This window comes from Niastella sp. OAS944, from assembly GCA_024809215.1.
GTDB lineage: Bacteria > Bacteroidota > Bacteroidia > Chitinophagales > Chitinophagaceae > Niastella.
Map to the genome: position 1 here is coordinate 1 of JANUBW010000005.1, position 115,343 is coordinate 115,343.

The 115,343-nt window shown below is 42.5% G+C and carries 101 protein-coding genes (1 of these 101 running past the window's edge); 54 read left to right on the plus strand and 47 right to left on the minus strand.

All coding sequences use genetic code 11. The annotated features are described in order from the left end of the window. Positions 1–288: 288 nt before the first annotated feature. Positions 289–654 carry a winged helix-turn-helix transcriptional regulator gene (locus GGD38_RS20795; RefSeq protein WP_375301120.1) on the minus strand — a complete coding sequence of 122 codons (366 nt, stop codon included), beginning with the start codon at positions 652–654 and terminating at the stop codon, positions 289–291. Between the two features lie 100 nt (positions 655–754). Here GGD38_RS20795 and GGD38_RS20800 point away from each other — a divergent pair, with 100 nt between their 5' ends. Beyond that, the gene (locus GGD38_RS20800; protein ID WP_375301121.1) at positions 755–1,108 is read left to right on the plus strand and encodes an EthD domain-containing protein; all 354 of its coding nucleotides are present in this window, start codon (positions 755–757) and stop codon (positions 1,106–1,108) included. A 76-nt stretch (positions 1,109–1,184) separates the two neighbouring features. Here GGD38_RS20800 and GGD38_RS20805 read toward each other — a convergent pair whose 3' ends face one another. Genes GGD38_RS20805 through GGD38_RS20825 form a run of 5 tightly spaced genes read right to left on the minus strand, consistent with a single transcriptional unit; the run spans position 1,185 to position 4,179 of the window. Beyond that, a complete protein-coding gene (locus GGD38_RS20805; protein ID WP_375303731.1) occupies positions 1,185–1,271 on the minus strand; it encodes a hypothetical protein in 87 nt (28 codons plus the stop codon). After that, complete coding sequence (locus GGD38_RS20810; protein ID WP_375301122.1) at positions 1,271–1,597, minus strand: SDR family NAD(P)-dependent oxidoreductase; 327 nt, start codon at positions 1,595–1,597, stop codon at positions 1,271–1,273. The genes GGD38_RS20805 and GGD38_RS20810 overlap by 1 nt, the downstream gene beginning before the upstream one ends. Continuing rightward, positions 1,591–1,860 (minus strand): T9SS type A sorting domain-containing protein, encoded by a 270-nt coding sequence (locus tag GGD38_RS20815; RefSeq protein ID WP_375301123.1) that lies wholly within the window; start codon positions 1,858–1,860, stop codon positions 1,591–1,593. The genes GGD38_RS20810 and GGD38_RS20815 overlap by 7 nt, the downstream gene beginning before the upstream one ends. After that, a complete protein-coding gene (locus GGD38_RS20820; protein WP_375301124.1) occupies positions 1,817–3,043 on the minus strand; it encodes a hypothetical protein in 1,227 nt (408 codons plus the stop codon). Before GGD38_RS20820 ends, GGD38_RS20815 begins: the two co-directional genes overlap by 44 nt. Before the next feature lie 56 nt (positions 3,044–3,099). Then, the gene (locus tag GGD38_RS20825) at positions 3,100–4,179 is read right to left on the minus strand and encodes a hypothetical protein (protein ID WP_375301125.1); all 1,080 of its coding nucleotides are present in this window, start codon (positions 4,177–4,179) and stop codon (positions 3,100–3,102) included. Between the two features lie 353 nt (positions 4,180–4,532). On the opposite strand from GGD38_RS20825, the gene GGD38_RS20830 reads away from it, so the two are divergent. Together GGD38_RS20830 and GGD38_RS20835 are read left to right on the plus strand one after the other, a co-directional pair. Next, complete coding sequence (locus GGD38_RS20830; RefSeq protein WP_375301126.1) at positions 4,533–6,191, plus strand: SBBP repeat-containing protein; 1,659 nt, start codon at positions 4,533–4,535, stop codon at positions 6,189–6,191. A 30-nt stretch (positions 6,192–6,221) separates the two neighbouring features. After that, the gene (locus tag GGD38_RS20835) at positions 6,222–6,503 is read left to right on the plus strand and encodes an ABC transporter permease (protein WP_375301127.1); all 282 of its coding nucleotides are present in this window, start codon (positions 6,222–6,224) and stop codon (positions 6,501–6,503) included. A gap of 312 nt (positions 6,504–6,815) precedes the next feature. Here GGD38_RS20835 and GGD38_RS20840 read toward each other — a convergent pair whose 3' ends face one another. Then, positions 6,816–7,361: an OmpA family protein gene (locus GGD38_RS20840; RefSeq protein ID WP_375301128.1), complete on the minus strand. Its 546-nt coding sequence runs from the start codon at positions 7,359–7,361 to the stop codon at positions 6,816–6,818. Between the two features lie 34 nt (positions 7,362–7,395). Between GGD38_RS20840 and GGD38_RS20845 the strand changes: the two genes are divergently transcribed. After that, positions 7,396–8,163, plus strand: coding sequence for an alpha/beta fold hydrolase (locus tag GGD38_RS20845; RefSeq protein WP_375301129.1), 768 nt, complete (start codon positions 7,396–7,398; stop codon positions 8,161–8,163). A 111-nt stretch (positions 8,164–8,274) separates the two neighbouring features. Here GGD38_RS20845 and GGD38_RS20850 read toward each other — a convergent pair whose 3' ends face one another. From GGD38_RS20850 to GGD38_RS20875, 6 genes are all read right to left on the minus strand, one after another. Continuing rightward, a complete protein-coding gene (locus GGD38_RS20850) occupies positions 8,275–8,400 on the minus strand; it encodes a hypothetical protein (RefSeq protein ID WP_375301130.1) in 126 nt (41 codons plus the stop codon). A gap of 104 nt (positions 8,401–8,504) precedes the next feature. Continuing rightward, positions 8,505–9,248, minus strand: a complete 744-nt coding sequence (locus GGD38_RS20855; RefSeq protein WP_375301131.1) for a LytR/AlgR family response regulator transcription factor — start codon at positions 9,246–9,248, stop codon at positions 8,505–8,507. 105 nt (positions 9,249–9,353) lie between these two features. Further along, positions 9,354–10,670 carry a RagB/SusD family nutrient uptake outer membrane protein gene (locus GGD38_RS20860; protein WP_375301132.1) on the minus strand — a complete coding sequence of 439 codons (1,317 nt, stop codon included), beginning with the start codon at positions 10,668–10,670 and terminating at the stop codon, positions 9,354–9,356. Positions 10,671–10,681: 11 nt separating this feature from the next. Then, entirely contained in the window at positions 10,682–14,005 is a 3,324-nt protein-coding gene (locus GGD38_RS20865; RefSeq protein ID WP_375301133.1) for a SusC/RagA family TonB-linked outer membrane protein, read from the minus strand. Positions 14,006–14,031: 26 nt separating this feature from the next. Next, positions 14,032–16,662 (minus strand): zinc-dependent metalloprotease, encoded by a 2,631-nt coding sequence (locus GGD38_RS20870; RefSeq protein WP_375301134.1) that lies wholly within the window; start codon positions 16,660–16,662, stop codon positions 14,032–14,034. Between the two features lie 118 nt (positions 16,663–16,780). After that, positions 16,781–18,400 carry a histidine kinase gene (locus GGD38_RS20875; protein WP_375301135.1) on the minus strand — a complete coding sequence of 540 codons (1,620 nt, stop codon included), beginning with the start codon at positions 18,398–18,400 and terminating at the stop codon, positions 16,781–16,783. Between the two features lie 178 nt (positions 18,401–18,578). On the opposite strand from GGD38_RS20875, the gene GGD38_RS20880 reads away from it, so the two are divergent. Together GGD38_RS20880 and GGD38_RS20885 are read left to right on the plus strand one after the other, a co-directional pair. Next, positions 18,579–19,346: an SDR family oxidoreductase gene (locus tag GGD38_RS20880; protein WP_375301136.1), complete on the plus strand. Its 768-nt coding sequence runs from the start codon at positions 18,579–18,581 to the stop codon at positions 19,344–19,346. A gap of 39 nt (positions 19,347–19,385) precedes the next feature. After that, positions 19,386–19,541 carry a hypothetical protein gene (locus tag GGD38_RS20885; protein ID WP_375301137.1) on the plus strand — a complete coding sequence of 52 codons (156 nt, stop codon included), beginning with the start codon at positions 19,386–19,388 and terminating at the stop codon, positions 19,539–19,541. Between the two features lie 113 nt (positions 19,542–19,654). On the opposite strand, the gene GGD38_RS20890 is transcribed toward GGD38_RS20885, so the two are convergent. From GGD38_RS20890 to GGD38_RS20910, 5 genes are all read right to left on the minus strand, one after another. After that, positions 19,655–21,772 carry a T9SS type A sorting domain-containing protein gene (locus tag GGD38_RS20890; RefSeq protein WP_375301138.1) on the minus strand — a complete coding sequence of 706 codons (2,118 nt, stop codon included), beginning with the start codon at positions 21,770–21,772 and terminating at the stop codon, positions 19,655–19,657. Positions 21,773–22,133: 361 nt separating this feature from the next. After that, positions 22,134–22,955: a methyltransferase domain-containing protein gene (locus GGD38_RS20895; RefSeq protein WP_375301139.1), complete on the minus strand. Its 822-nt coding sequence runs from the start codon at positions 22,953–22,955 to the stop codon at positions 22,134–22,136. A gap of 260 nt (positions 22,956–23,215) precedes the next feature. Further along, entirely contained in the window at positions 23,216–23,338 is a 123-nt protein-coding gene (locus tag GGD38_RS20900; protein ID WP_375303732.1) for a hypothetical protein, read from the minus strand. Between the two features lie 297 nt (positions 23,339–23,635). Then, positions 23,636–24,457, minus strand: coding sequence for a DUF4249 family protein (locus GGD38_RS20905; protein WP_375301140.1), 822 nt, complete (start codon positions 24,455–24,457; stop codon positions 23,636–23,638). A gap of 31 nt (positions 24,458–24,488) precedes the next feature. Next, positions 24,489–26,864, minus strand: coding sequence for a carboxypeptidase-like regulatory domain-containing protein (locus tag GGD38_RS20910; RefSeq protein ID WP_375301141.1), 2,376 nt, complete (start codon positions 26,862–26,864; stop codon positions 24,489–24,491). Positions 26,865–27,292: 428 nt separating this feature from the next. Between GGD38_RS20910 and GGD38_RS20915 the strand changes: the two genes are divergently transcribed. The 3 genes from GGD38_RS20915 to GGD38_RS20925 all read left to right on the plus strand — a co-directional run bounded on the left by GGD38_RS20915 (position 27,293) and on the right by GGD38_RS20925 (position 29,516). Further along, a complete protein-coding gene (locus tag GGD38_RS20915; protein ID WP_375303874.1) occupies positions 27,293–27,874 on the plus strand; it encodes an HD domain-containing protein in 582 nt (193 codons plus the stop codon). Continuing rightward, on the plus strand, positions 27,852–28,160 hold the full coding sequence (locus GGD38_RS20920; protein WP_375301144.1) for a hypothetical protein: 309 nt from the start codon (positions 27,852–27,854) through the stop codon (positions 28,158–28,160). Before GGD38_RS20915 ends, GGD38_RS20920 begins: the two co-directional genes overlap by 23 nt. Positions 28,161–28,907: 747 nt before the next feature. Continuing rightward, on the plus strand, positions 28,908–29,516 hold the full coding sequence (locus tag GGD38_RS20925) for a hypothetical protein (RefSeq protein WP_375301145.1): 609 nt from the start codon (positions 28,908–28,910) through the stop codon (positions 29,514–29,516). 29 nt (positions 29,517–29,545) lie between these two features. Here the strand turns inward: GGD38_RS20925 and GGD38_RS20930 are convergent, their stop codons facing one another. Continuing rightward, the gene (locus GGD38_RS20930; RefSeq protein ID WP_375301146.1) at positions 29,546–30,607 is read right to left on the minus strand and encodes a PorP/SprF family type IX secretion system membrane protein; all 1,062 of its coding nucleotides are present in this window, start codon (positions 30,605–30,607) and stop codon (positions 29,546–29,548) included. A gap of 11 nt (positions 30,608–30,618) precedes the next feature. Beyond that, positions 30,619–35,505, minus strand: a complete 4,887-nt coding sequence (locus GGD38_RS20935; RefSeq protein WP_375301147.1) for a PKD domain-containing protein — start codon at positions 35,503–35,505, stop codon at positions 30,619–30,621. Positions 35,506–35,785: 280 nt separating this feature from the next. Here GGD38_RS20935 and GGD38_RS20940 point away from each other — a divergent pair, with 280 nt between their 5' ends. From GGD38_RS20940 to GGD38_RS20970, 7 genes are all read left to right on the plus strand, one after another. Next, on the plus strand, positions 35,786–36,313 hold the full coding sequence (locus tag GGD38_RS20940) for a hypothetical protein (protein WP_375301148.1): 528 nt from the start codon (positions 35,786–35,788) through the stop codon (positions 36,311–36,313). Between the two features lie 298 nt (positions 36,314–36,611). Further along, entirely contained in the window at positions 36,612–37,679 is a 1,068-nt protein-coding gene (locus GGD38_RS20945) for a 2Fe-2S iron-sulfur cluster-binding protein (RefSeq protein WP_375301149.1), read from the plus strand. 288 nt (positions 37,680–37,967) lie between these two features. Continuing rightward, the gene (locus GGD38_RS20950) at positions 37,968–39,065 is read left to right on the plus strand and encodes an acyltransferase family protein (RefSeq protein ID WP_375301150.1); all 1,098 of its coding nucleotides are present in this window, start codon (positions 37,968–37,970) and stop codon (positions 39,063–39,065) included. A gap of 42 nt (positions 39,066–39,107) precedes the next feature. Continuing rightward, positions 39,108–40,190, plus strand: coding sequence for an RNA polymerase sigma factor (locus tag GGD38_RS20955; protein ID WP_375301151.1), 1,083 nt, complete (start codon positions 39,108–39,110; stop codon positions 40,188–40,190). Between the two features lie 339 nt (positions 40,191–40,529). Further along, positions 40,530–43,616, plus strand: coding sequence for a SusC/RagA family TonB-linked outer membrane protein (locus GGD38_RS20960; protein ID WP_375301152.1), 3,087 nt, complete (start codon positions 40,530–40,532; stop codon positions 43,614–43,616). Positions 43,617–43,634: 18 nt separating this feature from the next. After that, positions 43,635–45,488, plus strand: a complete 1,854-nt coding sequence (locus GGD38_RS20965) for a RagB/SusD family nutrient uptake outer membrane protein (protein WP_375301153.1) — start codon at positions 43,635–43,637, stop codon at positions 45,486–45,488. A gap of 37 nt (positions 45,489–45,525) precedes the next feature. Continuing rightward, complete coding sequence (locus GGD38_RS20970; RefSeq protein WP_375301154.1) at positions 45,526–46,497, plus strand: BT_3987 domain-containing protein; 972 nt, start codon at positions 45,526–45,528, stop codon at positions 46,495–46,497. A gap of 5 nt (positions 46,498–46,502) precedes the next feature. On the opposite strand, the gene GGD38_RS20975 is transcribed toward GGD38_RS20970, so the two are convergent. After that, entirely contained in the window at positions 46,503–48,695 is a 2,193-nt protein-coding gene (locus GGD38_RS20975) for an outer membrane beta-barrel protein (RefSeq protein ID WP_375301155.1), read from the minus strand. Positions 48,696–48,905: 210 nt separating this feature from the next. On the opposite strand from GGD38_RS20975, the gene GGD38_RS20980 reads away from it, so the two are divergent. The 5 genes from GGD38_RS20980 (at position 48,906) to GGD38_RS21000 (ending at position 52,532) form a co-directional block, all read left to right on the plus strand. Then, complete coding sequence (locus GGD38_RS20980) at positions 48,906–49,976, plus strand: sensor histidine kinase (protein ID WP_375301156.1); 1,071 nt, start codon at positions 48,906–48,908, stop codon at positions 49,974–49,976. Then, complete coding sequence (locus tag GGD38_RS20985; protein WP_375301157.1) at positions 49,973–50,695, plus strand: LytR/AlgR family response regulator transcription factor; 723 nt, start codon at positions 49,973–49,975, stop codon at positions 50,693–50,695. Before GGD38_RS20980 ends, GGD38_RS20985 begins: the two co-directional genes overlap by 4 nt. A gap of 72 nt (positions 50,696–50,767) precedes the next feature. Continuing rightward, a complete protein-coding gene (locus GGD38_RS20990) occupies positions 50,768–50,956 on the plus strand; it encodes an IPT/TIG domain-containing protein (protein ID WP_375303733.1) in 189 nt (62 codons plus the stop codon). A gap of 1 nt (position 50,957) precedes the next feature. Beyond that, the gene (locus tag GGD38_RS20995) at positions 50,958–51,959 is read left to right on the plus strand and encodes a hypothetical protein (protein WP_375301158.1); all 1,002 of its coding nucleotides are present in this window, start codon (positions 50,958–50,960) and stop codon (positions 51,957–51,959) included. Positions 51,960–52,004: 45 nt separating this feature from the next. After that, positions 52,005–52,532 (plus strand): GNAT family N-acetyltransferase, encoded by a 528-nt coding sequence (locus GGD38_RS21000; protein ID WP_375301159.1) that lies wholly within the window; start codon positions 52,005–52,007, stop codon positions 52,530–52,532. Positions 52,533–52,558: 26 nt separating this feature from the next. Here the strand turns inward: GGD38_RS21000 and GGD38_RS21005 are convergent, their stop codons facing one another. Next, entirely contained in the window at positions 52,559–52,873 is a 315-nt protein-coding gene (locus GGD38_RS21005) for a hypothetical protein (protein ID WP_375301160.1), read from the minus strand. A gap of 6 nt (positions 52,874–52,879) precedes the next feature. On the opposite strand from GGD38_RS21005, the gene GGD38_RS21010 reads away from it, so the two are divergent. Then, positions 52,880–53,020, plus strand: a complete 141-nt coding sequence (locus GGD38_RS21010; protein ID WP_375301161.1) for a hypothetical protein — start codon at positions 52,880–52,882, stop codon at positions 53,018–53,020. 124 nt (positions 53,021–53,144) lie between these two features. Further along, the gene (locus tag GGD38_RS21015) at positions 53,145–53,369 is read left to right on the plus strand and encodes a hypothetical protein (RefSeq protein ID WP_375301162.1); all 225 of its coding nucleotides are present in this window, start codon (positions 53,145–53,147) and stop codon (positions 53,367–53,369) included. Here the strand turns inward: GGD38_RS21015 and GGD38_RS21020 are convergent. Then, the gene (locus GGD38_RS21020; RefSeq protein WP_375301163.1) at positions 53,366–54,157 is read right to left on the minus strand and encodes an MBL fold metallo-hydrolase; all 792 of its coding nucleotides are present in this window, start codon (positions 54,155–54,157) and stop codon (positions 53,366–53,368) included. The genes GGD38_RS21015 and GGD38_RS21020 overlap by 4 nt on opposite strands. Positions 54,158–54,195: 38 nt before the next feature. Further along, positions 54,196–54,633, minus strand: a complete 438-nt coding sequence (locus GGD38_RS21025) for a carboxymuconolactone decarboxylase family protein (protein WP_375301164.1) — start codon at positions 54,631–54,633, stop codon at positions 54,196–54,198. A gap of 81 nt (positions 54,634–54,714) precedes the next feature. Here GGD38_RS21025 and GGD38_RS21030 point away from each other — a divergent pair, with 81 nt between their 5' ends. Next, on the plus strand, positions 54,715–56,193 hold the full coding sequence (locus GGD38_RS21030) for a PLP-dependent aminotransferase family protein (protein WP_375303875.1): 1,479 nt from the start codon (positions 54,715–54,717) through the stop codon (positions 56,191–56,193). Between the two features lie 49 nt (positions 56,194–56,242). On the opposite strand, the gene GGD38_RS21035 is transcribed toward GGD38_RS21030, so the two are convergent. After that, on the minus strand, positions 56,243–57,064 hold the full coding sequence (locus GGD38_RS21035; protein WP_375301167.1) for a hypothetical protein: 822 nt from the start codon (positions 57,062–57,064) through the stop codon (positions 56,243–56,245). A gap of 336 nt (positions 57,065–57,400) precedes the next feature. Here GGD38_RS21035 and GGD38_RS21040 point away from each other — a divergent pair, with 336 nt between their 5' ends. Together GGD38_RS21040 and GGD38_RS21045 are read left to right on the plus strand one after the other, a co-directional pair. Continuing rightward, a complete protein-coding gene (locus GGD38_RS21040; RefSeq protein WP_375301168.1) occupies positions 57,401–58,426 on the plus strand; it encodes a ScyD/ScyE family protein in 1,026 nt (341 codons plus the stop codon). Between the two features lie 148 nt (positions 58,427–58,574). Next, the gene (locus tag GGD38_RS21045; RefSeq protein ID WP_375301169.1) at positions 58,575–59,939 is read left to right on the plus strand and encodes an RtcB family protein; all 1,365 of its coding nucleotides are present in this window, start codon (positions 58,575–58,577) and stop codon (positions 59,937–59,939) included. A gap of 74 nt (positions 59,940–60,013) precedes the next feature. Here GGD38_RS21045 and GGD38_RS21050 read toward each other — a convergent pair whose 3' ends face one another. Next, a complete protein-coding gene (locus GGD38_RS21050; RefSeq protein WP_375301170.1) occupies positions 60,014–60,340 on the minus strand; it encodes a hypothetical protein in 327 nt (108 codons plus the stop codon). Between the two features lie 307 nt (positions 60,341–60,647). Between GGD38_RS21050 and GGD38_RS21055 the strand changes: the two genes are divergently transcribed. The 3 genes from GGD38_RS21055 to GGD38_RS21065 are packed head-to-tail and all read left to right on the plus strand — an operon-like array spanning position 60,648 to position 66,316. After that, positions 60,648–63,782 (plus strand): SusC/RagA family TonB-linked outer membrane protein, encoded by a 3,135-nt coding sequence (locus GGD38_RS21055; RefSeq protein ID WP_375301171.1) that lies wholly within the window; start codon positions 60,648–60,650, stop codon positions 63,780–63,782. 38 nt (positions 63,783–63,820) lie between these two features. Next, positions 63,821–65,383 carry a SusD/RagB family nutrient-binding outer membrane lipoprotein gene (locus GGD38_RS21060; RefSeq protein WP_375301172.1) on the plus strand — a complete coding sequence of 521 codons (1,563 nt, stop codon included), beginning with the start codon at positions 63,821–63,823 and terminating at the stop codon, positions 65,381–65,383. 21 nt (positions 65,384–65,404) lie between these two features. Further along, the gene (locus GGD38_RS21065; protein ID WP_375301173.1) at positions 65,405–66,316 is read left to right on the plus strand and encodes a BT_3987 domain-containing protein; all 912 of its coding nucleotides are present in this window, start codon (positions 65,405–65,407) and stop codon (positions 66,314–66,316) included. Between the two features lie 59 nt (positions 66,317–66,375). Here the strand turns inward: GGD38_RS21065 and GGD38_RS21070 are convergent, their stop codons facing one another. The 5 genes from GGD38_RS21070 to GGD38_RS21090 form a co-directional block, all read right to left on the minus strand. After that, the gene (locus GGD38_RS21070; RefSeq protein WP_375303876.1) at positions 66,376–66,630 is read right to left on the minus strand and encodes a hypothetical protein; all 255 of its coding nucleotides are present in this window, start codon (positions 66,628–66,630) and stop codon (positions 66,376–66,378) included. A 39-nt stretch (positions 66,631–66,669) separates the two neighbouring features. Continuing rightward, entirely contained in the window at positions 66,670–69,804 is a 3,135-nt protein-coding gene (locus GGD38_RS21075) for an error-prone DNA polymerase (RefSeq protein WP_375301175.1), read from the minus strand. A 10-nt stretch (positions 69,805–69,814) separates the two neighbouring features. Then, positions 69,815–71,317 (minus strand): DNA polymerase Y family protein, encoded by a 1,503-nt coding sequence (locus tag GGD38_RS21080; RefSeq protein WP_375301176.1) that lies wholly within the window; start codon positions 71,315–71,317, stop codon positions 69,815–69,817. Position 71,318: 1 nt separating this feature from the next. After that, positions 71,319–72,083, minus strand: coding sequence for an ImuA family protein (locus GGD38_RS21085; RefSeq protein WP_375301177.1), 765 nt, complete (start codon positions 72,081–72,083; stop codon positions 71,319–71,321). A 173-nt stretch (positions 72,084–72,256) separates the two neighbouring features. Next, the gene (locus GGD38_RS21090; protein ID WP_375301178.1) at positions 72,257–72,889 is read right to left on the minus strand and encodes a hypothetical protein; all 633 of its coding nucleotides are present in this window, start codon (positions 72,887–72,889) and stop codon (positions 72,257–72,259) included. A gap of 116 nt (positions 72,890–73,005) precedes the next feature. On the opposite strand from GGD38_RS21090, the gene GGD38_RS21095 reads away from it, so the two are divergent. The 9 genes from GGD38_RS21095 to GGD38_RS21135 all read left to right on the plus strand — a co-directional run bounded on the left by GGD38_RS21095 (position 73,006) and on the right by GGD38_RS21135 (position 79,173). Continuing rightward, positions 73,006–73,743 carry a helix-turn-helix domain-containing protein gene (locus GGD38_RS21095; protein ID WP_375301179.1) on the plus strand — a complete coding sequence of 246 codons (738 nt, stop codon included), beginning with the start codon at positions 73,006–73,008 and terminating at the stop codon, positions 73,741–73,743. A gap of 46 nt (positions 73,744–73,789) precedes the next feature. Then, positions 73,790–74,470: an NAD(P)-dependent alcohol dehydrogenase gene (locus GGD38_RS21100; protein WP_375301180.1), complete on the plus strand. Its 681-nt coding sequence runs from the start codon at positions 73,790–73,792 to the stop codon at positions 74,468–74,470. Continuing rightward, positions 74,467–74,730, plus strand: a complete 264-nt coding sequence (locus GGD38_RS21105) for a zinc-binding dehydrogenase (RefSeq protein WP_375301181.1) — start codon at positions 74,467–74,469, stop codon at positions 74,728–74,730. The genes GGD38_RS21100 and GGD38_RS21105 overlap by 4 nt, the downstream gene beginning before the upstream one ends. 30 nt (positions 74,731–74,760) lie before the next feature. Continuing rightward, positions 74,761–75,516: a pirin family protein gene (locus GGD38_RS21110; protein WP_375301182.1), complete on the plus strand. Its 756-nt coding sequence runs from the start codon at positions 74,761–74,763 to the stop codon at positions 75,514–75,516. 74 nt (positions 75,517–75,590) lie between these two features. Further along, positions 75,591–76,106: an SRPBCC family protein gene (locus GGD38_RS21115; protein ID WP_375301183.1), complete on the plus strand. Its 516-nt coding sequence runs from the start codon at positions 75,591–75,593 to the stop codon at positions 76,104–76,106. Between the two features lie 86 nt (positions 76,107–76,192). Next, positions 76,193–77,086, plus strand: a complete 894-nt coding sequence (locus GGD38_RS21120; protein WP_375301184.1) for an NAD(P)H-binding protein — start codon at positions 76,193–76,195, stop codon at positions 77,084–77,086. Between the two features lie 26 nt (positions 77,087–77,112). After that, complete coding sequence (locus GGD38_RS21125) at positions 77,113–77,568, plus strand: hypothetical protein (RefSeq protein WP_375301185.1); 456 nt, start codon at positions 77,113–77,115, stop codon at positions 77,566–77,568. Beyond that, positions 77,565–78,194, plus strand: a complete 630-nt coding sequence (locus GGD38_RS21130) for a hypothetical protein (RefSeq protein ID WP_375303734.1) — start codon at positions 77,565–77,567, stop codon at positions 78,192–78,194. Before GGD38_RS21125 ends, GGD38_RS21130 begins: the two co-directional genes overlap by 4 nt. Before the next feature lie 70 nt (positions 78,195–78,264). Beyond that, the gene (locus tag GGD38_RS21135; RefSeq protein ID WP_375301186.1) at positions 78,265–79,173 is read left to right on the plus strand and encodes an alpha/beta hydrolase fold domain-containing protein; all 909 of its coding nucleotides are present in this window, start codon (positions 78,265–78,267) and stop codon (positions 79,171–79,173) included. A gap of 306 nt (positions 79,174–79,479) precedes the next feature. Here GGD38_RS21135 and GGD38_RS21140 read toward each other — a convergent pair whose 3' ends face one another. The 3 genes from GGD38_RS21140 to GGD38_RS21150 all read right to left on the minus strand — a co-directional run bounded on the left by GGD38_RS21140 (position 79,480) and on the right by GGD38_RS21150 (position 81,681). Beyond that, positions 79,480–80,109 (minus strand): formyltransferase family protein, encoded by a 630-nt coding sequence (locus GGD38_RS21140; protein ID WP_375301187.1) that lies wholly within the window; start codon positions 80,107–80,109, stop codon positions 79,480–79,482. A 6-nt stretch (positions 80,110–80,115) separates the two neighbouring features. Continuing rightward, on the minus strand, positions 80,116–80,754 hold the full coding sequence (locus GGD38_RS21145) for a hypothetical protein (RefSeq protein ID WP_375301188.1): 639 nt from the start codon (positions 80,752–80,754) through the stop codon (positions 80,116–80,118). 231 nt (positions 80,755–80,985) lie between these two features. Beyond that, positions 80,986–81,681 carry a hypothetical protein gene (locus GGD38_RS21150; protein ID WP_375301189.1) on the minus strand — a complete coding sequence of 232 codons (696 nt, stop codon included), beginning with the start codon at positions 81,679–81,681 and terminating at the stop codon, positions 80,986–80,988. Positions 81,682–82,024: 343 nt separating this feature from the next. Between GGD38_RS21150 and GGD38_RS21155 the strand changes: the two genes are divergently transcribed. After that, positions 82,025–82,462 carry a hypothetical protein gene (locus GGD38_RS21155; protein ID WP_375301190.1) on the plus strand — a complete coding sequence of 146 codons (438 nt, stop codon included), beginning with the start codon at positions 82,025–82,027 and terminating at the stop codon, positions 82,460–82,462. Positions 82,463–82,470: 8 nt separating this feature from the next. Here GGD38_RS21155 and GGD38_RS21160 read toward each other — a convergent pair whose 3' ends face one another. The 3 genes from GGD38_RS21160 to GGD38_RS21170 form a co-directional block, all read right to left on the minus strand. After that, the gene (locus GGD38_RS21160; RefSeq protein ID WP_375301191.1) at positions 82,471–83,172 is read right to left on the minus strand and encodes a ferredoxin; all 702 of its coding nucleotides are present in this window, start codon (positions 83,170–83,172) and stop codon (positions 82,471–82,473) included. 9 nt (positions 83,173–83,181) lie between these two features. After that, entirely contained in the window at positions 83,182–83,724 is a 543-nt protein-coding gene (locus tag GGD38_RS21165) for a hypothetical protein (protein ID WP_375301192.1), read from the minus strand. 80 nt (positions 83,725–83,804) lie between these two features. Further along, positions 83,805–84,200 carry a hypothetical protein gene (locus tag GGD38_RS21170; RefSeq protein ID WP_375301193.1) on the minus strand — a complete coding sequence of 132 codons (396 nt, stop codon included), beginning with the start codon at positions 84,198–84,200 and terminating at the stop codon, positions 83,805–83,807. Between the two features lie 198 nt (positions 84,201–84,398). Between GGD38_RS21170 and GGD38_RS21175 the strand changes: the two genes are divergently transcribed. Then, positions 84,399–85,475 carry a serine hydrolase domain-containing protein gene (locus GGD38_RS21175; RefSeq protein ID WP_375301194.1) on the plus strand — a complete coding sequence of 359 codons (1,077 nt, stop codon included), beginning with the start codon at positions 84,399–84,401 and terminating at the stop codon, positions 85,473–85,475. Between the two features lie 57 nt (positions 85,476–85,532). Here the strand turns inward: GGD38_RS21175 and GGD38_RS21180 are convergent, their stop codons facing one another. The 4 genes from GGD38_RS21180 to GGD38_RS21195 form a co-directional block, all read right to left on the minus strand. Then, positions 85,533–88,787: a hypothetical protein gene (locus GGD38_RS21180; RefSeq protein ID WP_375301195.1), complete on the minus strand. Its 3,255-nt coding sequence runs from the start codon at positions 88,785–88,787 to the stop codon at positions 85,533–85,535. 21 nt (positions 88,788–88,808) lie between these two features. Next, complete coding sequence (locus tag GGD38_RS21185) at positions 88,809–90,968, minus strand: pentapeptide repeat-containing protein (protein WP_375301196.1); 2,160 nt, start codon at positions 90,966–90,968, stop codon at positions 88,809–88,811. Further along, positions 90,928–93,243, minus strand: a complete 2,316-nt coding sequence (locus GGD38_RS21190; protein WP_375301197.1) for a pentapeptide repeat-containing protein — start codon at positions 93,241–93,243, stop codon at positions 90,928–90,930. Before GGD38_RS21190 ends, GGD38_RS21185 begins: the two co-directional genes overlap by 41 nt. Before the next feature lie 285 nt (positions 93,244–93,528). After that, the gene (locus GGD38_RS21195) at positions 93,529–94,062 is read right to left on the minus strand and encodes a hypothetical protein (RefSeq protein WP_375301198.1); all 534 of its coding nucleotides are present in this window, start codon (positions 94,060–94,062) and stop codon (positions 93,529–93,531) included. Between the two features lie 1,037 nt (positions 94,063–95,099). Here GGD38_RS21195 and GGD38_RS21200 point away from each other — a divergent pair. Beyond that, positions 95,100–95,711, plus strand: a complete 612-nt coding sequence (locus tag GGD38_RS21200) for a hypothetical protein (RefSeq protein WP_375301199.1) — start codon at positions 95,100–95,102, stop codon at positions 95,709–95,711. An 87-nt stretch (positions 95,712–95,798) separates the two neighbouring features. On the opposite strand, the gene GGD38_RS21205 is transcribed toward GGD38_RS21200, so the two are convergent. Further along, positions 95,799–97,091, minus strand: a complete 1,293-nt coding sequence (locus GGD38_RS21205) for a DUF3472 domain-containing protein (RefSeq protein ID WP_375301200.1) — start codon at positions 97,089–97,091, stop codon at positions 95,799–95,801. A gap of 178 nt (positions 97,092–97,269) precedes the next feature. Between GGD38_RS21205 and GGD38_RS21210 the strand changes: the two genes are divergently transcribed. The 5 genes from GGD38_RS21210 to GGD38_RS21230 all read left to right on the plus strand — a co-directional run bounded on the left by GGD38_RS21210 (position 97,270) and on the right by GGD38_RS21230 (position 104,536). After that, positions 97,270–97,860 (plus strand): RNA polymerase sigma-70 factor, encoded by a 591-nt coding sequence (locus tag GGD38_RS21210; protein WP_375301201.1) that lies wholly within the window; start codon positions 97,270–97,272, stop codon positions 97,858–97,860. A 72-nt stretch (positions 97,861–97,932) separates the two neighbouring features. Next, positions 97,933–99,108: a FecR family protein gene (locus GGD38_RS21215; RefSeq protein WP_375301202.1), complete on the plus strand. Its 1,176-nt coding sequence runs from the start codon at positions 97,933–97,935 to the stop codon at positions 99,106–99,108. 97 nt (positions 99,109–99,205) lie between these two features. After that, positions 99,206–102,463, plus strand: a complete 3,258-nt coding sequence (locus GGD38_RS21220) for a SusC/RagA family TonB-linked outer membrane protein (protein WP_375301203.1) — start codon at positions 99,206–99,208, stop codon at positions 102,461–102,463. Between the two features lie 10 nt (positions 102,464–102,473). Beyond that, positions 102,474–103,979: a RagB/SusD family nutrient uptake outer membrane protein gene (locus tag GGD38_RS21225; RefSeq protein ID WP_375301204.1), complete on the plus strand. Its 1,506-nt coding sequence runs from the start codon at positions 102,474–102,476 to the stop codon at positions 103,977–103,979. A 5-nt stretch (positions 103,980–103,984) separates the two neighbouring features. Further along, on the plus strand, positions 103,985–104,536 hold the full coding sequence (locus GGD38_RS21230; RefSeq protein WP_375301205.1) for a discoidin domain-containing protein: 552 nt from the start codon (positions 103,985–103,987) through the stop codon (positions 104,534–104,536). A gap of 41 nt (positions 104,537–104,577) precedes the next feature. Here GGD38_RS21230 and GGD38_RS21235 read toward each other — a convergent pair whose 3' ends face one another. Further along, positions 104,578–105,738 carry a hypothetical protein gene (locus GGD38_RS21235; RefSeq protein WP_375301206.1) on the minus strand — a complete coding sequence of 387 codons (1,161 nt, stop codon included), beginning with the start codon at positions 105,736–105,738 and terminating at the stop codon, positions 104,578–104,580. Further along, positions 105,735–107,012, minus strand: coding sequence for a hypothetical protein (locus GGD38_RS21240; RefSeq protein ID WP_375301207.1), 1,278 nt, complete (start codon positions 107,010–107,012; stop codon positions 105,735–105,737). Before GGD38_RS21240 ends, GGD38_RS21235 begins: the two co-directional genes overlap by 4 nt. Before the next feature lie 62 nt (positions 107,013–107,074). Here GGD38_RS21240 and GGD38_RS21245 point away from each other — a divergent pair, with 62 nt between their 5' ends. Beyond that, positions 107,075–107,590 carry a hypothetical protein gene (locus GGD38_RS21245; RefSeq protein ID WP_375301208.1) on the plus strand — a complete coding sequence of 172 codons (516 nt, stop codon included), beginning with the start codon at positions 107,075–107,077 and terminating at the stop codon, positions 107,588–107,590. 13 nt (positions 107,591–107,603) lie between these two features. Here the strand turns inward: GGD38_RS21245 and GGD38_RS21250 are convergent, their stop codons facing one another. After that, a complete protein-coding gene (locus tag GGD38_RS21250) occupies positions 107,604–108,407 on the minus strand; it encodes a hypothetical protein (RefSeq protein WP_375301209.1) in 804 nt (267 codons plus the stop codon). 64 nt (positions 108,408–108,471) lie between these two features. Between GGD38_RS21250 and GGD38_RS21255 the strand changes: the two genes are divergently transcribed. The 6 genes from GGD38_RS21255 to GGD38_RS21280 all read left to right on the plus strand — a co-directional run bounded on the left by GGD38_RS21255 (position 108,472) and on the right by GGD38_RS21280 (position 113,963). Beyond that, a complete protein-coding gene (locus GGD38_RS21255) occupies positions 108,472–108,966 on the plus strand; it encodes a hypothetical protein (protein ID WP_375301210.1) in 495 nt (164 codons plus the stop codon). A 2-nt stretch (positions 108,967–108,968) separates the two neighbouring features. After that, on the plus strand, positions 108,969–109,475 hold the full coding sequence (locus tag GGD38_RS21260; protein WP_375301211.1) for a hypothetical protein: 507 nt from the start codon (positions 108,969–108,971) through the stop codon (positions 109,473–109,475). Between the two features lie 70 nt (positions 109,476–109,545). After that, positions 109,546–109,875, plus strand: a complete 330-nt coding sequence (locus GGD38_RS21265; RefSeq protein WP_375301212.1) for a hypothetical protein — start codon at positions 109,546–109,548, stop codon at positions 109,873–109,875. A gap of 266 nt (positions 109,876–110,141) precedes the next feature. Continuing rightward, a complete protein-coding gene (locus GGD38_RS21270) occupies positions 110,142–110,627 on the plus strand; it encodes a hypothetical protein (protein WP_375301213.1) in 486 nt (161 codons plus the stop codon). A 75-nt stretch (positions 110,628–110,702) separates the two neighbouring features. Continuing rightward, positions 110,703–113,459, plus strand: coding sequence for a hypothetical protein (locus GGD38_RS21275; protein ID WP_375301214.1), 2,757 nt, complete (start codon positions 110,703–110,705; stop codon positions 113,457–113,459). Between the two features lie 24 nt (positions 113,460–113,483). Further along, the gene (locus tag GGD38_RS21280; protein WP_375301215.1) at positions 113,484–113,963 is read left to right on the plus strand and encodes a hypothetical protein; all 480 of its coding nucleotides are present in this window, start codon (positions 113,484–113,486) and stop codon (positions 113,961–113,963) included. Positions 113,964–113,998: 35 nt separating this feature from the next. On the opposite strand, the gene GGD38_RS21285 is transcribed toward GGD38_RS21280, so the two are convergent. Then, on the minus strand, positions 113,999–114,370 hold the full coding sequence (locus GGD38_RS21285) for a VOC family protein (protein ID WP_375301216.1): 372 nt from the start codon (positions 114,368–114,370) through the stop codon (positions 113,999–114,001). 51 nt (positions 114,371–114,421) lie between these two features. Next, on the minus strand, positions 114,422–115,012 hold the full coding sequence (locus GGD38_RS21290; protein WP_375301217.1) for a TetR/AcrR family transcriptional regulator: 591 nt from the start codon (positions 115,010–115,012) through the stop codon (positions 114,422–114,424). Between the two features lie 249 nt (positions 115,013–115,261). Between GGD38_RS21290 and GGD38_RS21295 the strand changes: the two genes are divergently transcribed. Continuing rightward, positions 115,262–115,343: the 5' portion of an acyl-CoA desaturase gene (locus tag GGD38_RS21295; protein ID WP_375301218.1), read on the plus strand. Its footprint extends 677 nt past the window's final position; the window shows 82 of its 759 coding nt (coding positions 1–82); it begins with the start codon at positions 115,262–115,264; its stop codon lies off the right edge, out of view.

The following is a 115,343-nucleotide window of genomic DNA, read 5'->3' on the forward strand; positions in this document are numbered from 1 at the left end:
TCTGCAAGGGGCGTAAGAGACATCAGCTTCTTCTTATTCAGACTCGCTAAAATCTATGCGTAACAAACTAATCCCCCAAGAATTTGACTTGATCCGGGATTGGCTGAAATACTTCGTTTACTTCGTCAGTTAGAAATGTGCCAATTTTGTGGTAGTAGCTTATTCCCTTCGGGAACACTAATTTTTGTAAATTTTCTTTTATCTCTACTCGGCCTGAATCCCATAGCAACGGGAGTTCCAGCGAAATATTGATGGCCCATTCGAAGGTATTACAGGATGTACTGATATTCATGGATTATCTTGAACCTGTTCCTGAAGCGCTTTTTCCAGAACCGTCCTATTATTTTCGCCCCATGTTTCGAGTGCAAGGATGATAGGGAGCAAGCTTTGACCCAATGTGGTAAGTCCATACTCAACTTTAGGGATTTTAGTATCGAAAACTTTCTTGTCCACAAACCCGTGCTTTACCAGTTCGTTAAGCTGATTTGTCAATACACGTCTGTCCGCAGTGCCTATCTTTCGTTGTAACTCACCAGGTCGTTTTAGGCCTGCTGAAATGTAATAGATCAGCATGAGTTTCCATTTACCGTTCAATAATTCTTTGAACAGGTGAAGGCCACAATCTAACCTGAGTGGAATCTTCTTTTCATACATAATTTCCTGTATTGTATATCCTAATCAGTATAGTGATTAATTTATGCGTACTTGACTTCGGTGCTGAAGTGAGATAGTTTTGCCTTAAATAATCGAAAATATGATCAAATTTTCATTTTTAATTAAAAAGCTGCCGGAGATGAGCTTTGAAGCATTCGTCGATCATCACAAAAATAAGCACGCTCCATTATTTTCCTCCATATCCGAGGCGCAGCAATACGTTCGTAAGTATGTAGTAAGCCACCCGATCATTGAACCGGGTTTTCCAGAACCTGCATACGATGCTATCACAGATATCTATTTCGACTCATTTGAAGATTATCGACAATTTTTTTCATCAGAGAATTTCCTGAAAAATGTTGAACCGGATCACGCCAAATTTTTCGACATGAGCGAAGTTGTTATGTTGGTCACGAAAGAAACTACCATAATATCTGATCTGAAATCGTCATGAACATTTAACTGCTGAAGCCGTCTTTTCGTCTGATCTGGTAAGCAGATCAGACGAAAAAGCCCTTTCAAAATGCATGTTATTTGACTATAGGGAAGTTGCCTCCGTCAATAGTGAAATTCGTGCCGGTGATATAAGAAGCCGCAGGCGAAACCAGGAAGTTGATTAGCTCCGCCGTTTCTTCCGGCTCAGCATTCTTCCCATTGGTATACCACCAACCCTCTCAAAAAGCTTTCTTGTCATTTCCTCTACAGTGATGTTGCTTTGCTTTGCATAATCTTCCAAAAAGGTTTTCATTGCATCGGTTTTATTTAAGCCTGGAGATACTGTAATGACCCTTATCCCTTTACCAGCTACCTCTGTAGCTAATGCTTTACTATAAGCATTCAATGCAGATTTAGCAACGCTATAAGCCATTGTTGACTCCCATATAGGGAACTGGCTGCTGGTAGAGGATATGTGAATGATCACACCACTTTTTTGATCTAACATTTTAGGTCGGTGAAAGCAACATCTGCACGGTTCACGATCCGTTTGCTATACAATATCTGCCCGTTAAGATTGGATATAACGATGCGGTATTTCTTTGCTGTACTTAAACCTTTAATGTTGACAGACGTAGTAAACGGATTGGGATAAGCCGTGATTATATGACCGGGATTATCTGCATCTACAATGCCCGTGGGTTGCTCTTTGTGAATGGTAATACTATCAATGGCGGTTTGCGAAGTATAACAGGTTTCGCTGGTACGCATTTTTCACATATACTTTATTATCTCCTGTAATGAAGGAAGTAGCCTGAACGGTCACTGTATTTTGTGCACTCTCTGTCTGCAACAGGTTGGTAAAATTGTTATCCCATGCAAAAGTATAACGGGGATCTTTACCGCCACCGCTGTCATTTGTGGCTGCGATGGTAACCGGGTTGCTGACAACCTGTAACGTGCTTGCGCTTAAATTCACATCAGGCGTTACCGCCGCCGATACGGTGAAGCTGGCGTTGGTTGACTGTGTACCGCTTGTATTGGTATAGGTAACTACCATATTTTTTATACCTGCCGTTGAAAGGGATATCATTACAGTGCTATCAGCCAACACACTTAAGACTGCACCGCTTACAGTTACCGTAATGGTGGTGGGCGCCGCAGGCAAATTGGTTAGCTTTACTTTCACAGCGCCCTGGTTGCTGCAGTAAGAACCTAACAAACCGCTAAGTACAGGTTTTGGCGGAGCTCCAATTGGATCGGCCTGGATACCTGTTTCGTGTGTTTGGGTTTTAACCGGAAGATTGAAATCAAAATAGATAGAAGCCGAATTTTTTATCACGTCGTTCACCTGGACGTTCTTTGTTTTAAGCCGGTAAGAGATGAATCCATGACTGGCAGGTTCATTTATGGCGCTGTGCGGCAACAGAATGTTATTAAAACGCCATGTACATTTATTGCCGTCCGCTATCTGCAATGAATAAACATGACTGGCGCCAATCATTTCGATCGAACTCCAATCGAGTTTTTCATCCAGTGTGTCTCTTACTATAATACTGAAGGCAGTATCTGTACCCATGTTTTGAAAGCGGATGACATAGCTGAGGTAACCGTTCGAAGCTTCACTGAGGGTAACATGTCCGCCATGATTTTCGTTTTTGTCGTTTGGGTCATAAGAACCGGTGGCAACACGAATCACTGAATCCTGGTTATCGGCGAGCTGTTGGTCCTGTGCAACGGGTTCAATAAATGCTTTGAACCGGAGCGTATCCATGACATTTACCAAAGGAGGCGCTCCAACGGCCAACGATAGGTCAATGGCCACTTCCTGGAAAGGATTCAGGTTGCTGAAATTCCAAAACAATGAGTCGCCGCTTACGCGGTCGGGCATTGGTGTAGCGCTGCTCATTGTAGTGCGGTTATCTTTCAGCATGTATACGTAACCCGTTGCCACAGTATCGGTACCGCTGTTTTTGTAATATATTCTGAAAGCAGTGTTGAAACCGGGCCTTACCGGTTTGGCGCCGTATGTACGGCAAAATAGGGATTGGCAACAGTTACAATAGTGGTATAGGTACCGGTATCTACTTCGTTTTTAAATGTGCCATTATATGGAATACTTACACGGTTGTAATTCGTTTTCTCGCTTTTGACGGATACTTTGTCATAACCCGGTTCGTTGGCATCCCTTATACCATTGGCATTTAAATCGAGAAACACATTTCCTTTAATGATGTTGGACAGTCCCAGTTTAACAAACCATAAACCCTGTCCCTTTCCACTTGCCGGTGCGGCATCACCGTCGGAAGACCCGCTGGAGGCGACCAGCAATCGTTTTCCATCCATGAAAAACAATTCGCCAGGTGTATCCTCGCCCGAACCGCCAAGGCATTTCCGCCATTCCAGTGCCCCATTGTTGCCTACATGCACTATCCAGATATCAGAATAAAAAAGAATGGTGGTAGATGTATCTCCTACCAGGGTATCGCTTTTATAATGATTCCCGCGTACGTCACCATCGTTGTTCGACTGGGTTATAGCTAGTAATGTATATCCATTGCCGTCGGCATAGATCCGGGCCGGTAGGTCGGTGCCCGATCCGCCTAAACTTTTTTGCCAAACAAGGTTTCCCGAAGAAGACAGGCTAACTACCCATGCATCACGTACGCCATGAAAGCCAGAAACATCGCCATCGGAAGAGTTTGTTTCGGCCGAAAATATCAGTTGTCCGGATTGATCGATCAATAATTGCGAAGGATTCTCATTAGCCGAGCCGCCAAGGGCTTTCTGCCATAGCAATTGCCCGGTGTTGGACAATTTGACTAACCAGCTATCGTAACCGCCATGAAAGCCAGATACATCCCCATCATTTGAGTTGGTGACAGCACTTATCACCAGGCTACCGTCAAAGGAGCTGTAATCCATACCGTATAAACGCTCGCTTTTGGAACCGCCAAAGCTCTTTTGCCAAAGCAGGTTCCCGGTTTCATTGAATGATACGATCCATAGATTCTGGTCGCCATGTGCACCGGTAATATCTCCACTATTCGATGCTGTTTGGGCCAGCACTGCATACTTGCCAGTTTCCATGCGTATCAATCCCCCAACCTGTTCAGATGCAACACCACGATGCGAACCGGGTCTGATTGTAAATTTTGTTCCAATCGATTTTGTCTCATCACTATTTGATGCAACTTTTATTTAATGCTGATAGCGCTCATTGTTTAGATGTCGCAAATACCCGTACTTTGAAATACCAGTCTACAATAAAAGTAGCTTCATATCCTTTCAAAAAAGGTTACAAGATTTCATTTTTCCGCTGAAACTTTCCTGTTGCCCGCTAACATACCTCTTAACTGATTGACCCTTATCAGTTCATGGAGACAGAATAGTCAGTACTCATAATAAAGGTTGCATTATTATTAAATCTTAAAATTTAAGTTATGAGAAAAATGGTACTATACAGAAAGTCAATACTTTTTGGCTGTCTTTTTTTGGGGGCAGCCATAGGTTTTACCCAGGTCACTGAAAAATGGGTACAAAGGCTAAATGGAAATGCAAATGATAACGACGAGGCGCTTGCATTGGTGATGGACCGTAAAGGCAACGTTATTGTAACAGGTTTTAGCATTAGCAACAGGACGGGAGCCGACTATGCCACTGTAAAGTATGACAATAATGGAGACGAAAAGTGGGTAACAAGGTATAATGGCCCTGGCAACAGTTTCGATTACCCATTGGCTATTGCCGCCGATCATAAGGGTAACGTGTATGTTACGGGCACGATTGCCACTAGTACCGGCGAAAACGAAATTGCCACCATTAAGTACGATGATGATGGAAATACAAAATGGGTTCAACGATTTAACGGACCGGGTCTCGGATCCGATCAGAGTAATGCCATTGCGGCTGATAAAAAGGGCAATGTGTATATAACAGGTTCTATTGTTGGCAATGGAAACCAATCCGATATCGTCACCATTAAATACGACAAGAATGGAGATTCAATGTGGGTAAGAACCTATAACGGCCCGGGTAATGGATACGATAAGGCAAATGCCATTGCAGTTGATGATGAAGGCAATATATGTATAACAGGCTTTAGTACAGGCAATGGGACCGGCTTAGATATTACCACTATTAAATATAACGAGGATGGTGATGTGGAATGGGTGCAGCGCTATAATGGTTCTAATAATAGTACAGACGAGGCACACGCGCTGGCCATAGATTCGCATGGCAATGTATACGTAACAGGCTCTGCTGATCAGGTAAATGGAAACTATAGAGACATAGCCACGATCAAATACAATAATGCAGGCCAGCAGCAATGGGTGGCAACTTATAACCGTGACCATGAAGCGGGAACGGCAATAGCGCTGGATGATGCGGGAAATGTATACCTGACCGGCGTAACGGGACCTGGAACAGAAGACGCTGACAATGACTATGTCACCATCAAATACAATTCCGCAGGTATGCAGCAGTGGGTAGCAATTTTCGCGAGTCCCGGCGACGCCCCGAATGGAGGAGCCTCTAAACTTGTGCTGGATGCAAATGATAATGTTTATATTACGGGTGCCAGTGCATTCCAAAATGGGTTAGATTATGCTACCGTCAAATACAATACAAACGGAGCGCAACAATGGGTAGCCATTTATAATGGCCCGGGAAATGGCAGAGACCTGGCAACAGGCGTAGGCCTGGATAAAAAGGGCAATGTATATGTAACGGGATTAAGTGAAGGCAATGGAACCGGATTCGATTATACCACCATCAAATATGAACAAACCCCTGTGCTAACCAGGTCCCGTACTCATCCTGAACAGAATACCAAGGTTGTTTTGGACGCAGCATCCTCTAAATTACATGCAAAAGCTTTCCCCAACGCATTCACTGAATTCATCAGCCTGAAATGGAGTGGTAGAAATAATCTGGTAGATATTACCATTACCGATGAATTGGGAAGATTGATAGTAAAAAGAACTAATCTGCCTGCCAGTGGATCCATACAAACCGGCCATGGGTTCCGGCCAGGTATTTACTATGCAGAAATTGTGCAGGGAACTGAAAGGGTAATTCTGAAGCTTATCAAACGTTGAAAACGAGCCCTGCGAATTTTGGCAATGCCCATGGTAGGAATAGCTCAGATACCTTCTAATCTGGATAAGGTTTTTCAACGTAATTACGATAAAGAACAGCGTACTGCCAGCATGGTAATACGAACTAAAGAAATAGGTATTCGTAAAGTACTCGGTGCTTCAGCAACCCGTGTTGCCCTGCTGCTCTCAAAAGATTGTATCAGCCTTGTATTGGTAGCTATTATTATCGCTTCACCTGTAGCCTGGTATTGCATGAATATATGGTTGCAGAATTTTGCTTACCAGATCCACATAGTGGGTGGATGTTTGTAACAGCAGGTTGTGTGGCCATTGCAATTGCCTTAATAACCGTAAGTTTTCAGTCGTTGAAAGCTGGATTATCTAATCCGGTTAATGCACTAAGAAGTGAATAGCATGCCGATATTCGCCCCGACGAAATTGAACAAGGCATCCGTTAACCAGCGGATGCCTTGTTATTAACTTTACTCCTTCGATATATTTATCAATGCTCTTCTGTTACGACTGCGGCCATCAGGATTATCGCGGCCATCGATCAATTCCAATTCAAGCGGACAACAGGCTCCGAATGATTCAAAAGTAATGCGGCTGGCTTTTACTCCTTTGTTAATAAAATATCGGGCGCATGACCTGGCGCGCCGGTCCAGAAAGCTTCTTATTGTATTCATCGGTGCCCTTGCCATCTGTATAGGCCGAGATCTGGATCGTTGAAGAAGGAAATTGCGCCAATACAAGGCAAACTGAATCTAGTTTGTTCTTAGCTTCCGTTTTCAGTTTGCTTTTGTCAAAATCGAAATATACGGTAACTACATTCTCTATATTTAAAATGAATTTTTTAACAATATACATATCGGTATTGATTAACTGATTAGTGAGCAGGTTCGCCTCAGCGGTATCAATAATTTTTACAACATCAGTGCTGTCATTATAATATTTTTTAGTAATGGTGATCCGGTAATTAGAATAATCATTATGAATGGTATCAAACAAATAGTTGCCTTTGTCATCTGTTTTTGTTGACCACGTTTTGCCAGATGGGGCTGTTAAAACAATAGAAGCATCGGCAATGGGACTATTATCCTTATGATCACGTACCAGTCCGGTTAACCGTTTGTTTCTGTTAACAGTCGCTGTTTCGGCTGAAGAACCCATAAAAAAAGGATATGCTCCTGTTAATGGCCTGAAGATGTATTATGAGATCTATGGTACAAAAACAGGTACTCCGCTGTTACTATTACACGGGGCATTTTCCGGTATCGGTACTTCCTTTGGAGAGCTGATCCCTTTTCTTTCAAAAGATCGGCCGGTAATTGCTGTAGAGATGCAGGGGCATGGAAGAACGGCAGACATAGACCGCGCTATTAGTTGTGAGGCGCTTGCTGATGATGCAGCTGCATTACTTAAATATCTTCAGGTGTCTGGTGCCGACGTCTTTGGCTATAGCCTGGGCGCAGGAGCTGCTTTACAATTGGCTATCCGGCATCCGGAGGTTGTTCATAAATTAATTCTAACATCAGTTAGCTATACTTTTGAAGGTGTTTTTCCGGAACTTATAGCTGGCATGAGCCAACTTACTCCTGCTATGTTAGAAGGTTCACCCTTTAAGCGGGAATATGACAGTCTTGCGCCCAGAAAACAGGATTTCGCAAAACTGGTTGAGAAAATGAAAACTTTTAACTCGAAAAAGCAAGACTGGAGTGCCGAAAGTATTAAGAGTGTAAAAGCCCCTGCCCTGGTCATGATTGGTGATGCAGATATCATACAGCCTGAGCATGCTGTAAAAATGTATAAATTACTTGGCGGGCACGGACTTGGTGACATGATGGGATTACCTGCATCTCAACTGGCAATACTTCCAGGCACTTCGCATATTTCGGTTATGCATCAAAGCTCTTTGCTTTCTTTGATCATACCTGCATTTTTGAATGCTGAGGGCGCAAACACCAATAAGTAACCGGCGTTTAAATACAACAAAGGCCCGCGAAAGCGGGCCTTGTAAAGTTATTAGTGCCGTAGTAGTTTATTAATACACCACTTCGGAACATTCTTCTATTGATTATAATTATTAATGAGCTTTTGCACCCGCACTTACTCCATGATGTTTGGTGCCTATGTGTGCACCCGCACTGCATGAGCTAATGGATGCACCAATAGCCACAAGCATAACAACAATTATTGCAATTTTTTTCATTTTATATGTTTTAGAATATATAAATAAAAAACTGTGCCGCAGCTTTGCACAGTTCGGCTGCTGCTTTTAACTACTTAATAAACAGGTTGGAAAGCTTGCCTGAATCACAGATCCAGCCACTGTTTAAATTGTTCCGCCCGTTCCTCACTTACAATAATATCTACACTTTCTATAGGCGGCGGGTTAAGGATAATGTTCACCCGGTTGCGGGGGAGCTTGTGCATTTCTTTAATAGCGGTAATGCTGATAATGAATTTGCGGTTGATGCGGAAAAAGTTGTCCGGTTGCAGCTGTGGCTCCAGGCTGCTGATGGTTTCTTCTATGATATAGCGTTGCTGGCCTTTGGTCACCATATACAGATATTTGTCCGATGCCATAAAATAGGCCACCTCGTCCATCTGGATGGTTTTGATCAGGTTGCCGATCTTCACCATAAAGCGGTTGCGCAATCTGCCGGCGGCAGGTGCTAAACCAGTGGTGGGTACAGGAGTTGTCTGGCGAATATTGGATAGTTTCTGCAGGGCGGCTCTTACGTCTGCTTCATCAAACGGCTTTAGCAGGTAGTCTATACCCTGGTGCTTAAATGCCTGTAGGGTATATTGGTCGTAGGCGGTGGTGAATATCACGGGACTATTCACATTTACTTCGCTGAAGATGCCAAAGCTTTCCCCATCGCCCAGGTGAATATCCATGAAAATAAGATCGGGTTTGTGGTGCTGCAGCCAGTTAACGGCGGCGGCTACGGTCTCCAGGCTGGCGGTAATTTCTATCTGCGCGTCTATGCGGCGCAGCATATTTTGCAGCGTGGTGGATGCTAGTTCCTCATCTTCTATGATCAATATTTTCATTTGCTTCGTGGTGCCGGTGGTTCTACCTGGCGCACAAATATAAAAAAACTCCGGCGGGTGCAATACCGGCCGGAGTTGTGCTATTCTGTAACTGCTGGCGTAGGGCTACAGCAGGTTAGGATTATTGGCGATGGCGCTTTTGGGAAAGCGCAGGGTATATCGGAAATCATTCTGTTCCAATTTGAAAGTGTCACCGTTTACTTCGTGTTGTATGGTTGGTTGTCCATAGCGGCGCAGGTCGTACCAGCGGTGGCCTTCCTGTGCCAGTTCTCTTTCGCGTTCGGCTATTATTTCTTCCAGCAGCGCTTGTTTGTTAAGGCCGTTTACGCGGGTGGCTTCAGTTTGATAGTAGGCTGGTCTCAGGCGCTTCACTTTCAGGGCCAGCAGGTGTTCACGGGCTGCTGTTAAATTATCCGTTTGCAGCGCCGCTTCTGCCTGTATCAGGTACAGCTCTCCATTGCGGAAAGATATTTTCAACGCATCGCTGTTACCTTTCAGGGAAACATAGTCGCCACCGGATTTTCTGAAATACAGCGGATAACGCAGATCGTTCTGCTGATTGTATATGGTGAGCAGGTGGTTGGAGATATAAGCCACATTGCGCAGGTCGTATGCTTTTTCCATAGACATAATGTTTTCTGCACTCTGATAGTGGCTGGGCAAACGGGTTGAAGTGTTCAGGTCTTCCAGGGCATTGTTCATAGCCAGCGCCGCTGTAGCGGCTTCCTGTGCCAAGGTCCATTCACCTCTGAATTCCCTTACCCTTGCCAGTAGTGCAAGCGCGGCACGTGTGGTAAACCGGTAGTTCTTGCCTGTCTCAAAATTGTCTGTATTCAGCAGTTGCCTGCCTGCTGCTATGTCTGCCAGTATTTGTGTGTATACGGCTTCTACAGTTGCGGGTGCATAGTTCTGCTCCAGGTCTATTTTTAATGCCAGTGGTACGCCTCGCTCTGTACTGGCAGTAGCTGCATTGTAGGGTTTGGCATACAGGTTCAGCAGTTCAAAATGAGCATAGGCGCGCATCAGGTAGGCTTCTCCTTTCAGTTGTGCGGTTACGGTGTTTTTACCAGCTTCATTCTCTACTTCGGCTATTACCTGGTTCACGTAGAAGATGGTTTTATAAAAACCTTCATATGCAAACTCCATGGTCACCGGGTCGGGGTTTGCATCCTTCCAGTTATAAATGTCTCTATAGTTGGGATATTCAGTTGAGTACTCGTCCAGCACAAGCTCGTCTGTACGTAAAGACAGCAGGGATTTATGTGCAGGAAAACTAACATAGGCTGAAGTCATCAGCGCACGAAAGTCGTCTTCGGTTTTAGGTATAACGCGGCCCACCGGTTCTATATCCAGGTATTTTTTACAGCTGGTAGCGCCGGTAACGAGTGCAAAAGCTGCTATAATTGTTATGATCTTGTTCATGATGTTGTTAATTAAAAAGTGGCGTTTAATCCAATAGCAAAGCTTTTGGTAATGGGTTGTGCGTAAATGTTGCCAAATGTTTCCGGATCAAAATAGCCGTCGTAGCTGGTACCAAATACAAATGGGTTTCTGGTTTCTACAGACAGTCTCAGGCTGCTGGCCCTCATTTTGCCGGCTATAGCAGCTGGCATAGTATAGCCCAGGCGTATGCTGTTGATGCGTACATAGCTCAGCTTTTTTGCAAACAAGTCCCACTGTTTGTAAGAGCCAACAGGGTCTTGTGAAAACATCCAGGTGTAGGCCATCCAGCGGTCGCCTCCATAGCTTTCTTTACCAAAAGCGGCAGGTATGCCTTCTCTCGATTTAGAATAGTTCAGTCCACGGTCTAATAAAGCAGGATTGTACGCTGGTGTGCGTTGGCGCCATTGGTCCAGGTTGAACAGGGCCGATACTGCCAGGTCAAAACTACCCAAACGGAAGCGGTTGGTGATACCACCTGTATACTTAGGATCGGTATCACCGATATAAGTATACAAACCCTGGAACTGCTGCGGTGTAAGGCGTGTAGCCAGTATTTCACGTGGGAATATGTCGGCATAAGGATCGTACAACTGATAGAAGTCTTCCATCGACAATGTTTTATCACCTTGTTTGAACAAAGGAAGACCATTGGCATCTACACCGACAGTAGGCAATACAAACAAAGCGTTTACTGCATATCCTTCTTTAGAAGGCATGAAATCGCTGGCGCGCACTTTTTGTCTTTCTACCCTGCTTTTGTTATGAGAAATATTGAAGTCGGTATACCATTGGAAACGGCGGGTATTGATGTTCCTGGTGCTGATGCTCAGTTCCAGACCTTTGTTGGTTATGCGTGCAAAGTTAGAGCTGGTGTATTCAAAACCATTTTCCAGTTGCAGTGCTTCTGTACCAATCAGGTCTTTGCTATTACGGTGATAATAGTCGAAGGTGATTTGAACGGCATTTTTAAACAGACCCATATCCAGGCCGGCGTTTACAGTGGTGGTCTTTTCCCATCTCAGTTTGTTATTGGGCGGGCTTGTTACATTGATGGTTGGTTCACTGTTGCCAGGTAGTATGGTGCCAACGTTGTAGTTTCCTACTACAAAAGGCGACGTGTTCTTGTCTATGTTGCCCTGTATACCGTAAGAGCCGCGTACGCGCAGGTTGGTGATCCAGGCAATATCTTGCATAAACGCTTCTTCTCTTACGTTCCATGCGCCAGACAAAGAGTAGATAGGCAGGTATTTGTATTTCGGATCTACACCAAACAGGTCCGACCCATCAAAACGAATGCTGCCATACAGGGTATACTTACGGTTGTAGGTATAAGAGAGTGTAGCATAGGCCGACACAAATGCATTCTCCACAAACGCTTTCTGATAAGCGCGGAAATCGGCGTTGCCAGCCATATCTGCGTTCGGGAAAACAATATTCTGCGTGGTTCCGGTTTGTTGGTTGTACCCAAAACCTTTGCTGAAGACATCTGTGTTCTTGTTTCTTCTCAACTCTGTACCCAGCAAGGCATCTATTTCGTGCTTCCTGTTGAATACTTTGTTGTACTCCAGCATATTCTTCCAGTTGTATTGGAAGAAGGAGGTATGCTGGTTTTGAATGGTTCCACCTGCAGGCAGGTAATATTCGTATTTGCGTGTAGCGGAGTTATAGTAGCGGGTAGTTTCACGCAGCTTGCGCAGGAAGTAAGAGTTGGTACCTGCATAGCGTTCAATACCTGTTTCGTCAAACTGCAAACCCAGTTCAGAGCGCAGTTTCAGTGAAGGCAATATTTTGTAACTGGCAGTAAACAGGCCCTTCATGCTGTTGTTTTTAAGCTGGTAGCGGGTATTGTCTCTTTCTTCAATAATGTTGAAGGGAAGATATACATCACCACTTAAGTTGGCCGTACCAAAGATATCCTGGTCATACACATAGTTGCCGTTGGCATCTCTTACCGTTAAATAAGGGTTCACATTGCGTGAGTAGCGTGATGGACTGGTATTGCCATCTATCTCGGTCAGATAGTTGTTTCGCGTAGTGTTGGTACCAAACAAAGCTACACCCAGGTTTAATTTAGAAGAGATATTGAAATCGGTTTTCAACGTTACGTTATACCGTTTCAGACCTGTACCCACAGTAGCGCCTTTTTCGTTATAGTAGCCGCCAGAGAAATAATAGTTGGCCTGGTCGTTACCACCAGACAGGCTAAGGCCGTATTGCTGGTTTACAGCCGTCTGGTACAGTTCGTTGCCCCAGTTGGTATTGTTGCTGCGCAGATCGTTAATAGCCTGTTGTGTAGTAGCGCTCAGTGCGTTAAAGCCATTGGATCTGTATTTGGACAGTTCACCTGATTTGTTCAGTATCCTGGCTATAGCACCCTGACCTTCGCGGTAGGTAAGATTCTCGTCCTGGGCCAAACCCAGTTCAAAATCTACTTTTTCGCTGGCATTCATCAGGTTCAGCTTGTCAAAATCGGGGCGTTCTGCAATAAAGGTGTTGGCTGTAAAGTTGAGAGCTACAGGACCTTTCTTACCTTTTTTCGTGGTGATCACAATTACTCCATTAGAAGCCCTGGCGCCATAGATGGCAGTGGCAGCAGCATCTTTCAGTACGGTAATGTCTGCAATATCATCGGGGTTCAAACCGGCAATAGGCAGGTTGCGCAGCTGATCAATGTTGTCTTTGTCATAGCTCACAGGCAGGCTGGTACCTTCAAGTGGTATACCATCCAATACCCACAGCGGGTCTTGTGTTGTAAGTGAGGCTGTACCGCGTATCCTGATCTTAGGAGCAGCGTTAGGGCCGCCGTTCACCGACGTTACAGCTACACCGGCTACCTGGCCTTCCAGCATCTGGTCTATACCCGATACGCCTGTCTGGCGTATTTTATCGTAGTCTACTTTAACGGTAGCGGTCGTGTTCTTACGGCGCGATATGCCGGTATAACCGTTTACGATAACAGCCCCCAGTGTATTGCTGTCTGTGGCCAGGCGAATAATGATTGTTTTCTTATTGGTAATATTTACCAATAAAGTATTGTAGCCCACACTGCTTACTTTCAAATAAGTGGTGCCTGCGGGTACTTTCAGGCTAAAGCGACCTTCAACATTGGTAACGGCGCCCATCACCGAATTCTGAATTACATCAGCGCCTGCCTGCTCTCCTATTGGGGATTTGTCTACGAATACAGAAGCGCCGGGAATGGGCTTGCCGCTTTCTTCCGACAATACTTGTCCCTTAATGGTTGTTTGCTCCTGGCTAAAGCCGGTAGAAATGCTCACCAGCAATAAAAGGAGGGGTAATACTAGTCTGCTCATTTTTGCAAGATTATGGTAGTTTTGGGTTAATTCAATTGTAAATGTTGTCTGATGCGCAGCACCAGATCGAGGTAATGGTTTTTGGTATCTGTGTCGCCCTGATCTTTATGCTTTTCCAATGTTTGTAGTATTGTATACAGTTCTCCTCTTTTGGCTGCGGCCACACCAGAGGTGCGTGCCATAGCTGTTACATATATGTTGCGCAGCGCTACTGCATCAGCTGCATGGCCGACGCCGGTTACTTCTGTTTGTTGAAAAGCACGCGGCGTTAAATCACAAAGCTGTGGCAGATTTTGTAGTTTATTACGCAGCTGCACGCCGGCTGTGGTTGCTGCAGCATCTGCTGTTAATGTCTTTTTGGTGATCTTCTCCATCAGTTTATCTGTGCTTACGATCAGGGCATCTACATAGTTCTGTTGGGTAAGCCTTTGATCCATCGTCAGCGACTGCCCCTGCAGTGTAGGCGCCAATATGTTTTTGCGACAGGAAGCGAGTAGTTCTGTAACGGTGAATACTTTTTGCTTACCGTACAGCGATTCCATTTCCAGCAGTCGCAGCAGTCTTTCATCACTCAGCAGGCTATAAAGCAGGCCGTATTGCTGTTCGCGCTTCATATCATATGGGCCGTATTCAAAAGGTCCCAGCGGTGTATCTTTTACAGCAAAGCTATTGTTCAGCAGTGCAGGATTAAATAGCCAGGCAGGCATGGTGAGCATATGCTTCACCAGGAATTGAAAAGCACGTTGCTGCACTTCTTTCGCTACCGGTGTATAGGCCTTTTTTCCATCACCTGCTACAGGATGCTCCAGGTGGTAACCGCCGATGTTGGCTATTACATGATCATTATAGGTATTCCATTGCCAGATAGCGGCCATGTATAGTTTTCCAGCCTGGTAGTAGGTATCGCCCGGCGCAGTGGTCCATTGTATTATTTGTGGTATCAGCCGTTTCAGGTTCAGCAAGCCGTATTCGCCCGCTTTCATGGCATCATCGCCAATGTCTTCCGATTGTGCTCTCGGGTCTATTACATGCTGGCTGCTTTGCTGCTCGCCATAGTGGTACAGCGGGTCATGGGCATGTGCTGCTATCCACTGCTGTTGCGTTTTCAGTGCCTGCCAGGGAGAGGTATTTTCGCCCAGCCAGCGATAGCCCCAGGCTATAGCATAGCTGTCGTAGATGCCAATGCCGGGCGTGATAGCCGTTACATGATCTTCCGGTTGTGCTACATAATTAAAGCGGGCATAGTCCATAATAGAAGGGGCGGTGCCGCCCATGCGTGCGGTAAAGCTGGGCGAGCGCAGGGAATCTACCGGATAAGCAGCAGATGCGCCCATATTATGTTTCAATCCTAATGTGTGCCCTATCTCATGTGCAGCTACGAAGCGGATGGCGTTTCCCATCTGTGCTACGCTAAAATCATTTTCACGGGCGCCGGTATCAATAATACCGGTTTGTATGCGCATCCAGTATTGCAGCGAGGTCATTACATTGTGCCACCAGATCACATCAGACTCCAGTATTTCACCAGAGCGTGGGTCTACCACCGCGGGGCCCATAGCATTAGACTTAGGCGAGGCGGCATAGGTAACTACAGAGTAGCGTATATCATCGCCATCAAAGTCGGCAGTATCTGTTACCAGCCTGGCTTGTATAGCATTCTTAAAGCCTGCGGCTTCAAATGCTTGCTGCCAGTCGTTGATGCCGGCCATAATATAAGGGCGCCATTGTACTGGCGTAGATGGATCTATATAAAAAATGATGGGGCGTGCAGGCTCTACCAACTGGCCAGCCAGGTAGCGGGCACGGTCATCGGGTTTGGGCTCCAGCCGCCAGCGGGTGATCAGTTCCCTGCTTTCCATTTTTTGTTGAGTATCGGAAAAATACCAGCGGGGCGTGGTAAAGTAGCCTACGCGGTTGTCTGCAAACCGCGGCTGCATAGGGCTTGCTGGCAGCAGCAGCAGATTGGCAGTTACGGCCATACTCACGGGCATAGTGGCTGGGCCTTCTGTTACAGCGGTGGTGAGTAATGAACGTACTACCACATTCTGCGGAAAGCTTTTGATGTGCTCTATACCAGAGAGTGCAGTTTTAGGACTGGTTCCCAATCCTATATCGGTAAATACATCGTTAAAGCTTTTTTCCGATCCGTCAAATACCTTGTTTACTTTAATGACCACTGCCGATGAGTCTGGCGCATAGGCGTCTATCTTAAAGCTTTCGATAACGGAGCCGGTAAAGTTGTCTTTTACCGATTGTGCTATGGCATCACCTGCAGGGGCTTCTGCCTGTGGCACAATGGTTTTTACCCATACATTGCCTTTGCCGTTCAGGCTAAAGCGGATCAGCTTGTTGTTGGTATTCATTCCCTTGTTTATACCCGCTTCGTTGATAGCAATGGGTACAGTGGAAATTTTGTTTACCAGCAGGAAGTCTTTTTCCAGCAGCGAAAGGGGGATCTCGAAGTAGTAGTCATTTTCTACCTGGTGCACTTTAAAGAGACCATCTGTAGTTTTCGCTTTTTTTAGCAGGGTATGGTAACTTTTTACTGAGCTTTTCTGTGCACTATCTTTTTTGTCATTGGGGGGCATATCCTGTGCCTGTAAGCCTGAGATAGAAAAGCAGAAAGCAGTTACAAATGAAATCTTGCTCCAAATCATTCCTCCAAAATCGCGAATAATCAAAGAATGAAAATGCCGCTGGCGACGAACTGGCGGCTTCACCGGAGTGAAACCGCAGTTGAGGGGAGTGAAATTATTAAGGCATGCGGGTTAGTAACTATCCGGTAACACGCAGCACCGGCAGGTAGCAGGTAAAATGGCTGCCTGCTACACCACAGCGAAAGCTGTGATGGCCCAGGTAAGTATAGGTACCACGCAGGTAGTCGAGCCCATGTTTGCCCGATCCTTTTACATCTTTACGAAGTTGCAGGTTGTTACTTACTACTATATGGTCGCCTTCGCTTTGTATGGTAATGTGTAGCGGCGTTTCTTTCGACACTATATTATGCTTCACCGCATTTTCTATAAGCGTTTGCAGGCTCATAAACGGTATTTGCCCATGCAAATGCTCGTCTGACAATTGTACGGTTAAGGGTTGCAGGCCCTGACCAAACCGTATTTTCAACAGGAAAAAATATTCATTGGCAAAGTTCAGCTCTTCTGCTACGGTGGATAGCTCTTCCGGATGGGCATCCAATACGTAGCGGTATACCCGGGATAGCTTCATGACGAAGGACTGTGCCAATTGGGGCGACTGTTCTATCAGCGCATTCAGAGAGCTGAGTGAATTGAACAGGAAATGCGGATCTACTTTATCTTTTAGCGTATTCAGCTGCAACAGGGCATTATGCTTCTCCTGTCTTTCTGCCATCAGGCTCAGTGTCTGCTTTTCAGCCAACAGCTCCTGCCGCGTTAGTTCGGCCTGCTGGCGCAGCATAAATTCTTTCTGCCATTTTGTTTGCGCCCATACTATCAGCGCCAATATCATAATGGCGGTGGAGGCAAACAGCAGTAGCATGTATTTTTCAATGGCTTTTACATCTTCATCTACCGCCAGCAGCGGCGTATCTACTACCAGTGTCCATTGCGCACCGATAAGCTGCAAGGGTGTTTGAAACCTTACCACCGGCAATCCCTGCAGATAGGTGGAGTTGATGGTTTGATAACTGGTAATGCTATCGCCCAGTGGCTTTTTGTTGGTAATAGCCTGTACGCCTGCCGGCATGCGCCGGCCAATTAGTTTTTCATCGGGATGCGATATATAGGTGCCATGCTCATCCACAACAAAGGCATAGGCACGGCCGGTAGTGTCTACACTCCATAGGTAGTGCTGCAGTTGTTGCAGATTAATGTCCAGGCCCAGTAATAATATCGAAGAGTCGGAAAGTTGATAGCGGGTAGTAGCCAGCCAGTGTAAAGAATCGGCTATGCTGAGGGTGGTGCTGGCATTGTTGCCAGTGCCTGGCACAGCCAGTAGCTGGCGAATGTTTTGCAGCTGATAAGGTTGCAGGGAATTGGTTAAGTAATGGCTATCCTGTTTTTGCACAGCACGCAGCAAAGTGTCGCTCCGGCGTACTAAGGCATAAAAGCCTTTATTGATTTGCGGATGGCTAAGTAGCAGCGCTTCTGCAAACGGAAGGTTCTGTTGCACTGCTGCACTATTGGGCAGCTGCGATACTACAGAAGCGATATTGTTTAATCCTTTTAGAAAACTGGCAAACTCATTTTTGAATACTGTAGACTTCAGTTGGTAAACCTTCGCTGCCATGTCGTCGCTAATTTGGCGGGTGCGCTTACCAGATTGCACAGATATGAAAACGCCTATAATGGCAAAGCAGGTAAATATTAAAACGCCGGAGATAATGAAGTAGCCAGACCGGTAAATCTGTGATATCATGCCGTAAAGATAAAGAAGGTCGTCACATTCAATGCATGGCTTTGCTTTGATACCGAAAAATCATTAAGTATAACAGCATTCCACGTCTTTTTGTGTTAGACATTCCTCCTTTTGGGTTATGACTGGGGATTAAGCTCAACCTACTTTTGTGTTATCAACAAATGCAAAAAAAAGCAAAATGGAACTTAAAGGAAAAACAATACTGATAACCGGCGGTACGGCTGGTATAGGATTAGCAGCAGCAAAGCAATTTTTAGCTAATGGTGCAAAAGTGATCATAACTGGCAGAAACCAGGGGAAATTGGACGAGGCCAAAAAATTATATCCGGCATTAACTGCCATAAAAAGTGATGTAGCCAATGCGGATGATGCTCAGTTACTTTTTAATAAGATTAAGGAGCTTGGAGGAATTGATATCCTTTACAATAATGCCGGCGTTATGAGTTATCCACCGAATATGGGAATAGCGAATGACAAACATTTTGAGTTGGCAAAGTATGAAATAGACATCAACTACCTGGGTGTGATACGCCTGAACAACCTGTTCATCGAAATGCTGAAGTCAAAGAAAGAAGCGGCCATTATCAACACCTCTTCCATTTTAAGCTATGTGCCATTGAATCTTGGCGCAACTTATTCTGCCAGCAAAGCGGCCATGCACTCTTACACCGTGTCGTTGCGGGATCATTTAAAAATACTGCACAGCAAGGTGAAAGTGTTTGAGCTGTTACCACCTGTAGTGGCAACAAGTATGACGGAAAACATGGAGTCAAAAGGAATCCCGCCGGAAAAATTGGTAAACGCATTGATTGCTGGGATCAAAAACAACCGCTTCACTATACGTGTTGGTGACACGAAATTGGTGTATTTGTTCAACCGTTTGTTTCCTAAAATGGCATATAGATTGGTTAATCCTGCAAAAAATGCCCGCCTACTTCAATCGTAAACGCATTTTCTCTTTAATTTGTAACTTTAGGCCAATCTGATGAAACACTTTAAATCAATCAGTGAAATGGCAGTTGCCAGTAATTTGCCATTGCCCGAACATCCCATGTTGGGGCTCTTAAGGATCAATCGTGAGATCAGGATTAGTTATGCGGCTTATACAAGCGATTTTTACATGATTGGATTATTTGAATAAAATAATAAAGGGCAGAAGGGTTCGAATTGTGTTGTGTAGTGGATGTGTCACCTGTCGCGAGAAGAAACGACAAGGCATCCACCAACTGGTAGATGCCTTGTGTATTTTTATGCTTATTGTTTCAGCAGTTTTTTCTGTAATAACCGGTTATTTCCGTCCGTAACATCCAGTACATAGGTGCCCGGTGTAAGACCTGCCGGAACATTTATCTGCAATGACTGGAAGCCTGTTGCCAATTTTTGAGACGTGGTGAACACGGTTCTGCCGTATAGATCAAACAGTCGTACCTGTACTGCGGTGGCTGTATTTAACTGTAGCTGCAGGTTCAATGCTGTAACGAAGGGATTGGGTTGTACCGTTACCGTTCCCTTTGCTCTAAGTTGGGTATTGCCGGTTGTAGCCAGCCTGGCGCCTGGTGTGGTCACTCTTGCACTATCCGACCAAAAGCAGGTGGCATCCTGATTGCCGGGTTGTGCCGGATCGTCGGAGTAAATGGTCTCCAAATTTCCATAGAAATCGAGTAAGGTTGCTGTAGCCTGGTTACATATTGTATTTAGCGGTTCTGTTATTATCCGGTATTTGATCACTACTTTATTGGCATAACCTGGCTTTATAATACCTGGCGATTCTTCCGTCGGTGAATTAATGAATTTACCGCCGCTTAAAGAAAAGGGCATTGTTAACTGTGCTGCATCTGCAACGGTTGTACCATTCATTGTTGAGGAAGCTGCAACATAATTGCTATAGGCAGGAATAGCATCATATAATTTTAAACCGGCAGCAGGGAGGTTTCCGGTGTTAACCACTTCAATAGTATACTCAATCGTATCGCCCGATGCTACGTTCGCATTACCGCTGATATTACGGTATGATGTATTCATTTGTATGGCACTTTGCAGTATAGGGAAGGCGCAACTGGCGTAGTCGCCGTTCGTCCAAACATTGGTGGTACCGCTTGTTATGGACGCAGCGCTCATGGTAGCCAGGTTTACTTTATAAACATTCTGGTAAGAGCCTCCTGTATAAATATTACCGGCCGTATCAAGGGCAACCGAATTGGTGTTACCTGAAGGTACAGGTTGTATTCTGCCGATGTAAGTAGATACCCGTGTGGCAGGATTGATCCTGTACATATTTCCGGAATTAACCACCAAATACAATTTGCCCGATCCATCGCTAAAAATATCTCCCCCCGCTTCGGCCAGTACATTCCTGGAACCATTAGTGACATCATTCACCAATGCCCCTAACCTACTGATTACCGGAAGACCGGTAGACGCATTAATGGTAAAACGGATAAGGTCAAGGGCGTTTGAAGTAACTGCATAGCCGTACCCGTCAACAGTAAAGGTCATGCGGTTAATATTATAACCACTACCAGTAGTTGTTTCAAGCGGATAACCAACAAATCTTTTGGCCGCAACGGGGCTGGCGCCTAAGTCTACATAACAAAGGTCTTGCACAGTACCAACAATGTTGTTAACGAAATAGATCCTGTTTGAAATTTTGTCGTAGGCCAACGCTGCAACATTTGTCAATACACTACCTGCTGCTAATGAGGCACCGGTAATTGCGTTGTAACAGGGGCCGCTGGCGCCGGCAAAGATAGTAGTGCCCCCTACCCCATTTTCAGTACTCACTGTTCTGATATTGTTGTATACACCTGAGGTGCCGGGCGCCGTATTGGCTGTTGACTGATAAACAACTGCACCGGCGGGGTCGGCTAAAAGCGGTGTATATATTATGCCGGAATTTTGAATAACACTGACACCGTTGCTGATTGCTGTACAGGTAGCGGAGTTGCTGATTTTGCCCGCATTGGCAGTTGCCTTAACCCGGTAGGTTACTTTAGCAGTAGTACCGCCACCCAGTATACCCGGGTCCCAGGCGATGGGGTTAATTAACCCGCCCGAACCAACATAGGGCATTTGGCTATTTACATCGGGTACCGGAACGTCGTTCAATGAGGTTGAGCCTGTTACATAGGCTGTTCCTGCCGGAATACTGTTGTAAAACCTGCAACCGGTTAAATTAGTAGTAGACGTATTGGTGGTAATAAAGGTATATTCTAATATATCACCTGCAGAAGCAGGTGAGTCATATACGCCGGTTGTTACATTGTAAACATTGGATATGGTTACCTGAAGCTGCGCATTCGCCTTATTGGCTGCACCCATAGATAGTAATAAAACAAACAGAAAAAGTTTAACGAAGTAGAATTTGTTGTACATAAACGGATTTTGTAAATAAAAGTTTTCCGGGTGCAAAGCAAGTGGCTGAGCTATCAAAATCCTAAAAACAGGCGTAGACAAACTGTAGACAAGTATGTAAAATGTAACAAGCCCCTTCGATCCAATGATCTGAAGGGGCCTGTTTGTTCGAAGTACACTGCTGAGAATACCGTTTTTATTTTACCGCCCTGAATATTTTATTCATATAAGCAGAATTAACATTCCCGGCAAATACCTTAATACCGGCCTTGGTACCGCCACTCGGTTCCCTGGCCGCTGCTTAAATGCATTATTCCATCCCAGAATGGTTTTGATAAGCCTTGCGAAGGTGCAATAAATTCTAAGACACAATGCTTTCTCTTTATTTCCATGCCTGGCTAATTACGGCGCTCATTGGTGCTACCATGGGCGAGGCGCCGAATTTTTCCGCGAGTTCTTTTTCAAGTTCAATCTTTATTTCATCTATTAATTCCGCATTTTGTTGCCTGAGCTCTTTAAAAATAAACCCGCCTGCAACCAGGCCGGTTGCAGCTTCCTTCGCACCTGAACAAACAGAAAACTGCTTTACTTTTTCAATAGAAATTTTTGAAAACCCTTCTTTATCTAATAGTAGCCTTATGGCCTCTACATCATTCATTGAAACAGCAACATCGTACGAATCGGGCAACGGGCCTTTCAGGTATTTTTCGGCCAGGACCCTGGATGTATAGGACACCGCATTATGCTCCAGTTTATCCCAGGTTGTAAACAAAAGCATTCCGCCCGGCTTTAAAACACGGTAAGCTTCAGCAAATGCCTTCGGCTTATCATCAACGAACATATAACCGAAGCAACAAACAACCAGGTCGATACTATTGTCGCTAAACGGTAATTGTTGTGCATCTATAATTTGCCAGTCAATATCAAGATGACTTAATTGTTTTTTTGCTTCAGCCTGCATCTCCTCACTTATATCCGAAGCAATCAGTTGTGCGGAGATTTTTAAACATTTTCTTATATGACGTGTTACCCGTCCTGTTCCCGAAGCAATTTCCAGAGCAACAGAAACTGGCGCCGGATCTATTCGTTTTGCAATTTCTATGGCATAAGGTTCAAAGAACAGGGGACCGAGAAAATGATCATAATAAAAAGCGCTACCTCCGGGGCTGTCAAAGGAAGGATCGTTGGTTGAAGCATCATTCATATGTTATCGTTTTTATATTTTGAGGCTATCTGGCTTTTATGCACCATCCGAAGCTAAAGATAAGCTGTTAGTAGATTATTATGCAACTGCAACCCTCCTTCGTAGCGCCATGCATGGCGCACACGTCACAAACCCTTCCCCTGAAAAAAAATAAGCCATTGGCAATAAACTATATATTTAATTTGATGATTTTATAGGATAGCCTTGCGAACGCTGCCAGGATTAGTGGCTTTGAAGGGTTTTTAAATTGGAATAATTCTTTATTTCTTTTCTGCTAAAAGCAGGACCCCGTGAGTAATGGCAGACATTTTTGTACGGCCGCCGGCATCCACATTGGCGGCGCCACGTACAACCACCGCAGTTAAAGGAATTGCCCCCAACAGACCGCCAAAAAGTGATTTTTGTCAATTTCTACAGTAAATCCGGCTATTGCTTCATTGATTTGTTTCATGTCTGCATTACATTAAGGCGCTTCCTGGCCACTCCATTGCATTGCACAACTGGTGGTCTTACTCGATAATACCGGTAGCCCTAATTTAAGTGCGGTGCAAAGCTGAATCGAAGATAAAACATGGCGACAACACAAAAGCCTTCGGATTCAATCCGAAGGCTTTGATTCTTTTTAATCGTTTTGATTGTAGAGAATAATTCCGATTTTTCACTACACGTACAAAACTTAATTACTTAATCGTATAGCTTTTAGTATCCATTTCTGCCAGTCTGAAATAGCCCAAAGCGTAATTTTTACTATCGGTCTGATTGATAATATTACCGCGGACAGCACTAGGTGTTGTAGGGAAAGGATTGCCATCATTACCAGAAGCCAGTATTAATTTGAACATGTAATTGTAATAGCTTTTTGAAATTCCGTACAGTTTTATGTCTACCTTATCCCCTGCTTTTAACTTTTTATACGAATATGATTCCTGCATTACATTACCATTACTATGTTCATCATCTTCAACTTCAAGCTCGGGGAATGCTATGTAAGGCTGGGTAACTCCGGTTAAATAGGAGTTTGCCTGATTTGCATCATCCTTATAGTAAAATGTTACTTCAATTTCATCACCGGCCTCACCTCCTTTGTTGTTCTGATCAATCTTATCTTCAATTTTAGGAACAGCGGTAAATGTTTCCGATGCTGTATAAGTTTGCCCATTTAAAACAATTTTTAAGTTATAAGTCTGGCCAATAACAGGAAGAAAATTGCGGCAAATATATTGCCCTGTTCCGGGCGTTTCTACAAATTCAAAAACTGTATTTGACGGGTTAGTTACAGTAATTACTGCTCCGGATACGCTCGAAAATTCGGGGCTGTAATAACCTGTTGTGGTCGACAACACAATCTTTTGTTCATTGCCTGCTGTATTTTTTACCCAGTCTATAGACGCGTCTATAACCAATTTTGGCGATGCTGTCTTAAGATCCACAGTAGTAACCTTCTCGCATCCTGTCACAAACAGTCCAGCGGATATAATTATAATTTTTTGTAGCATTTTCATTTTTATCTTTTTATAAGTACGTGAGTTGTATTTAAAATTTTACGTTGTATGTTACACTGGGAACAATACCGAAAATGGATATTCTTCTTGTTTCATTTGCTCCCGTATCTTCATTCTGTCTAAAAGAGTACGATGCTGCATTGCTTCTGTTGTAAAGATTGTAGATACTGAAATTCCATTCACCCTGCCAACCTTTTTTCTTGTAGGGTTTAGGAGTATATGTTGCTGATATGTCTAAATGGTGGTATGCAGATAAAGAATTTTCATTTCTTTCACCATAACTCGCAACAGTAATACCATGATATTGGTATTTTCCATTAGGAAATGTTGCTGCTTTTCCGCTCTGGAAAGTTAAAATAGCCCCAAACGACCATTTCGGATTATAAGCATAAGCGCCCGTAACGGATAGATTATGCAACTTGTCATAATTTGCTCTGTACCATTCGCCGTTATTTATACCCGGTTCATCTGCATTTCTGCCTGGCGTCCTTTGTTGTGCTTTTGAAATAGTATATGAAACCCAGCCAGTGAGCTTTCCTGTATTTTTTTTGAGCATCATTTCCAGACCATATGCCCTTCCTTCGCCGTTTAAAAGCACCGTTTCTACTGCGTCGATCCCAAGTAGATCAGCGCCGTCAATATAGTCTGATTTGTTTTTTATTTTTTTATAGAAAGTTTCAGCTTCCAAGGAATATTTACCGCCTTTAAAATTGTGAAAGTACCCCAGTGCTACCTGATCTAAAATTTCTGGTTTAAGGTATTGGTCAGAAGGCGCCCATATATCCAGCGGGCTTGCAGATGCAGTATTGGAAATTAAATGAACATATTGGCTCATTCTATTGTAACTGGCCTTAATGGATTGGTCATTGTTTAGAGAGTAAGCAATGGCAAGCCTTGGTTCAAAGTTGTCAAAACCTGCTATCTTTTTGTTTTCCTTATAGTTTATTGTTCCTGTTGGAGTACCCTCTTCATAAATTTGAAGCTGCTTATTGAAAACAACCGGCTGATTATTGGCGTAAGTGTACACTTCCTGCGCCCCTAATCTTTGAAAGTTACTGTAGCGAAGTCCATATTTCAGTGATAATTTTTCGGAAAGGTTTTGTTCAGCGCTGATATATACGGCATTTTCAAAAGCGTATTTTTTTGCCAACTGGTCCGGATTGATAGCTGAACTCTCTCCAAACGGCCTGATTGTTCCAGGATTAAAACTGTAGTAAATTGAATTTACACCATAATTTAAAGTCAGATCATTTGACAAATAATGTTTAAGATCATATTTAAAATTGTAATTTTTTACCTCTGCTTTCCAGTCAAGACCAGCAGATTTGACTTTGATCTGGTAGTCATAATCACTGTAAATGGCAGACGCATTAGAGAATATCTTATCAGAGAATATATGGTTCCATCTTAGATTAAAAAGTTTATTACCATATACGTTAATAAAACTGTTATTAAAATTCATGTTGTCGTTACCAAAATATCCTGATACAAAGACATTATTTCTATCATTGAATTTGTAATTAAACTTGGTGTTCAGATCGTAGAAATAGGCTGAATTTGGTTCATTTGCCATTTTCAAAAAAAGATGTGCGTAAGATCCTCTTCCCGCAACCACAAAAGAACTTTTTTCTTTAACAATAGGACCTTCTACAAGTAACCGGCTTGATATTAATCCGACCCCCCCGTTTACATGATACTCCTTGTTGTTTCCTTCTTTTTGATAAATATCCAGTACTGATGATATACGTCCGCCGAAATTAGCAGGAATACCTCCCTTATAAAGTTTCAGATCTTTGATTACATCAGAGTTGAAAACAGAAAAGAATCCGAATAAATGCGATGTATTATAAACAACGGCTTCATCAAGCAGTACAAGATTTCCATCAACAGAACCGCCCCTGACATTAAATCCCGATGCGCCTTCCTGAGCATTGGTAACCCCGGGAAGCTGTAAGATTGATTTTAAGACATCTACTTCACCCAGAACGGCCGGCATCTTTTTTATCGTGGCAATAGACAGTTTACTGGTACTCATTTCAGGTTTCCGGATGTTTTCTTTTGTAGTATTGCTTTTAACTACAACTTCACCCAATGTTTTACTGCTTTCTGTCAGCCCAAAGTTCCTTTTTGTGTTTTCGTTCAGCGTGATAGTTTCTTCTATTTTATCAAAACCTATGTGGCTTATGATAATGGTGTAAGTCCCTTTTGGCAGTATCGTGGTATAGTATCCGTAAGAATTGGTAGTAATACCTGCTTTCGCTTCCGGAATGTAAATAGATACGCCAATTAATGTTTCGGTATTGGACTTATTGGTTATAGTGCCGCTAAGGGTAACTTTTTCCTGCGAATATGCATGGCCTGCAAAGGCAAAAAACAGTACTAGCAAGAATAGGATTCTGCTTTTCATTTATTAATGTTTAGATTTAAATATTTATGATTTTCGGCTAAAGTATATCTTTGTTGAACCCGCTTATTATATATATACAAAGTGCCTTACTTTCCATATTAAAGCAGCTTTTACCTATACTAAAATAATTGCACACTAAGATTTCAGCGAAAGAAGCTAAGTTTTTAAAACAAAAAGTTCCTGATCAAAATTGAAGAACATAAGACTGAAAGTGATTTCGCTGGATTGTTCTTTTCCCATCGGCGCATAGCCTGATATTTTGCTAGATGTAAAGGCTGCTTTAATATATGAGGTAAGTCGTTTTGTATATAAAGAAATATTCGCAGTCAAAAAAAATATACATTAACCTAAAATATCACCAATATCATAAGCTATAAATAGCGAAAAAAGCGATGAATTACCCTATCAATATTATCACTGAGATGCCTTTGTATGTAAAAGAATTATTTTACAACCATGGCAACCCCCACCTTGTATACCATAACCTTGAGCATACACAAGCTGTGGTTCGGCATGTTTATGAGATAGCAGATCATTACCAATTAAATGATCAGGAAAGATTTGTATTACAAACTGCGGCCTGGTTTCATGATACAGGTTATTTATTGGGTGAAGCGGAGAGACACGAAGAAACCAGTGTTGTTGTAATGCGATTATTTTTAGATAAATATAATGTTGAAGCGCATTTGCAGTATGAGGCAGGCAAATGTATAATGGCAACGAAAATGCCGGTTAAACCAGTTAGCCTGATTGAGCAAATACTGTGTGATGCAGATACCTATCACCTGGGAACGACCGATTTTGAACACCTTGATGCACTGGTATGGCAGGAGCGTAAATTATATACAAATACTCAAATAGATAACCCTATAAAACAATCGCTACATTTCCTGCTATCACATCTCTATTTTACAGATTATTGCCGAAATCTTCTCACTGAAGGAAAGGAAAAAAATATCGCATTGCTTAAAAAGAAAATGGAAAAAAATGATAAAGGTGAAAATTGTTAATTTATCTTATCAGAGTAACAGTAATTTCCTGTACAATATATGCCGTATTAACAGAGGAGAATTTAAGTTTCATGACTTCAATTTTAATCGATCCGGCTGTAAAATTGAAACAAAACCCGGCGCGGCCCCCGTCAGAAAATCCAGCCTTATTTCACCGGGTAAGCGTTCCCTGGGTGAAACCCCATGGAACACACCTTCCGGCACTCCTGAAGGATATTACATTGTGGGGCGGAAATTAGGAAGCGCCATTGAGAAACTTTTAAGAGAAGAAGAACAACAACAATGAAAATTAGCCTGGTTATTCTTGCATTAATATTAATTAAAAGCGCCATTTGCCAGGACCTTCGCGTTATAACGGCTTTTGAAAGCGGGTCTGCCCGCATTATATACATAAATAATTCGACTCAGACTTTACGGATCATTCCAGCCGGAGATCCCCAAAGAGGTATGCCCATTTGACCCAATAGCCCCTACATTACCTGGCAACTTCTGATCACTACTTCTAAACTTTCCTACATAACTTGCAAACATTGCTCTATAAGTTCACGTAATGCTGACACAAGTAATGTACTTTAACACATAAGTCCGTTGTAATGGAGCATTACGCAACAGCTTTATTGCATTGCTCTACAACTTTGCAGCATTACTCTCTTACATTGATGCATTACTCACCGACTTGTTTGTAAAGCTTGCAGAGATACAGTCCAAAGTCGCGTACTTGTTAACCAAAGTCACGTGCCTATTACCTAAAGTCGCCGGGTTCTGAAGCAAGATCATTTATCTATAAGATAAAGTTTGCTGGTAATGCAGCATTGTAAGCAAGTTATTAGTCATTGTAATCTGGCAATAGTATATTGTCATGGAGCAACGCCATAGAACACGCGAGTAATGCAATATAGTTTGTGTGTAAAGGTTACATATCAGGCTGCGGGAACCTGAATTACATGACGATGATCTACTTTAACCCCCATAAACTTTAAGGTGCTGACATGTAGCGGTTAAACATAGCACTTAACCCTTTAAAGTTTATAACATGAAAAACAAGATCTTAAGCATTAAACGCCAGCGCGACAGTGAACTTATAACCACGGGTTACAGGGTAAAAGATAAAATGACCGACAATCCTAACTTCCCCAACCCTCCTGCCGCCCTGGAGACCACAATAAAATTGTTGCCTGAGTTTCAAACTTTGCTAAGCTATTCCATAGGAAGAGATATAGAGGTTGTTGCTCTCAAAAAAGGAAAGAAGCTGGAGCTTGCCGCATCGTTAACAGAAGTGGCTGAATATGTAACCCTTACCTGTAATGGAGACAGAGGGATGTTATTAAGCAGCGGTTTTCCCATTTCGGGGGAGCAATACAACAAGACTGAACCGGTTATTGAGGAACTGCAGGTGGAATTAGGTCCTCCCGGTATAGCAACCACCCGGGTTAAGCGCCTGCGCAATGCCCGGGCTTACCTGCATCAGTACACTGACGAGCCACCCACAGCGAAAACCATGTGGGCTCATGCAGCAAGTAAGGAGGCGCATTATACATTCAAGGGGCTGCAATCGGTGAAGAAGTACTGGTTTCGCGTGGTAGCCATTGCCCGCGACGGACAAATGGTGTATTCACCGGTGGTGGAACGGGTAATACAGTAAATTCTCCCAGCGTTGAGCAGGGTGCAAGCTTAATTTCTAAATTGCGGGCCATAACATTCAACCTGCCGCAGATCAGTGTTGTGAATGTTTAACAGGTCTCTGTACGAAATAGTAAGCTCAAAGCCACCACGATAGTTACTTGCTGCAACCAGTTTGCTTACGTTAACATCATAACTCAAGCCAACTATAAATTTGGAGATCTGCAATTTAACAACAGGAATAACTGCATCCTGCAATCTATGCAATACCCCAAAGGTGATCGTTTTTTGCACATCCCCTTCTACAAATAGATCACGGCTGAACATAATACCATATTGAAACGAAGCTTTACCTGCAGCCTTAAAGCCTGTTGCAAACTGTTTAAAATAATCGGCGTATAAAATAAACCGGTCTGTTTCGCTGGTTGGCGCCGATACCCCACTGTTCAACGTTAGTTTTCTGTTACGGGTAATTATATTTCCATCATAAAAGCCCACCTTAGGTTTGGTAAGATGGAACAGTCCGGCCCCGGCAAAATATTGTATCTCATTGGCAAATTCACTACTGTAGCTTATACCAGCCGAAAGATCTAAATACGTTACATCTGTTCTGTTAAAAACCTGGCGTGAAGCCGGTAACACACTTAAGCTGCCATTGCTTCCCGAAACGAACTGATCATTGAGCACCAGCTTAGTGGGATCGAATTTTTGTTGTAGTATTCCTCCCATAACACCAAACGATAAATAAGCAGGTCGCTCGTTGCTCATTGGCAAACTGAAATTAGCTGCCGGCATAATTTGCGTAGTACTGAATTGAGAAGTTCCGGCCACATCTCTGATCAACTGCAACCCCAACGTAAGATTATTATCTGCCAGCACAGGCATTTTAAATTCACCGTTCAGGGCATAAGTCCTGTAAGGAATAGTAACGCTTTGCCACTGGTTCCTGAACGCAGCCGTTACCCGCACATCACCGGTAAACACACCAGCAAGGGCAGGGTTGCGTAACAAAGGCTGGTCATAAAATTGTGAGAACCCAACATCCTGTGCGTTACCACATAAAAACGATTGCAATAAGATGACCGTAAATAACAACTTCACATCCCTTTTCATACCAGAAGAATTTAAAGTAATGTAACATTCCCTTTATACGTATAGGGCACCCCGTTCTCACACATCACATCAATGGTATAGATATATACACCGCTATCGCCCGGTTTACCGTTCACCTGCCCATCCCAGCCAAAAGAAGCATCGTTGGGCGGAAAATTATTTCTTTCGAAAACAATTCTTCCCCAGCGATTAAATACCCGGAATGCTTTAACAGAAACAATTCCGGTTGCCCGTACGATGAGTTTTGTATTTTCAGGCACATTGCCATGCGGAGTAAAAGCATTTGCGATCAATACCTGTGAATTGTTACAATATACTTTTACACAAAGTGTATCGCTACCGCTGCAACCATAGATATTGGTGGCCTTTGCAATAAAGCATTTATTATTCTTTATAGCAGCAATTGGAGAAGCACATACCACATCATTACAGGCAATATCCTGCGAGGGTGTCCAGGCCACATTTTTGATGGGTAAAATTCCCGCATCGGCAGCATTGGTGATCACTGGCGTTAATGGTAACAAAAAGCCAGTAGGCAATGTGAGTGAATCCTGGGGGAATTTAACAATGGGGTACCCTCCTATTTGTATCATTGTATCGGAAGTGGAACTACAACCTGTGGCCGGAGAACTCACCGTTATTGAATAGATGCCGCCATCGGCAACCTTTACATTATTGATACCGGCATTTGGTGCATTTACAGGGAAACCAGTGCCCGGACCTTTCCACAAATAATTTAATACCGGGTTAGCACCCTGCATGGAACTATATGCCTGCAGAAAAAGTTTATCGCCCACACACAAAGGTGCTCTGGTTACAATTACCGGTTTTGAAGGCGATTGTTTTATGTCAACAAGGATACTGGTTGCAGCAGAAATACAATTGTTCTGCATTGCATATACAACGTATGTACCCGCATCTGACACCGCAGCGGAAGGGAAAATTATAGAGGTATTTCGTACCGTATCGGGCGTGGGCCCAAACGCATGACCAGCCCACACATAATCAATAGGCCCGGCAAGGGTACTGGTAGGTGACAGCGCGGTTAGTATTAAAGGCGTTTCACTGCAAATTGGCGGATTATACCCAGCAACCGGTTGTGCCGGCGGGTTAGGATCTTTTAGCACAAAAACGTCCGGGATCTGCTGTGACGCGCAACCATATGTTTCAACTGATATTTGAGAATAGGCGCCGGCTGTTAATGGCACAGTAACATTTCCACTAGCATTGGTATTGCCAACATAAGAAAGGGGTGTTTGAAATTTAGTATAATGTACGATCAACGGCGCATTGGGAATGGGGTTACCATTAAGATCGAGCAGGTTTAAAACTATGGAGCCCGATGGCGTGCCGCAAGCTGTTGGATTAGTATAGGAAGAACTTGTAATTACCGGCGTGGGATGAACCACCGCAATGGCTTTCGATTTCGGGCTTTCGCACCCACTGGCATAGGACTGGCTCACATAGTAGGTGAACTGTGCAGGGTTTGTGGTAGGTATAATTGGAGCGGCGCTTAACAACACCCCATTTTGATCGTACCATTTAATTGTTGTGCCCGGTAATGAAGTAATGCTGATGGCAGCAGGCTGCGTTCCCATACACAAATGCAGGGTATCGACCAAGGGCGCAGCCGGAATAGGATTCACAATAAGGGTTAAATTATAGGGTGCGCCCGCACAAGGGTTCTGCCCCTGATTTACAGGCTTTACCTGTATGGTAAGCGACTGGCCGGTAGGGCCGGTATTGGTAAAAGATAAAGTGATAGCCGCATTAGGGCCCGATACGCTGCCCGATGAAACACCTGTTACCCCAGACGGCAAAGGCGCAATAAGCGACCAGTTATAAATAGTATTGGCAACTGTAGAGGAAGGCGAAAATACCGCCGTTCCACCCGAACAAATACTTTGCGTAGCTGTGAGAAAGGTGATAACCGGGCTATCGTCTATTTGTACAGTTGTAGTGGTCACAAAACCCGGACAAGGCGGCGCTGCAGCAATGGTGTAGGTCACGGTATAAATACCCGGCGTGCTAAGCGAAGGATTGATATCGCCGGTAGATGCATTCAACGACAATCCTGCTGCAGCGCTAAAGGTTCCACCGGATGTACCCGATAGGGAGATCCGTTGCGGTATATTATTGCCCCGGCAAAATGGTGAGCCCGGATAACTAATGGCGGCAACAGGGGTGCTGTTAACGGTAACAGTGGTAGTAACGTTATAAGCTGTGCAACCACCCGCGCCGGGGATTGAATATTTTATTGTATAAGTTCCTGCCTGGGCGCCCGAGGGATTGATCTCACCTGTATTTGTGTTTACAGGTAGCCCGGCCGGTGATACGGAATAAACGCCGCCTGTTGTACCCGTTTGGGTTACAGCAACAGGAGCATTGGGTGTACCCGGCGTATTCACCACATTACAAAGCGTTGCCGGATTGTAACTGATAGCTGCAGAAGGTGCCAGGCTTACCGTAACATTGGTGCTGGTAGTAAAGCCGGGACAAGGTGGCGATGCCGGAACCGTATAAGTAACCGCATATGTTCCCGGTGTGCTGGTAGCAGGTGTAATGGTACCAGTAGTTTGATCGATTGTTAAACCGGTTGTAGTGGTATATGAACCGCCCGCAGTACCGGTGTGGTTTACCCTAACCGCACCATCACTGGTACAAATAGCCGGGTAACTAATAGTAGCATTGGGCGTTCCGCTTACAGTAACAGTAGCTGTAGCAACAAAATTGGTACAGCCACCTGTTCCGGCAACCGTATATCTTATAGTGTAGTTACCAGGGGCAGCGCCGGCAGGATTGATCTCACCGGTTGTTGCATTTATTGGCAACCCTGTTGGCGATACAGTATATACACCGCCGGAATTACCGGTTTGTGTAACCGCAATGGGTGCATTGGGCGTTGCCGGCGTATTCGCTACGTTACAAAGCACTGTGGGTGTATAGCTTATGCCAGCCGAAGGACTGGCGTTCACTATAACTGTAATACCAGTGCGGGGTCCTTCGCCACAAGCAGTGGTTTGACTAACATAGTATGTTGTACTACCGGGCGAACTGGTGACAGGGGTTGGTGCAACCGGGGAGCCTGCTCCCCCAGCCTGCCCTGTATACCATAACAAGCCGGTACCCGTTGCCGTTAAAGGAGTTGCCGGTTGGTTCTGGCAATAATTTATTGGAGAATTAACAACCGGCGCCGCCGGCAATGAACCTACCGTTACCGTTATCATTGCCCGCGGACTTTCACAACCATTTACTGTTTGGCTAACATAATAATTCGTAGTACCAGTATTCGAAGTGCTTGGTGTAGGCGGTGTTGATGAGTTGGTGCCACCGGTTGCAGCCGTATACCATAATAAACCGGTTCCTGTAGCTGTAAGCGGCGAAGCGGTTTGGTTCTCACAAAGCAATACAGGTGATGTAACAGCCGGGGCTGCAGGTGTTGCATTAACAGTAACAATAATGGGCACTCTCGGGCTTTCACAACTGTTGGGCAATGTTTGGCTCACGTAGTAAGTAAAAGTTCCTGCCGTAATGGTTGAAGGCGTTGGCGCAACCGGTGAACCGCTTCCACCTGTAGCGCTGGTATACCATACCAAACCTGTGCCGGTTGCGGTAAGTTGGGAAGCAGCCTGCCCCCGGCAATACGTTAGCGGACTGGTAACCACAGGTGGTGGCGATGGCGATGCAACAGTCACTGTTTTTGATATGCCATCGCTGCCGCAGGCTGAATTGGAAGCAGTTAAAGAAACAGTATATGTACCTGGTGATGCGTAGGTATGACAGGGAGGAGTTTGTGCCGTAGACGTTGTGCCATCACCAAAATCCCAGCTGAAATTGGTAGTGGTATTACAGGAGTTGCCACTATAGCCATTTGTTGTTTGATTGGTGAAACAAACAGGAGTGTTTACACAAGCCGGTGAAGGCGAAAAACTAAAATTGGCGACGGGTTTCTTTCTGACAATGATCTGGTTTAGTGTATAGGTTGTAGTAAAGCAACCATTGTTCGCTTCAAGCTTCGCAGTAAAGTCAACAGCCGGGCAGGAAGAGGTGTTGTATATATGTGATAATAACTCCACGGTGTTGGAATTATTTAACGGATGCTGTAAAGTAACGCTGGGACTGCCATCGCCAAAAATAACCTTGTAGGTAGTACCGGTTGAATTGTTAAACCAGTTGCCAATAACAAATTCAACAGGCGCCGGAATACATAAACCCGTAGTTGGGTTGGAAGTGGTAAAGCTGGCCAACGGGTTCTTACCATTATAAAACTGGTAAGTGGCAGTTTTGGCACAACCGTTTTGCGGCGTAATGGTAATGGTTATAGTAAAATAGCCCTGAGCCGTGTAAGTATGGGTCGTTTGCGCATTGGCAGGCCAGTCGGTTTGTGAAAATGCCGCCGTATTATCGCCCCAGTTAATTTGATAGGCATTACCCGAACCGTAAGTGGTAGAACTATTACTTACCTTAAGCTGATAGGTGTTATTGCCATCGCAATTGGTAAAAGGCGCATCGCGGGTGCCAATATCGGTGAGGGCCGGTTTGGGTGATGGTAAAATGGTTAAAGTACTACCACTTGTACCCGTACCTCCGGGTGTTGTTATAGTTATGACGCCACTTGTAGCAAAGTCGGCCACCACGGCTGTAATGGTATTATCATTATTGACGGTAAAACTGGCGGCATCGAGGGTACCGCATTTTACGGCGCTGGCATTGGTAAAATTGGCGCCGCTTATGGTGATGGCGCTTCCCTGGCAAACAGAATTGGTCGTAAAGGAGGATATGGAAGGCGTTTGCGCCAGTACGGAAATATGATCGGACATCAGCAGCACTAATAAAAAGAATGTTCGAAATACATGCTTTATCGTGCCCTGTTTAGGGTTCAATTGGCATACACGCATAAGATTCCATTGCAGTTAGGGATATAAGTACCTGTAAGTCAATTAAGGCTGTATTGACAACAGCGTACTAGCTAATAATAAAAACACTGGGATATCTAACTGTGGAAGTTGGCTGGGAGTAATTGAGGGCGATGCCCCTATAATTTGCACTGCAAAGATATTCTTATTTTTTAAAATGCAAAGGAACAATGATGAACGCCACCCAGTGATCAGCGACTTAGCCGCTACGAGAATATAGCATAAAATAAATATCTTCGCGCGCGTTTAAAAACTTTAATCTATGAAACTAAGATTTATCCTGTCAGCTGGCGTGGTGTTATTTTTTGCAGCCTGTAATATGACTAAGCCCGAGAAGTATTTTGATGTATCTGTTTTGAACGCGAACCTGGTCGGCCGCTTTGGCGGCAAAGAGATCTATGATATGCTTCAGGAAACACCGCAATCATATGATGAAAAAAGCAAAAAAATGGTACCGTCATCTTACTATGATCGCGTGAAATTCAGTATCTCATATATGGAGAAGGCGTATAAGGATGTGCAGGCGCTTTCGGAAACGGAGGAGACAAAACCAATGATTGAAGCTTCGAAGGATTTGTTTGGCTATACGCTCGATAAGGTAAAGAATGGATATCTTTCCATCGCCGCCATGAAGGACGCGCATGTTGCGGACGATTCGATAAAGCAGGCTGCTGTCAACTTCGACCAGCTGTATTATGAGGCGTTCAGTAAGAAGTACAATAAGCTGATGGACCTGGGCAAGGCGTATGCAGACAAGCATGATATTAAGGTCAAATTCAATGCATTTTAATACCCGCCCCTACTTAAAAGGGAAAGGCATCTGGTCCCTTTCAGGATCAAATACCCTTCCCTTTATAATTATGTTTATTGTTCTTATTATTGTAACATTACGCATGGTTACTGAGCGTCTCCCCCCTCATTATCCGCGGCATCAACTGATAAACTTCATCGATACTGTGACCTTCCAATTTTATAAATCTTTCAAAAAATTGTATAACAATCTATCTAACCACAATCCGGAAATTGCATACGTTCATTAAAATAAGACGCATCTTTATAAAAATCAAATCCAGTACTAATCATTGAACATGGCAACCAAATATAAATGGACAACTGCAACTATCCTTAAAGAAACAAAAGATACAATAACAATAACATTTAATACCGGGGGGGCTCTTTTTAATTACGCACCCGGACAATTTATAAACATAACGCTGTTGATCAATGATGAACCCGTAACCCGGTCTTATTCGTTAAGTTCATTGCCCGATGAAGATGTAAATCCATCCATTACTGTGAAAAGAGTACCTGGGGGTTTGATGAGCAATTTTATTATTGATAATCCTGCACGCATCACTACATGGAATATTGATGGGCCATATGGCAATTTTACGCCTTTGGCCAGTACCTATAGCTGCAGGCATATTGTATTGCTGGCGGGGGGAAGTGGAATAACGCCCTTGTTTTCCATCTGTCGCTCCATCCTGGGCAGGTCGCCGCATACAAAAGTTACCCTTATTTATTCGAGCCGCACTACGGAGGATATTATTTTCAAAAAATCCATATACGATCTGAAAAAGAGGTTTGAAGACAGGTTTAATAGCTATCATGTTCTATCGCAATCAACTGATGTTGCAACACAAGTAGGCGCAGCAGTGATCAAAGGCCGGTTGACCAAGCACGTTGCCAGCAAACTGATTAAACAGGTTACAGATGATCCGCTACACAACGTACAATATTTTATTTGTGGACCCTCCGCACTTATGAAGTTACACCACGAAGTATTGGAAGAAATGCAGGTGCCTGGTGCCAATATTTATGTGGAATGGTTTGCGCCAGAGACTACTGATGTCCGCGTTGTATTACCAGATGCGCCCCGGGAAGTGTTATTGCACTATTACGAACAGTCTAACCTGCTGGAGGTGTCGCCCGGTACAACCATACTTGAAGCCGCTCGGGCAGACCGTATACCGTTAAAATATTCATGTAAAAACGGGACCTGCGGCGTTTGTATAGGAAAATTAATTGCCGGCAAAGTACACATGGCCAATAATTTTGCATTACGCAAGGAGCATATTGACCAGGGTTTTATCCTGCTATGCCAAAGCCATCCCCTGAACAATGAGGTTACTGTAGAGATTGACAATTTTATATAAAAAATACACCAGTTAATGACCACGATCATACCTGAAAGCATTCATAAGAATGTTTTTTTATTTAAATTTAGATTAGTATTTAATACCATTACCCCCAAGCCAGTGTTAAGCGTAAAATGCCTGATAACAGGCCCATTCATGTACGCTAAGGAATTAATTCCAACTTATTTCCAATTATCTCCGTAAAAACCTTGCAAAAACTCTGGATGTTTCCATTTTAAAGAAAATCAGGGAAAAGGCTTTTGCCTAAGGTCGTTCTATTCATTGTGGAAAGGTAAAGTGTTGGATATGAATTTGACGTATCATAAAGAATTAGATGGGGTTAGGGCCATAGCAGTCTTTATGGTTATATACTTTCACTTCTTCTATGATTTGAATCTGCCCCCGCTTGTAACCAGGTTTGCAAATTTTGGCAGAACAGGAGTTACATTATTCTTTGTGTTGTCTGGTTTTTTAATAACACGCATCCTTATTGCAACAAAAGAATCGCCTAACTATTTCTCAAGCTTTTATGTCAGGAGATCATTGCGGATCTTTCCTCTTTATTACTTTTTCCTGGCGCTGATTTTTATAATACTTCCGTTAATTTCAGGAAAGCCTTTTGCACCCTTCAACCTACAAGTATATTGCTGGACCTACGTGCAAAATTTTGCATTGGCGTTTAGATGGGACCAGGTTGGCCCCAGGCATCTCTGGTCCCTTTCTGTAGAAGAACATTTTTACCTGTTCTGGCCACTTTTGATCTATTTACTAAGCATTAGAAGAATTGTAGGTGCAATTGTGTTAATAATTGTAATGGCATTTGTAATAAAGTATATTATGATTGAGCACGACTATGCAGCTTATTACTTTACGTTTGCCAGAATAGATGAGTTGGCTATAGGTGCCTTATTAGCTGTTCTTGAATTAAAGAATAAGTTAACCGATAAGAATGCAAATATATATTTACTGCTTTCAGTGGTCTTTGCAATTCCAACTATTGCTCTTTTGACAATATTTACAGATATAAATAACTCCATTATACAAATAATTAAATACAATTTACTTGCTTTTACCTTTTGGAGTATAGTAGGATATGTAATATCATCACGGGAAACAACCTTGGTTAAGAGGTTTTTGCGCTCTCAGCCAATGGTATTTGCAGGAAAAATAAGTTATGGCTTATACATATATCATCCTCTTTGTATTGCTACAATTTGGAGTTTTTCACCCAAAATGAATCTGGCACTACTTTTTGTTTTTGCAGTTGGGTTTACTTTTTTGGCAGCATCAGCAAGCTATTATTTATTAGAGTTGAATTTTCTGAAATTGAAACGATATTTCGAATATAAAAAGGAAAAGGCAGTTAAACCTGAAACAAGCGTTATTCTTAAGAAAAGTATTTGACCAGTTTACTGGCGTTGTATTCCAATATTCAAAATAACCGATATGGAAAAAGCGCAATTGGTAGAATGGAGAGGTCAGCACGAAAAAATTGACGAAGGTCAGTTTGTAAAATTAGTTGATCGTCACCAAAAAATAATTGGAAGGATTTGCAGAATTTACCGGGATTCAATCGATGACAGGGTAAATCTGTTTCATGAAATTGTGTTCCAGTTATGGATCTCTGCCCCTGTATTAAATAAGAAGGCTAGGTTTAGTTTAGGGGTCTATCAAATTGCGCTCAGCACTTGTATTACCAGCTGTGATAAAAAAAAGAGTAATTCCGAAAATACTACTAACCTTTCTAAGGGTAAGCGAATACAACAAGGTGCTGCAGACGATAAAGAAAAATTGATAAGCGCTTTAATGCAATTGAACTACGACGACAAAGCGATGATCGCGTTATATTTGGAAGATCTTAAGTATCCTGAAATTGCAGAAATTACCGGAGTTGCAGAAACAATTGTAGGTGTAAAGTTGAACAGAATTAAAAAGCAAATTCAGCAACTTTTATGTAAGTCATTGGAGCAGTATCCCATAAAGTCGATCTGGCAAAGTATTGATACGATACCTGTATATAATGCTGATATAAAAGTTATGCTTTCTGATCGATCTCACCCAACATTAAAACGTTTAAACAAGCGGTTAATCATAGAGACTGTTGCGTTTACGATTTTTCTTTTCTTGTACTATGTTTTTTTTAGTATTAACCCAAAGCCTCTTTTTCTGGAGATACTTTTAGCAGGTACACTGTTTTTTAGTATCCTGAATAACTTTATACCTTACAGGCTGTTAAAAAAAACAGTTAGAGGAAACGATATTAAAAGCACATTGCAATACTATCTTTTTAAAATAAGATCACATACTGCCTTCTTCGTTATTGGCCGGCTTATGGTAATTGCCAGCTTGTTCCTCTTCACAACGTTCGTCACTACAAATAATCCGGTTCAGTTTGCTATAATAGCTTTCATGATCCTGTTAGTCATAATTCAGATAGTGCTCTTTTCAAGATATTGGACAAAAAGGTTCAAACAATTGAAATATACAATTAGCCATTTAAGACGTCAAAGAGAATTTATCAAAAAATAAGCGTATTTTTTTACAGCCTTTTATAACTGCTTTGAACGTATTTTCAAGCGCCATCAAATCTAATAGTTTGATGGCGCTTGTTTTTTACACCCTTTTTCTACCATCGTTACTGGTTTAAGCAGCAAGTAATTATAACGGTTATCAATGAACCTAAATGGTTATGCATAATCTCTTGTAAACACCGTTGAAAAATATAGCGTTTGTTTAAAATGCGAAACTACTTGGTCCTAAAGGAAGTTGCCATTTAATTTCAGTTAACATTCCGTTTAATATTCATTAACAGCTTGCCCCCTGCTAAACAGGTTAAATTGTTAAAGAAAACCAAAACTAACCAATGCTATGCCGAGAAACTATCTGCGTAAGATTTTGTCTGCGCTCCTATTCGCCATCCTCATTACTAACGGTTCCTTCTCGCAATCTATCATTACCGTTACAGGAACTGTAAAAGACAAGATGGACAAACCCATTCCCGGTGTGTCTGTTACAATACAGGCTAAAACAAACTCGGGAACAGTCACCAATACCGAAGGCCAGTTTAAATTGCAGGTAAACACCGCCGATGTACTGGTGTTTACGCATACCGGGTATATTGAAATGATAAGGCCGGTTAATAATTCGCTGGTGCTCGAAGTGATCATGGAAGCCAAAGCTGGCAGTCTTGAAGACGTGATCGTTTCCAGTTACGGCGGTAAACAAAAAAAGATCAGCGTTGTAGGCGCACAGTCAACCATCAGCGCAAAGGAATTGGAACACCCGGTAGCCAATCTCAGCACTATGCTGGCCGGGCGGGTAGCTGGTGTGGTGGGCGTACAACGCTCTGGTTTACCCGGTAGTAATTCTGCCGATATATGGATTAGAGGAATTCAAACATTCGGCGGAAGCCCAAGCGGTGCGTTGGTTATCATCGACGGTGTACAGGGCAGGGATTTAAACAGCGTGGATCCGGAAGATATTGAGTCTTTCACCATTTTAAAAGACGCTTCCTCTACCGCGGTTTACGGCTCATTGGGCGCCAATGGTGTAATTCTCATCAATACCAAAAAAGGTAAAGCAGGTAAGGTAAGACTGATGATGAATTATAACCAGGGCACTACCTCCTTTACCAAAGTGCCTGAAATGGCCGACGCCAAAACTTATATGGAACTGAAAAACGAGGCCCTGATCGCTTCAGGTCAGGCGCCGCAGTTTACCCAGGAATATATAGATAGCACGCTTTCGGGAAAGGCTAATCCGTACAGATATCCGAATGTAGACTGGATGGACCTTTTGTTTAAAAAGTATTCGCTCAACAAACGTCTTAATGTGAGCGCCACTGGTGGTAGTGAAAATACAAAATACTATACCTCTGTAGCCTATTATGATGAAACGTCGCTGTTGAAAACAGACCCGAATGTAGACTACGACGCCACCACCCTCTTCAGAAGGTTCAATTATACATCGAATATCGATATGGACCTTACTAAATCAACCAAATTCAGCTTATACCTGAATGGTTATATTACCAATTTCAACGAACCTGGCTGGGGCGCCGGGCAGGCCTTTGCGCAGGCGCAAAATGCCAGTCCTGTTTTTTATCCGCCTATGTACCCCGGTAACCTGGTTTCGGGTATAGGTTATGGTTCCACTCCTTCTCCCAATCCCTGGGCGGCCACAACACAAACAGGTGTTATTAAAAGATTTCAGTCAAAGATCAACAGTAGCATTTTCCTTACTCAGAACCTGGATTTTGTCACCAAAGGCCTTAATTTAAAAGGCATGTATTCTTATGACCTGTTTAATGAATCATTCGAACGCAGAATAAGAAGCAGAAGCATCTACTATTTAAACCAAACGAATCCTTACAAACCCGATGGCAGTCTTAATCTGGAACAAATGATCGCAGGATCGGATGAGTTAGGGTTCGCTACTGCCAACGGTGGAACCCGTCAATTTACTTTGGAGGGACAGGTATCTTACGACCGTTACTTTGGAGATCATCATATTTACTCTACAGTTGTTTATAACCAGTTAAGCCAGTTAAATCCTTTCAACGGCACTTTAAGTAATTATATCCCATTTCGCCAGCAAAACATAGCAGGCAAGGTCACTTACTCCTATAGTGATAAATACTTTACAGAAATAACCGGCGGGTATAATGGTTCTGAGAACTATGCACCCGCCAACCGGTTTGGTTTCTTTCCCTCCGTAGGTGTTGGCTGGGTTGTTTCAAAAGAAAAGTTTTTTGAACCGTTGTCGAAGATCTTCCAATATTTTAAGGTCCGGTATTCAAACGGAAAAGCAGGTGCACCGGGAACCGGTTTGCGTTTTGGTTTTTTAACACTTGTTACAAACGGCGCCCGGGGAATTTCATTCGGCAGACCTGGTGCCAGCACGGGCGTTTCCGGTGTTAACATTTCACAGTATGGCGCAAACGTACAATGGGCTACTGCCCATACACAGGACCTGGGTATAGAGTTCAATATTTTGAATGATAAACTATCGTTTGTGCTTGATTATTTCAAGTCGCATCGTACCGGTGTATTTTTAACCAGGGCCGATTTTCCCGACTACGCAGGATTACAGTATAATCCCGTTGGCAACTATGGCATTCTCGATGCAGCCGGCTTTGACGGAACGGTAGAGTTACGCGCCATTTCATTATCCAAAAAAGTAAACATTTCTTTCAGGGGAAACTTTACTTACAACACAGACATCCTGCGTGAGAACAGGCAGGCTCCTTTTGCAGATCCTTACCAGGAAAGAAGGGGGCATAACCTGCTGGCTGCTTACGGTTATATGGCCGAAGGCATTTTCCAAAGCCAGAAAGAGATCGATAACAGCCCTTCACAAATTGCATTGGGAAATCCGCGTGTAGGTGATCTGAAATATAAAGATCTGAACGGTGACGGGGTGGTTGATATTTATGACCAAACGAAGATCAGTCGTTGGGACGTGCCGAACCTGGTATACGGTTTTGGCGCCAATATTAATGTTGGCAAATTTTACCTCAGTATATTTTTCCAGGGAATATCAGGCGCCTCAAGGTTAATGTCTGGTAATGCGGCGATGCCTTTCAGCGGAGGCGGTAATGACGGTAACATATACAAAATGTCAACCAACAGGTGGACAAAAGAGAATAAAGCGGAGCATCCTTATTTTCCGCGCCTTGGCTGGGGCAGTACTGCCACATCGAATAATACCGTGGCCAGTACCTGGTGGGTAAGGGATATGAGCTTCCTTCGTTTAAAGACAATTGATTTTGGCTATAACATTCCAAAAGAACCTTTCAAAAAAATTGGCCTGGCAAGCGCAAGGGTGTATTTCTCGGGGGTGAATTTGCTTTACTGGAGCAAATTTGACCTATGGGACCCTGAACTGAATACAAATAACGGAAATACATACCCAAATACCCGTAATATGTCTATCGGTTTGCAGGCTAATTTTTAATTCTTAATCATCGATATAATGACAAACAATATATTCAAAATAATAATTGTGTTCTTCGCCCTTGTGACGGTGGCATCGTGTAAAAAATTTCTCGACCAGATACCCGATAATCTTTTAAAAGAAGAAGATATATTTAAAACCTACAACAATACCAATGGGTACCTGGCACAGGTATATGCCAATGTTCCCGATGAATTCAGCAGTCGTTTTGCACCTGGTGGTAGTTATGCTGGGCCATGGACAGGCGCTTCGGATGAAGCCAATTACTGGTCGCTTAGCTGGGTAATGTCCAATGCACTCAACCAAAGCACCTGGGATAATAATGTGGGCGGTACTTACTGGACAAATTTTTATAAACCGGTAAGAACAGCTACTGATTTTATTGCAAAGATCGATGCAGCGACTGCTCCCGATCTAACGCCCCTGCAAAAAATGCGTTTCAAAGCCGAAGCACGTGCATTAAGAGCTATTTTTTATTATTGGATGATGAGGCTTTACGGTCCGGTGATTATACTGCCCGATGTAGTACCCGTTGAAGGTACCGGTGATGCAATATTTTTTCCACGTACTTCTTTCGACAGTTGTGTAGCATACGTTACGAGTGAACTGGACCAGGCTTATACTGAGTTTAAAACTTCTGAAACACTGGGACAAAATCAACCTGCCAGCCTGCCGTTGAATAATGAATGGGGCCGGGTAACCACCGGCGTTTGTAAAGCCTATAAAGCGCAGGTTTTATTACTGGCTGCAAGCCCGTTATTCAATGGCAATAAAGATTATGCTTCATTAAAGAACAAGGATGGCGTGCAGTTGATCAACCAAACGTATGATGCCAATAAATGGAAGCTCGCCGCAGATGCTTACAGGCAATTCCTCGATGAATTTGTACCCAGCACCTACAAGCTCTATACAGAAACTGATGCCAACCCATTTGTGGCCGCCTACAAATCGTGTAAGAACGTAATGTTGAACGATTGGAATTCCGAATGGGTCTGGGGAAAAGCAATGTGCGGCGGCGCCGGCGATTACTGGTATGATATTACCCCAAAACTGGTGGGTTATAATAACACTGTAGGAAAAGGTGCAGGTTTTTTATCGGTGAACCAAAGCATGGTAGATGCTTATGAGATGAAAAACGGGTTAGCGATAGCTGATGCCGGTTCGGGATACCAAAAATCAGGATTCTCCAATTTCAGGGCGCCTTATGATGTCAAAGACCGGTCTACATTTAATCAATGGGTTAACCGCGAAGCAAGATTTTATGTGGGCGTAAGCTATAACCGTTGTTACTGGCAAAACCAGGGTAGCAGTCCCGATGAAGTGGTGCCGGTTTTTGAGCTCAGCGGCAATTCGGGCAGAACACAAAGCACATGGGATGTTAGCTCTACAGGCTATATTGTAAGAAAGCAGCTTGCCAACAGTAACCAGTCGAGAGGCTGGGTATATATAAGGCTGGCCCAAATGTACCTCGACTATGCAGAAGCATCAAATGAATCGAACCCCGCAGACCCTGAAATTCTAAAACTGGTAAATCTCATAAGGGCACGTGCCGGGCTTCCGCAATATGGAGCCGGTACAGATGCATTGCCTGTTCCAATTGGCCAGGAAGCAGTACGAAATGTTATCAGGCACGAACGCCAGGTGGAACTGGCATTTGAAAACGTTCGCTATTTCGACCTGCGCAGATGGAAGATTGCCGCCGAAACAATGGGCGCAGATGTATATGGCATGAACATCTTTGCCGATGACCAGGGGTTTTATGAAAAAACGCTGGTGCAGAAAAGAAGGTTCCTGCCAAGAGATTACTTATGGCCTATTCCCAACAACGAAATTTTAAAAGATAAATACCTGGTGCAAAATCCAGGATGGTAATAAACCGCTAACACCAGTTTTAAAAAAATAATTGCATATGTGTAACCAATTCAATATACATAAACAGCCCCGGTCATTGTCAGTATTACTGCCAATGTTATTGGCGGCTATTTTATTAACTGCCTGCCTCAAAGAAGACGATCTGTATACCCTAAAAGAAGGTGTATGCTACATGCCCCAGGCATACCAGGATAAAAACAAAGTGCGGGCGCTGGTTAAAGTTGATTCCATTCAGGAAACGGCATTCGGATTTTATTATACTTCGTATAACGGCGCACCTTCAGACATTACCGGTAATTTTGCAGTTGATACTACGCTCGTAAAAAATTACAATGAAACCAATGCGTTTACGGGCGACGTGTACCGGGTGTTGCCGGAAAACGCCTACACCCTTTCGGGCACAACCACTATAATAAAAAGTGGAGAAACCTCGTCTGAACCACTTACGTTATCCATCAATCCCAAAAATCTTACGTTGGGTGTGAAATATATGTTGCCTATAAAACTTACCAGTGTGTCGTCGGGGACCATTAAAGATGATCTTTCCGTTACTTATTTCAGGATCGATGAAATTAATGTAAGGTCAAAAGATGTTACAAAAGGCGGAACACTTACAGGAAATTATACCAATTCTCCGGGAGGTGAACAGTTACCGAAACTTATCGATAGTAACTTCTCGTCTAAATATCTGGCTTTTGATTACGACACAGATCTGTATGTACAATTGGCATTTCCTTCTTCAAGGAAAATAGATGCTTATACAATTACTTCCGGCAATGACGCGCCGGACCGCGATCCGAAAAACTTTAACCTGCAAGGCTCCAATGATGGCACAACGTGGATAACGATCGACAGCAGGAGCAATGAGACCTTCCCCGGCAGAAATGTAACCCGAACGTTCAATCTTGCTGCAGAAGCCAATTATTCAATTTACAGGCTGAACATCACTGCTATAAGCGGCGCCGATCTTATTCAGGTTTCAGAGTGGAGATTATTGGATTATTATTGACAACATTACTGTATTCGCTCTACTTCCTCACTCCTGCTATTCCTGGTTGAAGAGCGAATACTGCTTTTGCCAAAACTTCGTGTATAGGTCAGTTTGATAACACGATAGAAGGCCGATTCATTTCTCCAGGTGGAATGAGTATCGATGTTAAAAGCGATTGGGGTCATACCGCCGATATGCGTGCGCACGCGAAATGAGCCAAATAGATCGGGCAGTGAAAGCTGAAAGCTGCCTTTGTCATTTTTCAGTTTTTTGGCCAGGGCAAAATTAATGACCCCAAATCCGCTTATTATATTGGTTCCTTCATAGAAACGGAAATTATACCAGCCGTTTAATTCCGCTTCCAGCTGCCAGGGTAACTGCAATTGTTGGTTAAAAGTAAGGTTCTGAAAGATAAATGTTTTTACCGCAGGCTGCAGGCTATAAGACACTTTGTAATTGCGAAGGGATGTAGTGCTACCCAAAGTTATTTTCCACCACATAGCCGGTTGCAGTGAATAATTTATGGCCAGGTTGATATTCTTTTGGTAATCGAGGTTCTGCGGTGAGGATATACCTATTTCCTTTGTCTCATTGCTGGTGATCTGATAACGTAAGACCGGATGCTGATCGGCCTGAAAAGACAAAGAGATATTTAATTGTTTCTGATTATATTCTGCTTTAAATATATCAGAGATGGTAGGTTTTAGCAATGGATTTCCTGAAAATACAAACGTAGGGTCGTTGTAAAAAAGTGATGACACCAGATCGGTATAAGCCGGACGGCTGATACGGCGGTTATAGCCAACCGACAGAGCGCTGCCGTTAGTGAAGGACCGCGTATATAATAAGGAAGGAAAGAGTTTTCCAATAATAAATGGCTCCTTATACAGGCCTATATCCCGACGCCAGTATTCATACCGCAGTCCTAGCTGAAAGCTTGCGTTTGTATTTAACAAAAACTTAAACTGTGTATATAGTGCGGCAATTTTCTCTCTGCTGTTCACTACCGACTGCGACCGGAGATCTATTGTCCATTGATCATTTACCAGACGCTCTACCCTGCTGTTGTTACTGTTTTCCGAAATACTGCCCCTGCTGCCGAATTCAGCCTGAACTTTCTTCCCAAATTTGCTGGTATAGTCCATTGAAAAGGTTAAAGCTTCAATGGTGGAGAAACTCTCCCCGCGATTTCCACTGGTAAAATTTGAGTCTGCCGGTATAACAGGATCTCCGGTTTCATCATAATACCTTGCGTTTATTATAGCCGGGTTATTGCTGTTATAATGAATAAAGCTGGCATCGAGATTCAATTGTGAATTGGCGGAAAGCTTATGTTTTGAATAAACAGAAGTGCTGATATTGTGTCGCCTGTTATTACCTTCGGAAAGTGCCATATACCGAAGATAATTCCCGTTATCATATTGCCATGAGCCGGCGTTATTTGTGAGATTATGGGTTTTGTTCGTCGAAAATGCCATGTCACCTCCTAATGTGGTTTTGATACCCGGACGTATTTCCCCCGTCAGGTTTAAGTTATGTGTATTCTGAAACCTACGTGATATACCGGAAAAGGTTGCAAACGTACTTCCTTTATAAAGTAGGTCCTCATTTGTGCCATCTCCCATAAATCCGGAACGTACACCATCGTATATCCAGGAATATGAACCAAACACACTGGCATTCTTAAAGCCATGTGATAGGGATATTGACCCAACTGCTTTGCCGCGATAGCCATACCCTAAAGTAGCCGATGCATTCACCCTGGTGCCTTCCTGCTCGCTTTTTTTAAATATGATATTTATGATCCCACCACTTCCATCTGCATCATATTTAGCATCTGCTGAAGTTATCAGTTCAATCTTATCAATATTATCCGCTACGGTACTTTCCAGTAAATTCATTAATTCTTCCATCGAAAGCCCTACCCTTCTTCCATTGAATAATACCGTGACACCCGATTGTCCATTCAGGCTAAACTGATTATTCCTGCGATCGGTTATTACGCCCGGTAGCCGTTCCAGCACCTGCAAGGCATTACTTCCTTTGGTTAAAAGGCTCGACTGTATATTAAAAACCTTACCGCCTGGCGTATGCTTTGTCAACTCCTTTTTAGCTGTTACAACCACTTCGCCCAATAAACTATCGCCTTTACTGCGCTCCACTTTGCCGCTCAATTGCGAACTGGCAGATGTTGCCAAAAAAAATAATATGATCATCAGGAAATATTTCATGGTTGATATTTCCCAAATAAAACCCTGATTTACTACTATACGTTGGGTAAATTGACGACATGTGCCGGCAGATTGATCATTTGCAATAAAGCCGGTTAAACCCATTCGTCACTTCATTTTTACAGAATATCAATCTCCAGGGTACTTTGATCCATTTTCCGATTATTTTACAGGATAACGGATAGTTTTAATATTATGCGTAACTGGATAATAAAATACCGCCTTTACCACATTCCTTTCTGGATAGCCTATCACTTACTGTGGATGTTTATTAATGTAGGTAGTTTTAATGATATGTTATTTTACCTGTTTCTGAATGAAACACCTGTAAAATTCATAGGTTATATCATTTTCCAGGCTGCCGGCGCTTATTTTAATCTCTATTATCTCATTCCTAAGTATCTATACCCTGGCCGGTACAAAACCTATATTTTTCTTGTGATAATGACCGTATTGGTATGTTCAGCACTCATTACGCTGGGTTATTATTTAAACGCATGGACATCAAGCAAAACATTCACCGAGTTATTCGGTAAACGTCCCGATCAGTTTCTGTCAATATTTTCTGTTATGGCTTTGCCATCAACTGCGGGAGCAATGACTTTGGCCATGAGCGTAAAACTGGGCAAGAACTGGCTAAACGCAGAAAAGAAAAGACTGGTGCTTGAAAAGGAGAATCTGGAAACGGAATTAAAATACCTGAAATCGCAGATCAATCCGCACTTTCTATTCAATACCATTAATTCGATCTTTGTTCTCATCCATAAAAACCCCGACCTGGCGTCGGAATCACTTGCCTCCTTTTCTGAAATGCTTCGTTACCAGCTTTATGAGTGTAACGAAAAAGAAATTCCATTAAACAAGGAGCTCACGTTCCTCGAAAATTTTATTGAACTGGAATCGCTCCGGCTGCATGAAAACCAAACGGACCTTTCTTTCAATATCAATCATTCCACAGTGCACAATAGTTATATTGCCCCGTTCATGCTGCTACCCTTTGTGGAGAATGCATTTAAGCACCTTTCGAAAGGCAGAACACGGCAACACTTTATAAAAATGGACCTTTCTCTAACGGACCAACGGATCTTAGAATTACATATAGAGAACAGCAGAAATTTGGAGACAGAGGATACGCCTGCTTTATCAGGTATCGGCCTTACCAATGTGCGGCGCCGGTTGAACCTGGTATATCCGGGTAAACATGAAATTTACGTTGGGAAAGAACCTGCTAAATTTAAAGTAATATTGAAAATTAATTTGGCATGAAACTGAAATGTATAATAACGGATGATGAGCCGCTTTCCGCTGAAGGGCTTTCAAAGTATATTGAAGTGATTGACTACCTCGAACTGGTGACTGTTGCACAAAACCCGCTTGAGCTGAACAAATTACTGGAAAGCCAGCCTGTAGATCTTATTTTCCTGGATATTCAAATGCCTTTTATGACGGGCCTTGATTTTCTAAAAATAAAGACCAGCCTGCCCATGGTCATTCTCACCACCGCTTATTCCGATTATGCCATTGAAGGTTTTCAATTAGACGTGATAGATTACCTGTTAAAGCCGATCACTTTTACCCGGTTCTTAAAAGCTACCAATAAAGCAAAAGACTATTATCTACTTAAGAATAATAAAATTGAAAACCCAGTAACTGCAGCACCGGATTATGCATTCATCAAATGTGAAAATAAGTATGAGAAGATATATATAGGAGAGATCCTGTTTGTTCAGGCACTTCAGAATTATGTAATTATCTATACCAGCAATAGTAAGTTCATGACACTTCTGCCACTGAAAACAGTGGAGACATACCTTGACAAGAGAAAGTTTTTAAGGGTTCACAAATCCTATCTGGTAGCTATTGCAAAGATCGACAGTATCGACGGTAATGATATACGCATTCAACAGCACAATATTCCTATAAGCCGAAATTTACGTGACGAAGTGATAGAGGTAGTTGTGAAGAGTAAGCTGATGAGTAAATGATTGAATAAGATTGCTTATTTGAACAAGATGTTATACCTTGTTACGTTTTCTTACCCTTAACTCTAAATGATGATGGTTTTTCTTAAGTCCCTTACGCCAAAAAAGTATTTGTTTCTTTTCTCTTTTACTATTTTAAGTGTTTTACAATCTTTGGCTCAGGCGCCTGTTATAACTTCTTTTTCACCTTCTTCGGGCCCGGTAGGAACAGCTGTTACCATAACAGGAAGCGCGGATTTTATAGAAAGTAATGCTTTAAAATAAAATGAAATTATTTAATATCATATTTGCCATTGTGGCTTTATTGGTACCAGGCATTGAAAAAGGCCATGCGCAGCAATCTTTTTACAATATTACCAATGCCAGGTACCTCGATTCTGTTACTGCGGATTTCATTTGTGCAGCTGATTCAATGGTTTATCCTGCCAGTTACAAAATGAAATCGCTGAAAAAAGAACTGCCGGTCATAGGGGTTTTAAATAGTTTTTTCGACAGCACTTTTGAAGTAGATCAGGTGAGCGATAAATTAAAAAAAATCAGGTATGCAAAAGTTAGTAAAACAGAAACCGAAATTGGGTTAATTAAGGTAATTGATATTAATATCAATGGAAGCTATCTGCATGCAAAAGTAACACTCGACTGTATTGGCAACAGTGTAATAAGAAAAAAATGCATATTAAGCAGTCATACCGAAGCCAGGTGTGGTTTGTATGGAAACAGAATTCCTGATTTTAAGTTGTTTAAAACTTTTGTAGTTCCAAAACTGCAGTTCCTGATCAAAGTAATAGATTATTCTGAAATAATTGCGACAAGTTTCTTACAAAACAACCTGGTAAAAGTTGCTGAGATCTATAAAGACTACCGGTTTAATATTCCATCGGATAAAGCAAAAAAAGACGATTGGATCAATAACATTTTATACAATCAATACAACAGCGATAAAGCGTGCTGTTACAGTTATGTGCAGGCCCCTAAGGATTTTGTTGCGTTGATTAAGAACGGACAAATAGCATTGATCTGTGATTTGCTTTATTCACCTAATTATTTATATGCGGTGAATGCCATGGAAGCAATGATTTACCTGGCAAATGAGAACAAGCTGGTTATAAATGACACCATCAGAGCTAAGATGGAATCGCTGAAATTGGAGAAATCAACAATGACAGTTCAAAGATCCTTCGATACTTTTAAAATTGTTCGATGGTATAATGAATTAAAAACAACCGACAATCAGGTTATTCAAAAATATCGGGCTGGTATTAATTAAAACGGCTACCTTTCTATAAATATTACCTGGTAAAAATCAAACAGAATGGTAAACAGATCCTTCACTCCATTTCCAAATTTGACAACCGCAAGACTAACCCTTAGACAGTTATCAACAGATGACGGGGAAAGTATTTTTGCTTTGCGTTCTGACAAAGAGATAAACAAGTATCTTGAGAGACAACCAAGCCAGACAATCGAAGACGCAATCAACTTTATCAACAAGATAAATGATATCATTGAAAAAAATGATGGGATCTATTGGGTAATAACCCTGACAGATAGTAACGCCTTTGTTGGAACAATTTGCCTTTTTAGCTTTTCAAACGAAGAAGATAAGTGCGAGATCGGTTACGAACTTTTGACAAATTATCAGGGACAGGGAATAATGAAAGAGGCGGCTGAAAAAGTTATTGACTATGCCTTTCATACCTTGCAGCTTCAAAAAATTGAGGCATTTACTCATAACGACAATCAGCATTCAACCAAACTTTTGTTGAAGTTTGGATTTAAAAAATCAATAGAAGCTGACATGGAAAACCCTGACTTTGCAATTTACACCCTGACCAATTGAGACCTGTAAGAGCTATCAACCTACTTTTAGAAAATCTCGTTCATTATAATTTGTTTATCCTTGTCCTTTGTGATCAATGATATTTTACCTCCGTCAAAATAATACAAAAACCTGCCATGTGTCTTTGCCAATGTCTTTACGAAGTCAATAACCAGTTCCGGGTCACTACCCATGCCTATCTCGAACATATTTATAGGAGCAGTTTCACTTGAAAAGTTTGAGAAAATCAACCAGAGTCCAATATTAGCTCCTTTTGTTGCCTTCAATTCCACACGAAATGCCCCCGTTGCCCATGGCATCCCACGTTTTGGAGATCTTGTTGTGATAATCCATATAACCATATGTATATGGAGGAAGGTAAAAGCCTGGTGAAAAATCCCGCTAATTGGAAACTGGTTTCCAGGAACGGAAAGCAATGGATGAAAAAACGTTACTTTAAAGTAAAACGGAAATGGTGGAGTGGGTTTACTACTCTTTATGGGTGGTAAGTTATTTCTAATTCACCAGCTTAAGCAAAAGCCCTGAAACGCAAAATAGAAAAGCGTTTCAGGGCTTTTTTGTCGTTGGTCTATAAAGGTGTAACTTACTTATTAACCTTAAAAACTACCTGATATGTCAAAATCAAAAACCATCATTCTTATTCACGGAAATTTTGTAAACAACGACAGCTGGACGGAATGGAAGCGTTACTATGAACAAAAGTGTTATAAGGGCAGGTATAAAGATAAAAATAGTCGGATTGATGTAAAGATATTTGAAGACAAAAGTCACTTCATTTGCGGGGAACCAGGTTGGGAAAAAGTAGCTGATTATATTTTAGCCTGGTATGAATCTTAAGAAAGGTTCTTCTTCATCGATCCTGCAAAAACAGCCTTTACATTTTCCTGCAAATTTTGTGTTTTTATATAACCGTAAAATGAATCAAAAGGAATTGACTCAAACCGCTGTTTAACTCTCAACATTTCAGGCTGTGATAAGGGAATACGATTTGGAAAGCTACGGAAAACGGAAAAGTGTTTTTTGCTTGGGGAAAGAAACAACGTGTCGCCGCAAATTATGGTCCCTTCTTTCGACAAAAAAGGCACATGCAAAATACTGCTGCCTTCAAAATGTCCGCCTATCAGCAATATTTTCATTCCATCCCACAAGGGCAATTCATCACCTTGCCAAAGATGAATGTGTGGTCCTTTTACCATAATATGTTCTGCATCGTTGTTATGAATAAATACAGGACAATCGAAAACACTTGCCCACTCATTCATATTGCTGTAATAATGCGGATGCGAAAATGCAATCGCTTTCAGCCCTCCTTTCGATCTAATGAATTCAATCGTGAGTTCATCGAGCATCGGAATGCAATCCCACAATACGTTCCCTTCATCTGACAAAACCAATAAAGCTCTTTGACCAATAGCAAATATGGGATTGATCTCTATTTCATAAAGCCGCTCATGAAGCTTATTCAGTTTAATACTGTGTTTCCGGTGAAGGTCTTGGGTTTTTGTCCAGCTTTGTCCCGTCTCCGGAATGTACTGACGCTCATCACTACAGATAACACATAGTTTTGGTGCTTGGTCTGCAGGGTAATAGGTGCCGCAGGTGCTGCAAATGATTTGTTCTTTCATTTAATGGATGTTACGTTTTAGTAAAAGGTGGTTACAATTTATTCGGCAACCATGTGCATCGATATGGCAATGCGGTTCCAGCTATTGGTTACGGTAGTTATAAAAATGAGTTGGGCAATTTCAGTTTCACTGAAATACTTTTTTGCATTTTGAAAAGTATCTTCCCTTAATCCGGCTTCATGGATCTTTGTTATTTCTTCTGCTAATTTTAATGCAGCCCGCTCTGCTTCCGTGAAGAAAGGAGTCTCCCACCAGGCACTGATCGCAAACACCCTTTGCTCGGTTTCCCCGGCCTTTCTTGCATCCTGTGAGTGAAGGTTCACGCAATACCCACAGCCATTGAGCTGTGATGTTCTTAATTTTACGAGTTCAGCCAGTTTCTTTTCGATTGTAAAAGTTGAGATCTGCTTTTCTGCTGCATTCATTGCTTTATAAACACCGGCTTCCGCGGCGTCAATGTTCATTCTTTCTTTCATAAATAGTGTTTTTGACATATCAAAGCTATATCTTTACTGGATTATCCAAATAATCCAGAATCAACAAATAAGCTAATCCAGATGTCTTTACTGAAAGAGCTGATCACCATAGATGACAAGTCTGAAGTATCTGTGTATTTGCAGATCACCAATTTAATTATTCATCATATAAGGCATGGAAGATTAAGAAAGGGGTTGAAACTTCCTGGTTCAAGAGAACTGGCAGTTATGTTGGGTATTAACCGCATGACTGTAGTGGCGGCTTACCAGGAACTGGAAGCGCAAGGCTGGATTGAAATGCTACCTAAAAAGGGGACATTTGTAAAAGCAAATCTTCCTGTATTGTCACCTAAGCAACTGGCTGGCAATGTTGCGGATTTCAGTCTTCCTGAACAACCAGGCTTTAATTATGATCAGAAAAGAATTATTCCGGTTGCTTTTTCCGATTTTCCACCAACAGATAAACTTGCTTTTAATGATGGCTTTCCTGATGTTCGCCTTGCTCCAATAGAAGAGTTCACAAGATGCATGCGGAGCCTTTCACGCCTTTCTGCAAATAAAAAATATTTACAATACGGTGGTGCGCAAGGCACTTTGTTACTAAGACAAACACTTGCCAATTTTTTGTGCGACACCAGGGGTTTATCAATTACTGCTGATAATATTTTAATTACGAAGGGGTCACAAATGGGGATCTTCATTGCAACTTCTGTAATTATTAATCCTGGTGATGAGGTAATAGTTGGCGTGCCTGGTTACCGTATGGCCAATCTTACTTTTCAGCAACTGGGAGCAAAACTGATCTATGTTCCTGTTGATGAGGATGGCATGGATATCAACGCAGTTGAAAAACTTTGTGAGAAGAAAAAGATACGACTTGTATATGTGATCCCGCATCATCACAATCCAACTACAGTTACGCTGTCGCCTGAAAGAAGAATGCATTTGCTTAAACTTGCGACTAAATACAGGTTTGCGATCATTGAAGATGATTATGATTACGATTTTCATTATTCAAGCAAACCAATAATGCCTATGGCCAGTTATGATAGCAAGGGTAACGTAATTTATATTGGTACACTTACTAAAACCTTCGCACCAGCTGTAAGGCTCGGTTTTATAGTGGCGCCAAAGGAATTTATACAAACGGCCACTTATTTCCGTAAGCATATAGACATGCAGGGAGACAGCTTAATGGAAAATGCCATTGCTGAATTATACAAAGATGGAACAATTGCAAGGCACATAAAGAAGTCGGTGAAGTTGTATAAAGAAAGAAGAGATCATTTCTGTGATTGTCTTCAAAAAGAATTAACCGGTCATATTTCATTTAAAGTTCCCGATGGTGGCATGTCGGTATATACAACCTTTTTAAAACACGATCTAAAGATAATTTCCCGCAAGGCGTTTGACAAGGGTTTGATCATGAAAGATGGAACCACCTTTGACGTAGGTAAGCAGCAATTTAATGCTATACGACTTGGTTTTGCCTCGTTGAATTTTAAAGAGCAGCTACAAGCGCTAAAAATTATTAGAGAAGTGATGAATATGAAGCTATAGGGGCAAACACCCCCGATGTATCAGGGGTGTTTGCGTTTTTGTAATGAGTTTACAAACCTGCTATTTTAACATTTGAGATCAGCATATGCGTTGGGCTATTGAAATCGGCGCCGAATTTAAAGGTGCTGTATGTTCTATTACCTTCAAAGGCATGATTAATGTCGTATGTTTTTTCCTGATTGATGTATACCCGTAAACGTTCGCCTTCTTTTTTAAACGCCATGTGATTTATTTTTCCGCCTGTAGTATAGGCATCGCTATTAACATGGGAACTCAGGTCTTTGCCTTTACATTCTACATAAGCGCTGCCGCCCGAGTATATTCTAAATTGCAGGTAAGGGTTAGAAGGGTATCTGTCAAAATTCCCATCGAGCGCATCTTCAAAATCAACATACAGTGTACTGCTACTTCCACCGTCAATGATGACGTCAAACTCAACAGTAAAATCTTTGGGAAGACCGGTTTTTATTTTGGGAATATATAAGCCATTGCTTGTAATAGAAAACCAGTTGCCGGGAAATTGTTGCAGGGTAACCACTTCACCGCTGGCATTGGTGAGCCATTTAACAGGGAAATTTCCCTTTTTGGTGGAGTCAAAATGATCTATAAACAACAACGTGTTGCCGGGTACAAAATCATAGACCGTATTAATAGTAACGCTGTTGCCTGAGGCGGTTGGTTTGGTAGCATCTGTGTCGGCGGGTTTGTTCTTGTTTTTCTTTTTAAATAGTCCACCCACTTTATCAATAGTGTTTCCCACTCTGTCGGCGGTATTGCCTACCTGGTCAACAGTTGATTGTGCGTGGCTGCCAAAAGGAATGATTGCAATAATTAATACAGGTAATGCAGCAATGAATTGCATTTTGCGCATAGGTTTTGTTTTAATGGAAAAAATAAAATTGCTTTATTCAGGGTCCATTAGGGGGTAACCTATCAGTCGGTAAGCGATATATTTTATTACAACGGTGACTGGGTATTTTACTTACGGAACCTATGTTTTTATTTATTATCATGATTCTCGTCAAGCACCTAATGATTTTTATAATTAATCTGGCTAATTTTGATTGGGGATTTTTTATTGAAGAATAGTTTATCCTAATAAAATTCCTGTCATAACGCACTTCATTGATTACTACGATTCACTGCCCTTGTTAAAAATAACATCAGTCTGCGTCCCCTCGTATTTCCCCAACTAAAATGAAAAACAATGAAGAGGTTTATCATTAACAGCCGAATTGTTATTCTACTGGGCTTTTGCCTTGCCATGGTTGTTCAGGGTTGCAAAAAAGGTGACCTTCCTCATGGTATTCCTAAACCACCAAAACCGCTGGTTACAGGCCTGAAGGAGCTCCAGGGCAGTACCGTTGGCCCCGACGGGGCTTTGTACGTTACTGCACCGCTCGATGGCACCATCTGGCGTGTTAACCCCAAGACCGGCGCCGTGCGGTCCTTCGCTACCGGATTTCCGAAGCGCATTCCCGACCTGTACTACATTGGTAGTGGAGTGGTTGATGTGGCCTTCCGCGGCCAAACTGCATATGCGCTGGTTACCGGTGTTGCGCCAGACCTCGATGGTCACGACACTGTAGGTATCTACCGGGTAAACGGGCCCAATAGCTTTACCGTTGTGGCGGATATCGGCGCATGGTCTATTGCCCATCCCCCGGTGCCTGCCTTCTTCGTGCCCACGGGCTTTCAATACGCGCTTGAACCCTATCGCGACGGTTTCATTGTTACAGACGGACATCATAACCGCGTACTTTATGTCACCCTCACGGGTGAGGTTACTGAGGTGATCGCTTTCGCAGATGTTGTACCAACCGGACTGGCGGTGAGAGGCAACACGATCTATGTTACCGAAGCCGGTCCCATTCCTCACCTGCCTGAGAATGCCAAACTCATGTCCATCTCGAAAAAACCGCCAACAGCCACGGAGGTTGCCTCTGCCGCCGGGTTGGATGTTGGGTTATTTGTAGACGTGGAATTTAGCCACGGAAATGCGCTCTATGTTCTTGCTCAGGGCAAATGGGATGGTCCCTTTGAAGGTGCACCTGCGTTGCCGAACACCGGCGCGCTCCTGAATCTGAGATCAAATAATACCTTTAAAGTGGTAGCAGACGGTCTTAACCAGCCCACCTCAATGGAGTTCATTGGCGACAACGCGTACGTAGTTAGTCTCGCCGGCGAGGTATGGGAGATAGACAACGTGTGGTCTCTGCCATATGATCTTTAACTGTCAATAAATGATAAAAGCCCTGAAGTTCTTTACAGATAAGCGTTTCAGGGCTTTCGTATATTTATTTTTATACTACGCAGATTCACTGCGTAGTTAGGTTTTATTTTTACAGTATTAAAGATATCCGTTGAATAATTCTAACAATATGATAACTGGAAAAGAAATAATTGAATTAGGTTACAGACCTTCAAAATGGTTTAAAGAAGCGATAGAATATGCGAATAAACATAACCTGCAAGGTGAAGCACTTGCCTCATATATTAAGACCATTGCACCTGTAACTATTGAACCGTTCGATAAGCCGTTGCCTTTTCATAAAAATATTACAGCAGAAACTGAAGCTGAAATGGCAAATGTTCAACAGGTTTTTGATACCATGAATGTACTAATGAGAACGCCAACATTGGTAAAAGGTGTTGTAATGCCCGATGCTTGTCCTACTGGTGAAGTTGGGCAAATTCCTGTAGGTGGTGTAGTAGCCGCAAAGAACGCTATTCACCCGGCTATGCATAGTGCAGACATTTGTTGTTCTGTAATGATGACTAATTTTGGCAACATATCGCCTAAAGAAGTTTTAGATAAAGCGCATTCCGTTACGCATTTTGGTGGCGGTGGCCGGCCTGAGTTCTCTGATCTGCCAAAAGACCTGGAAGAACGAATTGTAGCAAATAAATTCTTTGACAATCAGGCGAGTTTAAATTTAGCAAAATCTCATTTAGGAACACAAGGCGACGGTAATCACTTTTTATTTGTAGGGATCTCAAAACAAACCGGCGAAACAATGATGGTAACCCATCATGGAAGCCGTGGTTTTGGTGCAAACCTTTATACACAGGGAATGAAAGTAGCTGAAATGTTTAGAAAAGACATTTCGCCACAAACGCTTCCTAAAAATGCCTGGATACCATATGATACAAACGAAGGTAGTTCTTACTGGGAGGCATTGCAAATAGTAAGAGACTGGACAAAACTTAATCATACCACTATTCATAATGCCACTCTTGAAAAGTTAAAAACAGATATGGTGGACAGGTTTTGGAATGAACACAATTTTGTATTTAAGGACGAAGACTTGTTTTATCACGCCAAAGGCGCTACGCCATTGGATGATAAATTTGTTCCTGATAGCAAAAATGGCTTGCGCCTGATCCCTTTGAATATGAGTATGCCAGTTTTGATCGTAAAGGGACAAACGACGGAAAGCAACCTGGGTTTTGCACCACACGGAGCGGGTAGAAACTTAAGTAGAAAAGCGCATAAAAGGACAAAAGCGAACAAAACGATTGAAGAGGTTTTTGCAGAAGAAACGCAGGGACTTGATATTAGATTTTTTTCCAACAACATAGATGTATCTGAATTGCCAAGTGCCTATAAAGATGCGCATGCTGTAAAACGTCAAATGCAGGAATTTGGGCTTGGTGATGTGGTAGATGAAATTATGCCTTATGGTTGTATTATGGCCGGAGACTGGGAAATTGATGCGCCCTGGCGTAAAAAGTTTAAAAGGTAAAAGCTGCTATTTTGGGTTGAATAATTAAATAATTAATGATCGAGGAGCCTTGAGAACCGTTCTCAAGGCTCTTTTTATTTAGCTTTCAAATATTCTGTTGAACATTTAGTTATTATATCTATGGCCATGCTGGTTTCCATATAGCTTGCCAGGTATTCCCACTCCTTGCCAATGATTCCTTCAGCAAAATAGCCATGCTCCTTTCCCTGTTCTATCATTTGTATATCTACCGGGTCTATTGCAGGGTTTTCTGAGATGGCAAATGACCATTCATGCCATCTCGCTCTAAAGTAAAACGAAAAACCATTTATGGTACCCCATGCCTGTACCGGGGCCGGGCCATCTATTCTACCTTTTAAGTTCAGGTCGGGGTTTTCAAATTCCTGCATATATGGATACATAGCTTCAACATGTTATTTAATTAAATGTACAACATCGCTGGATTTCCTATGCATATACATATATCTGCTATGTGTATTGTTCTGTTTCTTATAGCATAGACATCAGGGTTAAAATCGATCAAAAACTGGATAAAATTGGATAAGGGCCATATGTGTGCTAAACAAAGCTATCTTGATAACTTGCATTAATATAGTTTATCATACCCGGGTATAGTCTCCGTTCCCCTCCCAATGATTGCCTGCTTTATAACCATGATTTGCAAAAGAGTTGAGCTCGTTTTGATTTAAAACCAAAATTATCAGTTACATGAGAAAATTTATACCACTGCTCGCAGTGCTGGTATGCATTGCGCTATGCGCATCTGCGCAAACTGAAACGGTCTCCGGAACAATTCTTGATAAAGCCGGCGCCCCCATTCCCAACGCATCCATTATTATTAAAGGCACCAGATTGGCTACGGTAGCCGATCTAAATGGAAATTTCACCATGCAGGTTAACCGCGGCGCCATGCTTACGGTTACTGCTGTTACGTACAAATCTTTTAACATAAGGTCGCAAAGCGGCGCTCCTATGATCATTAAACTGGAAAGCGCTGAGCTCCTGATGGACGAAGTTATTGTTACCGCCGGCGGTATTAAATCCAAAAGAAAAGAGATAGGTACGGCTAACACCGTTATAAAGTCTGATCTGCTTTTAGCCGGCAAATCAACCAATATTGCCGGTGGTATGCAGGGCAAAGTGGCCGGTCTGCAGATCAGCGGAACAGCCGGTGGCGTAAACCCCAGCTTCAGGCTTATTTTGCGCGGACAAAGATCTCTTACGGGTAACAACCAGGCCCTGGTGGTGCTTGATAACGTTATTGTTCCTAACGAGGTACTGGGCAATCTTAACCCCGAAGATGTGGATGAACTGGTAGTGCTAAACGGCGCAGGTGCCGCAGCGTTATATGGCTCACAGGCTTCCAACGGAGCTGTTGTGATCTCTACTAAAAAAGGGAAAAAAGGTGTTACCGAAGTAACTGTTTCGAACACGATCTCATTACAGTCGCTGGCTTATTTCCCCAAACTGCAAAAGAAATTTGGCGCCGGCGGCAGCGCCTATGGTAGCGATGTAAACGGCGCTCCGCTGTTCTCTTACCTCGAAAACCAGTCGTATGGCCCCGAATATGATGGCGTAAAACGTGCGCTGGGACCGGCATTGGAAGATGGATCCCAGGATTCTGCTGTTTACGCTTATAACTCAGGTCACTTAAAGTTCTGGAACGTGGGCGTTACCAATCAGTCTGATTTTTCACTGCAGAACGGTGATGAACGCTCAACTATGTTTCTTTCCGGACAATACGCCACCACCACTGGCACCACACCCGGCGACAAATACAACCGGGCATCTGTGCGGGTTAATGGCACCCGCAAAATTGCAAACACTATCAATGCTACTTACAGCGCGGCTTATATTCAAAACCGGTACGACGTAACTTCTCAAACCGGTAACGTATATGTGAATCTGTTAAATATGCCAACAAATGTTGACATTCAAAAATATAAAGACTGGCGAACCAACAAATTCGCCAATCCGAATGGCTTTTATAATCCCTGGTACCAGAACCCTTATTTTACCATAGATAATTACCGGCAAAAAACAAGGAACGATTATCTTACCGCCAATATAGAAATAAAGTTTGCACCTTTTAACGGGCTCGATCTTATTGCCCGGCAGGGTGTGGTAACCAAGAATACTTCCTATAAAAACACCGTTGGCGCTTTTACTTATACCGATTTTGCGAAACATACCGATGCCAGTTCCAAATCTGATATTCCGGCATCTGTATCTGATTTCAGCGGGTATAATACACAATTGCTGAGCGATGCCTTTGTACAATACAATAAAAAAGCAGGCGAGTTTGATCTTAAGTTGATTGCCGGCGGCCAATGGCGTCAGGACCAGGCCAAGAATGTTTTAGTATCTGCAAGCGGACTGGTTATACCTGGTTTGTATAACGTAAGTAATGGTGTAGGAACACCCGGGGCCAGCGAATCGAATTTTCTGGCACGCCAAACAGGCGCTTATGGCGATATCCGCATTGGCTTTAAAGATTATTTATTCTTACATGCTACAGGCCGTAACGACTGGGTATCTACGCTGTCGCCCAATAACCGATCCTTCTTTTATCCTTCTGCAGATGTTTCATTTATTGCAACAGACGCTCTTAATATCCTTGCCGAAACCACGCCCATTTCTTACCTCAAACTAAGGGCCGGCTGGTCGAAAGTAGGTCAGGTAAACCTGGGTGGTACTTATGGCGCTTACCAGCTGGAGCCAACGTACTACCAGGCAAGCGGCTTTCCATTTGGATCGCAGGCCGGATTTACCGTTGGCAATACACTTGTTTCGAACAACCTGAAACCTGAAATTACCAAAGGGTATGAAGCCGGTTTCGATTTGAACATGTTTAACGATCGGTTTACCTCTTCCGTTACCTGGTACGATACCAAAACCGATGATCAAACGGTAACAACCAGCATCTCTAACAGTACCGGCTTTACCAATTTGTTAACCAACACCGGTCAAACTCAAAGCCGTGGGTTAGAAGTTACTGCACATATTACTGCCTACCGCTCAAAGAACTGGGAGGTTAATATTGGTGGTAACTATACCTACCTCGATAATAATGTAAACTTTATCAGTGCCGATCTTCCCAAGCTTTCTTTGTCGTCGAGCGGAACAGCCAACGCTTATGCGGTGGCGGGACAGGCATTTCCGGTAATTATGGGTTATGATTATAACCGCGATCCGCAGGGGCATGTTATTGTGGACGGTATTACCGGACTGCCTACTAAATCTGATACAATATCTATACTAGGTAGTGCCGTTGCTAAAAACCGGGTAGGTTTTGATGGAACGGTTAAGTTTAAGAATTTCCGCTTTTACTTTCTGTTTGAATATCGAGGCGGCTACAAAATATTTAATGGCATTGGTACAGAGCTCGACTGGTCGGGAACCGGCTATCGTACGGCTGTGTACAACCGCCAGCGTTTTGTATTTCCCAATTCTGTTATTGCCGATCCTAATAATGCCGGTAAGTTTATTCCCAATAATGATATTACAGTTAAAAACGGTAATGGTAATAATGGTTTCTGGACCGATGGCATTAACCGCGATGTAACCTCCAATTATCTCTCTTCGGGTAACTTCCTCAAATTAAGAGAGATCTCTATTTCCTATGATGTGCCTGCCAGCGTGCTGATGAAAACCAAAGTTATTAAAGGCATCACCATCAGTGCCCAGGCCCGTAACTTATTAATGTGGCTCACTAAGGATAATTATTATACCGACCCTGAATACAGTGCTGCCGGCAGCGATAACAATGGTATTGGGTTGAACAGCATTAACCAAACGCCACCATCGCGTTTTTACGGCGGTACCCTAACGTTTAAATTTTAATGAATACTTATTGAGGAAGTCTTTAAATATTATTGATCATGAAGAATATAATTGCAATACTATATATAGGATCAATGGTACTCGTTACCTCCTGTAAAAAATATTTCGATGTTAATGCCAATCCGAATAATGCAACTTCGGCTACACCCGAATTGATATTGCCGCAGGCAATTACTGCTTCTGCAGGTAATTTAAATGCTTTTAATACTTATGGTGCGCAGCTGACTGGTTATATGGCCAATGCCGGTGGATATGGCGGTTTTGGTGTATCGTTTACTTATAATTTCACGTCCTCTAACTTTAACAATCTTTGGGCCGGCGTATATGATAATCTGGAAGATTACCAGGCCATACTAAACAAAACAAGTGATGTGGCCACTTATAGCTATTTCAATGCAGCGGCGAGAATTATGAAGGTGTTCAGTTTTCAGTTACTGGTAGATGCTTATAACGATGTTCCGTATATTGAAGCGCTGCAGGGAGCCAATAAACTCTCTCCTGCTTATACCGATGCCAAAGAAATATACAAGGACCTCGCCAGCCAGCTAGATACCGCAATAAATACCATTAATGCGGGCGCCACCACAGTTGCTGTAAAACCGTTAGGCACCTCGGATGTGTTATTCAAAGGAGATGTGAAACTTTGGAAAAAACTGGCGAATACCTTAAAACTTCGTTTAGTCATACATGCTAATGGGAAGGTAAATTTTGCAAATACAAATTTTAGCAGCGATGGTTTTTTAACTACCGACGCATTGATAAACCCCGGTTTTGTACGGGACAACGGCAAGCAAAACCCGGAATGGGATACATGGACCTGGACTTACTCCGGTTCTGCCAGAGGTAAAGCCTGGATGCCTTCGACATTTATAATGACGTTCTATAATGGTATAAAATTAACCGATGCCGGAAGAGGCGCTGCTGTATATTATCAGTTCCCTTCTACCCCATCCAATACCCTGGGTTATGAAAACAACAGCATATCCTCAAGCCCGGAGGGTAGTTTTTGGTACCCCGGTACCGACCGTGGCGGTTCTTCTGCAGGTGATGCAACCGGAGCCTTGAAAGGGCCTGATGCGGGTATGCCATTGATAACAGCTGCGGAAAGTTATTTTCTTCAGGCCGAAGGAGTGGTAAATGGTATTCTGTCAACCGGCAATGCAGAAGCACTGTTTAAGAATGGTATTACCGCTTCGTTTAAATATTTGTATGCAAAACCTGATGGTACTATAACGGGAACACCTGAGGCTGATGCTGCAGATTATATTTTAAATAATAATAGCAGTTACCTGGCCGATTTTTCAAAAGCAGGTACAAAAGAACAGAAATTAGAAGCGATCATTACCCAGAAATATATAGCGTTGAATATGGTGAACAGTGATGAAGCATGGAATGAATATCGCCGTACGCATTATCCTGTACTGGTAAATACCGCGGGCGCCAACGGTACGCAAACATTTGCTTCTACAGAATCAGAATCAACCAGGCCCGACAGGTTGCCAACCCGGATCTTATATCCTGTTTCTGAAGGAGCTTACAACTCCTCCAATCTTCCTAAAAACATTACACCGTTTTCATCACTTATTTTTTGGGCACAATAGTTTGTTTAAAAATTTATTATTATGAAATCAGCACCTATAAATATATTATTGTTTTCAATGCTGTTGTCGGGTTTGTCGTCCTGTTTAAAAAAGGATGCTATGAATATTGATCCCGATACAGGTACGAAGAACGTGGTAGAGTTTGCCAATACCGGCGATAATGTGGCGAATGCAACTTCTGTTTTTCCCCGTTTCTTTATTGATCTTGGCACTATTACCGCCAACCAGGTTGTTCCATTGCAGGTAAATGTAAGTTACTCTGGTAACCAAACGGCGCCACAGGATATTACCGTTTCGCTGGGCATCGATAGCATTGCCCTGAAAGCATATGATACTACTTTTAAAGCAGAATATGAAGTGCCGCCTGCCTCTGTATTTAAGCTTCCGTCTTCATTGGTTATAGCAAAGGGTTCCCGTCAAACATCTTTACAAATACCCATCACTATAAGTAATGATTTCGACTTTAATAAAAGTTATGCTCTTCCATTGAAGATCGTTTCTGCTTCTTACGGAACAATCAGCTCTAACTTTGGTACGGCTTTTTATTCATTTGGCGGACGAAATAAATATGATGGCATTTATGTAATGAAAGGGTATGTGAGCCACCCCACGGCGGCTTATGTGGGTCCTTTTAAAGCGCCGAAAGTAACATTTACCACTGTTGGCGCCAGCTCAATAGCAATGGAAGCGCAGCCTTTTTTCAACAACGGGGCTTTATCATTTTTTGGTGTATATCCCGTATTTACGGTGAATGCCGATAACTCGGTTACCGTTACCAATATGCCGGATGGCGGAAAGGCGCCTTCGGTTACAGATCCTGCTTATAAGAACCGGTACGATCCGGCCACAAAAACATTTTACATAAGTTATTCCTACAATGCAACAACGCCCAGGGTAATTTATGATACCTGTACCTTTTTACAAGCCAGGTAAATTTATTAAAATGCCACACCTTCGGGGTGTGGCATTTATTACTTATGTCAATTAGACGGTTAAGAGTTAATTATAGCCTCTTCCAAAACAGACTCTAATTGCGCGATATTTTGCGGTACCTGATCTTTTAATGCAATTCTGAAAGCCCCCTCTTCATTTATCTGCATGTGAATTCGATATGGCTTTGAATCTATGGGGATATAAATTTGATAAAGTTGTTTTTGGATGGTGTTTATAGGGTGAACGTCCACCTCAATTTCTTTTCCATCTAACATTACTTTCACTTTGAACCTTGTTAATTTTCTTATTCCCATGGCGCAAATCTACAGCTGAAAGGTTAAAAACACAATTGTTTATTTAAAATTCCTGGCATCAGCAAACAGCTTACCCTGTTCTTTTTGCGTGGACGTCAAATGCTTTAATAATTTTGAAAAATTGTAGCAGGCCGATACTACCACATGGATCACCTCCCCTTCTATTTGCAATTTGCCTTCAACCATGATGAGCCGCGATTGTATGATCTCCTTGCGATAGGTATCGAAGATATTTTTGAAAACAACCAGGTTGGCCCATCCACTTTCATCTTCAATGGTCATAAAGATCACGCCTTTTGATGTACCTGGCCGCTGCCGCACTAATACCAAACCCGATACTTTAACCAGGTCGCCATCTTTCATTTTAGACAGCTGGTTAACAGGTGTTATATATAGCTTGTTTAGTTTTTCTCTTATAAAGCTTACGGGATGTGCTTTTAACGATAGCGATATCGATGCGTAATCCTGTACCACATGTTCCGACACACTCATTTGAGGCAACGCTACATTTTCATCTTTTGCCGCTTCGGGCTGCTGACCTTTGAATAATTCAATAGAAGTATCTTTTGTTGTAAGCTCCCATAAGGCCTGGCGCCTATCGAGGCCCAGCGAGCGGAAGGCATCGGCATCAGCCAGCCTTTCAAGGAAATTATCAGACAGTTGCAGGCTACGCAGTTGATCTATATTGGTAAATGCCGTTTTTCGGTGATGAAGCATTCGCTGCACTTCTTCTTCCCTTATACCTTTTACCTGCCTGAACCCGAGTCGCAGGGCGCAAAACTTCCCTGCTTTTTCTTCAAGCGTATTATCCCAACAGGAATAATTTATATCTATGGGCCTTACTTCTACCCCATGATTTTTTGCATCGATCACTATTTGAGCGGGTTGATAAAACCCCATTGGCATACTGTTCAATAATGCGCAGGCAAATACATCGGCATAATACCATTTCAGCCAGCTGCTCACGTATACCAGCAGGGCAAAACTGGCTGCATGGCTTTCGGGAAAACCGTACGATCCAAAGCCTTCCAGTTGTTTAAAGACCCGCAGCGCAAATTCTGCCGTATAACCTCTTGCTGTCATTCCCTTAACAAGCTTCTCCTGGAATTTTGTGACCATACCTTTGGCTTTGAAGGTGGCCATACTTCGGCGCAGCTCGTCTGCTTCGGCCGGTGTAAAACCCGCTGCCACAATGGCAATCTTCATGGCCTGCTCCTGAAAAAGCGGAACACCCAATGTGCGGCCTAATATATCTTCCAGTTCCTTTGAGGGATATTCAACCGGTTCTTCCCCATTTCTTCTACGAAGATAGGGATGCACCATATCGCCCTGAATGGGCCCGGGACGAACTATGGCTACTTCTATTACCAGGTCGTAAAAAGTCTTTGGCCGCAACCTGGGCAGCATACTTTGCTGTGCCCGGCTTTCTATTTGAAAAACGCCTATAGTATCGGCATGGGAGATCATTTCATATACCGCCGGATCATCCTGTGGAATATTGGCCAGCGTAAGATGGAGGTTATAATGCTGTTTTGCCAGATCGAATGCCTTGCGTATACAGGTAAGCATTCCTAAAGCGAGCACATCGACCTTCATAAACCCAAGCGTATCTATATCGTCTTTATTCCATTCAATACAGGTACGGTTTTCCATTCGGGCATTAAGCACGGGGCACAGATCGGTAAGTTTACCCCGGGTTATTACAAAACCGCCGGTATGCTGCCCTAACTGCCGCGGAAAGCCGATGAATTCGTGGGTCAGCTGCAATACTTTCATTAAATGCCTGTCGCCCGGATCGAGTCCCTGCTGCCTGATAGTAGCCTCTTCTATTCGTTCAGTTATTGAATCCCAGATGGAATCTGATAACTGGTTAATGGTATCAACAGAAACCCCCATGGCCTTTGCTACGTCGCGCAACGCGCCTTTCTGGTGTTGCTGGGTAACAGTGGCTACAATAGCCGCACGATGGCGCCCATACTTTTCATACACGTATTGTATTACTTCTTCCCGCCGCTCATGTTCAAAGTCAACATCAATATCGGGCGGTTCATTACGCGCAGAACTGATAAACCGTTCAAACAACAGATCGAATTTAGCGGGGTTCACACTGGTGATGCCCAAACAATAGCAAACCGTTGAATTGGCAGCGGAACCCCTGCCCTGACAAAGAATATTTTGCGAACGGGCAAAACGAACAATATCATATACCGTTAAGAAATACGATGCATAATTCATTTGCTCAATAAACGCCAGTTCATATTTTATGGCCGCTACCGTTTTTTCAGGTATGTCTTCGCCAAAACGTTCATGGGCGCCCTGCCAGGCAAGTATGGTCAATTCTTCCTGTGGCGTACGGCCTTCACTGGTAATTTCTTCGGGATATTCATAAGTTAGTTCGCTTAGATTGAATTGGCAGGCTGCAGCAATTGTTTGCGTGTTCAGAATAGCTTGCGGGTATTGCCTGAACAGCCGTTCCATTTCAGTGGCTGGTTTCAAAAATCTTTCTGCATTGGCGTGTAAGGTATAACCTGCTGTATAAATGGTACACTTCTCTCTGATGCATGTAACTATATCCTGCAGTTCACGACGGTTAGGTTCATGATAATGTACATCGTTGGTGGCTACAAGCGGCACCTGCATTTCCTGCGACAGTTCATGTAATTTGAAAATATATTTTGCATCATGCGCATAATACCGGCGCGAAACAGCTAAGTAAAGTTGTTCTTTAAACGAATCTTTATATTCGTTTAGCATTGTTATAAACGAATCCTCAAACCTAAATTTATTATTCAGTTTATCGGGGGGAATAACAATAAACAGCATTCCTGCTGCCAATTCATAAACATCGGCTTTATATAAATGACAATCGCCTTTTTCGGCCCGCAAATTACCAAGGCTCAATAACTGGCAAAGCCTTGCATAGGCGTTAACATCAGTGGGGTAAGCAAGCAGTGAAGGCCCATCGAGCAGATCAATACGACAGCCAACAATTAATTGTATACCTGCTTTTTTTGCAGCAGCATGTGCCCTAACAATACCGGCAAGCGTATTGCGGTCGGTGATAGCGATACTTTTATAACCCAGGGAAGCCGCATATTCCACTAGTTCTTCGGGATGACTGGCGCCCCGTAGAAAACTAAAGTTGCTGGTTACCTGTAGTTCAGTATACTCCATATGCTTTTATTTAGGCAAATAAACCATGCAGGTACCAGCCATAGGTTTTGGCAGCATCATAATGCCCCGCTCTGAAGAGCCAGAAACGTTGTCCGGCCTCATCTTCCACGCAATAGTAATCACGATGTTGACCTTCGGTGATCCACCACTCCTGTTCAATACGTTCGGGGCCGTCGGCCTTTATGATCTTATGCAACTGCCCTTTAAACCTGAAGAACATAGGCGGATAATCGGGAATAGGTGCTGTTACTTCTATTGGCTGCGGGTTGGGAAAAAGATGAATGGGCCTTGGCTGGTCGGTTCGCCAAGCGGTAGTTATAGATTCTTCAAGCGATTGCGAGGCTTTAATACTTCGTTCGGGCCAGTAGTGCTCATCGGGCAAATAACGATGAAAACAATTACGGCCAAACCGGTCGGTAAAACGATCTAACAGCTCTGCCAATTGCGTGTCGTGCAAGCCACCCTGTTTTTCCCATAACTTTTCCTGTACAGCAGTATGGTCTTCTACCTTTACCGCATCCAGCACAAACAACTCAATGCCTAAAGCAGGTTCAATAGTTTGCAGTTTGTTCTCGAATAATTTGAATAGATGTTTTAGGTTACGTGAAGGCCGGTTGGTACCAATGGATACTGTAATAATAGCATCATCAATGCGGTGGCAATGCAAATGAAGTGTTCTGATGCCTTTTTGTTCCTGTTCAAGTCTTTTACATAAACTATTAAGTAATTGCTCTAAAGCGATCTCAATACCTGTTAATGTAACAATAGGTTCAAGACAGGGTAATCTTTCCTGCCAGGCTTCTATGGGTTGCACCGGTTGAATAAATTCCTGTTCCATGCCCAGGGCCTGGTTCAGCCTTTGCAAAAATGGCTGGCCAAAACGGCGCTGCAAGGCAGAACGCGGCATACTGATAAAATCCTTTATTTGATGTAAGCCTAATTTATATAAACGTTCTACCAGTTCCTGTTCAATACGTAATGAAGCGGGTGGCAATGAAAGTAAAGCCGATGATTGCATGCCGGGCTCAATCACCGGTGACGATTGGCCATAACGGGCAATGGCCCAGGCTGCGCCAATAGTATCGGCCATACCAACCCTTACCTGGTAACCGCGATCATTCAACCGCGTTATAATAGTGGTTAAATAATCTATTTCGCCACCCCATAAATGCGCACAGCCCGATGCATCGAAGATCAGCGCATCAGGAGCATCAATAGCAACGCAGGGTGAAAAGCGAATACACCATTCAGCCAGTTTGTTCAATAGTTTATCATTAAGTTCGGGGAAATGGTCAAGCACCTCCAATGCAGGAAGTATCATACGGGCATTGGCTACAACCATCCCTTTTTTTATTCCCTGCTCTTCGGCCAACGCATTAGCAGCTGTTATTACCATTCGGCCATGGTCTTTTGCAGCAAGTACAAACGGCGCCATTTTTAATGCGGGTTTTCGCATTGCAAACCAATCAGCTTCCAGGTGATGGAACCATACACACACAAATCGCTTTTTCATATCAACCTGTTTTTTTGTGAAACTCCTTATATACTATCCGTTTATTAGTAGTGGTTGAGAACCGACCGTTCATCCACGCAATTTGCCAGCTGCCGGGGCAGCCATTACGTACTTTTAGCAGATCAACTTTCCAACAGGGATAACCAATGCCGGGCAAATTATCGATGGGTATACTTGGAGCAACCTGTACCTGCCAACGGCAGAGAGAAGCATTTGTATTGTTCTTCTTATTATTGTTGAGAATAAATCCTGTGACCTGACTTTTTTCTACTGCCAGTTGCAAACGCCTGCTTGCTGTAAAATCAAGTTCCTGTACCTCACCAACTACAGCAGCAAGTCCTTTCACCTGAAGTGCTTCCTCCACTGCCCAGGAAACTTCTTTTTGATTTCTTAGATCCACAAAAATGATGCGGTGTGCATCAATATTAAAAAAGCTGAGAGCCGGCGGAAATATGGTACGGTTGGCGCTGATCCAAAGAACCACCCCTTCTTCTTTCATTAATGAAGAAATAATGGAGGTAACAAAACCTGAAGTGGCGGCCTTTGTACCAGGGGCATTTACCATAAATTCATGGATGGCGCCTAATGGGAAGGTGGCATTGGGAAATGCCGGATTAATAGCGTCCAGATCAATTTTAAGCGAAGATCTGCCTAATGCAGATTTATATCCCTGAAGCGGAAGGATCTCATGCTGAAGACGCCTGATAATATCTGACTTTGGTTGGAGCATATACGGATCAACAGGGAATGTTTCAAATGCAAACATACTAAAATACTTAGCACGATGAAGCTAAATATAATAGTCAAAATGACATGAACCGTAAATAATAAGGTAAGTAGCTGGAATATAATTTGCTAATGCTGGAAAAAAGTACACATTGTACTAAAATAGTTACGAACTGTACTCTAATACTTGATCTATAATTCGTGCTTTTACTTTCATTGCCTAACAAATTGATCATCCCTGAAAAGATAAACTCCTGGCTTATGATCGGGCTTTGAGACTGGACTGGAATTTTTTTGTTTCAAATTGCTGATAACAACCTTACCATCTTTCGTTACAGCAAAGGTATACTGGTAAGAACAGGTTTCGGTTCGGGTTTTTAATTCGGATGGATCTTTTTCGCTGTAGTAGCCCAAACTTTCCTGGTTGTAATAAAGACTCTGGGCTGCGAATAGTTTCTTACCCGTATTTAAATTCCAGATCTCATGTTTGGTAAATTTATTACTAAATCCACCTCCCGTTGGCCCGCCGTAACTGTGTGAGCCCTGGCCCGACCAGCTTAGCACCACTTCCTTTAGTCCCTTTTTGTCAATTTGAACGGTTTGAATGAAACAGGTGTCGCCTATATCGCTATCGCCCTCCCTCACAATGGACAACGTGTCCCAGTTCTTTCCATTTTTGTAAATAAGCAACTCCGTTCCATAGCCGTTTTTGTTGACCAGTAAGCAGGCTTTTACCAAACCATCGGTTGAGCGGCCAATTTCCGTTAAAAAGCCCGCGATTGTCGCTTGTTGACTGTATACGGAAAAAGACATACTGGCTATCATTAGGAAAATCACAAGTCTCATATAAGGTAAATGTGTTATGGCTTATCTAAAATGAGGAAACAAAAGAGATTATCAATAAACGGCTTGTATCTTTGAAAAGTATGTATTTGATGGAGAGCCGAAAAAATAAACATATCATGACCAAGCAAATAAATAATCCGTTTATTCTTGCCCTTAAAGCCTATAATCTTACTGTTGAAATTCACCACCATTCGGCATATCAAATTGTATTATCAAATGATACCCCGTTTACTTCAACTATCAATGGTCAGTTATGCGAACGTATTCATGGTTTTTTGCTTAAACCGCAGGTCCCACATTTTTGCGTTGCCGAAAAAGGAACAATAAATGTTTTAAACATAGAGCCATACTCAAATATTGGCCTGGAGCTTTCCCGCAGATTTAATACCAATCAGGACTATATTATTTTTAATTCTCCATCAGAAACAAGTACCTTTTTTCAAACAGGTAAAGACACTTTTGACATTTACATCATCATCAATGCCCTGCTTTCAAAACTACCAGTGGTTGAATATGATGAAAGAGTAACAAAAATAGTTGAATATATCAGGGGTAATTATTTTGAACAAGGCATAACACCGCAAACTTTTGCTGATATAGTTTTCCTCTCCCCTTCCCGGTTGGCTTCCTTATTCAAAGAACAAACAGGTAGTAGTTTGTCAAAATATTTATTATGGACAAGGTTACGCCAGGTTGTTTATCTTACCCTCTCTAACAAAGACAGAAGCCTTACTGATATTGCATACGAAACGGGTTTTTACGATCTGCCCCAGCTGAATAAATACATGTATGAAATGTTTGGGATGCCGCCAAAAGCCTTAAAACAGAATAGTGATTTGATACAAGTTTACTAGTTTGGATGTTTTCAAATTTGTGCTATCAATTTAAACAGATAGCACAATGAAAGCAATAGCTTATCAAAAGTTTGGAAACACAGATGTTTTGCAACGCATAGAAGAGTCAAAACCTTCTGTTCAATCAAATCAGGTATTAGTAAAAGTAAAAGCAGTTTCAATTAACCCTTTAGATTGGAAGATCAGAAAAGGCGAGATGAAACTGATGTCCGGTTCAAAATTCCCAAAACACACAGGCGTTGATTTTGCTGGTATCATTGAAGAAACAGGGTCCGCTGTAACCAACTTTAAAAAGGGGGACGAAGTTTTTGGCGCAGTTAAGAATACTATGAAAGAAGGTGCATTGGCTGAATATGTTGCTGTGCCTTCTGCATTGGTTTGGAAAAAGCCAGTACACATAAATTTTTGCCAGGCAGCGTCTATTCCTGTTACAGGTGCCGCTGCAGTTACTGCACTAGGGAAAATGGGAAACATAAATTCTGGCACAAAAATTCTGGTAAATGGTGCAACAGGTGGCTTTGGTATGTTTCTATTGCAACTACTTAAACAAACAGGAGCAACCGTAACAGCAGTTACCAGTACAAAGGCAATAGATTTTGCAAATAAATGGGGAGCGAATTCGGTAATAGACTACACCAAAGAAAATGTGCTTGCTCAAAAAAACACGTATGATATTGTAATTGATCTTTCGGGAAAATGGGTTATGCAAATGCCAAACAAATCATGAAACCCAAAGCGCTGTTTTTGAACCCTACTCCCAAGCCCATTGAAATTCCCACATCGCTTTTCAAAAATTTATTTACCGGTAAAAAACATATTGTAATACTTGCTAATCCATCTGCAGGTAATATGGAGCAGTTGCTGCATGCCATCAACGCCGGGCTGCAAATTCAGGTAAGCAGGGTGTTTTCATTTGATCAATCCAAAGAAGCATATCAATATGCTGAACAAGGCGGCTATGTAGGTAAAGTAGCTGTAGAGTTATAGTCCCTCTTTTGTATAATAATATTAAAAGCAATGTTAACAAAAATTGATACAACCATAAAGTATGGTAAACAGCATGGCGGTTTTGGAATACAAATTTTATATCCGGGGCTTATTCGTCCGCAGTTAAAAGATACTGGTTTTTCTACATTAGGAAGAATAGACCATGCCAGGATCACACCCGGTACGCTTATCCCTATGCACCTGCACAGGGATGATGAGATACTCACCTACTTGCGAAGCGGAAAGGTAAAGCATCTTGACTCTGAAGGTTTCGCGGACATTATTTCAAACCAGAAATTGATGATGATGAATGCAGGTGCAAATTTTTATCACGAAGAAATGGTCTTGGAAGATGGTGGTGTATTAGAAGGGTTGCAAATCTTTATCAGACCGGAAGTTGGCGGTTTAAAACCGAAAGTTCAGTTTCATCAAATGCCGGAAGCTTATAGTTTGAACAAATGGCGAAAAATAGCTGGCAAAGGAAAAGATTATCCATTGCAAGTAAGTAGTAATACATGGATAATGGATATGCGTTTGGAAAATGGAGCGGACGTCCTTTTGCCTGAAATGCCTGCTAAAAATACTGCTTTTCTCTTTTATGTATTTAATGGAGAAATACAAGTAAGTGAGAACATGACTTTGAAGGCCGGGGAAAGTGTGTTGATAGAAAACGAATACCCGCTATTCAATGCACTTGAAACAAGTGATATCGTATTATTCATTACACAAACTAATGCAGTTCATTTTGATGAAGGAATGTATAGTGGTAATCTGCAGGAACAGTGATCTGATACAAGTTTGCCATTTTTTGTGAAACGATCTTTGAACTGTAAATAGTTAATAATAAGTAAAAATAAAAAATGCTAAAGTCTCCTGAAACAAAAATAGTAATCACCATCCATACTCCAATTGACCGGGCTTTTAATTATATAGCCCCTATCAATTTGATGCACATCTTTCGTGGAAATGCCTTGATCCCTGCGATTGTTGATACAAGTGTGAAAGAAGGTTGGAGCAAGGCCGGGCTTACAAGAACAATATATTTTAAAGATGGGTCAACCTCCCAGGAAAGCCTGTTAACAGTGAATGCTCCATCTTCCTTTTCTTACAGGAATGAACATTTTACCTCTAAGGTGTTATCGGCATTACTTAAACGACTTGAAGGTGAGTGGCTTTTTACTGATGTAGGAAACAGCACGACCAAAATTGAGTGGACATACAGGGCTGTTCCAACAAATTTTATTTCAAGTCTGGTGGTTAAATTAATTCTGATGAAAGCAGTGCGTTCAATGCTTAAAGATGCATTGAATATTATTAAAAATGATTTAGAAAGTGGACGATTAGAAGCAGGGACTACCTGGAAAAAACAACCATAAGAACAGTGATCTGATACAAGTTTACCATGTTATATTAAACCATCTTTGCATTGCAAATAAGAAATCACAACAAAATTTTTAAAGAAATGAAAAAGAAAATTGTAATACTCGGCGCTACAGGAACAGTTGGTAATAAAATTTCTGAGATCCTTTTAAATGAAGGACATAAGGTAGCCTTGATAGCAAGGCATACTGATAAGTTGGAAAAATACCGCACCCTGGGAACGGAAATAATTGCAGCCGATATAACTGATGTACAAGTATTAACAAATGCCTTTAAAAATGCAGACAGCGCGTTCGTTTTATTACCTGATGATGTAAAAGCTGAAAATACAAGAGCATATCAGCGACAGGTAACAGGCAAGTTAATTGAAGCTATTGAAAGATCTGGAATTAAGTATATCGTAAACATGAGCAGTGTTGGATCTCATATGCACGAAGGTAATGGCATAATGGGTGGTACAGCCGAACAGGAAGTTAGATTAAATCAGTTGAGCGATGTAAATGTTTTGCATATTCGTTCCGCCTACTTTATGGAAAACTTCCTGAGAACAATTGCTGTAGTTAAGAAGATGGGTATTAATGGTACCGCAGCAGATGGCGACCATCCAATTCCAATGGTAGCCACAAAAGATGTTGCCAAAATAGCAGCCGGTCATTTAGCAAAACTTGATTTTAAAGGCAAAACTGTTCATGCTGTAATGGGCCCTAAAAATTACACATTGAGAGAGGTGACAACCATTGTAGGAAAAGCAATTGGTAATCCTGGGTTAGCCTATGTTCAATTGCCGGTTGAACAGGCCAAACAGTCTTTTTTAAGCAATGGTTTCTCTGAAGATTTTGTAAATAATTTATTAGAAATGGGTACAGCTATTAAAACAGGTTTTATGAATTATCAAAAAAGAGATGAGTCAAATACCACACCAACCACGGCGGAAGAATTTGCTAATGAAGTTTACGTAACTCTTTACAATAAATAACCAGTAATATTAAAAACATTAATAAAATGAAATTGCTTAAACAAATTGAGTTAGGAAATCTATCACTGAAAAACAGTATGGTAATGTCTGCAATGACAAGGAGCCGTGCAGACATACGTGGTGTAGTTGGTGATATGACAGTGCAATACTATCATCAAAGAGTGAGTGCCGGGCTTATCATTACCGAGGCTATCAATATCAGTGAGGAAGCAACAGGTAGTCTTTTAACTCCCGGGATTTACACACAGGAACAAATTGACGCCTGGAAAAAGGTTACAAAAGCCGTTCATGACAATGGAGGTATTATTATTGCCCAGCTTTGGCATACAGGTCGTGTGGGTCATTCTATTGACAGGAATGGTAAATTACCTCTTGCTCCTTCTGCACTGCCTATAAAAGGTATGCAACATTTCACTTCACAAGGTTTAAAAGACTACGAAACACCCGGGAAATTACCTGGGACGAAATCAAACAAACGATAAGGGATTTTGGCCGGGCCGCTAAAAATGCCATGAAAGCAGGCTTTGATGGCGTGGAGCTGCATGCTGCAAACGGTTATTTACCCAATCAGTTTTTAGCGGAGAGTGCCAACCAAAGAACAGATGAATATGGAGGCAGCATTCCAAACAAATCACGGTTTGTGTTAGAAGTAATGCAGGAATTAATAAGTGCTGTTGGTGGAGACAAAGTAGGTATTAAAATTTCACCTTTTCATCCTTATGGCAATATGATTTTGGACAATCCTGTTGACACTTACACTTATTTGATTGAGGAGCTGAACAAATTAGACTTTGCCTTTGTAGAATTAATGAAACGAAGTCCTTACTTCCCTTCTGCTTCACACTATCCGGCTGATGATGAAATAGAGTTGTTCGGTTCAATGATAAAGCAAAAAGTTATAGCCAATACGGCTTACGATAAAGCGACAGCCGAAGCCGAGCTTGAGAAAGGAATAGCCCATCTTATTTCATTTGGTACACTATTTTTAGCAAATCCCGACTTGCCAAAACGATTTGAAATGGGTGCAGAACTTAACCAGCCTGACAGGGCAACCATGTTTGGTGGTGGTGAGCATGGCTACACAGACTATCCATTTTTGATAAAATAAATTCATCAGGAAACATATAAACTCTTTATTCCGGAACAAACAATTTCATTCACATTCTAATAGAAAACAAATGAGCAGAGCATTAAAATTATACTTTCTACTAAGCATATTCCAGTTAAGTATTTCGGTCGTAGATGCACAAACCGTTCCTGATAGTACTATACAAAAAATTAACGGTTTTAGGGCTTTTTATGAAACGTTGGGAAAAGCGTACCCCCCGGATAGCACTATTACGGTAATTGGAGAAGAAATTGCAGGTGTAAAAAGTTATTGGTTTAATCAGGATCAGCTAACCCAAAAAAACATTGTTATCTACCTGCACGGTGGTGTATATACGTATGGAAGTGTAAATGCCTACCGTGCTATGTTAACGCATTTAGCTAAATCATTAAACTCAGCTATTTTATATATAGAATACTCATTGTCTCCCGAACATCCGTTCCCTGCTGCCAATAATGAAATATTAAAGGTTTATCGGGAACTTCAGAAGAAATATCCTAACTACAAAATTACGATTATGGGCGACAGTGCTGGTGGTGGGTTGGCAATATCATTAGTAAATGACGCTCAAAAATACAATCTGTCAATGCCGGCTTCTTTAGCTCTTATTTCTCCCTGGATTGATTTAAAATGCATTAATAATTCATATGTAACAAAACAATCAGTTGACCCAATTTTAAGTAAAGACTATTTGTATAGCCATGCTTTAATGTATGCACCCGATAAAATCAAAGAAGCAGACCCAGGTGAAATAAAATTTAAAAAATTCCCTCCGGTTCTGTTGTTGGTAGGCACTGATGAAGTATTGAATGATGATTCAAAAAACTTCTATGCTTATATTAAACCAATACAGAAAAAAGCAAGATTAAAAGAGTTTGAAGGGCAGAAGCATGTTTGGTTGTTTTCACATATTGATTCGCCGGCATCATTAGAAGCAATAAATGATATTAAGGAATTTATAGCCACCAAGTCAAAATAGTATTTTTAAGTATCAATAAATGTAAATGAGTTTCTAATAATTCCGCCTGGTTTAAACCGGGCGGGGTTGTTTTTTACATAAGCTGCCGTTCCTACCAAAATAAAAGATATTGCCGTTATCGTGACAGTCAATTGATAAATATGAAATCCCCTTCGTCCTGTTCTTATTAACTTTCCGCCTGGTTATTGGTTTTTCTTCCTGTAAAAAAGCATCGACTGACCTTACCCCCTCGTGGGTGAAGTTTGGAGAAGCAATTTATAAACGTGATCCAGCTATAAACTTGTTAGTGGATGTGAATTGATAATCTTATTTTTTATTTGATTGTTTTGACAGTTGATAAGAAATTGCTACGTCCGCATATTTAGATTCTTTAGTTTCAACGCTCTTCAATATTTCTAATTCATTTTTAAAATCAGCATATTTATACAATTGTTTTCCCCAGTTCTCACTTGATTTTGGAAATGGGATCTCAAAATAAATATGTTCAACAATATCAAATAAAAGTTTTAAACAATGGAGAGCCGTTTTATGATATAATGTAAGTAATGAATCATCTTTTCCAATATCGAAATAGCTAGTCTTAATTATTTGTCCACTATCAATTGTATTATTCATGTAATGGCAAGTCACACCAAATTGCGTATCCGCGTTTCTTAATGCTAAGATATACCCTCCAATTCCTCTATATTTTGGAGGTGATGGATGAAAATTAATGGCTCCGAGCCTTGCCTTTTTTAAAAATACTTGAGGCAGTAGTAACTCCGATTTAAATGAAATAATCCAATCTCCTTGCCAAGTCTGGAGAGTGTCGCTTGGGGCATCACCTCGTTCGTAGAATACATTATCAGTGTTTCTGAATACAGATTGGATGTATTGATACGCGCTCTGACTCCACTTGGAATAGTCGCTAATAAATAGTATTTTTTGCTCGTTCATACCTAATCATTTTAGTGAATCTAAATAGTATGGTCCTTTAGGGTCAGGCTTTACTATAAGTGGGGCTTTCTCATCATTCAAAACATACTTATTATAATACTCTCTAGTACTTTCTTCATAATAAATTGAAAGCTTACCACCGTTTATATCCCATAAATATAAAAGTCTTTGGTTTCTTAGAACTCTACCAGTAAAATAGTCAAGTACTGCTTTTAAAAAATCTGCTCTTTTAGTATTTCCAGACTCCCTAGATTGATTATATTGATAAAAAACTTGCTCGAACACTCCAAGTAAATAATTAGCAAATGCCCGTTCCTTTAATAAATATTCAGCCTGCTTCATTCTTGTTAAAGGAGATATTGCTGTATGTATATTAGATTTAACTGAATCGTAGCTTTCAGCCACTGTATATAAATGAACTAAATCCCAGTTTGACAAATTAGTAACGCATATGTCGTAAAATGTTTTATATGTATTATCAATTGCTTGTTGAGTAGCAGTATCACGAGAGTTTTTTATAGAGAAGTATGCGCTTGTCAAAGAAACAATTAGGGCAATCAAGGCAATTATATTCTTTTTTAAAAATAATTTTAAAAATATAATTGTTTTGTTAGGCCGTTTTGGTGTTATCTTTTTTGTTTCCATCTGTGTTTGATCTCAACTATTAAGTTTTCAAGTAGTCACATGGCTGATCTGAAATTTCATTTTTGAAATGCTTTCAATTGTTTCGTATTCACATAATAAAGTCAGTCGTCACTCTATAGTGAAAGAATAAATTTGGTGTTACAGTTTAAAAATATCAAAGTCCTGGGTCATAATTGCTGTAGTCCCACAAAGCATTTCGATAGTGGAAGTAAGAATCCCACCTGTGTTTAATTATATACTCTCCAAAAACATTCCACAATCCAGTTGGATAAGGGTCTTTGTTGTATGTATATTTTTTATAAATACTGGGTCAAAAAGTCTATTTGTACTAATGAAAATTGCTGCATTTTTTACTTTTCTTATTTCAACTATCTTAATGCTATCCTGTGAATTAGTTGTTTTTTTTAACCTGCCTTTACTGTCATAGAATGTAGAAATTTCTTTTCCAAACTTATGCTCAAGCAATGCTGTTAATTCAAACATAAGAGATGGAGTGCTTCTGTTTTTATATTCCTCATAAATCTCTTGTGATAATTTAGGATTTTGGGTCGGTTCATTTTTGAACGCTTTCCAGAAAGTTTTAAGCGTATCGAGATTTACAAGATTACTAAAAGTAATTAGTCTATTTAGGGGGCTTGTGCTCTTACCGATATATGGTTCAAGGTTGAACCAGAATTGTGAAATTCTATTTTCAATCTCAAAATCAAGCTTGTTAATTTTTTCTATCGTCTCTATGTTATCCTTTTGTTCTTGGACATAGTCATTATATAAAAAGGATATTAGTCCGATGACAACCACTGAAAGGAACCACAAAAATAAAGGCGCATTTATAAAGGAAACAAATCCACCTTTCTTAGAAATATTTTTCCTGATCTCTTCACGATAAATTTCCTCTTCTTTAATTTTTGTTTTTTCTGCCTCTGTCATAAGATTTTAAAATTTGATATTGAAGCAAATGTAAATTTGGTAATAGTGTTGGTATACTAAAGGCGTAATTGGGTAAACAGAGTGAATATTGCAAGCTATCTATTTTTTGTATTAATTTGATACCGTTTTTTCACCCTTTCTGGAAACGAACTTTGATCGCTTTTATAGAATGAGTCCACAGTGTGCCGACAGGCAGGCACTGTTTCAATGCCTTGACTGATATCAATCAGAAAATTTGAAAATAAAAGTTGTGTATTTTTGAAGCATTGTACTCCGACCACATTAATCCATCCGCATCTATTTCCGGCACAAGTTGAATTGTCACAAGTCAAATTATTGAACAATGCATAAAATTAATTTCATTACCTACTTAGGATTTGTTTTGCTTTTTTTGACCCCGCTAAACTCACAGTGTCAAAATTTGCAAGATTGTATTTTCGGAAAAAAGTGGTATGCGATAAAAGAGTTTGGCGTGTTGGGAGAATCTTATACTAATGAATTTGTGTGCGAAAATGGTTGTTCACTCGAAAGTAATCCATATCTTTTTTATCTTGATATTGATCGCAGGTCAGGTAGAATAAAAACAGACAAAAAATTCAAGTACCAATACCCATTTAGATTTAGTGTAAAGTTGAGCGAAAGTAAACTTATTATGTACTTCTCTGGTGAGAGGACTGATCCAATCGAATTTGAGGTTATGTATGTTTCAGATGATTTTCTTCATCTCAAGGGGCCGGATTTTGATGAATACTTTCTAATTTCTGATAATAAAAGAACTTAAAAATCTTATCAAAACAACAATCTCCACCTTTGTCTCAATTCCTCTCCCCTATAAATATTATTCTCCCTATCGAACCAGCATATTTCAGAAACATTTTTATTTGAGCCAAGAATTGAATTCATTCCAATTGCGTTTCCACGAATTGAAATTTCGTTCCCTCTTTTTTCTATATCAAAGTCAATACAAAACTTTTTGTCGGCAATAGAATAGCATTTAAAAATAATGCCTGTCGATCCGGTTGTCCATCTGTAAATAAACTCAAAGTAATTTTCATTCTGTAATTTTAAATTAATTATCTGCTTGTTAAGATGGGGTGTTCCCTGAACGATTTTGGAGGTTATTAACTCAGATAGTTCTTTAATGGAACCATTATACAGAAACGTTACTTTGTTCCAAATGATTGTTTTATAATTTTCCAGGGGCTTTTGGTCGCATTGCTCGCCCTCTCCTATTTCGTAAAGTCGTTTCAATATTTTTTCATTAGTACCGCCATACCTCAGTCCCGATATGCAGGAAACAGCTATTGCATTTATTGCTCTTTCTATTTCCTCCTCCGTTTCGGGTTGTTTCTTAAAATAACAGTGGCCGCATTCTAAATTAGAATGATCTATTAGGTCAGGGGCTTCTGCCTGTGGGGCGCCGCAACTTGTACAAACCCCATCTACCACATAGAAATCTCCTTGTGAATTTTCATGATAACGGTTAGGCATCTTATTGTTTTAACGCAGGTTCGCAGTAAGAAATATTTTACTGCATATTCCCAATATTATAGATGTAAAAATAGTGCCTATGGCACATAACACCAATAATGCATACTGCCATCCTTCAAGAAATGGTCCAATAAAGATGAGTGATAGCAAACCTGTAACCGCCGGCATTAAAGTGCAAAACAACGCCGCCATTAACTGGGCGGTCCATAGCATCTTACCCCGCCATCCTGTCATTGCAAGCAACATGATCCAGGAGTCATTAGATGTTTCCGGTTTGTTACGATAAAGGATCAACGTAGGTCCCAGCATCAGGAAGCCAAGGGCCGCTAAAGCAATTGTGAGGGCTATGGGATACAGCCGGGGTGCAAAGGGAATACCTGATACGGTATATGTTTTTGAAAAGATCTCTATGATCAATTTTGTATATACCGGATCATTGGAACTGATATCGTTAGGCTGCTTGCCTGTCCATCCTCTGGAAAAAAGAATGGACCTGATCACGCCCCACCCTCGTGGTACGGCCAGCGAATCCCTGAAAATAGCATTATACATCGTTCGTGGCTCCTGATCAATAATATAATCAGTTGGCAGCGTATGCGGTTTCGCATGTAGAAAGGCTATAGCATAGGTAGTTATGGGGGGCCTGATTCAACATTGCCAATATAATAACAATCCTTATGATCTTTTACCGGAATTAAATGGATCTGTTGTGGTTTTTCGCCCGTCCAGGGAAGGTGTATCGTAAAGGGGATCGTATCTGGTATCTCGGTACCGGATTGTACCTCCAGTAATTCCGGTGAACCTTTAATAACGGCATTCTGAGGGTAATCGTGTAGCTTGGTAAAGTCATACTGTGCAAACTTTTCTTTTATTGTGAGCCAGGCCGCCAGTTCCCTTATTTGGCCTTCGAGCATAAGGCTGTCGCGAACCGCAGGAAAAGTCAGCATTCCAACCGTCGCAATAAGCACCATTGTAGTCGTCAACGATCTTATTTGTTTTATGGCGTCAACTGAAAGTTCCTTTGTCATATATCTAATGTAAATTCAGCCTAATTTACAGCATGCCTATGCGGGAAAAAACCGTTTTTTCCTCCTTTCTTAAATCGGCCAAACTATTGCAATAAAAAGATTATATTAAAGGCAATGATAATGACATACATAAGTATTGCTCACCATTTGTAACATTTCTAATCTCACATTCGTATAATCATTATTCAAAAAGCTTGCATGAGAAAATTAATATTGATCATTACCATTTCCACATTCATCAACGATGCTTTTGCTCAGCCGTCAAAAGCAGCCCTGTTTATTGATTCTTTCGCAAGGAAGAATAATTTCAATGGCACTATTCTTATTAAGGAAAACTCAAAAGCAGTTTATAAAAAAAGTTTTGGCTTTGCCAACTTTGCTTTTAAAGTGCCCAATACAACTGATACAAAATATAAAGTGGCCTCTATTACCAAGGCCTTTACTGCTGTTTTAATATTACAATTGTACGAGCAGGGAAAAATTGATCTTGATAAAACTATAACTACCTATTTGCCCGATTATAAAGGCGCGGCCGGTGATAAAGTAAGTGTAAAGCAGCTATTGAACATGACATCCGGCATGCGTAATATGGACGAAGGGCTAACTCTTGAGTCTGCCCTTAAGAGTGGAATACCACAGTATCAACTTCCTCATACACCCAATGAAATGTTAGCTACCTATTGCAGCGACACATTGGTTAGCAAACCGGGTACCCGGTTCGATTATAATAATGCCGAGTATATTATTCTCGGAAAAATAATTGAAACAGTTACCGGCAAATCGTTTGGGGAAACCTTACAAGAAAAAATATTGAAGCCTTTAAACCTGTTAAACTCCGGCATGATAACACAGGAGAAGATTATTGATAAACTTGCCGATACCTATTTTTACCGCGACGCATCAAAGGTGCTTACAAACGATTTGCCCGTTTATACAAACAATTGGTACGCCGCTGGTGCTATGTATTCAACAGCAGATGATATTGCAAAATTTTCAGATGCTTTGTTTGGAAGAAAACTTTTGAAACAGGAAACCCTAAACCTGATGTTCACGGCGGCGCATGATGAATATGGATTGGGTGTTTGGGTGTACAAAGATTACGACATCAATAAAAAGATGTTTACCATTGTTAAAAGACCCGGTAAAATTATAGGTGCACAAAGCATGCTGTTTCATATACTCGAAAATAATTCAACCATCATTATTCTTAGTAATACCGGAACTGTAGATCTTGATAAATTTGCTGCAAATATTGCAGAAGAAATTTTCCGGTAGTTGATAAAAAAGCCCGTAAATGCTGAATTTACGGGCTTTTGCAATTGTGGATCATATTTATGAAGGCAACGGTGGCATCCACTCGCTTACCGATGGTACAGTACGTCCGGCGGGACCTGTACCCGTTCCGCCTGAAGGCCCTGCATTATTGCCTTTTCCATCCTGCGTCATGGCATAATTCAACGTGTACAGTGTATGCCACATATCCACATTCAGGCGGGCTGCCGGAATATTTGTGGTAGTAACAAGCAGGTTGCCTTTAGGCGCGCCCTGGCCATACTGGTATATCGCCATACTATAGTCGCTCACATGGCTGCCATCGTTTGCATAATACAACACATACAAATAAGTGGTGCAATTATCGCCTACTGCTGCCATATCGAGATAAGTAACGTTTGCTGGTATTATCAAAAACGGCGACGCATTTCCGCTGCTATCCTGGAAGCAGTTCACCGGATTCCCATTAAGATCAAAGGCCTGCAAGCGGGCAATATTAAAGCCCTGACTGCTCAGTTGCTCTAAAACCAATATGGTGCCATCGTATGAGCAGGTAACAGCTACCGGGGTGAACAACAATCCTGCACGGCCGTCGCTGCCATTAAAGTTCAGCGCCTGTCCGGCAAAGGTGAGCGCCAGTGGAATATTGTTATCAGCCAGTCCGGTGCCGCCCGTTAACTGGGTGATCATCATTTTACAATACTTTCGATTAACGCCTACCACATATCCGCCGGGATGCATGACAATAGAATCGGGATAGTATGGGAAGCGGCCAAATGAATTTTGCGTTGCGCTCATGTTGAACGGTGTACCGGCATCTAACGTTACATTGCGCAAATGGTAGCCGCCATCCACATCCTGGTCGTTATCGGCTTTACGCGGGTCAACATAATAATTACCGAGGCTGATATCGGTTGGGTCTGCCACCGGATTGCCATTCTTGTCTACAACAAATTGCCCGTTCTTCATTAAAAATTTGGGCGGGTATACATCATACACCAGTTCCGAAGGCGAAGTAAAACCGCAGGAAGGGAACTTCACTGAGCTCATGGCTGCTCCGGGTATATCTATATTCTCAAAAGCATATAGTTGTCCGCCTGAACCAGTTGAACAATCGGTAATGCCCATGCCGGCTGCCTTCCATGCCAGCCCGAGCATGCCGCTGCGTTGGCTCAATGCCAAACCCGTCCAGTCGGAAATGGCGTTACCGCTTTGGCTGGTATCGGTATTGGCAATGGTGGCATTGGGTGGTGTACTCTGTTGTATCCAGGTATAGGCATTGTTTTGGTAACCCAGAATGGCTGTATGTGTGTATACCGATTTATTGGTAAGTGGTATGGGTTGTTGAAACAGGTATAACGTAATGTTGGCTGTATTGGCTTCATTATTTTCGAGCCACGAAGTAGTGGCTTTACCGGCCAGCCAGTTGTCGATATAAAAATCCACTTCAAATTTTACCTGTCCGCCCAGCGTATTAGTGAATTGTGCGGGTAGTGTTGCAGGATAGCTCGATGAATTCAGTTTAACAGCAGGTGAAGTAATACTGGGCCTGTTTTGCTGCTGGTAAATCATTTTGGTAACGTAAGAAGGTGTTGATCCCTGTGGCGCTGCAGGGAATGCATTATGGCGCGGATCGGGATGAATGGTTAGCGTACTGGTAATGGTAGTTGAGATGCTGTTGGTGATCATCCACGGTGAGGTGGCTACTTCAACAATTGTTTCTGCCAGTTGCGCCAGCGTGGTGGCTATATTAATGGCCAGCATGATCCAGCCTGCAAATGGGATCTCATCTTCAATTTCACCGCCGGCAATTTCGGCTTCACACCAAACCAGCGCTTTGGTACAGGCCTGGTTAAACAAAATTTGTGTAAGCGTAGAAAATGCATGCCAATCCATTTTTTTATTCACTGCGCCATTGTAAATAAAATCACCGCCAAAGTATGTAACACCCAATGCTACTACTGCTTTAATGAAAGCGGGTTTGCCCATGATGTCGTACAATGGTTTATACGTTTGCGCAGCCACACCAAAGCCAAGGAAGAATGTAGGAATACCCAAATTGGCCAGGCCGGTAAATACGCCGCCGATCACCGGTGTTTTAGGATATTGGTTATTACCGGTGCCCAGCCCGCAACCATACAGGTTAGCCGAAACGGCATTTGCAGGGAAGGTTATGTTAACGGTAAGGGTGCCCGGGTCGGCTGAAACAGGAATTGCAAACACCGTGTTTATAGGGTTTACCCAGCCAATAAAGCGCATGTTGTCGTAATTAAGGCTAAGTGCATTCACAATGTCGGCCACTATACCGCCATCGTCGGGTTGCCAGGTGGGGGTACTCATGGCGTTACCATCGGCATCAATAAACTGAATGTAAGATGCCAGCCATCGCACATAGTAGTTGTTCATCGTTATCTGCACTTGCCGGGTATCGCTATTAAGCACTTTGATAGATGTTTCAAGGCCATTGGCTGTATTGGTATTGGCAAGGGATGCCGTCCAGTTATCACCACTCACAGCATCGAGCTTTACCGAACCCAATAATTCAGGCGTTGCACTGGTGCCGGAAGTCTGTACGCTGGTACCGGTTTCCTGTGTCCAGCTGGTACCCTGCAACCGGGTATCGTTCTTGGTGCTTATTTGCACGGCGGTCATGGAAGCGCCGGCATTTTGAATGGTATTATCCGTGGGCACCAGGGTTTGTTTGGTTCCCTTGCTGCCTGCATCAAAAGGCTTATAATTTGCCCAGCCGCTGTTGGCTGTTGGCGGCCCGGCGATGCGCATTTGTGTAGCCAGTTGTTGTATCAACAAATAGGTAGATGGTGCTTTCTCCTGGTCCATGTGGTCCATAACAATAGGCGCATACGTACTATTGGCAGTAATGAGGTCGGCATGGTGAAAGATCAATGCTTTTGCCGTGCTTACGTAATCGATTGGCTGCGCCACTACCTTTACCTGGTGTTGTGTGGCCATTAACTGGTGCGCATCGTCGTTAGGCACTACATGAATAGCCACAAAATGTACCCCATAATCGCCCGGTACTTTACCTGTATAGTTGGTATGCCGTACCGAAATGCGTATTACCTGGTTCAACTGCATGGGAACGGGTAGCTGGGTATAGTGTGTAAGATGTCCCTGCGGATATTTCGCCAGTGCGGGTTGCTGTTTAACTGATTCGGCCAGCGATTCGGTAGTATGTGCTACCAGCGGGTATTTTTTTCCCGCCACATGCAGCCAGTAATCTTCATCGTTGAACTTGTCGGTTAGGCTCACATGAAAAATGTGGCCTAAAGTTGTAGCTGTTTTTTCATTTCCCATTAGAAGATAATTTTAGAGTTATTAATATTGATAAGAATTAGCTACTGTGGCATTTAGGCCGCCATTTCCTTTGGCGCCGTAACAGGTGGCCCCGGCTGTTGGATTGCCGCCGCTGCCACCAGAACCGGGCGTACCCGATTTGCCTGCATAGAATATGATCTTATTGGAGAATGTTGAATTACCTACGAGCGCCACGCCAATAGAGGGGCCGCCATTACCTCCTGCGCCACCACCGCTGGCGCCGCCCGCCCCACCCGGGCCACCGGAACCGCCCTGACCGCCGGTATTATTACAAACGTTATTGCCTGCCTGGGCGCTGCCCCCTGCCCCGCCGGTGCCGCCACTATTGCCGGCGGCGCCTGTTCCGCCATCACCTCCCATGCCGTTGGTTATTTTTACGGTACTGTCTGCAGCCAGGGTAGCATTAATAAGCACTACGCCAAAGGACGCGCCGCCCATATTGGCGCCCTGCCCCCCTGCAGCCCCGCAACCACCGGCGCCGCCACCACCGCCTGCGGTGCCATTGTAGGTTTCTTCCCCACAAAAACAACCGCAATAAGCGCAATAGCCGCCACAACCGCCACCACCACCGCCGCCGCCATTACCTCCGCCTGTGCCGTTGCCACCGGTAACGGTTGTCCACTGCTGATTGGTAAATGTGCCGGTAGTATTACTGTTGGGGTTGGCCGCGTTGCTGCCACAGGCCCCAGCCGTGCCCGTAGTACCTGTTGCGGTTGTAGATGGGCGTTCTTTGCTGCCGCAGAAGTAAAAGACGCCTGCGGCCGCTGTAGAGCCTGCTGCCGATACGCCCGTGGAACCGGGCTGGCCGCTACCGCCATTGTACCAGCAAACCTGTATGCTTTGCTCACACCGCACCTTAGCCCATAAATATTTACAATCGGCTTTGGTAAAGTAAGAACTGTTGCCGCCCACCCCCCCGGTATTGTTAGAGCAGGCGGATGTACCGCCGCCCCCGCCTTTACCATTGCTGCCATCGCCGCCTTTATTACCATTACCGCCTGGCCCTGGCGCGTTGGGACTGCTACCCAAACCACCTTTAAACGAATTGATGTTGGTGTTTGACAGGGTTACTGTGCTGTTGCCCTGCGCCAACAGCACAATGCTGGCCGTATTTTGTTGTGTTGTAGTACTGCCATTCAATATAAAATTGCTGATGTTCACTGCTCCGCCTGTAGCAATGATGGCCGGCAAACCGCCGGGCGGCGCTAACAGCGCTGACTGATAAGTGGTAGCCTGACCATTATAAAAACCGCCCACCAGGTTAATGCCTTTCAACGACACAGATGTACTGAGGGGATATTCACCATAGTCTACCGCAATGGTACAGGCATTGGCGCCGCAATTGGTTACCGCCTGCGCGATTGTTTTACATGGACTGTTTGCGCCACCACAGCTGCCATTATCAGTGCCCGTGGTAGATACATGCAAGGTGTCTCCTGCGGCCAGTACCTCCTTCGGCATCGCTTTCGTAGTATCTCTTTTACAATCTCCTTTACCACTGGCCGTAACCAGTGTAGATTGTGTAGCGTCGGATGGTTTCTTTATATCAGTAATTGTTAAGCGGGCCGTTTTGGCTGCCTGCGATACAGGTTGTTGTAAACAGGGCGGTAGTTGGGCGTCTTTCAGGTTCAGGACATATATATGAGATAAGAATTCACAACCCAGTTTAGCTCCTTTAAAAATGGCGGGACTACTATTATACACTTTTAGTTCGGGTCCCATACGCACAGTAGTAAGATCGGCTCCGGTGAAATTGGCGCCACTAAGGTTGGCATAATAGAATGTGGCATTCTTACAATTGGTATTACTGTAATCGGCGCCGGTACAATTAGCCAAGGAAAAATTAACCGGTCCTTTGGCGGATACTTCGGCTTTTGCGTTGGTGAATTTTGCCCCAATAAGGCTTGCGTTACTGAAGTTGGCGCCATCTAGGCGGGCATTGGTAAAATCGGCACTGTCTAAAGTAGCGCCGTTAAAATTTACATTGGTGAGGTCCTGCCCGGCAAAGCTTTTACCTGCCAGGTAGCAGAAAGGACAATCATTACTGGTTTGGGCATGGCCGGCTGCGTTTAACAACAACAGTACAAACAACAACAGGCCGGCAAATAAATAACCTGTTCTATTGATGTAGTGTTTGGCTTTTTTTGTTTTTGCGCACATGGGGGATGTTTTTAATGGTTTTATTTGTGGTAGAAAATGTTGTACTACAACCGGGTAAATTATTCACCCCGCACAGGGTATGACTAAGAAAATCTTTTTCCTGCTGGTTATTATCGAGCCCCAGCGTGTTGCATTGAAAAGGCAGGTTACAGGCCAGGTTCATGTATAAAAGATTTCCATTTCCGCTGTTATAGATACCGGCAATATTGCCGATGGTTTTAAGGGAATTGTTTTGCAGGTAAATGGTACTGGCATTGCTGAGGCCCGAGAGATCGCCTACGTTTGTTAACTTATTATAAGAAAGATCGACATAGTTAAGCGCCGTTTGAATGGAAATATCCATTTGCGACAGGTTGTTGTATGAGAGATCGAGGTAGTTTACATAACTATCGGCATCCAGTAGTACAGAGGTGATCGCGTTGTCCGATGCATCGAGGTAATTGAGCCCCGGCACGCCCTGTAAATTCAGCATCACCAGTTTGTTTTCGCTTACTTTTAGTTTATTGAGGGAATGCAATTGTGCAAAGAAGGTGCCATCGGTTAATTTGTTACACGAAAGGTCGAGCGACTTAAGCGAGGTAAAGTTTTGAAGCCCGCTGAGGTTGCTGATGCCCATGCACGGGCAACTTAGCGATGGCACCTGCGCTGCAATATTTTTGGTGATCACCTTACTGTTATCGCCGCCAAATAACTGATTCACCAAACAAGACTGCAGATTGGGATCGGCAAAGGTGATCATGCCGGTAGTATCGCTGCCGCCGCAATTGGGTTTAAACCAAACAATTTGGGTTACGTGCTGTGGGTTACAATTGGCAGTGCGCCAGCCGGGCACTACCCATTGCAGTCCATGGCAGGTATCGAGGTCGCCATTGGGGCAGGTTACTTTATTCTTTAACCGAGGCAAAATGGTAGCCCCATATCCTTTCTGGTTAATGGCTATTATTCCGCAATAACTTCCATCGAGGGTTTTGCAACAGGAGTCGGCCACCGGCATTACCGCATCAGAGAAGTTGGCCTGGGTAATGGTTGCATTGGAGAAATCGGCCCCGCCCAATTGTGTACAGGAAAAATCGACCCCTGCCCCGCCATTAGGTGGTGTTTTCATCAATGCGGAAACAAAACTGGCATTCTGCAAAATGGCGCCGGTAAAAAATACACCTTCCAGTGTGCTTTGTTGAAAAACAGCGCCCGGCATAATGGCATAGCTGAAATTGGTGCTCATTAGCGTTAGGTTGCTGAAATTGCCATTAACGATATACGCATTTGATAAATTAACGCCATTGAGTTGTGCCGAACTGAACGAAGCGTAATTTAAGTTGGCGCCGGAAAAATTGGCCACATTATAGGCGGTGTCTGATTGAAAATTGGCAGAATTGAATACACAACTGTCGGCGGTTACACCTAACAGCGTTGTACCGCGCATATTGGCAAAAGTGAAATTGCTTCGGTGCAGGGTTGCATTGTTCAGCACGGCACCCGAAAGATCAGCTATCTTGCCCGTATTGGCGGCGTTGTAAAAGTTTACGCCGGTCATTTGGGTAAAGTTTAGTTTGGCATTTACCATTTTTACCTGGTCCATGGTACTGCTGTCCATGTGCGCATAATTAAGTGTGGCGCCGGTAAAGTCGGCTCCCGTCATTACACATTGCCTGAAATCGAAATTGGAGAAGTTCATACCCTGCAAAATGGCGCCGCTGATATTCTTTCCTTTAAAGCTGAAGTTTTGAGAGTTGAGCCCTGAAATGCGGCAATTACTAAGATCGGTATACGACCAGTAAGCTGCCGGCCAGTTATTGATGGGGAAATGATTAAAATCGGTAGTGGTATTTTTAAATTTTGTTCGAATGTTATCACTGGAAAGCTGAATGGTCATTAGCGGACCAAAATTGGTCGACAATAAACTGGCGTTCGACAGATCGGTGGCTTTAAAAACGGCGAACTGAAGATTGGCGCTGTCCATTTGTGTATTTTGAAAACAGGTATGGTCAAGTAGTGCGCCGCTTAGATCGGTTATGCCTTTTGCCGACCGGCGCATATTGGCGCCGGAAAAATTGGCATTGGTTAAATTTACATTTTGAAATTGAGCACCGCTAAGGATTGCACCGGTAAAGTTTGCACCCACCAGTGCGTTAGCCGGCAATGTAGTAAAATTATAATCTGTAAGGTTTTGACCTGCATAGTTAGGGCCGCCGCCATTGGACGGGCACATTTGGGAATATGCGCAGGCATGAAAGATCATGACAATAGCGCACATCCCAATGAATCGTTTGATCATTGGTCTCCTATTTAAAAGTTTCGCAAGAATTAAAAAAATGCTACTAACCGGGGTGTAACGGTTTTTTGTTGCAGATATAACTGCCTTACAAATTGATCTTTAACAGGTAATAACAGGGGTGGTAAGCAAGCTGATCAGTGCAGGTGGTTCAACTGATGGGCCAAAATTATTGCTTTTCGTATAACCCTTTATGCGTACAACTACCTGTTTTTATAAACACGCCTTCTTACGGTGTTGATTAAGGTAAAAAGGTGTTTTTCACGGTGCAGCTTGTACTTATGTTGGTCAATCTGATTTATTTGTTTTTTTATCTTTTGATGTTAATCCCTGCTTCGCATGAATTTCCTTTATCTTATTCCACTTACCTAATCTTATATATTCCAGGTTCTGGTGTACTTTATCTATGTCTTCTTGTTTGTAATTAAATATCTTACAAAATTCGTCTACCGTAATATCTGCACGTTCTTTTAACTGCAGCGTATCGTGTACTAGTTTTTTTGCCCGTTCCACAGTTTTATAGTGATAGCCAAGTGCAAGGGCCAGCTCTTTTGTACTCACATGTATAAAGTATGGCGGCAGTCTGCTACACATTTTTTCGCCACGCGGATCGGGCGGATTATTTGCCCAGAACATAAGAACGCTATACTCAATAATAAACTCCGTTACAGGATGATCGAGGTTAAGGCCGTTTATGATGTCCTCGTTTCCCGTAGGCGGCAGCTTTGCCGTTTCCGGAACTATTTCTCTCAACTCCGCCATTCGAATATGGATCTTTTCCAGTGAGTATTCTATGTCTTTCGACCTGCTGCAATAATACATGGTTATATGGTTTGTGGTATTTAAAGCTACGTTCTGCGTTGCTACCACATCAGGCTACCAGGAAGTTGTTGTGAGATAAAACAGGAACAGGTATAACTTGAAAGGATGTATGAATTTATAATTATTTTCAATATCCGCAATGAAAGTGTCTATTGCTTTCTTTATTTGCATCATGTGTGTGTTACATCATGACGCAGCTTCGCTGCTCTGTTTTATTGCAAACCAGCCCTGGCGCGTTGTTTTGTAACAATGAAGCATAAGTTGCTGTTTTTTCGTCATTGGAAGCTTACTTTGATACGTATCTCCGTTGCAATAAGTCATATGTAGCTTACTATGCTCCGTAAGTAAGCTGCAATGCAGCATTGCTGTACTGCAATGACCATTGCAAGCCAACAATGCACTATTGCAACGCAACAATGGCCCGTTGCAACTCAACAATGGACCATTGCAGCTTGCAATTGGCTCGCAAATCACTTACAACGACTGTTATCTCACTACAATAATCAATTGCAAGTGGCTTTGATGTCATTGTAAGCTTGCAATTGCCCAATTACACGAAGCAACGCGCCGGAGTTGCGTAGCAATGCTCCGTTGTAACGTAGCAATGGTCCATTGTAATGAAGCAACGCCGAAATTGAAAATACCAATCGGTATATTTCTGTTCAGTATTTGCTAAATCATTTTCGGATACTGATAAATGTCAATAGCAGTTCTTTCTTGTAAGAATACAATGAATCGGATCAAGATAACTATCCGTGTTTTTCGTACCGCCATTCGTTCAACTATATACATGGTTCTATTTAAAATTATGGACAAATTGGACAAAAAGGAACATTGCTTGGAGCGAGTATGGTTCTACCCCACCTTTGTATGGAACAAACGAACAGCAATGGGCAACCGGACGAATGTAAGGATCCGCACTTGAATGGTTAAACAATGCACTCGTTTGCTTCTCACCTTTATTGGCCAATAAAAGTGTAACAGGTACCTATTAGTAGCAGGTATTTTAATTATTAACAAACTAAAATTTAAACAAAATGGAATCTATAATTTTAAAAACTTACAAACGTGATCGTGACACCGAACTGTCATCGACCGTTACGCACATCGACAAAGAAATGACAGACAATGAAAGTTTTCCCGATCCACCTCCGGTGCTGGATTTAATAAGAAAATTGTTGCCTGTTTATATTGGCGCAGTGGCTGACGCCAAAACCCGCGAGAAAGTAGCTATTTCACGTAAAAAAGACCTGAAGGCGCAAATGATAGGTTATTTAAATGAATTAGCTGCTTATGTAACCAGTAAATGTAATGGCGACCGTACCATGTTATTATCAAGCGGTTTTGCCATCTCTGGTGAAAAAGGTGAAGGCCACATGCCGGCCATTGGTCAACTGGATGTAACGTTAGGCCCTCCGGGTATTGTAACCACCCAGGTTAAACGGGTAAGAGGTACAAGGGCTTATGTACACCAGTATACCACTGAGCCGCCTACGTCGGAGACCACGTGGTACAGCGAAACAACTCCGCAACCGGACTTTACATTCAGCGGTCTTGCTTCGGGTAAAACGTACTGGTTACGGGTAGCTGCAATGAGTAAGGGCGGAAATATGGTGTACTCGCCAATTAAGTCCTGCATCATTCAGTGATCATTAGTAAACAATGATTCATTAACAAAACAAGGCCTCCCACGCCGGGAGGCCTTTTACATATTTTAATCCTTTTACAATAAACTTTTAAGGCAATGTAGTTAAGTCAACCGTCGGTTGCACACCCATTGCCGGTCTGTTAAACACCGCACCTTCTGATACATAGTCGGCAAAAAAGCCGCCATTCTGCAAATAGAATTTACCATTATCCAAACCGCCTTTAAAATCCATACGCTGCTGGTTGTCGCCGGTTGCATCAACTGTGAACGAACCACTGGTGCGTTCAGACCATACACCGGCACTACTGCGAACCCACTGATTATTATACAATACCTTGCGACCCAGGTAGCCCTGGTTGGGATTGAAATTTTCAAGGAATGAGTGCAAGCCGGTTAGGTAGGTGTTGGTGTTAGGCCGCTTCCATGTGGCGATAAAACGCCAGGCGCTGGTTTCGGGTGTATAGATCCAGGACGAGAAAAGCGTGCTGCCATTACCGTCTGGTTTGCCCTGGGTCAGGAATTTATAGGTGGTGCCGGCCGCCCAGTTAAACACCAGGTAACTTTGGCCGCCCGTACCTTCGCCGCCAAACGCATTGTCTACTACGTTAGGTCCTTTTCTTACAAGTGTGGTTTTGCCGGTTGCAGGATCCCAAATTGAAAACAATACCCGGCGCTCGGTAGAAGAATTCACCTGTATACCAAAATAACCACCCGAAAACCCATTAGCCATAAAATAAGATCCGATCTTGTCTTCCCCGGCCGGAATGGTCATTTCATTATAGAACCATTCTGTATTGGCCGGTGAACCATAATTCAAATGCACACTTGGTCCGCGGCGCGACCAGTAATAATTAGCCGCATCGTTGGCATACACCACGTTCGACGCGGTGGCGGTACCACTGATAAGCAGGTCGTACACATCGGCAAAATAACTGCCGCTTTTAGTGAGCCCCTGAAAATCTACCTTCACATAACCAGGCGTGCTTATGTTTACTGTTCCCACGGTATATACCGTTTGGGCACTTCCCGATAAATTCACCGTAAACAGCGTGCCGTTAACAGTAACCCGTATAGAACTGGTGCCCGACGGCAATACACTCGCCCGCATTTTTACCGTAAGCGTTCCGGTTAGTGCCAGCCTGAAATAAGCGCTGAATTTGCTGTTGGCATTCGTCCAGTTTGCGAGCGTAGTGGAGGTAACCGTTTCCGAAGAACCTGAAGCCAGCGTGGTAACGTATGCGTTACCGCCCATGGAAATGGTATATTCCGAAGCAGGCGGCACCGCTTCAACGGTGGCCGTACGCTCCTCTGCTGCGGCATCAGCAGGTTGCGTGTGTTTACTGCAAAAAGAAAAAAACATACAGAGCCAGAATGTGATCATACATAAATGGTTTTGCTTCATAAGTGATAGTTTGAAGGTTAATGATGATTTTGAACATTGTCCGACGAACTATCAATACAGGGGTAAATTAATTTATGCCGAATCAATAAATCTACACAATCGATTGCACGATTTATCTGCATAAAATTTGCTTATTTTTATCTAGTTACTACTGCTTATGACGCTGCTCACTTATACCGACGACGTACTGCTCAAAAGAATGAGCAATGACGACCAGGAGGCATTTTCCCTTCTTTACCGTCGTTACTGGGAAGATCTGTTTATAACAGCCGTGAAAGCATTGCGCGGTCAACAGGAAGCAGAAGATGTGGTGCAGGATGTTTTTCTTTCCATTTGGAAACGCCGCAAAGAGCTTCACATTGAAGGAACATTAGATGCCTATTTACAGGTAAGTGTTCGATACAAAGCCATACATTATATTGAAAAGAATATTACCCGCCGCGATTACCTCGCCATGCTTACCGATGCGGCTGAAAATAATTTACCGGCTTCTATAGAAATAAAACTGCAGCTAAAAGAAGTTCAGCAAACTATTTATAATACGGTGGCCCAAATGCCGCCTAAAATGCAGGAAGTATACCGCCTCAGCCGGCAGCAACATCTTACCCATAAAGAAATAGCCCGCCAGCTGGGTATTTCGGTTGAAACGGTGAAGAAACATATTCAGCATGCCATGCAATTGATAAAGACCGCACTTGGCGCTCATTCGGCTACCATTCACGTAGCTTTGTTATACCTGCTGTTCTAAAAAAAATATTTTCAATTCTTTTACCCCTGTCGTTTCCTGACAGCGGACTCTTGGGTATAACAATACCAAGCCATGGATAACAATGAGGCCAGAACCCTCCTGGAAAAATACCGTACCGGTGAATGTACACCCGAAGAAAAACAATTAGTTGAACAATGGTTTGCTGAACTAGCTGAAACCGGTGAATGGCAATGGGCCGATGGACAAAAGGAAGAAGTGCAGCAACGGATGGAAGCACGGCTGTTGCAACAGATCAATGCCCCTGCTTCACGGATCTATATAATAAGGAAGCCCTTGTGGTGGGCTGCGGCCGTATTGCTGCTGCTGTTGGGCGCCGGCTATTTCTATCTGTTTGTGAACAGAAAAGCAGCGCCCGCCGGCTATACGCATTTGTCGCAACAGGAACGGTTCAGAAATGATATTGCGCCTGCCAAACAACAGGTGATCTTAACGCTGCCAGATGGCAGTAAAAAAGCTTTGGACAGCATTATAAATGGCGCCGTTACACTGCAGGGCATGCAGGCGGTGAAAATGAACGGCACCTTAACGTATAGCAGCAGCAGCAAAGTGGTGTATAATACCATTGCCACCGAAAAGGGTCGGTTGTTTCATTTACAACTGAGTGATGGAACAGAGGTTTGGCTCGATGCCCTCTCTTCTATCCGCTTCCCTACTTCATTTGGCAAAGGGCCGCGTGAAGTGCAGGTTACCGGACAGGTGTATTTTGAAGTGGCGCATCTTTCTTCAAACGCGCCTTTCCTCGTAAAAAGCGGGGAACAAATTGTAGAGGTGCTGGGGACCCATTTTAATGTTAATAGCTATGATCTGCAGCGGATACAAACTACGTTACTTGAAGGAAGCGTGCGGGTCGTGAAACGTGAAACGGCAAACGTGAAATCTCAAATGGCAGCAGTCCTGCGACCTGGAGAGCAGTCTGTATTGGCGGCCAATTCACCACTCACCACTCACCATTCACCATTCACCATTGACCGTTCAGCTGATCTTGAGCAGATCATGGCCTGGAAGAATGGCCGCTTTCAGTTCAACGGTAATACCGTGAAGCAGATAATGGATCAGCTGCAGCGATGGTACAATATAGAAGTGGAATATAAAGACATTATCACCGAAACTTTTGTAGCTGATATAGAACGCGATTTGCCCGTATCGCAATTGCTTACGCTGCTGGAGATGACGAAGCAGATCAAATTCGTGGTAGAAGGAAATAAAGTAATCGTAATGAAACCTTAAATAAAAAACCGCTTCGTCTCGTACACGAAGCGGCATAGTTCAGTAATAAAAAACGACTAGCCATCATTTTTTAATCACCAAAACTCAATGCAAAGCTATGCATTTAACTGCAAATGACCGCGCCTATAGCTACCGGGGCGGAACTCTTAAACTATTAAGGGTTATGAAATTGACAGCCATCTTACTACTTGCGGCATGCCTTCATGCTACTGCCAACCTGCGTGCACAAATGATCACGCTTTCGGCAAAGAACAAGCCACTTGAAAAAGTGCTGGGCGAAATAAAAAAGCAAAGCGGGTACAGCTTTATTTACGGTAAAGAAATGATCAAAACCGCCCAACCCGTAAGCCTTTCCGTAAACAACCTGCCGTTGAACGAGGTGCTCAACCTGGTATTTGCGCACCAGCCGCTCGAGTTCAGGATCAATGGGAACTATATTGTTATCAGTTCGAGAACAATACCTGCGCCACAACCACCCGGTATCGAAGAAAGAATAACTGCACCTGTGCTACTGGAAGTGCATGGCATTATTAAAGATGAACATGACACGCCGTTACCGGGTGTTTCGGTTGTGGTAAAAGCAAATGGCCGGGGCACCAGCACCGATGCCGGCGGCGCCTTTACCATTACTGCAAGCAAAGGCGATGTGCTGCATTTTTCCATGGTGGGTTATAAGAGTACAGAGGTAACCATCGGCAGCGAACTGGCCCTAAGCATCATCATGAAGAAAGAAGTTATTGAAGAAAAAGAAGTGGTGATCGTTGGTTATTCCTCAAAAAAAGCATCACAGTTGTCGAGTGCCGTTTCTGTTGTGTCGGGCAATAAATTGCGCGATGTAACCAGCAATGAATTAACCAGTTTGCTGCAGGGTAAAGCGCCGGGCGTAGTAGTATCGGCAGGTTCGGGCGATCCTACGGCAGCGCCTACAGTGCTTATTCGTGGGGCCGGCACCATTACCGCCAAAACAACACCCTTATATGTGGTGGATGGCAATATCGGCGGCACCTTCAACCCCAATGATATTGAATCGGTGACCATTCTGAAAGATGCGGCCGCAACCGGTTTATACGGATCGCGCGCAGCCAATGGCGTTATCATCATCACTACCAAAACCGGTAAGTCGGGCAAGGCCATTATCGATTTCAGCGCCACCATGGGGCGCAGCGAAGCCACCAATGGTAATTTTAAACTCATGAACACCCAACAGTTGTACGATTACCAGACAACATTCTACAACCCCGACCCTGCCGTGTTAAATACAAATACCAACTGGTGGGATCTTGCCTTTCGCAAAGCCAAAGTGCAGAGTTACAATTTGAGCGCAAGCGGCGGCAGCGACAAAACCCAATATTATATTGCCGGTAATTATTATTACGAAGAAGGTACGCTCATAAACAATGATAAAACAGCCTATAACTTTCGCACCAACCTTACCCATAAAATAACCGACCGGTTAAAAGTAAGCGCCCTGGTCAATGGCATCTTTACCAAGGATACTTATAACCCCGACGCTACCGTATATGATGCTTACCTTAACCTGCCATTCGATTCGGCATATGATGTGAATGGCACGCCCAAAGATGCCCGCTTTGGTAAATGGTATGGCCGCGACCGCGATAATTTTCTTCACTCCCTGCAATACAATTTCTCAAAGGCCCGAAGCATTAATATCAATGGCGACCTTAACCTCGATTATAAACTTACCCGTACCATCAGCCTGGCTTCGTATAACCGCGCCCGGTTTTACAATTACCGCAGCGACGCTTATTATGACAAACGTTCAAAAGAAGGCGCCACAGATGGCGGGTATGTAAACAATACCGTTTCGTATACCAACAACCTGCTTACATCAAACCGGTTGAAATACGAAAATGCATTCGGCAATCATGGCATTAGTGTACTGGCCGTATCGGAAATAGAGAAATCGTATTACGATGTGGTAACCACTTATGCCACCGGTTTACCGCCTGGCCGCGATGCATTGACAACAGCTACCGGCGAGAAAAAGAACATCACCGGCGGTGTTAATGAATATATATTTAGCAAGCTGCTGGCGCAGGCCGACTATAACTATGCAGGCCGGTATTTTGCGGTTGCTTCCTTTGTAAACGATTACTCAAGCCGTTTTGGTAACAACAACCCCAGTGCAAACTTTTTTCAACTGGGTGCTTCGTGGATCATTAGTAAAGAATCGTTTATGAACATTGCGGCCATCGATCTGCTTAAGCTGCGTGTTAGTTACGGCACCACGGGTAATGCAGAGTTTGGCGACTACGCCGCCCTGGGTTTGTACACAATATCACAGGCGGCCAGTTATGCCAACGCGCCCGGCGCCTATCCCGATCAAAAAGGCAATCCCAACCTTACCTGGGAAAAAATAAAGACCACCAACCTGGGCCTCGATCTAGAACTGTTTAAACGAATTAGGCTTAGTGTTGACCTGTATCAAAAACAATCAGCCTCGCTGTTGTTTAAAACACCACTGGCGGCCACAACCGGTTACAGTTATGTATGGGAGAATGTTGGTACCGTACGTAACCGAGGGCTTGAATTTAATATTGATACCAGGAATGTTACCGGTGCTTTTACCTGGGAGACCAGCTTTAACATGGCATTCAATCGCAACAAAGTGCTGGCGGTAAACACCGGCCGTAAAGAAGTAGACCCTTCTGCTTCGCAGCCTATTGCCGTTGGGCACGATATGGACGAATGGTTTATGCCGGTATGGGCTGGTGTTGATGAACAAACCGGCGGCCCCTTATGGCAGAAACTGCTGGCCGATGCCGATGGAAAGAACTATATAACGTATACCAATAATTACAATGCTGCCACCAGAGAGTTTACGGGTAAATCGGCCGCGCCCAAATTCACCGGCGGTATTACCAACACGTTTTCGTACAAAGGCATTTCGTTAAGCGCTTTTTTGAATTTCGTATATGGCAATTACGTGTATAACGAAAGCCGTTTTTATTTCGACAATGATGGCCTTTATGAAAGCTATAACCAAATGGTACTGGCGAAAGGCTGGAGCCGTTGGGAAAAACCCGGCGATAAGGCCACGCATCCCAAACCGGTACATGGCCGCAGTGATGCATCCAATGCCACTTCTACCCGCTACCTCGAAGAAGGCAGCTTTATAAGGCTGCGAAATATAAAACTGGGATACGACCTGCCGGCCTCATTGACCGGCCGCGCCAAATTAAAAACTGTACGCTTGTTTATCAGCGGTGACAATTTATGGACGGGCACCAACTTCAGCGGTACCGATCCTGAAGTGGTGCTGAGCGAGGGATCGTCGTTGATAAAATACCCCATCAGCAAAAAGATCTTATTTGGCGTCAATATCTCATTATAAAAAGCCTCCAATGAAATCAATCAACATACTTACGATACTATTCTTAATCATCATGGCTTTGTCTTCATGCAGAAAGACCTTTGTTCCCTCCACGGCTATCGATGAAAGTTCGGCATTGACCAATGCCGGCGATATTGAAACGGCAACTATAGGCACCTATGCCCTGTTTAAGAATGCGGGTTATGTACGAAGCGGGCATTTTATTATGGAGTACCCCACCGACGAAGTGGCGCAGGGACAAAATTCTTCCGATGATCTTACCCGCGCTTACCGTTATACGCATTTAACCACCAGCGATCATCCCAACCTGTTTTGGGGACAGGCCTATAAAGCCGCCGAAGCCGCTAACCGTATCATTGGTGTTATACCCGACGATGCCAGCGATGAGCTGAGGCAATTAAAAGGCGAAAACTTATTTATAAGGGCCATGATGCATTTTAACCTGGTGCGCATTTTTGGCAGGCCGTATCCGCAGGGCAATGGCAGCAACACCGGTGTGCCCATTTTAAAAGACGGGTTAAGCGACACGGTTAAAGCTACGCTGGCGCGTAGCAGTGTAAAGGACGTATATGATTTTGTAATTGCCGATCTGTTAAAAGCCGCAGACCTTATGCGCGGTGGCACCCAGGGCAAGGCCAACCCATTTGCTTCAAAAGAAGTAGCGTATGCGCTTTTGTCGCGCGTGTATCTGTATAAAGAAGAAAATGCCAAAGCCATAGAGTATGCCGATAAAGTGATCAATTCGGGCCGGTATAGTTTGTTAACGGGCAGTGAGTACACCAATTATTTCCGCAATGTGCCCGAAGGCAATAAAGAAACTATTTTCTGTATTCGCCATACCAAAACAGAAGACCGTGGTTTTTCTGCCATAGGCAGTATGTACTTCAGCGGCGATGCCAGCGGGGTGGCGCAAAGCCAGGCTTATAGCGGCTGGGCCGAAATATATGCTTCGCAGAAATATATCGATACCCTGGGCAAAAATCCCGGCGACCTGCGGTTCAGTTTTATTTCGCCTTTAAAAGTGAACGGCGTGTTGCAATACAACACCAAGCTTACGCCCAATACGCCTATGTATTATATAAACAAATACAGTTTGCAGGAAGGAATTGTAAACCTCAGTTCGCCGGTATATCTCAGGCTGGCCGAAATGTATTTGATACGGGCAGAGGCAAACGCCAAACTGGGTAATGCACAACAGGCGCTCGACGATGTAAATAAGATCAGGCAGCGGGCTTCACTCTCAGGCGCCGCATTACATACACTAACAAGTATAGCGGCCAGCGGTAAAACGGCGCTGGATGTAGTGCTTGATGAACGGTACCTTGAGCTGGCGTTTGAAGGGCACAGGGCGTATGACCTGTTCAGGAACAACCGGCCGGTGGTACGCAATTACCCGGGCTCACAGGTTGTAAATGGTAATGTTAATCAAACCGTACAACCGGGCGACAACCGTGTGGTATTCTTTATACCCCAGGCAGAAATAAACAAGAACCCCAACCTTACACAAAATCCCTGATGAATATGACACATTCAACTTTATATAGCGCATTTATAGCTTTGGGCATCTTATTAATAGCGGCCTGCAATAAACCCGATGCGGTAATCTTTGAAGACAAATCTACCGCAGCGCGGGCCGACAAAAGCGGCTGGACGGCCACTGCAGACAGTGAAACACCCGATGGCTGGGAAAACACGGGTAAGGCATCGGCAGTTATTGATGGCAAGCCGACTACCTACTGGCATACCGATTATTCGGTAGTAGTACCCTATCCGCACTGGGTGTTGATAGATATGAAAAAGGAGCTGAACCTGGTAACGGTTGATATAACCAACCGGCAGGCTTCTACACCTAACAAGAGTGGTATGAAAACATTCAGGCTGGAGGCAAGTAAGGACGGCAGTAGCTTTACCAAACTGGGTGAATATGCATTTGCCATCACCAATGATGTACAATCGTACCCGGTATCATCTGCCACCGGGTGGCGTTATTTAAAAATAACGGCGCTGGAGCCACAGGTAGCCGGTACCAATCATACTTTTCTGGCTGAGGTAGATGTATATACAACGAAGTAAAACAAAGGCCTCCCAACATCCCGGGAGGCCTTTTACATGCCTTATTTTTGTTTTAAACAATCCTGCAAAAAATTGCTGACCTGTATTTGAATGTCTGCTGAAGCATTTTTCATGACATCAAAACAATTCTGCCCATTGAGATTCCTGATGTTTGGGTCGGCACCTGATCTTATAAAATGGGCGATCTTTTGTTTAAAGTTTTCCGGGGTATCAGCCGGTTGTTCAAAGTGTGTATGGTAATTTAACCTATAATGCTCATCTATCCAGTAAAGTAACGAGGCTACCAGTTTGTAAATAACTGTTTTTCCATTATGATCGTAGGCGTTTATATCGGCGCCGTGTTTTAAAAGCATGGCCAGTGCTTCTTCACTGTAGGCATAGTCAACACACATGTGCAGCGCATACCTGATATGTGCTTTTTTTGAGAGTAAATATTCACTAAGCTCATTGTTATTAAACCAGTAAGTCAACTCAAGATAGCTCCAGTCCGGACCTTTGTATATGCCATTTATATCAATCGTTCCATTTTCCACCTCATTTATAAATCTGTCGTTCAATTTCCGGGCAATCAGGCTATGTTCATAGGTGTCGTTGGCAAACTGTTGTGATGGCTTTAGTTTATTATACTTAGGATGCGGCGTGTACCTTTGAATAATTTTACCTTCGCGCGGTTTATTGGCAAATTGTTCGTACGTACCATTGTCTTTTAAGGCGTCCCAACGGGGAATGCCGGTGTTGGGTTTTAAAGAAACGATCCGCTCCTTGTGAAAAAGAAAATTTAAACCATTTTCCTCTTCCAAATCAGAACCACATGCGATATCATAATAAGAGACGCCGTCTTTTGAAACCGTTTGGATAGTTATTGCGGCTACTCCCATTACAGATTTAACGGTATGGTATTTTATATGCTGATGCTCCTCTTCTATTCCGTGATTAGTGTATTGAACAGTTTTCTCAATGAGGGCATGTGCGATCTTCTCGTGATTGTTAAAGATAAAATCCAGCGTATTCAGCTGTTCCACGTATGGGTCGGGGTTATCGGTGAGGTCGTCCTCGAATTCAATTATCACCAATCCATTAGCTGGCAATTCAGAAGATTTGGCTGTATAAGGGCCGCGTCGTTCCTGAAATCCGGCAAATGCATGCAACACTATTTCGAATGACCAGTCTCCGTTAAATACAAAATTGTCTTTGTTCATCATATATCATTTTCCCTGGGATCAAGTGCGTAACAGTCAGAAAAGAAATCATTGATCGATGCAGATGAAATTATTTCTTCCAGGTCGTGGATCTTAAAATCTAATTGATATCCTTTGTAATATAATATTCGATGTCCTGTGACTTCCTGATCTATAAAGGATAATATCGAGTCTGCGGCGATCGAAAGTTCCAGGATCCATTTTTTTACCGTGAAGGAAGTTTTAATAACCCAGGTGTCTCTCCAGTGGAATTTAGGCCTGAAAGCTATTTCATATAGATCGCTGTCCCTTATTTTAGTAAGCCTAACCTCAAAGGGACCTATTTTTACTTTACCATTTTGTAAATAAATACTTTCAAAATTGTTTTTAAAATCTTTAACCATGTCCATATCAAATTGCAGGTCCTGTACACAGACAATTATTGTTGAATCAAGATCAAAGATCAAACTGGTTGAAAAATGAACTGTTTCACCGCTACGGGGAACGGGAAAAGGCAATTTTTCCTGGGCCCAGGTGTTGTTTTGTAACCATTGCAAACAGGCCGGTAACATTTCCTGTTTAAAATAACTTACGATGCTAACGCTTAGACCCGTATTTTCAGAAGGCCTTCCGGAGGATGTAAGAAGCATACGATAATCGTTGAAAAACGTTGCGAATGCCGGGTAGCGATGGGTATCGTAATTGGTATTTAAAGTAAGGTTTACCGGGCCTTTGTAATAGTAAACATTACGGCCCAAGTCTTCCATATCTACATAGGAAAAAATGGCATCGGATGCTTTAGAAAAGTCTACTATCCATTTTTTAACGGCTATTGATTTTGCGATCATTAAACTCATCTTGCTGGTAACAGCCATAAAGCTCATTTCATAAACGTCGCTGTTTTCAATTTTCTTAATGGTAGTATCAAAACCACCTACGCTTATTTTTCCCTTCCCTAAGTAACGCTCTTCAAAATCTTCCTTATAATCTTCCAGCCACAAAAAGGGCTCAGAATAAAAATTGGCATCATTAGCTACGGAAGCAAGTACCTTGGGGTCAATATCAACTATCAATGAAGTAAAAAAATCCAAAACCGTAAAATCTTCTATTATCGTATCGGCAGTTAAAGGAGGGTGATTTTTAATTTTAAAATAAAGACCGGTTACATGGGATATTTCATTATTACACCTGATCTGTAAGGTTTTTTCTCCCTTTACGGAGTTTTCGGACAACCATTTTAAACTGGCGGGCAGTTTATCTTTTTTTATATATGTTTTTATCGAGTAGTCTAAGCCCATAGTGGTACAGGATTTAAGGTTAAAGATGCAAGATACAATATCTTTGCGCCCGCGCAATGAATATGAAATCGACAATTCTGGCAATAATAATCGTTTTATCGGCACTGATAGCACCGGCAGCTGAAGCAATGCCGGCGCCATACGCTGATACCGTATTTATTCTACTGAAAAACGACAGTTTACGCAATAATGAAATTAATGAAGGTATTTATGCCCGGGGATATACCGTTTATGGTTTCGTGCGGAACGGAAAACCGCGCGACTTCATTGATTCGCTTGGGTACTTCAAAATAAGTATCAGCTTATCGAAGGATACGCTCGCCGTATACGACGAGGCTGTTTACGCAAAAAGATTTGCGAAAAAAACGATCTCACTGTATGATCTGCGCGATAGCCTGAAAGCGAATATGGACCTGGGTTATTATCGGAAACATAGGCTGGCAATAATTTACAGGCCTGAAGACAGGACCTTTGTCGATGCTTCCAGGCACATGCTTGTGCTGGTAATTCCAAAAAAGAATGTCTGTTACCTGCGGCGAATTGAGTATATCAATTATTTTTACCGTCAAAGCGATTAAAATAGTTGCTGCTTTACTTCACTTCAATTGTACGTTCTATAGCTTCCAGTGAAGCATCTTCGCCAATATCCAATATGGCAAGTGCAGAATACTTTCCTTTAGGAACAGTAGCAGGAATTACCAGGCGTACTATTCTTTGTCCATCAGGAAACACCGGGAATTCTATCTTATCCAGTTTGAACTCTTTGCCGGTTTCAATATTTGTAAGCGCCATATGTGCTTTGCATTGCAACATGGTTTCTCCGGTATTCACCATATAAAAATCGTAGGTATTTTTTTCTCCTGGCACGGGTTTCATGGTGAGCGCTCTGGCGCTCATTTGAGCAACTGATGGCGGAGTTTGATAGATGTGTACCCCTACCCGCAGTAATTCCTTTATTTTAGTATTGAATTGTTTGCTTTTACGGTCGGCGCTGTCCTGCTCTTCGGCGCTTTGCAGAAAAAGCATTGCCCATTTCATTTGCTTACACATAGCAGGATCTAACGGTGCCTGAAGTCGAACCACTATTTCATCGCTTTTACCGGGCGCAACTTCAATAAATTGTTTATCTGTAGTGATCCACGATGCGCACGAACGGTTAAGGGTGTCGGGTTTAAAATAATGGTGCCCTCCGGTGCTGTCCCTTAGCCAATCGGCAAGGTATGAATGAAAGGATACTTTTGCATCGGAGTTATTACTGATCCTGATCGCCTGCGATTCGGCAACGCCGGGGGTTACATGAAACTCCAGAATGGATGGCTGGATGCCTATTTTTTGAGCAGAACTTTGGAGTGACACAAAAGCGAATGCGGCTAAAATACACAACAGGTGTTTCATGGTTTTTGTATTTGATCATTTCAGAAAATAAAAATATATTGCTATTAAGTAAAACCTGCATCGTATGTGCAATACAGGAATAAATAAAATTCGGTTATTGGTAATACATGTTGTTATAATGCTGGTTTTAACAACACCGGCCCTGGGTCAAAATAAAAACAATCAAATAGAGCTTACCGCTATTAATACGGGTTTCAATCTTTCAAATGCCTCAGCGCTTGAGACCCAGCAGGTTAAAACCAATGCTTTTCAAATTACAGCTACTTCAAAATCAAGCAATAATTTTAGAATATTTGCCAAAGTTTCATCATCAACCAGTAGTACGGCCACTCCCCTGCCGGCTTCGATGTTGGCCGTTCGTTTAAATTCAGTAAGTCCTACGGTCACTGCTAATTTTAATACTGTTATCCTAAGCACCAGCGACCAAACATTACAAACCTTAAATACTACAAATACCCCTATTACTTTCAATTACGATCTGCTGGCCGGTCCTATTGGGTATAGTTATGCCCCGGGTACCTATAACCTCACTATGTTATTTACCATGACGCAACCATAATTATGAAAAAGACAAGCCTTTATATAATATCGCTGCTATGCCTGTTCTCAGTAAATGGTATGGCGCAATACTCTTTTAATGGCACCATCAATTCTGCAATAAGTATTCAGTCTGTTATGGAGTTCACTATTACTAACAATGCTTCTCCGGCTATAACATTTACCAGTGCGCAATATGGTAGCGGATACACAATAAGTAACTTCAATTCATTTAATATTAAAAGCAACCAGCTTTGGAAGCTGGGCGTGTCGTCAGCCACACCAAACTTCTCCGCCAGTGGCACCTATGCCTCCGCAAATATGCCGGCTTCGGTTATTGGGGTTGTAAAGAGCGGACAATCATCTTATATACAACTATCTTCAACCGACCAGGTATTGGCAACGGGCAACCGGGGAAATACAAGTGTTTCCGGTAACTCTTTTAACATGGACCTAAAAGCCACCCCTGGTTACAACTACGGTCCGGGCATTTATAATCTTTCTATTGTTTACACCCTAACCGTGCAATAAGTATTTTTATTTATTGCCCGAACAATCAGTAGTGCCGGGCTTGTATTTACTGATTATTACACCGAACTTAATGATAGAAAATATTATTTCGGTGAAGAAACTCATTCTGCTACCATTTCTTGTTTTTGGTCAATTTATTGTCGTGGCTCAAAAGGCCTCGAAAAAGGCGCAGCAGGTAATTACTTTAAATTTATTGCCCGCAGGCCCTGTACATTTACCCCAGTTAAAAGGGGGCGGGAATGCGTATGGTAAGGATAAAAAAACAACGGCCACAGAAAGCAAGGTTGAGTTGTCGCAGGATAAACAGTCGCTTACTATTACACAGGTGATAGAGACCGTTACTGATGATAAGAGTAATACAAAAACCAAGTCGATAATATATACTGCAACGTCTTTATAGTTTAAATTATATCTCTTAATGTAAGTGTGCCCCGATGTATCGGGGCACACTTGTTTTTTATACATACTTTCCTGTAGCTAACGTATGATGGCAAACGAAATGGTTTATATTTCGGAATACTTTTCCATGTTATGGAAAAAATAAGGCATGCCAAAACTTACAATATATGGTTATCAATCTGTTATTTAATCGGCACGGCGATTGGCTTTATGTAACCGTAAACAAATTAAACAAACAACCTCTTTAACAAACAAAAAAAGAACAACATGAAAAAACTTACTTTGATCGCTGCCGCCCTTTTCGCTGGTTACTCTGCAACCAAAGCTCAATCTGCTACTGCAAGTCAAACTGTGACCTTAACCCTGCAAAATCAAATCGACATTGCTTTTACTGCTGCAACAGGTACTAACTTTACGTTTGCCAATACAACTGATTATCAAAACGGCCTTTCTAATTTAAACGCATCGAGCCTGCAGGTAAAATCAAACCGCCCCTGGGCTGTAACTGTAGGTTCTGCAAGTGCTAATTTCAGCGGCCCTTCAGCGCCTTCACCCGCCATGCCTTCCACTGTTTTGGGTGTACGACTGAACGGCGGTTCTTCATACGGAGCTCTGTCAACTACTTCGCAATCTCTTACCAGCGGCGCCAGAGGTATGAGCAGCTTTAGCGTTGACTATAATGCCAACCCAGGCTTTAGCTATGACGCAGGCACCTATACGCTCTCTGTTGTATATACTGCTACTCAACAATAAGTTTATTTAAACCCCCATAACAAAAGCCCGAAAGGGCTTTTGTTCACCCAACCGAACCCATGTAAAACAAAAGACTTGAAAACCGTTTCTACATATTGCCGTTACCGCAGCTTACTTGTGATGATGTTGCTGTTGAGCCTGAGATCAACCTCCCTGATGGCCCAACCAAATAATAGCCTGCCATCGTTAGTACAATTTCATTTTCTGCATGATTCCGTATTGGTAGAAGAGAATAATTATTCGTTCAACAACGTAAGCATCTCAAACAACAGCAATCGTTCAATACATGTTCAGCTCGTTATTACTGCACCCGATATGACGTCAGTAATTACCGGCAATATTATAGAAACAGCAATAAGGCAGGGTGAAAACCAGGCCATTCCCATCCGGTTTATATTGGCCAAAAACTCCACGGCCCTGGCCTGGCGCACATTTAACGTTGAGATACGCGTTAAAGAATTAAACCAGGTCATGCATACGCAATTCTACATCCGGCCCAAAGAGAACATTACATGGAAGGCGGTGTTAAAGCAACCTGCAGTGGCTTTTATGGAAACGGACAAGCAGGTTGCTTTTAATATTTATCTGGAAAATACCGGTAACAGTGCCGATCATTACAGTTTTGATTTTAATACCGATCTGGCACTAAGTATCGACAAAAAGAATTATTCCGTTACTCTGCAGCCCGGTGAAGCGCGCACAATAAACGCCCAGGTATTATTATCACCCAAAGACATCCATTTTTTAAAGAAAGATGAAATAACCGTTTTTATTAAGAACAGGCTGGGTGAAACCAAAATGCTGAACCTGCAAATAACCAGGCTGGGTTCTGTTTATACTGGCGATAACGATAGCTACCGCAAACTGCCCCTGACCCTTGAATTGAACTTACAGAATATGGCCAGTCAACACTCCTTTGCCTTTTTGAACCTGCGGGGCTCCCTTAAATTAAAAAATGATCAACAGCTGAACGTATTGCTGCAAACCAATAACTATTATCGAAATTATTCGGCTAACACGCAAAAGGCTACACTGGAATATGTAAATGGCCCCTGGCGGTTTACAGGTGGCAGTATCATCGACTATGATAACTTTTTGATTGACGGTACAGGACTTCGTGTGCAATATGCGGGGTTACAAAATAATGCCATTGAAGTAATGGGCGTACAAAGCCGTACCGGTAATACGCGGCAATTCAATGTAAAACTCAGTCAGCCGCTTGCAAAAACAATTACCTGGCATGCCAACGCATTTGTTAATAATGATGTTGAGAAAAAACAAACCAGTTCGCTGGTATTAAATAAGCTGGAATGGAAGATTGGTGAAGATACCCGCTTTTCCCTTGAGGGCGGCGGCGGGCAGGAAAAATTAGCAAGGTCAAAGATGGATACCTCTATGCTGGCCTGGCAGGCAGGTTACCATTTTGAGACCCAAAAGAAATACTATCAGCTCTCCTCTACCATTAGCCGGTATTCAGAAAATTTCCCCGGTTTTAACAAGGGTTCGCATTATCAATTACATGAAGCCCGTTTATTGATAAATAATCTATTTGCAGGCGCTTACTTTGAGCTTAATAAAAGAGCTTATAATAATACAGGCGATTCCCTGGTTAATTACCTGTTTAACATTAATAACCGGGAATATGGAATGCGGTTTGGCTGGCAGCGCAAAAATTTCTCACTGGTATTGTCGCCGGGAATACTAAAACAGGTGCAGGACAGCGCTACTGCCGTTCAGGCCAATATGTACAAGATCTCTGCAAACATCAGTTGGAGATTGAACGATCGTTGGTGGGTATCGGCTTTTTACAATGCCGGCCAGGTTCGTATACCTGCCATGCCCACGCTCAACCGGTTCAACAGCTTCAACCATTTTATAAATATTCAGAACGATCGTTATGGCATGCAACTTCGGCACGACGTTGGCCCTTATTACTATTATGAAATAAAGGAATACCTGAATTCACCGGTAGCGTTCAACCGTATACAGATATCGCCTTTTATTGAATTACCCTGGACAAAGAAAAATATTTTTTGCCATCTGCAGGCAAACTATCTGAACGAAAAACAAACAGGTGTAACCTTCTTTACGGTTTATAACAATATTCAGTATTCATCGCCTAAAACCGGCATTGATATCGGGCTTATCACCCAGGTGAATGTAACGCGAAAAGAATGTCCGGTTATAAACCTCACCATCCGCAAAAAATTGCAATTGCCGGTCTTCAAAAATGAAACATCCCGCTCGTTCAAACTTGTTTTATATCTCGATGAAAACAATAACGGCTTCCCTGATGAAAGCGAACCAAGAGTAAAAAATGCCCGGATACTTATAAATGCCGGCCTGTTGTTAAGTAATGGTAACGGAGAAATTATTTGTAAGAATACCGATGATAAAGAATTTATGGTTGATTTTAGTCAGATCAGCGGCTTGGAAGGCTGGATGCCCAAAATGGGTTTCAGACAGGTATTAAGTGCAGGGAAAGATCAAAATGTATATTTCTTTCCCTTTACCCGCAGTAATATTATAACGGGTAAGCTGGTATTATTTCGCGATGAACAAAGTTCGCTTACTATGCAACTGGATGGTATAAGAGTAACTGCAATAGCAACAAACGGAACGGTGTACCATACGCTTACAAATGAGAATGGCGAATATTTCTTTAACTTACCGGCTGGTAATTACATTGTAAATGTTAATCAGGCTGTTTTTGACGACAAATTCAGAATGACAGAGCCCAGCAAAACAGCAGACCTGATCAATAATCATCACTTGACCCTGCAATTTGAGATCAGGCAAAAGGCGAGGTCGATGAACGTGAGAAAGGAATAAGAAATAGCAGTAAATCTATTACCTTTGCAAGCTGCTAAATACATGAATAAACTAAATATCTACGAAGAATTAAAGCTTAAAGAGTATTATTGGGGAGGTGCATTGAGAGTTAGTTTTGAAAAAATTGATTTGCACTCAACATCCAATGTAATTAACATCTTAGATGAAGTTTGTAAAAGTGAAGGATTAAATGGACTAAATGAAGACTGGAATGAGATAGATTACAACTTGTTTAAAAAAATATTGCTTTCTTCTTTTCAATTCAATTTAGGCTTTAGTAATAGTGAACAAATGCCTGCTGAAAAAGCGCAATGGTATTACAATGCCGCAATTGAAAATTTGAATATGGAAACGTGCAGATGTTTTACAAATTGGCATAACAATCCCTGGGACCAGGGCGGAGGAGGAGGAGGTTTTTCCGTAAGTAAGCACACCCTGGATCTGGCGCTGTCGATTATTAATAATAGCGAAATGCTTTTTGTTTACTTCCTTTTTGAAGATTAGAATCCGTTAATAGTAAAAGGGGCCTAAGCCCCTATTTAATTACCAATAGTACTTACTTCTATTAAGATGTTTCCCGGGGCATGGAGATAAAAGCCAAAAACGCCCCGCATGTTATGTGGCTCCTGTTCAAGTGTAACGCCACTATTGTGAAGGTGCTGCCAAATGGATTGTACTTTATCCCGGTCATTTACGAGAAAGCCCATATGAAAGGCGTCTGGGTAAGTAGAATTGCCATTTCTATTAAAATCAGTTGACATCAGCGTTAATACAAATCCCTCCTCGCTTTGTAATATGGCCATCATATTGTCACCTTTTACCTCTTTGCAGGTAAAATTGAAATGTTTTTCAAAAAATGATCTTGTTTGTGCTACATCAGTTACGGGAAAATTCAGGTGATTTATTTGCATAGTAAACAGGTTTATAAAAGAACAATTGTTCTTTATTAGGTGAAAAAAATATTATGGGGCAAGTGACAGCAAAACGCGGCTGAAGACCTGTTTGAGTTTTTTTTCGGTCAATACAAATGGTTTGCCTGTAACGCTTTTTTTCTGCCGGTGAAATTTAAGCAGCTGAAATAAAGGGGCATAGGCTAATGACCAGTATATTTCTAATGGAAAGCGTATCAGTTCTTTGTTTTTTATGGCCCTTTCATAGAATTGCTCCATGGTGGACGTGAACTTTTTACCCTGAAGACCCATCACCTTTTCATAAATGGGCGAATGCCTGATCTGCTCGGTAAATTCAATATGCAGCGGGTATTTCATAAAATACCGCAGGCGGTTCTTCCATTGTAATTTTAAACCGGTTGCAAAGTCCATTTCGGGGTTGAACCCTTCGAGCAATACCTCCTCCATTTTCTTAACTACGCCGTGGTAAACTTTAATGATCAGGTCTTCTTTATTATTAAAATTCAGGTAAATAGTATTGACCGATATGCCAACGCCCGCTGCCAGTTTGTGCATGCTGAACCCTTCCAGACCTTCCTTAACAACGATCTCCATCGTTTTTTGCCTTATCAATACTTCTTTTTGTGCATCTTTTGTTCGCATAACAACACAAATATAAAAGAATGTTCGTTCTTTTATTATTTTTTTATCCACTGATCGGTGGTCAGCTGTTGCAGCACATTAAATTAACATTAAAGCAAAGAACCGGCAGTCATTGTAATTTCATTAACTTTATTTGCCGTAACTTGCGGCCCGATAGATTTCGCGTATAACTTTTTTACTTTCATTCCAGCTTATTAGCTATTTCGAAAAAATCAGTTTTCCGCATGTTCTATTTCAAAAGTTTAAATTATGTGGGTACTGATCATTTTTATAGCCATCTGGTATTCTTCTCTTTTTTGTCAAACCTTTTTTCAACACAGGTATGCCGCCC

Excerpts from the sequence above, each read along its gene's own strand:
- GGD38_RS21135 (WP_375301186.1), top strand. The coding sequence starts at position 78,265 with ATGAGCAGAGCATTAAAATTATACTTTCTACTAAGCATATTCCAGTTA.
- GGD38_RS20840 (WP_375301128.1), bottom strand. The coding sequence starts at position 7,361 with ATGGGTTCTTCAGCCGAAACAGCGACTGTTAACAGAAACAAACGGTTA.
- GGD38_RS21180 (WP_375301195.1), bottom strand. The coding sequence starts at position 88,787 with ATGGGAAATGAAAAAACAGCTACAACTTTAGGCCACATTTTTCATGTG.
- GGD38_RS21165 (WP_375301192.1), bottom strand. The coding sequence starts at position 83,724 with ATGTATAATGCTATTTTCAGGGATTCGCTGGCCGTACCACGAGGGTGG.
- GGD38_RS21205 (WP_375301200.1), bottom strand. The coding sequence starts at position 97,091 with ATGATCACATTCTGGCTCTGTATGTTTTTTTCTTTTTGCAGTAAACAC.
- GGD38_RS21085 (WP_375301177.1), bottom strand. The coding sequence starts at position 72,083 with ATGTTTGCATTTGAAACATTCCCTGTTGATCCGTATATGCTCCAACCA.
- GGD38_RS20895 (WP_375301139.1), bottom strand. The coding sequence starts at position 22,955 with ATGAATGATGCTTCAACCAACGATCCTTCCTTTGACAGCCCCGGAGGT.
- GGD38_RS21055 (WP_375301171.1), top strand. The coding sequence starts at position 60,648 with ATGAGAAAATTTATACCACTGCTCGCAGTGCTGGTATGCATTGCGCTA.
- GGD38_RS21090 (WP_375301178.1), bottom strand. The coding sequence starts at position 72,889 with ATGAGACTTGTGATTTTCCTAATGATAGCCAGTATGTCTTTTTCCGTA.
- GGD38_RS21220 (WP_375301203.1), top strand. The coding sequence starts at position 99,206 with ATGCATTTAACTGCAAATGACCGCGCCTATAGCTACCGGGGCGGAACT.
- GGD38_RS21040 (WP_375301168.1), top strand. The coding sequence starts at position 57,401 with ATGAAGAGGTTTATCATTAACAGCCGAATTGTTATTCTACTGGGCTTT.
- GGD38_RS20965 (WP_375301153.1), top strand. The coding sequence starts at position 43,635 with ATGACAAACAATATATTCAAAATAATAATTGTGTTCTTCGCCCTTGTG.
- GGD38_RS21065 (WP_375301173.1), top strand. The coding sequence starts at position 65,405 with ATGAAATCAGCACCTATAAATATATTATTGTTTTCAATGCTGTTGTCG.
- GGD38_RS21170 (WP_375301193.1), bottom strand. The coding sequence starts at position 84,200 with ATGACAAAGGAACTTTCAGTTGACGCCATAAAACAAATAAGATCGTTG.
- GGD38_RS21050 (WP_375301170.1), bottom strand. The coding sequence starts at position 60,340 with ATGTATCCATATATGCAGGAATTTGAAAACCCCGACCTGAACTTAAAA.
- GGD38_RS21215 (WP_375301202.1), top strand. The coding sequence starts at position 97,933 with ATGGATAACAATGAGGCCAGAACCCTCCTGGAAAAATACCGTACCGGT.
- GGD38_RS21020 (WP_375301163.1), bottom strand. The coding sequence starts at position 54,157 with ATGAAAGAACAAATCATTTGCAGCACCTGCGGCACCTATTACCCTGCA.
- GGD38_RS21080 (WP_375301176.1), bottom strand. The coding sequence starts at position 71,317 with ATGAAAAAGCGATTTGTGTGTGTATGGTTCCATCACCTGGAAGCTGAT.
- GGD38_RS21110 (WP_375301182.1), top strand. The coding sequence starts at position 74,761 with ATGTTAACAAAAATTGATACAACCATAAAGTATGGTAAACAGCATGGC.
- GGD38_RS21125 (WP_375301185.1), top strand. The coding sequence starts at position 77,113 with ATGAAATTGCTTAAACAAATTGAGTTAGGAAATCTATCACTGAAAAAC.
- GGD38_RS20945 (WP_375301149.1), top strand. The coding sequence starts at position 36,612 with ATGGCAACCAAATATAAATGGACAACTGCAACTATCCTTAAAGAAACA.
- GGD38_RS21105 (WP_375301181.1), top strand. The coding sequence starts at position 74,467 with ATGAAACCCAAAGCGCTGTTTTTGAACCCTACTCCCAAGCCCATTGAA.
- GGD38_RS20930 (WP_375301146.1), bottom strand. The coding sequence starts at position 30,607 with ATGAAAAGGGATGTGAAGTTGTTATTTACGGTCATCTTATTGCAATCG.
- GGD38_RS20815 (WP_375301123.1), bottom strand. The coding sequence starts at position 1,860 with ATGCGTACCAGCGAAACCTGTTATACTTCGCAAACCGCCATTGATAGT.
- GGD38_RS21015 (WP_375301162.1), top strand. The coding sequence starts at position 53,145 with ATGTCAAAATCAAAAACCATCATTCTTATTCACGGAAATTTTGTAAAC.
- GGD38_RS20990 (WP_375303733.1), top strand. The coding sequence starts at position 50,768 with ATGGTTTTTCTTAAGTCCCTTACGCCAAAAAAGTATTTGTTTCTTTTC.
- GGD38_RS21265 (WP_375301212.1), top strand. The coding sequence starts at position 109,546 with ATGATAGAAAATATTATTTCGGTGAAGAAACTCATTCTGCTACCATTT.
- GGD38_RS20940 (WP_375301148.1), top strand. The coding sequence starts at position 35,786 with ATGAAACTAAGATTTATCCTGTCAGCTGGCGTGGTGTTATTTTTTGCA.
- GGD38_RS20825 (WP_375301125.1), bottom strand. The coding sequence starts at position 4,179 with ATGGAAACTGGCAAGTATGCAGTGCTGGCCCAAACAGCATCGAATAGT.
- GGD38_RS20875 (WP_375301135.1), bottom strand. The coding sequence starts at position 18,400 with ATGATATCACAGATTTACCGGTCTGGCTACTTCATTATCTCCGGCGTT.
- GGD38_RS20980 (WP_375301156.1), top strand. The coding sequence starts at position 48,906 with ATGCGTAACTGGATAATAAAATACCGCCTTTACCACATTCCTTTCTGG.
- GGD38_RS20905 (WP_375301140.1), bottom strand. The coding sequence starts at position 24,457 with ATGAAAATGCTACAAAAAATTATAATTATATCCGCTGGACTGTTTGTG.
- GGD38_RS20870 (WP_375301134.1), bottom strand. The coding sequence starts at position 16,662 with ATGATTTGGAGCAAGATTTCATTTGTAACTGCTTTCTGCTTTTCTATC.
- GGD38_RS20885 (WP_375301137.1), top strand. The coding sequence starts at position 19,386 with ATGAAACACTTTAAATCAATCAGTGAAATGGCAGTTGCCAGTAATTTG.
- GGD38_RS20855 (WP_375301131.1), bottom strand. The coding sequence starts at position 9,248 with ATGAAAATATTGATCATAGAAGATGAGGAACTAGCATCCACCACGCTG.
- GGD38_RS21260 (WP_375301211.1), top strand. The coding sequence starts at position 108,969 with ATGAAAAAGACAAGCCTTTATATAATATCGCTGCTATGCCTGTTCTCA.
- GGD38_RS21245 (WP_375301208.1), top strand. The coding sequence starts at position 107,075 with ATGAAATCGACAATTCTGGCAATAATAATCGTTTTATCGGCACTGATA.
- GGD38_RS21155 (WP_375301190.1), top strand. The coding sequence starts at position 82,025 with ATGCATAAAATTAATTTCATTACCTACTTAGGATTTGTTTTGCTTTTT.
- GGD38_RS21140 (WP_375301187.1), bottom strand. The coding sequence starts at position 80,109 with ATGAACGAGCAAAAAATACTATTTATTAGCGACTATTCCAAGTGGAGT.
- GGD38_RS20830 (WP_375301126.1), top strand. The coding sequence starts at position 4,533 with ATGAGAAAAATGGTACTATACAGAAAGTCAATACTTTTTGGCTGTCTT.
- GGD38_RS21045 (WP_375301169.1), top strand. The coding sequence starts at position 58,575 with ATGATAACTGGAAAAGAAATAATTGAATTAGGTTACAGACCTTCAAAA.
- GGD38_RS21025 (WP_375301164.1), bottom strand. The coding sequence starts at position 54,633 with ATGAAAGAAAGAATGAACATTGACGCCGCGGAAGCCGGTGTTTATAAA.
- GGD38_RS20810 (WP_375301122.1), bottom strand. The coding sequence starts at position 1,597 with ATGTTAGATCAAAAAAGTGGTGTGATCATTCACATATCCTCTACCAGC.
- GGD38_RS21010 (WP_375301161.1), top strand. The coding sequence starts at position 52,880 with ATGGAGGAAGGTAAAAGCCTGGTGAAAAATCCCGCTAATTGGAAACTG.
- GGD38_RS21035 (WP_375301167.1), bottom strand. The coding sequence starts at position 57,064 with ATGCGCAAAATGCAATTCATTGCTGCATTACCTGTATTAATTATTGCA.
- GGD38_RS20955 (WP_375301151.1), top strand. The coding sequence starts at position 39,108 with ATGGAAAAAGCGCAATTGGTAGAATGGAGAGGTCAGCACGAAAAAATT.
- GGD38_RS21250 (WP_375301209.1), bottom strand. The coding sequence starts at position 108,407 with ATGAAACACCTGTTGTGTATTTTAGCCGCATTCGCTTTTGTGTCACTC.
- GGD38_RS20890 (WP_375301138.1), bottom strand. The coding sequence starts at position 21,772 with ATGTACAACAAATTCTACTTCGTTAAACTTTTTCTGTTTGTTTTATTA.
- GGD38_RS20985 (WP_375301157.1), top strand. The coding sequence starts at position 49,973 with ATGAAACTGAAATGTATAATAACGGATGATGAGCCGCTTTCCGCTGAA.
- GGD38_RS21060 (WP_375301172.1), top strand. The coding sequence starts at position 63,821 with ATGAAGAATATAATTGCAATACTATATATAGGATCAATGGTACTCGTT.
- GGD38_RS21235 (WP_375301206.1), bottom strand. The coding sequence starts at position 105,738 with ATGATGAACAAAGACAATTTTGTATTTAACGGAGACTGGTCATTCGAA.
- GGD38_RS21030 (WP_375303875.1), top strand. The coding sequence starts at position 54,715 with ATGTCTTTACTGAAAGAGCTGATCACCATAGATGACAAGTCTGAAGTA.
- GGD38_RS21185 (WP_375301196.1), bottom strand. The coding sequence starts at position 90,968 with ATGTGCGCAAAAACAAAAAAAGCCAAACACTACATCAATAGAACAGGT.
- GGD38_RS20935 (WP_375301147.1), bottom strand. The coding sequence starts at position 35,505 with ATGCGTGTATGCCAATTGAACCCTAAACAGGGCACGATAAAGCATGTA.
- GGD38_RS21240 (WP_375301207.1), bottom strand. The coding sequence starts at position 107,012 with ATGGGCTTAGACTACTCGATAAAAACATATATAAAAAAAGATAAACTG.
- GGD38_RS20845 (WP_375301129.1), top strand. The coding sequence starts at position 7,396 with ATGTATTATGAGATCTATGGTACAAAAACAGGTACTCCGCTGTTACTA.
- GGD38_RS21000 (WP_375301159.1), top strand. The coding sequence starts at position 52,005 with ATGGTAAACAGATCCTTCACTCCATTTCCAAATTTGACAACCGCAAGA.
- GGD38_RS21070 (WP_375303876.1), bottom strand. The coding sequence starts at position 66,630 with ATGGGAATAAGAAAATTAACAAGGTTCAAAGTGAAAGTAATGTTAGAT.
- GGD38_RS20800 (WP_375301121.1), top strand. The coding sequence starts at position 755 with ATGATCAAATTTTCATTTTTAATTAAAAAGCTGCCGGAGATGAGCTTT.
- GGD38_RS21255 (WP_375301210.1), top strand. The coding sequence starts at position 108,472 with ATGTGCAATACAGGAATAAATAAAATTCGGTTATTGGTAATACATGTT.
- GGD38_RS21230 (WP_375301205.1), top strand. The coding sequence starts at position 103,985 with ATGACACATTCAACTTTATATAGCGCATTTATAGCTTTGGGCATCTTA.
- GGD38_RS21175 (WP_375301194.1), top strand. The coding sequence starts at position 84,399 with ATGAGAAAATTAATATTGATCATTACCATTTCCACATTCATCAACGAT.
- GGD38_RS21210 (WP_375301201.1), top strand. The coding sequence starts at position 97,270 with ATGACGCTGCTCACTTATACCGACGACGTACTGCTCAAAAGAATGAGC.
- GGD38_RS21095 (WP_375301179.1), top strand. The coding sequence starts at position 73,006 with ATGACCAAGCAAATAAATAATCCGTTTATTCTTGCCCTTAAAGCCTAT.
- GGD38_RS20795 (WP_375301120.1), bottom strand. The coding sequence starts at position 654 with ATGTATGAAAAGAAGATTCCACTCAGGTTAGATTGTGGCCTTCACCTG.
- GGD38_RS21075 (WP_375301175.1), bottom strand. The coding sequence starts at position 69,804 with ATGGAGTATACTGAACTACAGGTAACCAGCAACTTTAGTTTTCTACGG.
- GGD38_RS21285 (WP_375301216.1), bottom strand. The coding sequence starts at position 114,370 with ATGCAAATAAATCACCTGAATTTTCCCGTAACTGATGTAGCACAAACA.
- GGD38_RS20995 (WP_375301158.1), top strand. The coding sequence starts at position 50,958 with ATGAAATTATTTAATATCATATTTGCCATTGTGGCTTTATTGGTACCA.
- GGD38_RS20835 (WP_375301127.1), top strand. The coding sequence starts at position 6,222 with ATGGTAGGAATAGCTCAGATACCTTCTAATCTGGATAAGGTTTTTCAA.
- GGD38_RS21200 (WP_375301199.1), top strand. The coding sequence starts at position 95,100 with ATGGAATCTATAATTTTAAAAACTTACAAACGTGATCGTGACACCGAA.
- GGD38_RS20860 (WP_375301132.1), bottom strand. The coding sequence starts at position 10,670 with ATGAACAAGATCATAACAATTATAGCAGCTTTTGCACTCGTTACCGGC.
- GGD38_RS20925 (WP_375301145.1), top strand. The coding sequence starts at position 28,908 with ATGAAAAACAAGATCTTAAGCATTAAACGCCAGCGCGACAGTGAACTT.
- GGD38_RS21100 (WP_375301180.1), top strand. The coding sequence starts at position 73,790 with ATGAAAGCAATAGCTTATCAAAAGTTTGGAAACACAGATGTTTTGCAA.
- GGD38_RS20865 (WP_375301133.1), bottom strand. The coding sequence starts at position 14,005 with ATGAGCAGACTAGTATTACCCCTCCTTTTATTGCTGGTGAGCATTTCT.
- GGD38_RS20970 (WP_375301154.1), top strand. The coding sequence starts at position 45,526 with ATGTGTAACCAATTCAATATACATAAACAGCCCCGGTCATTGTCAGTA.
- GGD38_RS20850 (WP_375301130.1), bottom strand. The coding sequence starts at position 8,400 with ATGAAAAAAATTGCAATAATTGTTGTTATGCTTGTGGCTATTGGTGCA.
- GGD38_RS21225 (WP_375301204.1), top strand. The coding sequence starts at position 102,474 with ATGAAATCAATCAACATACTTACGATACTATTCTTAATCATCATGGCT.
- GGD38_RS20920 (WP_375301144.1), top strand. The coding sequence starts at position 27,852 with ATGATAAAGGTGAAAATTGTTAATTTATCTTATCAGAGTAACAGTAAT.
- GGD38_RS21150 (WP_375301189.1), bottom strand. The coding sequence starts at position 81,681 with ATGACAGAGGCAGAAAAAACAAAAATTAAAGAAGAGGAAATTTATCGT.
- GGD38_RS21115 (WP_375301183.1), top strand. The coding sequence starts at position 75,591 with ATGCTAAAGTCTCCTGAAACAAAAATAGTAATCACCATCCATACTCCA.
- GGD38_RS21290 (WP_375301217.1), bottom strand. The coding sequence starts at position 115,012 with ATGCGAACAAAAGATGCACAAAAAGAAGTATTGATAAGGCAAAAAACG.
- GGD38_RS21195 (WP_375301198.1), bottom strand. The coding sequence starts at position 94,062 with ATGTATTATTGCAGCAGGTCGAAAGACATAGAATACTCACTGGAAAAG.
- GGD38_RS20950 (WP_375301150.1), top strand. The coding sequence starts at position 37,968 with ATGAATTTGACGTATCATAAAGAATTAGATGGGGTTAGGGCCATAGCA.
- GGD38_RS21120 (WP_375301184.1), top strand. The coding sequence starts at position 76,193 with ATGAAAAAGAAAATTGTAATACTCGGCGCTACAGGAACAGTTGGTAAT.
- GGD38_RS20975 (WP_375301155.1), bottom strand. The coding sequence starts at position 48,695 with ATGATCATATTATTTTTTTTGGCAACATCTGCCAGTTCGCAATTGAGC.
- GGD38_RS20960 (WP_375301152.1), top strand. The coding sequence starts at position 40,530 with ATGCCGAGAAACTATCTGCGTAAGATTTTGTCTGCGCTCCTATTCGCC.
- GGD38_RS21160 (WP_375301191.1), bottom strand. The coding sequence starts at position 83,172 with ATGCCTAACCGTTATCATGAAAATTCACAAGGAGATTTCTATGTGGTA.
- GGD38_RS21005 (WP_375301160.1), bottom strand. The coding sequence starts at position 52,873 with ATGGTTATATGGATTATCACAACAAGATCTCCAAAACGTGGGATGCCA.
- GGD38_RS21145 (WP_375301188.1), bottom strand. The coding sequence starts at position 80,754 with ATGGAAACAAAAAAGATAACACCAAAACGGCCTAACAAAACAATTATA.
- GGD38_RS21190 (WP_375301197.1), bottom strand. The coding sequence starts at position 93,243 with ATGATCAAACGATTCATTGGGATGTGCGCTATTGTCATGATCTTTCAT.
- GGD38_RS20880 (WP_375301136.1), top strand. The coding sequence starts at position 18,579 with ATGGAACTTAAAGGAAAAACAATACTGATAACCGGCGGTACGGCTGGT.
- GGD38_RS21270 (WP_375301213.1), top strand. The coding sequence starts at position 110,142 with ATGAAAAAACTTACTTTGATCGCTGCCGCCCTTTTCGCTGGTTACTCT.
- GGD38_RS20910 (WP_375301141.1), bottom strand. The coding sequence starts at position 26,864 with ATGAAAAGCAGAATCCTATTCTTGCTAGTACTGTTTTTTGCCTTTGCA.